Raw genomic sequence first — 95,432 nt, forward strand, 5'->3', positions numbered from 1 at the left:
CGGGGCGCGGGGCCAAGATGCCCAAGAGGTATCAAACCCGCGAACAAGACCAACGCGACCGCATCGCCGAAGAACGACGGCTACGCGCCGAACTCAACAACGACCTCCAAACCCAAAACGACTACCTGGCCTGGCTCGCCGAAGAATACGGACCACCACCACCCTTCTGAGCTGCCCTACGTTCACTCCCCGGTGAGCTTCAATGCTGAGGCGGGGCACAGTTTGACGGCCTGGCGGGCTTGATCGATCTGATCGTCGGGTACCTCGTCGACAAGGACTTCGACCACACCGTCGTCGTCCTGGTCGAAGACGACGTCGGAGATCATCACGCAGTTGCCCGATGCGATGCAGGCGTCCTGATCTGCTTCTACTTTCATGGCATTCACCACGTTACCGCCAACGATTTGAGCCCGTAGATGAAGTGAAAAGACCGGTATTGCACCGCCTCGAATGGTTCGGCCAGCGCCAGGTCCGGGAAGCGCTGCAGCAGGGCCGGGAAGGCGATCCGCATTTCCATGCGGGCCAGCGGAGCGCCGAGACAGTGGTGCACGCCGTGGCCGAAGGCCAGGTGTCCGGGTGCGCCACGGCGGATGTCGAGCGCGTCGGGGCTGTCGATGAAGTTGGGGTCGCGGTTGCCGGCGGGCAGGGAAGCAAAGACCAACTGGCCCGCGGGAATCCGCACCCCGGCCACCTCGACGTCGGTGGTGGTGAAGCGTGGGATCGCGTTCTGCACGATGGACAGCCAGCGCAGGAGTTCCTCGACGGCGGGGCCGACGGCGTCCGGGTCGTCGCGTACCGCGGCCAACTGGTCGGGGTGGCGGAGCAGGGCCAGGACGCCGAGGCCCAGCATGTTCGACGTGGTCTCGTGACCGGCAAGCAGCAGCAGACCGGCGATGCCGACGAGTTCGTCATCGCTCAATTCGGTGCCGTGATCGCGGATCAACATTCCGAGGATGTCCTCACCAGGGTCCTGGCGTGCCCGTCCGACCAGGCCACGCATGTAGTCACGGCTCTGCCGTTGCAGCGCAAGACGTTCGGCGATGGGCAGGGACAGGTCGAGTTGGAGTGTCGAGCGGTGCTGGAAGTCGTCACGGTCCTCGTAGGGCACCCCGAGCAATTCGCAGATCACGAGTGACGGGATGGGGAGTGCAAAATCGGCCACCAGGTCTGATGGCGGTCCGGCCGCGGCCATCGCATCGAGTCGGGCATCGACGATCTCGACGATGCGCGGTTCGAGCCGTTTCATCCGGCGGATGGTGAATTCCGCGGTGAGCATGCGGCGTAGCCGCTGGTGCTCGGGCGGGTCGAGCCCCAGCAGGTTTCCGGCCCGGGCGCTGGCCAGCTCCTCCTCGGACATCGCGGGCGCCCCGGGCAGGGTGAAACCAGGTGGCCGGCTGTTGGAGAACCGCTCGTGGTCGCCCAGCACGGCCTTGACGTCCTCGTGGCGGGTGATCAGGTACACGGGGTTGCCGAGCGCGCTGATGACCTGACGAACGCCGTCGGTCTCGCGGATCTCATGCAGATCTGGAGTCGGGTCGAAGGCGTTGCGCCGCATGTGCAGCGGGGGCAGTGCTGGTGCCTCGGTCATTCCTCGACGGTACGCGCGTGATCGCTAGGGGTCCGCCCGCAAGCCGGGCCGCCAGATCCGCGGGCCGATCAACGTGAACAGCGCCGGGATGATCACCGTGCGCACGACGAACGTGTCCAGCAGGATGCCCAGCCCGACGATGATCCCGAGCTGGGTCAGCACGATCAGCGGCAGCACACCCAGCACACAGAACACCGCCGCCAGCACGATGCCTGCACTGGTGATCACCGCGCCGGTGGCCGACACCGCGCGCACGATGCCTTGCCGCGTGCCGTACTCCGGGGTCTCCTCGCGGGCCCGTGTCACCAGGAAGATCGTGTAGTCCACGCCGAGGGCGACCAGGAACAGGAATGCGAACAGCGGGGTGCTGTTGTCCAGTGCCGGAAAGCCGAAGATGTGCACACTGGCCCAGCCGCCCAAGCCGAGGGCGGCCAGCGCACTGAGCACGGTGACGCCGACGAGCACAAGCGGTGCGAGCGCCGAGCGCAGCAGCAGGTAGAGCACCGCCAGCACGACTGTCAGGATCGCCGGGATCACCACGAGCCGATCGCGCTGGGCTGCCGTGGCGGCATCCCTGGCCTGGGCGTCGGACCCGCCCACGACCGCGGTGGCATCCGCTGAGCGGACCGACTCACGCAGGGCGTCAACGGTTTCGAAAGCCTCATCGGAGGCAGGTTCGGCTTTGAGCACCACCGACCACTGGGTCAGACCGGTCGGTGACTGACCCGCCGCAACGGCGGAGACCACGCCGGGGGTGTCGGTGATCGCCCGCTGCACCGCACCGGCTTTGGTGGTGGAGGCGATGACGCGGGTGGGGTCGGTCAGACCACTCGGGAAATGCGCGGCCAAGGTTCGATAACCGCTGACGGATTCGGCCTGCACCCGGAACTGCTCGGTCTGGGTCAGCCCGATCGGCGTGGCCAGCAGCGCGGTGCACAACACGGCCAGGCCGGCCAGTGCGGCCACCGCGACGCGGACGGGCTTGCGCGCCACGGAGTCCGCGATCCGGTGCCAGACACCGCTTTCGGTCAGCGGCGTGGCACCGACCTTGGGGATGAAGGGCCAGAACAGTCGCTTGCCGCACAGTGCGAGCAGCGGCGGCAACAGCACCAGCACGAAGATCGCGGCGATCACCAGGCCGGACGCGGCCTGAACCCCGAGGCTGCGGTTGCTGGGTGCGGAGGCGAGCAGCAGCGTCAGCAGGGCCAGGACCACCGTGGCGTTACTCGCCACGATCGCCGGCGCGGCGGCACGTACCGCGAGCACGAGGGCTTCGCGGTGCTGCTCGGTGCGGCCCAGTTCCTCGCGGTACCTCGAGATCAACAGCAGCGCGTAGTTGGTGCCCGCACCGAACACCAGCACGCTCGTGATGCCTGATGTCGAACCGTCCGGGCTCAGGCCGAACCCTGAGGCCACCGCGGTCCCGACGACGGAGCCGACCCGGTCGGCGAAGGCGATCACCAGCAGCGGCACCAGCCACAGCACCGGCGAGCGATAGGTGACGATGAGCAGCAGGGCCACCACCGTCGCGGTCACCGCGAGCAGTGTGATGTTCGCTCCGGCAAACGAATTGGCGATGTCGGCGCCGAACGCGGGGCCACCGGTGATCTCGGCTCGCAACTCGGCAGGCAATCCCTTGGTGGCGGTGGCGCGCAGATCCTTCACGGCGTCGTTGAGTCCGAAACCCGAAAGGCCGGCCTTCAGCGGCACGGTGACCACTGCGGCCTTGCCGTCGTCGGAGACCATCAACGGCGGTCCGGGCACATCGGTCATGCGGTTGCGGGCGGCGGCGGTGGCGTCGACGTCGGCCATGGTGAGCTCACCGCCGTCGGTGCGGGTCACCACCAGGATCGCCGGCACCTGATCCCCGCCGGGGAATTCGCTCCGCAAGGCGTCGGCTCGCGCCGATTCGGCGTCGGCCGGCACGGCGACGGGAGATTGTGAGGCGGCGTCGCTTCCGCTGAGCAGACCCAAAAGCCCGCCGGAGACCACCACGACCAGCACAGCCAGCCACGTCAAACGCCTAATCACGATTCAGTGTCGCCTCTTCCAGATCGAGCCCATGCAGCACAGTACGCAGCACTTCGTCGTCGATGTGACCGGCATCGCGTTCGGCGATGAACGTGTCTCGTTCGGCGGCAAGCATTTCCAGGCGTAGTCGACGGAACGCCGATGTGGGACTCTCGCCGATGTCGTCCTCGCCGCGGCCCAGCCGCTCCCAGGCGGCGTTGCGCCGCCGGGTATTCCAGGCCCGTAACACATCGGCGGCGCGCTGGGGCACGTCGGTGGTGGCCGATTGCTCGGCCAGCAACTCATCGAGTCGCTCGGCGGCGGCCCGGGCCGCCTTGTCCTGGGCGGCCGCGGTGGCGATCGCGTCGCTGTGGGCCTCGTCGCTGTGCGCTCCCAGCACTCGGATGAACCAAGGCAGGGTCAGCCCGTGCAGCAAGAGTGTTCCGACTACGACGACAAAGGTCAGGAACACCAATTGCGGGCGGCCCGGGAACGGCTCGCCGGACAGCGTGGTGGCTGGGACACCGAACGCCGCGGCCAGGGACACGACGCCACGCATACCCGCCCAGGCCACGACGAACACCTGGGCTCGCGGCGGTTCGGGTTCGTGGTTGCGGATCCGTTTGGACAGCAGGCGGGGCAGATAGGTGGTCGCGTACACCCACACCATCCGCACCCCGATCACCGTGATGAGCACGCCGGCCGACGAGATCGCCAGCGTGGCCGCCGAGATTCCGGCCAGGTCACTGATCACCTTCGGCAGCTGCAGGCCGATCAGCAGGAACGCGAATGATTCCAGGATCAGCTGCAGCGCCTTCCACACCGCCTTGTCCTGAAGCCGGGTGGCATAGCCCGCCTGGGACTCACGCTGGCCGAGCAACAGGGCGGCCAGCACCACGGCGATCACGCCCGAGCCGTGGATCTCCTCGGCCAGCAGATAGGTGAAGAACGGCGCGACCAGGCCGATCGCGCTCTCGACCAGTGGATCGTCGAGCCGGGTGCGGATGAAGTGCACCACCATGCCGATCACCCAGCCCACCACCACGCCGCCGACCGCGGCCAGGGCGAAGGTGCTCAGCCCGCTCTTCCAGGTGGCCGCGGTGCCGATGGCGGCGCCGAGGGCCACTTTGTAGGCCGTCAGCGCGGTGGCGTCGTTGAACAGGCTCTCCCCGCCCAGCAGTGTCATGGTGCGCCGGGGGAGGCCGAGGCGGCGGCCGACGGCCGTGGCCGATACCGCGTCGGGCGGGGCCACGATCGCGCCCAGGGTCAGGGCTGCGGCGATGGTGAGTTCGGGCACGATGTTGAAGGCGACGATGCCGACGACGAACGTCGTGGCCAGCGGGAGGCCGACAGCCAAGAACCCGATGGGGCGGATGTTGCGCCGCAACGCCACGTAGCTGCTCTCCAGGCCCGCCGACCACAGCAGCGGCGGAAGGATCACGAACAGCACCAGGTCGGGGTCCAGGTGTACGTCGTGTAGGCCGGGAAGCGCGCTGCCGGCCAGCCCGGCCACCACCAGCGCCAGCGGTGCCGAGACGTCGTAGCGGCGGGCGACGGCGGCGAGCAGGATCGCGGCGACCAGTGCCGCCAGCAGTGAGGCACCCACGTTGTCAGCCCTCCTTTGCGTGTGCTTGCTTATCCTTGGTCAACATGTTGAGGAGATCACGCCGGCGCGAGCAGGCTCCGGCGTCTCGCACCTGTGAACATCTCGACGCGGCGGTTGACGAGCCACAGCCGTTGACGCCCGGACAGTGCCAGGACTGCGAAGAGCTCGGCGAGGACAACTGGGCGCATCTGCGGATGTGTCTGGCGTGCGGCCACGTCGGTTGCTGTGACTCGAGCCCGCATCAGCATGCCACCAAGCATTTTCAGCAGTCGGGGCATCCGGTCATGCGTTCGGCGGAACCCGGCGAGAGCTGGCGTTGGTGCTATATCGACCATCGAGTCGGGTGACCATCTGGCAGGCTGGTGCGTGCGATGAGTGAATCGATAGAAGACGTGCAGCCCGCCGGGGATACACCTGCCCTGACCGACGACCAGGTCGACGGCGCCGAAGATGCCCCGGCCGAGGCCACCGACGACGGACCAGACCAGCCGACGGAGGCCGTCAAACCCACCGAACCTGCGGCGACCGTGCTGCTGCTGGGGTCCGGTGAGCTGAGCCGGGAGCTGGCACTGGCGTTCCAGCGGCTGGGCGGCGTGGTGGTGGCCGTCGACCGGTATTACGCGCCCGCGCACGGTGTCGCGGACCGTTCGGCGGTTGTCAAGATGAACGACGCCGAGGAACTCGCCGCGCTGATCGAGCGGGAGAAGCCGCGCTATGTGGTGGCCGAGTCCGGTGTCATCGCCGCCGACGCGTTGATCGCGGTCGCCGAGCGCGGCGACATCGAGGTTTTGCCGGCCCCGCGCAGCATCCGGCTCTCCCAGGACCGCGAGGGGCTGCGCCGGCTGGCATCAGATGAGCTGGGCCTTCCCACGGTGCCGTTCTGGTTCGCCGGGTCGGCCGAGGAGCTGTCCGCGGTGGCCGAGCATGCCGGCTTCCCGTTGGTGGTCAAGCCGGTGGTGGGCGCCCAGCGTGACGGCGAGTCGGTGCTGCTTCGCCCCGATGACGTCGAACCGGCCTGGCAGCGCGCGACCACCGCAGGCCACATCGTCCACAACCGGGTGCTGGCCGAGTCTGTCGTCGAGGTCGAGTACGAGATCACGATGCTGACGGTGCGTACCACCGGACCCTCCGGTCCCGGTGTGCAGTTCTGTGAGCCGATCGGGCACCGCCAGGTCGGTACCGACGTGTTGGAGGCCTGGCAGCCGCAGCCGTTGTCGCCGGCCGCGCTGGATGCGGCGAAGTCGATCTCCGCTCGGATCGTGAACTCGCTGGGCGGCCGCGGGGTATTCGGCGTTGAGCTGCTGGTTCAGGGCGACGACGTGTACTTCTCGGACGTGCGCATCCGTCCCCACGACAGCGGGCTGGTGACCCTGCGGTCCCAGCGGCTGTCGGAGTTCGAGATGCATGCCAGGGCGATCCTGGGGCTGGCCGTGGACACCATCATGATCTCGCCGGCGGCCGTCGAGGTCACCTACGGCGGGGCCGACGCCGGCGAACCGTCAGCCGACATCGGTGCGGTGTTGGCCGACGCGCTGGCCACGTCGGAGAGCGATGTGCGGTTGTTCGGTCGTCCGGGCGAATCCGACGCTCCGCGCCGCCTCGGGGTGGCGTTGGCCACGGCTCCCGACGTGATCATCGCCCGTGACCGGGCCCGTCGCGTCGGCACCGCGTTGCGCAAGCTGTGGTAGGCCGGGATGGCTGAGCAGGACGAAACACCGGATCGGCCCACGATGGTGCCGTTCTTGGGCGCGTTGGCCGTCATTGTGCTCGTGGTGATCGTTGTGGTTCTGCTCAACGTATTCGGCTCCGACGGTCGTAGCGACGAGCAGCAGGTCGCTCTTGCCGCGGTGGGCCAGAACGATGCGCTGCAGCGGGAGAACTTCGGTGAGTTCTCCGGTTACACCTGCGCCGCCCTACGCGGTGTCGAGTCGGATTTCATTGCCCGCCAGCGTGATTCGGTGGCCAAGCGGGGTGCCCGGTATGTGGACGACGTGACGGAGGTGAAGGTCGACGGGGATCGGGCGACGGCCACCGTGGTCTATCACTTCGACAACACCCCTGATGCCAAGGTGAACACCGAGACGACGTTCGTGCGTGAGGACGGCCAATGGCGGGTCTGCTCGAGTATGGGAGACTCACGCCCGTGAGCTATGCGGGAGACATCACGCCCGAGGAGGCCTGGAAGCTTCTGAGTGAGAACTCCGAGGCCGTGCTGGTGGACTGTCGGACCGACGCCGAATGGCGATTTGTCGGTGTGCCGGACCTGTCCACCCTTGAGCGTGACGTGGTGTACGTGGAGTGGAACCGGAACGACGGCACCCACAACGATGGATTCGTCGATGACCTGAACGCGGCGGGCGTGACGCCGGGCCAGCGTCCGGTGGTGTTCCTGTGTCGCTCGGGCAATCGTTCGATCGGTGCTGCCGAGGCCGCGACCGCGGCCGGTATCGGCCCCTCCTACAACGTGCTCGACGGATTCGAGGGCAACCTTGACGAGAACCGTCACCGTGGCGGTACCGGCTGGAAGGCCGTCGGGCTGCCCTGGATACAGAGTTGAGAACCGCATGACTGACATCCCATCTGTCCGGATCCCGGCTGCGCTGCCCGAAGGCGTCAGCCAGGCCACCATCGGCGTGCGTGGCGGTCTGCTGCGCTCGGAGTTCGAGGAAACCGCCGAGGCGATGTACCTGACCTCGGGCTACGTCTACGAGTCCGCGGCCGCCGCGGAGAAGGCCTTCACCGGCGAGATCGACCGATTCGTCTACTCCCGCTACGGCAACCCGACCATCTCGATGTTCGAGGAGCGGTTGCGCCTCATCGAGGGCGCGCCGGCGTGCTTCGCCACTGCCACCGGAATGGCGGCGGTGTTCACCGCGCTGGGTGCGCTGTTGGGCGCGGGTGACCGGCTGGTGGCCGCCCGCAGCCTGTTCGGGTCGTGCTTCGTGGTGTGTAACGAGATCCTGCCGCGCTGGGGCGTGGAGACGGTGTTCGTCGACGGCGACGATCTCTCGCAATGGGAGGAGGCACTGTCGGTCCCCACGACGGCGGTGTTCTTCGAGACGCCGTCGAACCCGATGCAGTCCCTGGTCGATATCGCCGCGGTGTCCGAGCTGGCGCATGCTGCCGGCGCAAAGGTGGTGCTGGACAACGTCTTTGCTACGCCATTGCTGCAGCAGGGTATTCCGCTCGGTGCGGACGTGGTGGTGTACTCCGGCACCAAGCACATCGACGGCCAGGGCCGGGTGCTGGGCGGGGCGATCCTGGGCGACCAGGAGTACATCGACGGCCCGGTGCAGAAGCTCATGCGCCACACCGGCCCGGCGATCAGCGCCTTCAATGCCTGGACGCTGCTCAAAGGCCTTGAGACCCTTGCAGTTCGGGTGGACTACTCGAACCGTTCGGCGCAGTCGGTGGCCGAGTTCCTGGAGGCCAAGGCCGGGGTGAACTGGGTGAAGTACCCGTTCCTGGAGTCGCATCCGCAATACGACCTGGCCAAGCGTCAGATGAGCGGCGGTGGCACGGTGGTCACCTTCGAGCTTGCCGCCGGCAAGAATGGATCTGCGAAGGACCGCGCCTTCGAGGTGCTCGACAAGCTGCGCGTCATCGACATCTCCAACAACCTCGGCGACGCCAAGACGCTGATCACCCACCCGGCGACCACGACGCACCGGGCCATGGGTCCGGAGGGGCGCGCGGCCATCGGCCTCGGCGACGGCGTGGTGCGCATCTCCGTCGGCCTGGAAGGCACCGAGGACCTGATCGCCGACCTGGACCAGGCACTGGGATAGCGCGTGTCCCGGGGATCTGACGCCAAGAAGGCCCGCCGCCGCAAGCGGCAGGCCGTCCGGAACGTGAATCGGATCTCGGCGGAGTCCGTCGATCAGCTGGCCGACATCCCCGATGCCGTCGTCGCCGACCTGGCCGAGTTCGATGAGCGAATCACCCAGCGCGGCTGGGAGTTCGACGAGGAACAGTCGAACGACGATTACGCGGTGTGGTTCTACGAGCCGTCCGGAGCCCACGTGGAGGACGGCCTGCCGGTGACCTCACTGTGGCTGGATGCCGCCGAGGACGGCGAGATCGTGCGGGTGGTGTTCGTCGGAAGCGTCGAGCGCTACGAGTTCACCCATGACGAACTGATCGACGGAGCCCTCGACGTCATCGAGGGCTATCGCGCCGGTCAGCCGCTGCCGGAGTTCGGCTAGCTCTTCCCGTCGGAGTCGATGACACCCTGGGCGGCCTGGGCCCGGTCCTCGTAGCTCTTGCGCTTGGCGGCGTCGAACTCCAGGAACACGTTGTCCAGGCCCAGCTTCTTGTTCATCCAGCGACGGCCCTTGGGCGGCAGCATCTGCGCGGCCTGTGCGGTGAAGCGCAGCGGCGGCGGGACCGACACGTGGGTCTTGGGCTTGTTCAAGGTTTTGACGATGGCTGCTGCGATTTCTTCGGGCTCGACCGGCTTGATCGCCCCTCCGGACTTGGTGCCCGAGATCAGGTCGGTGTTGGTGAACGGCGGCATGATCACCGACACGTTGACTCCGTGCGGGGCCATCTCGTCGGCCAGTGCGGTGGACAGCCCGACCACCGCGTACTTGGAGCCGACGTAGACCACCTGGCCCGGCAGCGGGATCAAGCCCGACAGGGAGGCGATGTTGATGACATGGCCGCGGCGACGCTTGACCATGTCCGGCAGCGCCAGCTGGCAGCCGGTGAGCACGCCGTACATGTTGACCTCGATGTTGGACCGGATCGACTGTTCGCTCTGTTCCAGGAACGGTCCGACGGGCATCACGCCGGCGTTGTTGATCAGTACGTCGATGTGGCCGCCGCCGTCGGTGCGGGCCTTGTCGAGGAAGGTGGCGAATGATTCGCGGTCGGTGACGTCGAGCGGGTAGCCCGAGACCTGGCCGAGCTTGCTCAGGTCGACGACGGCTGACTCCTGAAGGGCGACGTCACGGTCGCCGATGACGACGCGGGCACCGTGGGCCAGCAGCGCCTTGGCGGTGGCGTAACCGATGCCGCGGGCGGCGCCGGTGATCGCGATGGTCTTGCCCCTGATGTTGTCCATGGCGGCGAACTTTACACGTGTCAAGTTTGGTGCGGAAGGGGGTGGAGGTGGTGGCGTACTCTGGGCGGGCGTGATGACGAACGCCACCGATCAGCAGGTAGTTACCGAGACAGTCGACGATTTCTCCGAGCGGATCACCTCGGCGATCGACAGCTCAGGGCTGACGCTTCTGCTGAGTCTCGGCCACCAGGCCGGGCTGTTCGACACGATGGCGAAGCTGCCGTCGGCAACCAGCTCCCAGATCGCCGAGGCGGCCGGTCTCGATGAGCGCTATGTACGTGAATGGCTCGGCGGAGTCTCCGCCGCCCGGGTGGTCGACTACGACGCGGAGTCCTGCACGTACCGGTTGCCCGCCCACCGCGCCGAGGTGCTGACTCGGGCCGGCGGCCTGAACAATCTGGCCCGCCTGGCCCAGTACGTCCCGCTGATGTGCGAGGTCGAACAGGAGATCCTCGGCTGTTTCCGCGACGGCGGCGGGCTGAGCTACGACCACTATCCGCGCTTCCACACGATCATGGCCGAGCGCAGCGGCGAGGTGTTCGACGCGGCATTGATCAGTGCCGTGCTGCCGCTGGTCCCTGACCTGCCCCGACGTTTGGAAGGCGGTATCGACGTCGCCGACTTCGGTTGTGGCAGTGGGTATGCCATCGGTCTGATGGCGCAGGCCTATCCGGACAGTCGCTTCACCGGTATCGACTTCTCGGTGGAGGCGACCGCCACCGGGTCCGCCCGCGCGTCGCAACGCGGATTGACCAACGCCTCATTCGTCGCCGCCGACCTGGCGGCCCTGGATCAGGCCGGAGCCTACGACCTCATCACCGCATTCGACGCCATCCATGACCAGGCGCAGCCCGCCCGGGTGCTGGAGAACATCTATCGCGCGCTGCGGCCGGGTGGCGTCCTGCTCATGGCCGATGTGAAGGCGTCGAGCCGGCTGGAAGACAACATCGGCGTAGCGATGAGCACCTATCGCTACACCGTTTCGCTGATGCACTGCATGTCGGTCTCACTCGGATTGGAAGGCGCCGGCCTGGGCACGATGTGGGGCAGGCAGTTGGCCGTGTCGATGCTGAACGACGCCGGATTCGTCGACGTGGAAGTTGCCGAGATCGAACAGGACCCGGCGAACTACTACTACCTCGCCAGGAAGTAGGAGGCTCGGGCGTGAGCGCTGTGCGATTCGTTGCGGTCGGCCTGGACGATCCGTTGGCCGAGCCGTTGCTGGCGGAGTTGTCCGTGGAGTACTCGGGCCGCTACGGCGGTACCCCCGAGCTGATGATGGGCTGGTTGCGGGGAAAAACCGCCGACGAGTTCGCCCCGCCGTCGGGCGGGATGTACATCGGTGTGCTCGCCGGCGTGCCGGTCACCGGCGGTGCCTTCACCCGATTCGACGCCGATACCGCCGAACTCAAACGCATCTGGACCGACAGCCGGTATCGGAAGCGGGGGTACGCCAGGGTGCTGCTGGCGCACCTCGAAGGCGAGATCGCGGCACGCGGGTACCGCAGGATCTATCTGACGACCGGGCATCTGCAGCCGGAGGCCGAGGCGCTCTACGACTCGGCCGGTTACACGCGGCTGACCGCCCCGCTGCCGCCCGAGGGGGAGGGGGCGGTCTTCCCGATCGCCTTCGAGAGGCAGCTGTCCGGCTAGGCTGGCCCCGAAGCTGTTGTCACCGCTAGGGGGGTATTTGCCGAGTCTCCAGGTAATCGTGGGATCGCTGCTGCTGGCAGCGGCTGCGGTGGTGTTTGCGACCGGGGTGGCTTTGCGGCTCTTCATCGGTCGGCGAGCGGACTCGGCGGAATCACGGCGGCGGATGCACGCGTTCCGCCGGACCAAGTTTGCCCGGGTGCTGTTTGGCTCGGTGTACGACGACGAGGTGTTCGACCCCGACGAACTCGATCAGATGGTCCTGATGCCGACGATCGTGCTCGCCTGCGGCCTGTGCCTGACCGGGTTCTTCCTACTGGGGTACCGCATCTTGCAGCACTAGGCGTGCCGGTCGGCCGCGGCAGCGGCAGCGTCGGCGATGGATCCACGCCATACCGGACCATGCCCGGGCAGCATCACATCGGCCTCGACCGCGGCCAGCGTCTTCAAACTGGACAGGCAGCCCGCCTCGTCGTGGTTGAACAGGGCCGGCAGCAGGGTCGGGCCGGTGGCCCGCAGCAGCGGGTGTCCGGTGACCAGGGCGTCGCCACTGACCAGAACCCTGTCCACGATGAAGGAGCAGTGCCCGCCGGTGTGCCCGGGGGTGGGCACAGCTGTGGGCGCGCCGGGCAGCCCCGCGGCGATCTCGGCGGTCAGCGACCGGGCGGTCGGGATGCCGTCGTGGTTCATCCCGCCCTTGGCGGTGATGGTGGCGGCCCACTTCAGCCAGCGGGGCTGCCAGATATTGCGGACCACATCGGCCGGCGCGGCCTGCTCGAGGTACTCGCGCTTGGTGTGGCCCAGTTCGCTATCGTGGCAAAACACCGGTGTTCCATGGGTTTTCGCCAGCCAGATGGCGGTACCGAAGTGGTCGATGTGGGCGTGGGTCAGAAGCACGGCGGCGATGTCGTCGATGGTGAAGCCGAGTTGGCGGACCGAACCGATGACGTCCTCGCGCTGCCCCGGGAACCCGGCGTCGATCAGCATGACCCGGGCGCCGTCGGTCACCAGCGTCCAGTTGACCAAGTCGGTTTGTGCGAAGTGCACATGCTCGGTGATCGCGCTCAGGGCTGCTGCCATGCCGCGAGTTTAGTAATAGGAGTAGAAACGAACCCGTGGCTGAACTGAAACTGGGATATAAGGCATCGGCGGAGCAGTTCGCGCCCCGGGAACTTGTCGAGCTGGCGGTGCTGGCCGAGGCGGCCGGGATGGACAGCGCGACGGTCAGCGACCATTTCCAGCCCTGGCGGCACGAGGGTGGGCATGCGCCCTTCTCGCTGGCCTGGATGACTGCGGTGGGCGAGCGCACTGAGCGGCTGGTGTTGGGTACCTCGGTGCTCACACCGACGTTCCGGTACAACCCGGCGGTGATCGCGCAGGCTTTCGCGACGATGGCGTGCCTGTACCCGGACCGCATCTTCCTGGGCGTGGGCACCGGTGAGGCGCTCAACGAGATCGCCACCGGCTACGCCGGGGAATGGCCGGAGTTCAAGGAGCGCTTCGCGCGGCTGCGGGAGTCGGTCAAGCTCATGCGCGAGCTGTGGGTCGGCGACCGTGTGGACTTCGACGGCGAGTATTACCGGCTCAAGGGCGCCTCGATCTACGACGTGCCCACCGGCGGCGTGCCGGTCTACATCGCCGCCGGCGGGCCGGTGGTGGCCAAGTATGCGGGCCGTGCCGGTGACGGCTTCATCTGCACCTCGGGCAAGGGCGAAGAGCTGTACAAGGACAAGCTCATCCCCGCCGTGAAGGAGGGCGCGGAGGCGGCCGGCCGCAATGCCGACGACATCGACCGGATGATCGAGATCAAGATCTCCTACGACCCGGATCCGAAGCTGGCGTTGGAGAACACCCGGTTCTGGGCCCCGCTGTCGCTGACGCCCGAGCAGAAGCACTCGATCGACGACCCGATCGAGATGGAGAAGGCCGCCGACGCGCTGCCCATCGAGCAGGTCGCCAAGCGCTGGATCGTCGCATCCGATCCCGACGAGGCGGTCGAGAAGGTCGGCCAGTACGTGAAGTGGGGTCTGAACCACCTGGTGTTCCACGCCCCCGGGCATGATCAGCGCCGGTTCCTCGACCTGTTCAAGAAGGATCTGGAGCCCCGGCTGCGCAAGCTGGGTTAAGCGCTGCTGACCGACCGGCGCACCGCCCCGACCCTGCCGTGGCTGGTGGCGGTGAGCCGGACCCGGTCGGCCCGGAACAGGTCGTAGGCGTACTCGAACGGCCGTCCGCTGTCGTCGCGGGTGACCCGCGTGATGGCCAGAAGCGGCTTGCGGTGGGCGATGTCGAGCCACTGCGCTTCGCGGGGGCTGGCGCTGACCACTTCGATGGTCTCGGTGGTGACAGCCGGCGTCAGCCCGTAGCGCACCCGCACCAGCTCGTAGAGCGAACCGCCGAGCGGTTGTTCCAGCAGGTCCTCCACATGGTCGGCCACGAAGCACGCCAGATCCACCGACAGCGGCACACCGTCGGCGAACCGCACCCGCCGGATCGTGAATATCTCTGTCCCATCCGCGATTTCGAGTGCATGCGCCTCAACCTGGGTGGCCGGCCTGCGGTCGGTGGCCAGTACCCGGGTGGCGCTGCTGTGACCACTGCTGCGTAGCCGGGCCGGCAGGCCGGCCAACTCGGCAGCGTTGCGTTCCACGACGTCGGCGCGGACGAACGTGCCGCCGTTGCGCCCGGTCCGGCGTTCCAGCACGCCGGCCTGACTCAACGGCAACAGTGCACTGCGCAGCGTGGACCGCGACACCGAAAACCTCTCCGCCATCTCACGCTCGGTGCCCAGCCGCGAGCCGGGCCGCAAGGAGCCCAAGGCCAGCATGGACAGGATGCGGCGACGCACGTCCTCGGCGACCGGGCCGCCAGGGGTCTGGGGCATGCCCCGAGTCTGAACCAAATCGAGCGTCCAGGGCAGACCAAAACCGACTGCTTAACCTGGCCGTTGCACGATTCCCAGGTTCGAAACATCGCCGCAACAAAGGCGTTGACTACCAGGAACTTTCGAGTTGCCCATTGACCTGGGCGGGATAACAATGTGCTGCGTCGCACCACAAAGTCGTCGTCGACGCCCAGGCAATCAGACCAAATAGTGGTCCGAAAACCGTCCTTCAGTTAGGACCCGAAATGAGCGAGATCATCGATCCGCCGGCCCAGGCCGGTGCCCCAATCCAACGCCTCAAACCCAACGCCGTGGGACTGGTCGGCGTGCTGTTCATGGCGGTGGCCACCGCCGCCCCCATCACGGCCATGGTCGGCAACGTGCCGATCGCGGTCGGCTTCGGCAACGGCGCCTATGCGCCCGCCGGATATTTCGTCGCCACCATCGTGCTGACCCTGTTCGCCATCGGTTATGCGGCGATGAGCAAGCACATCACCGCCACCGGTGCGTTCTACGGTTACATCTCGCACGGCCTGGGCCGCGTCGTCGGGTTGGGTGCGGGATTCCTCACCGCACTGGCCTACATGGTGTTCGAGGCATCGCTGATCGGCATCTTCTCGTTCTTCGGCAACGATCTGTTCAAGTCGTTCTTCAACATCGACGTGCCCTGGATCCTCTTCGCCGTGGTGATGCTGGCGGTGAATGCCGTGCTGACCTATTTCGACATCAACCTGGCGGCCAAGGTACTCGGGGTGTTCCTGATCACCGAGATCATCATGCTGGCCATGATGGCGCTGTCAGTGGTGTTCACCGGTGGCGGCCCGCAGGGGTGGTCGCTGGGATCGCTCAACCCGCTCAACGGTTTGCAGAGTTTGTCCGGTGAGGTCGCCGGCGTCGACGGAAGCATGATCACCGTCGCCGGATCGGCCGGTGTCGGCCTGTTCTTCGCGTTCTGGTCCTGGGTCGGCTTCGAGTCCAGCGCCATGTACGGCGAAGAGTCGCGAAACCCCAAGAAGATCATCCCGATTGCGGTGATCTGTTCGGTCGTCGGTATCGGCGCGTTCTACGTCATCGTTTCGTGGCTCGCGATCGTCGGCACCGGTCCGCAGAATGCGATTGCGCTGGCGCAAGATTCGGCCACGGCCGGCAACATCTTCTTCACGCCCGTGCACGAGCATCTGGGACAGTGGGCTGTCGACATGTTCAAGATCCTGCTGATGACGGGCTCGTTCGCCTGCGGTATGGCGTTCCACAACTGCGCCGCACGCTACCTGTACGCCATCGGTCGGGAGAACGTCATCCCGGGCATGCGCAAGACCATCGGCGCGACCCATCCGGTGCACGGATCACCGCACATCGCCGGATTCGTGCAGACCGGATTCGCGACCGTGGTGGTGATGTTCTTCGACATCACCGGACGTGATCCCTACACCGGTCTCTACGGCCTGATGGCGTTGCTGGGCACCACGGCCATCATGATCGTGCAGGCCCTGGCGGCGTTCTCGGTGATCTCCTACTTCCACGTGCAGAAGCGCCATCCCGAGACCGCGAACTGGTTCACCACCTTCCTGGCGCCACTGCTGGGCGGCACGGGCATGCTCTATGTGATCTACCTGCTCGCCAAGAACGCGTCGTTTGCTGCGGGTTCAGCCGCTTCGGACTGGATCTTCACCTGTATCCCGTATGTTGTTGGCATCGCCGGAATCGGTGGTGTGTTGTGGGCGCTGTTCCTGAAATTCAGGAATCCGCAACGCTATTCCGATCTCGGACGCACAGTGTTGGAGGAAGCGCACGAACGCTGAACGGGGGGCGCGGGCATGGGGTTCTCGAACATCATGGACTCCAACAGTTACACCGGTCTGGCAACCGACCCTGACACCGAGCGGCTGATCGAAGCCCGCGCCCACCTACTCGGCCCGGCGTACCGGCTGTTCTACGAACGGCCGGTGCACCTGGTCCGCGGCAGCGGCAGCCACCTGTTCGACGCGGACGGTGAACGGTATCTCGACGCGTACAACAACGTCGTCAGCGTCGGCCATTGCCATCCGCGGGTGGTGGCCGCGATCACCCGGCAGGCCGAGACGCTCAACACCCACACCCGGTACCTGCACGACGGCATCGTGGCTTACTCGCAGCGGTTGTTGGATACGTTGCCCGCCGAGGTCGATCAGGTGATGTACGCCTGCACCGGCTCGGAGGCCAACGATCTGGCGCTGCGGGTGGCCCAGATGTATACCGGCGCCCGCGGTGTGATCGTCACCTGCGACGCCTACCACGGCAATACCGAAGCGGTGACGGCGATTTCACCGTCGATCGGGGGTGCCACCGCCATCGGTCCTCATGTGCGTGTGGTGGCCGCACCGGACAGTTACCGTTCGGGCCAGGACGTGGCCGCCCGGTTCCTGGCCGGCGTGGAATCCGCTGTCGCTGACCTGAAAGCGGCCGGGCACGGGATGAACTGCCTGATCGTCGACACGTTCTTCTCCTCCGACGGCATCTACCCGGACCCCGCGGTGCTGGCGCCGGCGGTGGCGGCGGTGCGGGCGGCAGGTGGGGTGTTCATCGCCGACGAGGTGCAACCCGGGTTCGGCCGCACCGGGGAGGCGATGTGGGGCTTCACCCGCCATGGCGTCGTGCCGGATCTGATCACCATGGGCAAACCGATGGCCAACGGGCTACCGGTGGCGGCGATGGCGGCCCGCAGCGAGGTACTTAAGACGTTCGCCCGTGAGGTGCCGTATTTCAACACCTTCGGCGGCAATCCGGTGTCGATGGCTGCCGCGGGCGCGGTGCTCGACGTCATCGAGGACGAGGACCTGATGGCCAACGCGGGGCGGGTCGGGACCGCGCTGCGCGACGAGCTCAGCCGGATCGCCACCGAGACCCCACGCATCGGCGATGTGCGCGGTGCCGGGCTGTACGTCGGCGTCGAGATGGTCACCGACCCCGACCTCAAGGCCCCCGACCGCGCCGGCGCCCACGACCTGGTCAATGCGATGCGGGACCGCAAGGTGCTGATCTCGGTGTGCGGGGCAGACGGCAACGTCCTCAAGGTGCGCCCGCCGTTGGTGTTCTCGATGAGCGACGTGGACTGGTTCTGCACGGAATTTGCGGGGGCGGTGGCGGCGCTGGGCTGACCTAGGGAATGCTGGAGCCGTGCCGGATGGAAACATCGCGACCGCGATCTACGTAGCTTCACCCGAAGGGGACACCGGTAAATCCACCATTGCGCTGGGCATTCTGCACCGGTTGGCCGCGACCGTGCCCAGGGTGGGGGTGTTCCGCCCCATCACGCGCCTCGGTGAGGACCGCGACTACATCCTCGAGTTGCTGCTGGCCGGGACCACCGCGGGGCTGAGCTACGACGACTGTGTCGGGGTCAGCTACCAGCAGGTGCACGAAGATCCCGACGTCGCCATCGCCGAGATCGTCGACCGGTTCCACCGCGTGGCCGAGAAATGCGACGCCGTGTTGATCGTGGGCAGCGACTACACCGACGTCGCCACGCCCAGTGAGCTGAGCATGAACGCCCGCATCGCGGTCAACCTGGGTGCACCGGTGGTGCTCGCGGTCAAGGCCGCCGACCGCACGCCCGGTGAGGTCGCCCACGTGGTGGAGGTGTGCCTGGCCGAACTGAACCACCAGCATGCGCATGCCGCGGCGGTGGTGGCCAACCGGTGCGACCCGGCGCAGCTCGACGCGGTGGCCGCGGCCCTCAAACCGCTCGGTTCGCCCGCCTATGTGCTGCCCGAGGAGCCGGTGCTGGTGGCACCGTCGGTGGCCGAACTGCAGGTGGCGGTCGACGGCACGGTGATCGCCGGGGATCCCGAGCTGCTCTCGCGTGAGGCGATGGGCGTGATGGTGGCCGGCATGACCGCCGAGCACTGCCTGGAGCGGCTCACCGAGGGAGTCGCGGTGGTGACCCCGGGCGACCGTTCGGACGTGGTGCTGGCCCTGGTGAGTGCCCATGCCGCAGAAGGCTTTCCGTCGCTGTCGTGCATCATCCTCAACGGCGGTCTGGCGCTGCATCCGGCCATTGCTTCGCTGGTAGAGGGGCTGGGGCAGCGGCTGCCGATCGTGGCCACCGAGTACGGAACCTTCGAGACCGCAAGCCGGGTCGCCGGGGCGCGCGGTCGGGTCACAGCGAAATCGCAGCGCAAGATCGACACCGCGCTGGCACTGATGGACAAACACGTCGACGTCAACGACCTGCTCGATCAGCTGAGCATCCCGATCCCCGCGGTCACCACCCCGCAGATGTTCACCTACAAACTGCTCGACCAGGCCCGTTCGGACCGCAAGCGCATCGTGCTGCCCGAAGGTACTGACGACCGCATCCTCAAAGCCGCCGGCCGGCTGCTGCAACACGGGGTCGCCGAGCTGACGATCCTCGGTGAGGAGAGCCAGATCCGCTCCCGGGCAGCTGAACTCGGTGTGGACCTCGACGCGGCGGCGGTCCTGGACCCGCGTACCAGCCAGTTGTGCGACCAGTTCGCCGAGCAGTACGCCGAGTTGCGCCGCAAGAAGGGCGTGACGGTCGAGCAGGCCCGCGAGATCATCCACGACGTGTCGTACTTCGGCACGATGTTGGTGCACAACCAGATGGTCGACGGCATGGTTTCGGGTGCGGCACACACCACGGCGCACACCGTGCGTCCGGCCTTCGAGATCATCCGCACCGCGCCCGGGATCTCCACGGTGTCCAGCATCTTCCTGATGTGCCTGGCCGACCGGGTGCTGGCCTATGGCGACTGCGCGATCGTGCCCGACCCGACCTCCGAGCAACTCGCCGACATCGCGATCTCCTCGGCCCGCACCGCCGCCCAGTTCGGCATCGATCCGCGCGTGGCCATGCTGTCCTACTCGACGGGCACCTCGGGTACCGGCGCCGATGTCGACAAGGTCAGGGCCGCGACCGAATTGGTCCGTCAGCGGGAACCGGACCTGTTGGTCGAGGGCCCGATCCAGTACGACGCGGCAGTGGAGCCCTCGGTGGCGCTGACCAAGATGCCGGATTCGGCGGTGGCGGGACGGGCCACCGTGCTGATCTTCCCCGATCTCAACACCGGCAACAACACCTACAAGGCCGTGCAGCGAAGTGCCGGTGCGATCGCCATCGGCCCGGTGCTGCAGGGGCTCAACAAGCCGGTCAACGACCTGTCCCGCGGGGCGCTCGTGGAGGACATCGTCAACACCGTGGCGATCACGGCGATTCAGGCGCAGGGGCGGCCCGCGGACGTGAGGAGCACCAAAGACTCATGACGGTTCTGGTGGTCAACTCCGGGTCTTCGTCGCTCAAATACGCGGTGGTCAAACCGGATTCGGGCGAGTTCCTGGCCGACGGCATCATCGAGCAGATCGGCTCGGCGCAGGTGCCCGATCATGACGCCGCGCTGCGGGCGGCGTTCGACGAGTTGGCCGCGCAGGGTCTGCACCTGGACACGCTGGGCCTGGTGGCGGTGGGGCATCGGGTGGTGCACGGCGGCAAGACCTTCTACCGGCCCACCCTGATCGACGGCGAGCTGATCGCCAAGGTGCAGGAACTGGCTCCGCTGGCCCCGCTGCACAATCCGCCCGCACTGCTGGGTATCGAGGTGGCGCGCAAGCTGCTGCCCGATCTGCCGCACGTCGCGGTGTTCGACACCGCGTTCTTCCACAACCTGCCCGAGGCGGCCGCGACCTACGCCATCGACCGAGAGGTGGCCCAGCGCTGGGGTATCCGGCGCTACGGCTTCCACGGCACCTCGCACCAGTACGTCAGCCAGCAGGCCGCTGCCTTCCTGGATCGCCCGTACGAGTCGCTGAATCAGATTGTGCTGCACCTGGGTAACGGTGCGTCGGCGTCGGCGATCGCCGAGGGGCGGGCCGTGGACACCTCGATGGGCCTGACGCCGATGGAGGGCCTGGTGATGGGCACCCGCAGTGGCGACGTCGATCCCGGGATCATCATGTACCTGTGCCGCACGGCAGGCATGGGTGTCGAGGACATCGACACGATGCTCAACCGGCGCTCTGGTGTGCGCGGCCTCGGCGGCGAAAACGATTTCCGTAAGTTGCACGCCCGGATCGAATCCGGCGACGACAACGCGCAATTGGCCTACGACGTCTACATCCACCGGCTCCGCAAGTACGTCGGCGCCTACCTCGCGGTGCTGGGCCGCACCGATGTCATCAGCTTCACCGCGGGAGTGGGGGAGAACGATGCCGCGGTGCGCCGCGACGCGCTGGCCGGGCTGACCGGGCTGGGCATCACGATCGACGAGGCGCTCAATGCCTCGTCCTCACGCGAGGCCCGTCGCATCTCCACACCGGACTCAGCGGTGACCGTGCTGGTGGTGCCGACCAACGAGGAGTTGGCGATCGCGCAGGCCTGCGTGCGGATATCAGAAGGTGCTCATCGGCCGCACACTGTTGGCCAGGTCGATCAGCGCGTACCGATGCGCCTGCGTGGGGGCGACGCGGGCCAACGCCCGTAGCGACGCCTCGACGCCCAGCTTGAGACCGTGCTCGGTGAACGGGAATCCGAGAATGTGATTGCTGCTCGCCGAGTTGTCGGCCAGCCAGTCCATCGCGGTGCCCAGCACCAGCGCCCTGATCTGCAGCACGCGCGGCTCCGAATCGGGCAGCGCCTCCACCCGCCGGGCCGCATCACGGATGTTCTGTTCGGTGATCTCGCCGGTGGACCGGCCCGAGAGCAGGGTCACCGCGCTGGTCAGCCGGGCAGTGGTGAAATGTCGTGAGGTGGGCGGGACTTCGTCGAGCGTCTCGACTGCCTTGTCGCGGGTCCCGGCGACCGACTCGGCGCGGGCCAGGCCGAAACCGGCTGAGATGACGCCGTTGTCGGTGCTCCACACCGTGTTGTAGAACTTGAGCTCGTCGGCAGTGCCGGCCAACTCGGCCGTGGCGGCCAACGCCAGCTTGGGTGCCAGCTCGCCGGGCAAGGTGTCCAGTACCTCGGTGAAATGCTTTGTCGCCGAGTCGTAATCGGCTGAGAGCATCTCGGCCACAGCGCGGAACCACACCAGCTGCCAGCGCCAGCCGGCCCAGGTGGCCAGGTCGTCGAGTTTGCGCGTGGCCTTGGCGACGTCGCCCAGATCGAGCAGGGCGCGTGCTTCCATCAACGGCAGCTCCACCGACTCGGCCAGGTCCACCCCCTCGGAGTCGAGAGAGCCGTGGCGCGCGGCACGCAACTGGTCGAGGGTGTGCACGGGTTGGCTGAGCACACTCGCGACCAACATCGGCGCACCCACATCGGTGCGATCCACCAGCGGTACCGGCAGCGCCCGCACGATCTCCTGGGCGGTCAGCTTCTCCGAATGCACCTGCCCGTCAACGTAGACATCGGTGTGGGCGACCAGAAGGTCGACTCCGAACGTCGACCGGGACGGACTGAAGACGGTCGACAGGCCGGGGCGGGGGATCCCGGTGTCGGCCGCCACCACTTCGCGAAGCACACCGAGCAGCTGCGACGACATCTCCTCGGCGCTGGTGAACCGACGCCGCGGATCGGGATCGATGGCCCGGCGCAGGAACCGGCCGAACGAGTCGTAGGTGTCGAGCACCGGGTCCTCCGAAGGAAGACCGTCGACGTAGCGGCCACGGCGGGTCCGCAGATTCAAGGTCAGCGCGGCCAGCGTGCGCCCCACGGTGTAGATGTCGGTGGCCACCGTCGGTCCGGTGCGCACGATCTCGGGGGCCTGGAATCCCGGTGTGCCGTACAGGTACCCGTAGGAGTTGAGCCGCGACACCGCGCCGAGGTCGATCAGCTTGAGCTGCGCCTCGGTGATCATGATGTTCTCGGGCTTGAGGTCGTTGTAGGCCAGCCCGATCGAATGCAGGTAGCCCAACGCGGGCAGGATCTCGAGCATGTAGCCGATCGCCTCGGCCACCGGAAGCCGGGTTCCCCTGGCCTGTTTCAGCGATGTTCCGCCGACGTACTCCATCACGATGTAGCCGACCGGATTACCGTGCTTGTCGTCGTGTTCGACGAAGTTGTAGATCTTCACGATCCCCGGATGGGTCACCTCGGCCAGGAACTGGCGTTCGGCCATGGCGATCGCCTGGGCTTCCGCGTCACCGGAGTGCACCAGACCTTTGAGCACGACGGGGCGTTCGTTCACGTTGTGGTCGAAGGCCAGATACACCCAGCCCAATCCACCGTGGGCGATGCAGCCCTTGATCTCGTACTGGTCGGCGACGATCTCACCCGGCGACAACTGCGGCAGGAACGAGTACGCGCTGCCGCAGTGCGGGCACCAGCCCTCTGACAAGGCGTGCCCGTCGGACGACGACCGGCCGACCGGCTTGCCGCAGTTCCAGCAGAACCGCTTCTGTTCGGCCACGACCGGGTTGGTCATCAACGCCGCCAACGGGTCCCGCTCGGGCACCCGTGGGATCTCCACCAGTCCGCCGCCCAACCTGCGGATCGGAGACAGGATCCGGGTGGCGATCGTGGCCAGGTTCTGCGGTTCGGTGTCGGCCCCGCCGAACGGCCCATCGTCGGAATCGTCGAACTCCGGACGGAACACCGCCTGGGTCGCCATGGGCCGTATGGTCGAATGCGAGTCCATGTCGAGGTCTTCCAGGCTCGCCGGCTGTGTTCCGGGACCGCCTGCGGTGTCGGGGGTTTCCGGAAGATCAGCAAGATCAGCGTCGTCGGGCTTCTTCATCAGTCGACATACCTCGCGACCGGGGGTGAGGGCGCCGGACCCAGGACCGTCAACCACTTGCGGTACAGCGTGTTCCAGGTGCCGTCGCGGCGGATGCGTTCCAGTGTCGCGTTGACCACCCGGACCAGCGGTGTGTTCTCCAGGTTCAACCCGATGCCGTAGGGCTCTTCGTTGAGGCTCGGGCCGACGATGTGCAGATAAGGATCCTGCGCCACCAGTCCGGCCAATATCGAATCGTCGGTGCTGACCGCGTCGGCCTGCCGCTGCTGCAGTGCCACCAGACAGTCGGCCCAGGTCACCACCGACACGATGATCGGTGACGGGCTGATCTGCTGGATCCGTTTGAGCGAGGTGGTGCCGTCCACCACGCACACCCGCTTGCCGGAGAGATCGGAGGCCTGCGAGATGTTGGAGTCCCGCGGGGCCAGGATCCGTTGGTGGGCCATCAGATACACGGTGGAGAAGTTCACCTGCTTGCGGCGCTCACAGGTGATGGTCATGGTCTTGACCACGATGTCCACCTGGTTGTTCTGCAGGGCCGTGATGCGGTCGGCCGAGGACAGGATGCGGTATTCGACCTGTGACGGCGTGCCGAAGATGTCGCGCGCCACCTCTCCGGCGATGTCGACGTCGAAGCCGTTGATCTGACCGGTGATCGGATCGCGGAACGAGAACAGATTGCTGCCGATGTCCAGCCCGACGATCAGCCGTCCCCGTTCGCGGATCTTGGCCACCGCGGCGTCGGCGTCGGCCTTGTTGCTGAACGGCCGCAGACTGGCAGTGCGGTTGCACTCGTCGGTGTTCGGCGTCGGCACCCGCACCGGTTGGGGGGCGAGTTCCTGCATGCCGGCCGGGCTGGGTGGCGCCAGCGTCATCGTCGGCGCCGTCAGGGCCGGCGCGCTCTGACTGCATCCGGCCACGGCCAGGGCCGCCGTCAGGACGGCCAACATCTTTCGCATCGTTCCCATCATCTGTACTCGCTGAGTCGAGGCCACAGGCCCAGGGCCACCGCCAGCGCGGCGGCCACACTGAGCAGGGCGGCACCCACCGTGGCACCGGACAGCACCCGGCGGGCATTGGCGATGTCGTTGCGCAGCTGACTGCGGCTCTCCTGGATGCCCTTGGACAATGCGTCGTCGAGCTTGTCGAAGGCCGGCGTGGAATCATCCTCGCCGGTGCCCAATGCCACCTGCGTCGCGGCCTGATAGTTGCCCACCGCGATGTAGGCGTTGATCCGGTCATCGGCCGTGCGCCACTTGGTGAGCAGTTGTTCGGCACCGGTCAGATCGCTCTTGTCGATACCGGTGTCGCGGGCCAGATACTGCGCGAGTTGCTGCTGCATCGCCTCGATGCGCTGGTAGTAGGACTGCTTGCGCAGGTTTTCGTCGCCGCGCCGGATCAGGGCCAGCGTCTCGTCGGCCCGGGCCTGCTGGGCGGTGATGGCCAGGTTGGTCACCGTCTTGAGGGATTCGGCGGCGGTGTCCTTGGCGCTGCGGCTGTCCGAAGTCGAGATCACCAGCGCGGTGGTCACCCAGATCAACATGATCAGCACGGCCAGCCCGCCCGCCACGAAACCGATGTTTACCCGCCGCCTGGTCCGGCGCGCCAGCCAGCGATTGGCGAACACCCCGAACATCAGCGTCGCCAACACCACCAGCATGACCGGGGCCGGGATCCGGGTGGAGGCCGTCGTCTCGGCGTCCACCCGGGCGGAGGTCTCCTCGTAGAGCCGTTGCGCGTCGGGCAGGATCTGCGACTGCATCAGCGCCGAGGCTTCCGACAGGTACGACGAACCGACCGGGTTGCCCGCCCGGTTGTTGGTGCGGGCGGTCTCGACCAGGCCGGTGTAGACGGCCAGCCGCGCGTTGATCCGGCCGAGCAGTTGCACCAGCGTCTCGTCGGTCAGCCCGCTCGATGCCCGCGTCACCGCCACCGAGGCGTCGGTGATCGCCTGTTCGTAGCGCTGCCGCACATCGCGGGGTTCGGCACCGGCGATGAAGGCGGTGGCCGCGGCGGCGTCGGCCACCGACAGCGTGGTGTAGAGCTGGCCGGCCGCGAACGCGAGCGGCTCGGTGTGGTCGAGCACCGTGGTCAACGCCTGCTGGCGGTCGTTGATGGTGGTGGACGTCGCGAATGCGCTGGCGAGCACGAGTGCGGACAACACGAGCCCGATCGTCAGGATGCGCCCGGGAGTGGTCCACAGAAACCACCAGCGTGGGTGGGCAGGAGTAGTCGGCGACCGGGACGCGAGCGGTTCGGTCGAGGGATGTGCCAACTCCACAGTCACCTGCGCACGGACCTCATTTAGTTTCGGTGCAATCGGGGCGTGCCACCACTATAAAAAAATTCTAAGAGGGCTGCGCTTAGGCTCGCGGAGAAATTGGGCCGCACCGAAACTGGCGCCGTTCCTTATCCTGTACGGGTGCGCGGCGACGGTGACGGCTGGGTGTTCTCCGACAACGGCGCCCGCTATTGGGGGCGTCACGGTGCGGCGGGCCTGTTGCTGCGGGCGCCGTGGCCCGGCGCAGCGGCGGCGGTGCTGTTACAACACCGGGCGCCGTGGAGCCATCAAGGCGGCACGTGGGCGTTGCCGGGCGGTGCCCGCGACAGTCACGAGACCGCCGAGCAGGCCGCGGTCCGGGAAGCCAACGAGGAGGCCGGGGTGACGGCCGAGCAGCTCACCGTGCGGACCACCGTGGTGACTGCCGAGGTGGCCGGCATCGGCGGCACGCACTGGTCCTACACCACGGTGATCGCCGACGTGCCCGAACCGCTGGCCACGATCCCGAACCGGGAGAGCTCCGAGTTGCGCTGGGTGGCCGAGGACGAGGTCGCCGAATTGCCGCTGCATCCCGGCTTCGCCGCGAGCTGGGCGCAGTTGCGGGTGGTGACGGCGTCGCTGCCGCTGGAGCGCAACCGGCATCAATAAGCCCTACTGAGCACGTCCTTCAGTTCTTCGGCAGCCGCCCGAGGGTCTTCGGCCGCGGTGATCGCGCGCACCACCACGATGCGCCGGGCACCCGCGGCGAGCACCTCGGGTAGCCGCTGATGATCGATCCCGCCGATGGCGAACCACGGCTTGGCCGGTTGCCGCGCAGCCGTCGAGCGCACCAGGTCCAGGCCCGGCGCGGAGCGTCCCGGTTTGGTCGGAGTCGGCCAGCACGGCCCGACACAGAAGTAGTCCACTGCTTCATCGACTGCGGCCGCGGCCTGCGCGGTGTCGTGGGTGGAGCGGCCGATCACCGGGCGCTCTCCGATGATGCCGCGGGCGATGTCCAGCGGCAGATCGTCCTGACCGAGATGCAGGACATCGGCCCCGGCCGCCAGGGCGATGTCGGCGCGATCGTTCACCGCCAGCAAGGCGCCGTGCCGCCGCGCCGCGTCGGCCAGTACTTCGAGCGCCTCGAGCTCCTGGCGTGCCTCCAACGGTCCGAACTGCTTCTCCCCGGCCGAGCCCTTGTCGCGCAGCTGGATCAGATCAACCCCGCCGGCCAGCGCCGCGTCGGCGAATTCGGCCAGGTCACCCCGCTCACGGCGGGCGTCGGTGCACAGGTAGAGGGTGGCGCGCTGCAGACGGTCGACGGGTGATTCCACACCGCGACGGTAGCCGGTACCGCCCGAGTACCCTGGACTGGCAATACGGGAGTCCCTGGGACGAGGGGCTGAGAGTGGGCATCCGGACCGGCCCTTACCGTCACACCTGATCCGGGTCATGCCGGCGTAGGGAGCGGAGTATGGCAAAAGGAGGAGCCGGAACACTCGCTGTCATCGGCGGCGGTGTGATCGGGCTGTCGGTCGCGCGCCGGGCCGCGCTGGACGGCTGGAGTGTGCGGCTGCACTGCAGCACGGAACGCGGCGCGTCGTGGGTGGCCGGTGGCATGCTGGCCCCGCACAGCGAAGGCTGGCCGGGCGAGGAGCAGATGCTGCAGATCGGCCTGGAGTCGCTCAAGCTGTGGCACTCGGGGTTCCTCGACGGGCTGGCGCCCGAGGTGGTCACCGCACGGGAGTCACTGGTGGTCGCCGTGGACCGGGCCGATGTCGCCGACCTGCACACCGTCGCCGAATGGCTGTCCGCCCAGGGACAGCCGGTCGAGTTGACCACCGCGGCCCGCGATGTGGAACCTCTACTGGCCCAAGGCATCCGGCACGGATTCCGGGCCCCCACCGAACTCGCCGTGGACAACCGTGCCGTGGTCGACGGACTGGCCGCGCGCTGCGAACAGCTGGCGGTGCGGTGGGCCGGGCCGGTCGAGGACCTCGCCGACGTGCGAGACGCCGACATGCTCGTCGTCGCCAACGGGATCGACGCGCCCAAGCTCGTGGCAGGCCTTCCGGTGCGCCCGGTCAAGGGCGAGGTGCTGCGGCTGCGGTGGCGCAAGGGCTGTATGCCGGTGCCGCAGCGGGTGGTGCGGGCCCGCGTGCACGGCCGTCCGGTATACCTGGTGCCGCGCGCCGACGGTGTGGTGGTCGGTGCCACCCAGTACGAGCACGGCCGCGACACCGCGCCGGTGGTCAGCGGGGTGCGCGACCTGCTTGAGGACGCTTGCGCGGTGATGCCGGCCCTGGGTGAGTACGAACTTGCCGAGACCGCGGCGGGGCTGCGTCCCATGACACCCGACGGGCTGCCGGTGGTCGAACGGGTCGACGAGCGCACCCTGGTGGCCGTGGGACACGGCCGGAACGGATTTCTGTTGGCGCCGTGGACCGCTGAGCGGATCGCGGCTGAACTCGAGGTGAGCGTGGGAGCGAAATGATCACCATCACGGTCAACAACGAAACCCTCGAGGTGGACGAGCAGACCACCATCGAGGGGCTGCTGGAAACCCGGGGCTTCCCGGACAAGGGCATTGCCGTCGCGCTGGACTGGTCGGTGTTGCCCCGCTCCGAGTGGGACCGGACGTTGTCCGACGGCGCCCGGGTGGAGGTCGTGACGGCGGTGCAGGGTGGCTGATTCTGTGTTGCGCATCGGGGGCCGGGAGTTCGGCTCGCGGCTGATCATGGGTACCGGGGGCGCACCGAATCTGGCTGTGCTGGAAGAGGCGCTGATCGCCTCGGGCACGGAGTTGACCACCGTGGCGATGCGACGCGTGGACGCCGAGACCGGTACCGGGGTGCTCGACCTGCTCAACCGGCTCGGCATCGCGGCCCTGCCGAACACCGCCGGCTGTCGCGGTGCGGCCGAGGCGGTGCTGACCGCGCAGCTGGCCCGGGAGGCGCTGGGCACCGACATGGTCAAACTCGAAGTCATCGCCGACGAGCGCACCCTGTTGCCCGATGCCATCGAACTGGTCAAGGCCGCAGAGCAATTGGTCGACGACGGATTCATCGTGCTGCCCTACACCAACGACGACCCGGTGCTGGCCCGCCGGCTGGAGGATGCCGGTTGTGCCGCCGTCATGCCGTTGGGTTCGCCGATCGGCACCGGCCTGGGCATCTCCAACCCGCACAACATCGAGATGATCGTCGAGCGGGCCGGGGTACCGGTGGTGCTGGATGCCGGTATCGGCACCGCCTCCGACGCGGCGATGGCGATGGAATTGGGTTGTGACGCCGTGCTGTTGGCCACGGCCGTCACCCGGGCTTCCGACCCGCCGACCATGGCCGCCGCGATGTCCGCGGCCGTCACCGCCGGGTACCTGGCTCGGCAGGCCGGCCGGATCCCGAAACGGTTCTGGGCTCAGGCGTCGAGCCCGGCTCTCAGCGCTGATACCGGGCGTGCCCAGTGACGGGAATGTTCGGTTGAACTGAACCTGAGCAGTCAGAACGGCACCGCCTGCAATGATGGCGGTGATGATCGAACTCACGGGGCTGACAAAACTCTATGGATCCCACCGAGCTGTCGACGATCTGACGTTCACCGTCGAACCGGGCGTGGTGACCGGATTCCTGGGGCCCAACGGCGCGGGGAAGACCACCACGATGCGGTTGATCCTCGGGCTCGACCATCCCAGCGCCGGGACCGCGACCATCGACGGCAAGCGATACCGCGAACTGCACGATCCGTTGCGATCGGTGGGCGCCCTGCTCGATGCGCGGCAGGCCCATCCGAACCGCTCGGCCCGCAACCACCTGCGCTGGATCGCGGCCGCCAACCGGATTCCGTCGGCCCGGGTGGACGAGGTGCTGGAGATGGTCGGGCTGACCTCGGCTGCCGACCGCAGTGCCGGCACGCTGTCGCTGGGCATGAGTCAGCGCCTCGGCATCGCCGCCGCACTGCTGGGCGATCCGCCGGTGCTGCTGTTCGACGAACCGGTCAACGGGCTCGACCCCGAGGGCATCCATTGGGTGCGCACCCTCATCCGCAGCCTGGCCGCCGAGGGCCGGACGGTGTTCGTGTCCAGCCACCTGCTGGCCGAGATGGCCAACACCGCCGATCGACTGGTGGTGATCGGGCAGGGCAAGCTGATCGCCTCGACCACCGTGAACGAGTTCGTCAGCGGTACGTCCGCCGACACCGTGCGGGTACGTAGCCCGCAACTGGAGTCTCTGCGCGAGGTTCTCACCGACGCCGGTTTCGAGGTGGAGGCCACCGCCGACGGCGACGCGCTGGCAGTGCACGGCGCAGCCATCGAGGTGATCGGCGACCTGGCCGCGCGCAACGCCGTCACCCTGCACGAGTTGAGCCAGCGGCAGGCCTCGCTGGAGGAGGCATATCTGAAACTCACCGACGACGCGGTCGACTACCGGGCGGCCCAGGCATGAGCGCGCTGTCCGCGCTCGACGCCGAGCGCATCAAACTGTCCACCACCCGCTCCCCGCTGTGGTCCACGGTCGGGGTGGCGGTACTCAGCCTGGGGGTGGCCGCCATGCAGGGTATGGGCGCGCATCACTACGCCGGGCTGCCTCCCGCCAAGGCCGCGCTCGGCGTCGCGGTGTTCGGGGTTCCGGTACTGATGGTGTTGTCCTCGATGACAATGACCGGCGAATACCGCAGCGGGCTGATCCGCACCACCTTCCTGGCCACGCCGAACCGTACGCAGGTGCTGGCCGCGAAAGCGGTGGTGTGCGCGGCCTTCTCGTCGGTGTGTGCGGTGGTCATGGTGCTGGCCTCGGTGCTGGTGGCCCGGATGGTGGCCAACCCGGTGGTCGGAACGCAACTGTCGCTGGCCAATGCGGCGACCTGGCGGGTGGCCGGCGGGTTCGCCCTGTATGCCGCGCTGGCCGCGGTGCTCGGCGTGGCCGTCGGTGCGCTGGTCCGATTCGCGGCCGGTGCGGTGGCGGTTCTGCTGCTGTGGCCGCTGGTGGCCGAGCCGCTGCTGGGGAACATGCCCAACTCCGGCCCCCAGACCGGGCCCTGGCTGCCGTTCGCCAACATGTTCACGTTCCTGCACGTGGACTGGCTGTTCCCGGCGTATGTCATGCCGTGGGGTGAGTTGGGCTCGCTGGTCTATTTCCTGGTGTGGGTCGCGGTGGCGTTCGTGGCTGCCGCGGTGGTGCTGAACAGGCGTGACGCCTGACCCGGATCACTCCGGGTCAGACGCCACATCCGTCGAACCACCCACTGCGAGTACCACCTTCGACCCGTACGGCACCCGCTGGACCAGCTGCAGCTGCGCCAGCGCCGGGTGGGCATCCAGCAGCTTGCCGGCATTGGCCAGCGCCCGCAGCGCGGCGGTCTCGGCGCGGGCGGCTTCCAGCTTCGCCGCACCGGTGGCCTTGGCCGTCGCCAACTGCAGCGCCGCGGCGCGGATCTCGGCCGGGACGATCACGTCCTTGACGAAGGCCCCGATCACCTCGACGCCGGTGCGGGCACCGGCCGTGCGCGCCGCGGCGGCGATCGCGTCGGCATCAATACGGTTGCCGCGCTGCATCACCTCGTCGGCGGTCACCGCGGCGGTGAGGTCACGCAGTGCGATCTGCGCGGCCAGGTACACCGCGGCCATCGGATCGGCCGCTGCTTCCACGTAGGCCACCGCGTCGCTCACCTTGAACTGCAGTGCCACGCTGATACGCAGCGTCACCGCATCGGAGGTCAACACCTCCTGCGGCGCCAGCGTGAGCACCTGCTCACGCATCTCGACACGCACCACCGAGGCCGCCACATCAATGCGGTGACGGCCCGGCGGCAGGACACGACCCAGCGTGCCGTCGCGGTACTCCAGTGCGCACTGGCCCGCGGAAACAGTGATTCGGTTGAACGTGAAGATGCCCATGTCGTGTCCTCCTTCCGGTATGTGTCTGTGCGGCAAAGGGATACCGCCGCCGGACGCGATCAGTGACGGGGCGTCGCACCCCCGTACCGGCGGATGTGGGCCACAAGGTCACCGATCGGGTGAACCCGGCGACGGTATCGGGATTGCAGGAGGGATTCGAACCCCAGGTCCTTTTACCTGTGCCATGGCGCCGCAGGCAACGCGCAGAAACGTTGCGGTACCCCGCTTCGCCTGCTTCCCCTTTCGGCGCCGGAAGACACCATGCCATCACAGCAAATCCCCAGGCAAGCGATTTAAGCGCCGGGCCGATCGGCCGAGCCGCTACCGTGGGTGAAATGCGACGTACTTCGACGGGGGCGGTGCTCGGCGCGCTGGCGCTGACCGTGGGGCTGGCCGGCTGTGATGCAAAGACCGAACTGCAGACCGACGGGCAGCAGTCCCGGGAGTCCGCCCCGGCGGCGGTGCGCTTCGCCGACGAATTGCGTGAGCGGGTCACCACCGACGCCATGATGGGGCATCTGAGCAAGCTCCAGGACATTGCCGACGCCAACAACGGCAACCGGGCGCTCGGCAGCCCGGGGTATGACGCGAGTGTGGACTATGTCGTCGGTGCGCTGCGCGACAAGGGGTTTGACGTGCAGACGCCGGAGTTCGAGGTCAGGCTGCCGTTTGCCGAGGACCCGCAGGTCACCGTCGGCGGTCAGGCCGTCACGGCCAAGCCGCTGGAGTTCACCATCGGTACCCCTCAAGAAGGGTTGTCCGCGCCGCTGGTGCCGGCCAAGGCCGAGGACACCCCCGGCTGTGAGGCCGCCGACTATGACGGACTCCCGGTCGCCGGCGCGGTGGTACTGGTGGACCGGGGCTCCTGCCCTTTCGCGGACAAGCAGGCTGTTGCCGCTGAGCGCGGTGCGGTCGCCATGATCGTGGTCAACACCAACAACGACGAGAAGATGGGCGGCACGCTGGGCCGCAACACCGACGTCAAGATCCCGGTGGTCAGCGTGACCAAGGACGAGGGCACCCGGCTGCGCAATGCGCCCGGGCCCACCACGCTCAAACTCGTCGCGGGAGTGCGTACCGAGCGCACCCGCAATGTCATCGCCCAGACCAAGACCGGCTCGACCTCGGACGTGGTGATGGTCGGGGCCCACCTCGACAGCGTTCCGGAAGGGCCTGGCATCAACGACAACGGCTCCGGGGTGGCCGCGGTGCTGGAAACCGCTTTGCAGCTGGGTGATTCGCCACAGGTGGCCAACGCGGTGCGGTTCGGGTTCTGGGGTGCCGAGGAGGAAGGTTTGCGTGGCTCGACCAACTATGTCGAGTCCCTGGACATCGAGCAGCTCAAAGACATCGCCATGTACCTGAACTTCGACATGCTGGGCTCGCCGAACCCCGGCTACTTCACCTATGACGGCGACCAGTCGGCGCCGCTGGACGAGCAGGGCCGTCCGCGGGTTCCCGAGGGCTCCGCGGGTATCGAGCGCACCCTTGCGTCCTACCTGGAGGATGCCGGAAAGACACCGCGCGACACCAGTTTTGACGGCCGGTCCGACTATGACGGGTTCACCATGGCGGGCGTTCCCGCTGGTGGATTGTTCTCCGGCGCCGAGGACAAGATGGACGCCGAGGAAGCCAAATTGTGGGCCGGTGAGGTGGATCAGCCGTTCGACCCGAACTACCACAAGAACACCGATACCCTTGACCACGTGAACCAGGACGCGATGCGGATACATGGTGAGGGAGTCGCGTTCGCTGTGGGTGTGTACGCCCAAGATCAGCGGGGCCGCAACGGTTTACCGGTTCGTTCCGACCGCACGCGTCACCAGATCACCGCGCAGTGACAGCGCGTCGACTCGCTGTCATATTGCTCGGAGCCGCGCTCGTGGGATGCTCGGCGCAGCCCTCGCCCGAGGCTGTCGATCCGCAGGAACTGGCCGGCAAGATCACCGTCGACGCCATGTACACCCACCTGCGCAAGCTCCAGGAGATTGCCGACAGCCATGACGGCAACCGGGCGGTCGGTAGCTCCGGCTACGACGCCAGTGTCGACTATGTGGTGAAAGTGTTGCGGGACAAGGGGTTCGATGTCCAGACTCCGGAATTCGAGCGGATGGGCACGATGCGCGGGGGTAACCCCGCGCTGACCGTGTCGGGGACAAAATACCGGGTGGACCAGGCATCGATGCTGGTGACGACGGCACCCGAGGGGCTGAACGCCCCGACGCTACGCCCGGGCAAGCCGTCGGGATGTGCGGCCACCGACTACGGTTCGGTCAACATCTCCGGTGCCATAGCCGTGGTCGACGACACCGGGTGTTCGGTTGTGACGAAACAGAACATCGCGCTGGCCAAGGGCGCAGTGGGCGTGCTGGTGGTCAACCGCGGGCAACAGCCGCCGCCGGGCGGGCTGTTCAGCACGGGCTATTACCGCCAACTCACCGTCCCCGTCGGCGTCATCGACGAGACCACCGATGCCGCACTGCGGCGCACGAGCGCTCCGGTGCGCCTGACCCTGGACGGCAAGGCCGAGATGGTGAAGTCCCGCAACGTGACGGCGCAGACCAAAACCGGCTCGGCGTCGGACGTGGTGCTCGTGGGCGCGCACCTGGACAGCATCGGTGGTGGCCCGGGCATCAACGACAACGGGTCCGGGGTGGCGGCCGTTCTGGAAACCGCGCTGCAGCTGGGCCCTTCGCCGCAGGTGGACAACGCGGTGCGGTTCGCGTTCTGGGGCGCCGAGGAAATGGGTTTGGACGGGTCGACGCAATACGTGCGCAGCCTGCCGCTGGACCAGCTCGACGATCTGGCGCTGTACCTGAACTTCGACATGATCGGATCACCCAACGCCGGGTTCTTCACCTATGACGGTGACCAGTCCGGCCAGGCCACCGATCCCAAGCCGATGCCCGAGGGCTCGGCCGGCATCGAGCGCACCATGGCCGGTTACCTCAATCTGGCCGGTGCGCGGCCCGCTGACCTGCCGATCAGCGCGAACACCGACTATCACCCGTTCTTGCAGGCCGGCGTGCCGATCGGCGGTGCCACCACCGGGGCTTCGCAACGCAAGACCAAGGTGCAGGCCCGGTTGTGGGGCGGGCGGGCCGGCGCGGCTTTCGACCCGAACTACCACACCCGGCGGGACACGATCGACAACGTCGATGCGCGGGCACTCGGGATCATGGGGTCGGCGATCGCCTTCACCGTGGGTACGTACGCCCGTTCGATCGAGGGGCCCAACGGCGTGCCGGCACGGGACAAGCGCCACCGCGGTTGAACCGCCGAGGGTAGGTCCCCGTAATACGGGTATGGGAATTAACGTCGCCAGAATGCCCAGTCACAGCACGATTGCCGGCGTCCATGCTGTTCTGCCCCCACATCGGTATACCCAGGACGAGGTCACCAGCGCCCTGCTCGACCTGCCCGGATACGCAGAGGCTGAGGATGTGGTGCGGGCCCTGCACACGAGCGCCAAGGTGAACAGCCGATATCTGGTCCTGCCGCTTGAAAAGTATGCGGGTCTCGACGATTTCGGTGAGAGCAACCGCCTGTTCATCGAGCATGCAACCGAACTGGGCTGTGCCGCACTGTCCGGGGCGCTGGATGAGGCGGGTCTGCGTCCGCAGGATGTGGATCTGATCGTCACGACCACCGTCACCGGCGCTGCGGTCCCATCGCTGGATGCCCGCATCGCCGGTCGCCTGGGCCTGCGCCCTGACGTACGCCGCATCCCGATCTTCGGGCTGGGTTGTGTTGCCGGGGCCGCCGGGATTGCGCGGCTCAACGACTATCTGCGCGGCGCACCCGACAAGGTGGCGGTGTTGGTGTCGGTCGAATTGTGTTCGCTGACCCGCAAACACAATCCGAGCATGCCGACGCTGGTGGCGGGCGCGCTGTTCGGCGACGGCGCGGCCGCGGTGGTCGCGGTGGGCGAACACCGGGCCCGCAAGCTCAACCCGACCGGGCCCGACGTGCTGGACTCCCGCAGCCACCTGTACCCGGACTCGCTGCACGCCATGGGTTGGGACATCGGTTCCGGCGGGTTCGAGATCGTGCTCAGCGCCGAAGTCCCCGGCTTCGTGGGGCGCTACCTCGGTGACGATGTCACCGGGTTCCTCGGCGATCACGGACTTTCCGTCGACGAGGTATCTGCGTGGGTGAGCCATCCGGGTGGCCCGAAGGTGATCGAGGCGATCATCGAAACCCTCGGATTGCCTGACGACGCGCTGGATCTCACCTGGCAGTCTCTCGCCGATGTCGGCAACCTGTCGTCATCCTCGGTGCTGCACGTACTGCGTGACACCATCCGGAAACGACCCGAGCCGGACACGCCCGGGCTGATGATGGCCATGGGTCCGGGCTTCTGCTCGGAGCTCGTTCTGCTGCGTTGGCGCTGATGACAGCGAAGAGATTCACCGCGCTGATCGTTCTCGTCGCCGCCGAACGGGTGCTCGAGCTGGTGGTGTCCCAACGCAACCTGCGCTGGAGTACCGCTCACGGCGGCAAGGAGTTCGGCGCCGGCCACTACCCGGTGATGGTGGCGTTGCACAGCGCGCTACTGGTGGGATCGGTGGTCGAGGCACGTCGGCGTCGACCGTCGCCGAGGCTCGGCCGGATCATGACGGTTATCGTGCTCGCCGCCCAGGCGCTGCGGTGGTGGTGCATCACCACGCTGGGTAAGCAGTGGAACACCCGGGTGGTGGTGGTCCCCGGCGCCACGCGTGTCGTCGACGGCCCGTACCGGGTGCTGCCACACCCGAATTACGTGGCGGTCGTCACCGAGGGGGCCGCGTTGCCGTTGGCCGGCGGCGCCTGGATCACCGCCCTGGTGTTCACCGTGGCCAACGCCGCGCTGCTGCGAACCCGGATACGCGTGGAAAACGAAGCGCTGCAAGGGCTCACGTGATCGATCTGCTCGTCGCCGGCGGCGGCCCGGCAGGGCTGGCCACCGCGGTGCACGCGGCGCGCGCCGGGCTGGAGACGGTGGTGGTGGAGCGCCGCGCAGGCCCGATCGACAAGGCTTGCGGTGAGGGGCTGATGCCGCACTCGGTGCGACAGTTGCACCGGCTGGGCGCTCACCCCGAGGGGAGACCGTTTCGGGGCATCCGGTATCTGGACGGGCACCGTGCCGCCGAGGCCCGGTTCCGCTACGGGGCCGGCTGCGGAGTACGTCGCACGGTGCTGCATGCCGCGCTGTCGGAGGCAGCCGAGTCTGCGGGGGTGCGGGTGGTCCACCACGAGGTCGGCCCGGTGACCCAGGACTCGGTATCGGTGTGCGCAGCCGGTTTTCGGGCCCGCTACCTGGCGGCCGCCGACGGCCTGCATTCGCCGATCCGCCGCTCGCTCGGCCTCAGCGGCGGGGAGGGCAGGCGGCGCCGCTGGGGGATTCGGCGCCATGTCCGCATCGCCCCGTGGTCGGACTGCGTCGAGGTGTACTGGGGTCCCGACGCCGAGGCGTACGTGACCCCGGTCGGTGCGGACTGTGTCGGGGTGGCGATCCTGACCTCGGTGCGCGGCGGTTTCGACGAGCACCTGGCGGCATTCCCGATGCTGGCCGAACGGATTCACGGCCTTGAGCACGGCCACGACCGGGCCGCGGGGCCCCTGCGGCAGAAGGTCCGCAACCGGTGTGCGGGCCGGGTGCTGTTGGTCGGTGACGCGGCGGGATACGTGGACGCGCTGACGGGGGAGGGCATGGGGCTGGCGTTCGGCGCGGCCGAGCTGCTCGTGGGATGCGTGCGCGCCGACCGTCCCGGTGACTACGATCGGCAGTGGCGTGCGATGACCCGCCGCTATCGGTTACTCACCGCGGCCCTGTTGCACGGCAGCGGTTTTGGTCCCGTGCGGGCCTGTATCACCCCGGTGTCGGCAGCGTTGCCGTCGGTGTTCACCCGGGTGGTCAACGCGCTGGGCGAATAGGCTGCCGCCGACCACCGAGGTGCTCCAGCAGCCGCATGCCGTGGAAAACCAGCAGCGCGGCGATGGAGCCCAGCGCGATGCCGGTGAAGGTCAGAGAACCGAGTTGCCAGGTGAAGTCGGCGATCCCGATGATCAGCGGGATGGCCGCCGTCATCTGGTTGATCGGCTTGGCGAAGTCCACCTGATTGGTCAGCCAGATCCGCACACCCAAGATGCCGACCAGGCCGTACAACACGATGGTCGCCCCACCCAGCACACCCGGCGGGATCGCCGAGATCGCCGCTCCGACCTTCGGGCACAACGACAATGCGATCGCGACCACGGCCGCGACCCAGTACGCCGCGGTCGAGTAGACCCGGGTCGCCGCCATCACCCCGATGTTCTCGGCGTAGGTGGTGGTGGCCGACCCGCCCCCGGCACCGGCCAGCACCGTGGCCACCCCGTCGGCGGCCAGGGCCCGGCCGATCATCGGGTCGAGGTCGGTACCGGTCATCTGTCCCACCGACTTGACGTGCCCGATGTTTTCGGCGACCAGCGCGATCACCGCGGGCAGGAACAGCGGCAGCACCGCCAGATTGAACGTGGGTGTGTGGAATTCGGGCAGACCGACCCAGGGTGCGGCCGCGATCGCCGCGGTGTCCACGTCACCGAGTACCAGCGCGAGCAGATACCCGATCACCACCGCGCCGAAGATCGCCAGCCTGCCGATCAGCCCTTTGAAGAAGGCCAGCGTGCCGACCAGCAACACCAGCGTCACCACGCCGACCAACGGGCCCTTCTCGAAATTGGACTTGGCCGCCGGGGCGAGGTTGAAACCGATCAGGGCCACGATGGCCCCGGTCACGATCGGCGGCAGCGCGACGTCGATCCAACGGGTACCGATCAAGTGCACCACGGCGCCGATGAGGATCAACAGCGCGCCGACAGCGATCAAACCGCCCAGCGCACTGCCGGTTCCGCGCGCGGTCACCGCCGCTGTCACCGGGGCGATCACAGCGAAGCTCGACCCCAGGTAACTCGGCAGCCGGTTCCCGGTGATGAGCAGGAACAAGATCGTGCCCACTCCGGAGAACAACAGCGTGGTGGCCGGGGGAAAGCCGGTGAGCACCGGAACCAGGAAGGTGGCGCCGAACATGGCCACCACGTGCTGGGCACCGATGCCGATGGTGCTGGCCCAATCGAGCCGCTCGCCCGGGGCGACGACGAAGTCGTCGTCGGTGCGCGTTTCGACGTACTTCCAACTCAGCGGAATCACGATTGTGTACTACACACGATGATCGGCTGCCGCGCATGCGGACTGCGGCAACAATCAGTGGTGATGAAACCGAACCTCGTGCGCTGGCTGCCCGGACTGGCGCAGCTCACCGGCTACCAGCGGTCTTGGCTGCGCGGCGACGTCCTCGCCGGGGTGACCGTCGCGGCGTACCTGGTGCCGCAGGTGATGGCCTATGCGACGGTGGCCCGCCTGCCGCCGGTCGCGGGCTTGTGGGCCGCGCTGGTCCCGATGGCGGTTTACGCGGTGTTGGGCTCGTCGCGGCAGTTGTCGGTGGGACCGGAATCGACCACGGCCCTGATGACGGCCACCGCGTTGGCTCCGCTGGTCATCGGCGATCAGGCCCGCTATGCCGCGATGTCGGCGGTGCTGGCTCTGCTGGTGGGGGCGATCTGTCTGGTTGCCGGGCTGTGCGGGCTGGGGTTTCTGGCCGACCTGCTGTCACGTCCGGTCCTCATCGGTTACATGACCGGTGTCGCTCTCATCATGATCGGCAGCCAACTCGGCAAGATCACCGGAGAGGACGTTGCCGGGGACGAGTTCATCGACCAGGTCCGCTCTTTCGTCAGGGAACTGCCATCGCTGCACCTGCCGACGGTGATCGTTGCGACCACGGTGTTGGCGCTGCTGTTGGTGCTCTATCGGATCGCACCGCGGTTTCCCGGCCCGTTGGTCACGGTGTTGGCCGCCACCGCGGTGGTGTGGATATTTTCATTGGAGGACAAGGGAATCCGGGTGGTCGGGAGCATCCCTGCGGGTCTGCCGAAGCCTGCGCTCCCGCCGGTGGCGATGACCGAGCTGGCTGCTCTGGTGGTACCGGCGGTCGGGATTGCGGTGGTGGCGTTTTCCGACAACGCCCTGACGGCGCGGACCTTCGCGGCGCGCAAGAGTGAGACCGTCGACATCAACGCCGAACTGCGGGCCTTGGGTATGTGCAACCTGACAGCCGGTGTCACCCAAGGCTTTCCAGTCAGTTCCAGCGGGAGCCGTACTGCGCTCGGCGACACCGTCGGCAGCCGCACCCAGCTGTACTCGTTGGTGATGCTGGCGACGGTGCTGCTGGTCGTGTTGGCCGGGCGCGATCTACTGGAGAATTTCCCGATGGCCGCGCTGGGGGCGCTCGTCGTCTACGCCGCCCTGCGGCTGATCGACGTGGCCGAGTTCCGCCGGCTCGCACGGTTCCGGCGCAGCGAGCTGTTGTTGGCGGTGGCCACCACCGTCGCGGTGCTGAGCCTCGGCGTGCTCTACGGGGTGCTCGTGGCGATCGCGCTGTCGCTGTTGGACACGCTGCGGCGCATCGCCCGGCCCCACGACAGCGTGCTGGGGTTTGTGCCCAACGTCGCAGGGATGCACGACGTGGATGACTATCCGGATGCCGAGGCGGTTCCGGGGCTGGTCATCTACCGCTACGACGCCCCACTTTTCTTCGTCAACGCCGACAATTTCCGGGAACGCGCTCTGGCCGCCGTCGAGCAAGCGGGTGAGCCGGTGGAATGGTTCGTCTTGAACGCCGAAGCGCAGGTGGACCCCGACCTCACCGCGGTCGATGCCCTGGAGCAGCTGCGCCGCGATCTGACCGCACGGGGGATCGTGTTCGCGATGGCGCGGGTGAAACAGGATCTGCGCGACGACTTGGTGGCGGCGGGCCTTCTCGACCGTATCGGCGCCGACCGGATTTTCCCGACTCTGCCGACGGCGGTCGAGGCGTTCCGCAATCGTTCTGTCTAGCGGCGGCGCACGCCGTAGATCACCGCGCCGACCGCGACGACGACAACCCCGGTCAGCACCGAGGCGAGTGGCAACGAGAAGGCCAACAGTAGGCAGCCCGCCAGACCGACAGCCGGGACCACGCGGGCCCCGAGCGTCCATGCCGACGCGTTCGCGATCGCGTAGTACAGCAGCACCGCGAACGACGAAAAGCCTATCGCCCCACGCAGATCCGCCACCGCCGCCAGCGCTGCCACCACGAGCCCGACCACGATCTCGGCGCGGTGCGGGACGTTGAACCGGGGATGCACGGCGGCCAGCCAGTGCGGTAGGTGGTGATCGCGGGCCATCGCCAGCGTCGTGCGCGACACCCCGAGGATGAGGGCCAGCAGTGACCCCAGTGCCGCTACCGCGGCCCCGACCCGCACCACCGCCTGCCACTGCGGGGCGCCGGCTGCCGCAACCGCGTCGGCGAGCGGCGCGGGTGCCGATGCCAACCCTGAACCGCCCAGCACCGACAGCACCGCGACCGCGACCACCGCGTAGATCACCAACGCGATACCCAGCGCGATCGGGATCGCGCGCGGGATGGTGCGGGCCGGGTCACGGACCTCTTCACCCAGGGTTGCGATCCGGGCATACCCGGCGAAGGCGAAGAACAGCAGCCCCGCGGCCTGAAGGACGCCGCCGACGCCGACGTCGTCACCGAGGCCCAGCCGCGCGGGATCAGCGGCGCCGGAACCGGCGATGATCACCACCACCGCGGCCAGGACGGCCAGTACGCACGCGACGATGACGCGGGTCAGCAAGGCGGACTTCTGAATTCCGGCGTAGTTCACCGCCGTCAACGCGACCACCGCAGCCACCGCCACCGCATGTGCCCACTGCGGCCAGACATATACCCCGACGGTCAGCGCCATCGCCGCACACGATGCGGTCTTACCGACGATGAAACTCCACCCGGCGGCGTAACCCCAGAATTCACCGAGCCGTTCACGCCCATAGACGTAGGTGCCGCCGGATTGCGGATAGCGGGCCGCCAGCCGCGCCGAGGACGTCGCGTTGCAGTAGGCGACAACGGCGGCCAGGGCGAGGCCGATCAGCAGTCCGCTTCCGGCCGCGGCAGCCGCCGGTGCCAGGGCGGCGAAAATGCCCGCTCCCACCATCGATCCCAGGCCGATGACGACGGCGTCGGTCGTCCCGAGCCTGCGCTGAAGCCCGCCCGAGGTCACCTGGCGATATTAGGGTGCTTCGCGATCGTCGGCAGCCGAGGGATGAAAGAAGATGCCTTCCGCGCGGACGGTGATCCCGTCTGAGGTGGCGAGGTGGCCGACGACGAATGTCTTCACGCCTTCCACCCTGTCGATGTGCGCCTCCACGTGAACGGGGCCCAGCCGAGTGCCGGCTTCGTATCGCAGCCTGAGTGTTCCGGTCACGGCGGGCCGCCCTGGTTTGTGCGCGGTCGCCCCGAGCACGTGATCGAGAAGAAGGGCGCAGATTCCGCCGTGCACGTGTCCGGCGGGGCCTTCGTAGGCCGCGCCCAGGGTTACCTCTGCCCAGACCCGGCCGTCGGACTCGTGATGGACCTCCAACGGAGGAGCCAAGGCATTCCGCAATCCGATGACTGCGTTCCCCCATGCCCGCGACTTGCCGTCACCTGCGGTGTGGATGCCGAAGGAGCCTGGGAGCAGGGAGCGGCTCAGCTCGTCGGTTGCGGCGTCGATCTTGTGTTTGGCGGTGGCGATGGTGGCGGAGTCGGCCTGGCTACGGATGGTTGCGTCGATGAGTCGGCGAACTGATCCGGTGAGCGACGCATATAGCGCTTCCGGGACTTCGGGCTGCCGGCCGGCGAAGCCTCCGTCGGGGGCTTCCAGTGCCGTGTTCTCGGGTCCCATCGCCGTGCCTCCCTCTACTCGTGTCGGCCACCAGATTGATTGAGGCGAGTAGGTCAGGGCAACGCAGTCTCCCGGCCAGCGGTTCATCGGGAACGGGCGCGTGACCTGGATTGTTACCCTCGAGCCGTGGGAGACCCCGATCCAGCAGCCAAGCCAGCGCTTTCCGCGACCAGCTGGGCGCTGCTCGGGATGTTGTCGTACGAGACCGAATTGTCGGGTTACGACATCCGCAAGTGGACCCACTGGAGCATGCGCTACTACTACGGCAGCCCGGCCTACAGTCAGATCTACTCCGAACTCAAGAAGCTGGAAAAGCTGGGTTTGCTGACCTCTCGCGTCGAGGGCACCGGCACACGCAACCGCAGGCTCTACAAGATCACCGAGAGCGGCATGGAGGCTGTTACCCGCTGGGCGCGGGATACCCCGGTTGAGCCGCCGACGCTGAAGCATCCGGTGATTCTTCGCGTGACCATGGGGCACCTCAGCGACCCCGCTGCACTCAAGGAGATGCTCCGGGAGCACATCGCCTACGTCGATGAGATGCAACGTGACGCCGCCAAAGAAGCGAAGTGGGCGGGCGCCGATCCAGCATGGGCGTACGCCAAGATCGCCATGGACTGGGCCGAACGCTACTACGCGTCCGAACGGGAACTCACCTTGCAACTGATCAAGGATCTCGATGAAGCGGAGGCGAAGTTTCCGAAGGTCGGTGAAGGCGCGAAAATTCCGTGGCCAGACCCGGCCTACTGGTACGAAATCGAACGGAGAGCCGACGCCGAAGACGCCGACTGACCTCTGTCCGTGGGCATTTCGCGTGGCCGCGGCTCAGCGACCGGCGGCGTGGCGGGCAGCGATGTAGCCGTAGACCAGTCCCTGGGCGATCGTCGCGCCGGCACCGGGATAGGTGCTGCCGAACGCGTTGGCGGCAGTGTTGCCGATCGCATACAGCCCTTCGATGACGGTGCCGTTTTCGCGAAGTACCCGGGCGTGGTCATCGGCTCGTAGACCGCCGCACGTACCGAGGTCGCTGAGCACCATCTTGACCGCGTAAAACGGACCTTTGACCAGCGGCCGCAGGTTCGGGTTCGGCGTGATCGTGGGATCACCGTAGTAGCGGTCATACGCGCTGCGTCCCCGCTCGAAGTCGGGATCCTCTCCGGCAAAGGCATTTTCGTTGAACCGAGTCACCGTGTCCCGGAAATCCTCGAGCGGCACCTGCATCTTGGTTGCCAGGTCGTCGAAACCGTCTGCCTTGACTGCGATTCCGGCGTCGTACCAACTCTGCGGAACGGGCGTACGGGGAAACAGTTCGGCGGCGAAGACATAGCTGTTGCGGTACTGCTGGTCGAAGACGATCCACATGTTCTCCACCGGGGTGCCGGCCTTCTCAAGATCGAGAACGCGTTGTCCGAAGCTCATGTAATCGGCCGACTCGTTCGCGAACCGGCGACCGTTGTGGTCCACGATGAACGACCCGGGCAGCGAGCGCTCGGCAAGCATCACCGCCGGGGCGGCTCCGGGCAATGGCGCGACGGCCGGAAACCACCAGGATTGATCCATCGACGCGATGTCGGCACCGACATCCTGACCCAACCGGATGGCGTCGCCGGTGTTGGACTCTGCGCCAAGGCTGAGATTGTTTCCGAGAGATTCGGATTGAAACTTGTGCCGCATGTCCATGTCGTGATCGAAACCGCCGGCAGCGAGTACGACTCCGCGCCGGGCGGTCACGACAACACGCTCCCCGCCGTGTTCCACGACCGCTCCGGTGACTCGGTCACCTTCGGTGACCAGTTCGGTCAGCGCGGTCTGGAGCCAGATCGGGATCCCGGCACGAACCGCCCCGGCGAACAAGCCCGCCGCCAGCGCCTGACCGCCTGCGGCGTAACGCCGTCCGAGGGCCAGACCACCGAGACCCTGCGCGAGCCGCTTGACGACGGTGGGCAGCCCTTTTCGTGGCACTCGGCTCATCAGGTTCAGCCAGCGGTAGTCGGCGCCGGTGGTCGGCATCGGAATCTTGACTTCCATGACTCCGAGACGCAGGTCAGGCAGGTATTGACCGAGAATCGACGTGTCGAGCGGGCGGCATTCGCACGTGCGTCCTGCTGCCGATCCGCCCGGCGCCTCCGGGTGATAGTCGGAGTACTCCTTGGCCCAGGACAGCTTCATCGGGGTGGTTCGGCGCAGCATGTCGACGGTTGCCGGCAGGTTGTCCAGGTACGCCGCAGAGCGCTCCTGCGGTGCGGAGTCCCCGACTACCGACTTCAAGTACGTATGCGCCCGAGACACGGGATCGTTGCCACCGCAGTCCTCGATCACCGGGCTCGACGGCAGCCAGAGCGCGCCACCGGACCGGGCCGTCGAACCGCCGACGTAGGACGACTTCTCGACGACGAGAACCGACAGTCCCTGTTCGTGGGCTGCCAGGGCGGCAGCCAGACCGGTGCCGGAGCCGACGACGACAAGGTCGACGTCGGTGGCGGCAACGCTCAGTCCGGCGGGAATGGTCTTGTGGCTGGTGGCGGTCACGAGCGGAAACGATAGGGCGACAACCGGCAAAGTTGATTCTGGTCTCCTGTTGAGCGGAACACTGACCTTTCGGGCTGCCCGTCATCGCAGTTCAATGGGGCCATGACGACGCACCCTGATACCGACGAAATTCGGTTGATCGAGGCCGGTTCGGTACCCATCAGGTTCGCCCGCGGCTGGCACTGCCTGGGGCTGGTCCGGGATTTCGGGGATGGAAAGCCGCACCAGATCAATGCTTTCGGGCAGAAGTTGGTGGTTTTCCGAGGTGAGGACGGTGCCATCAACGTGCTCGACGGATACTGCCGGCACATGGGTGGCGACTTGTCTCAGGGGACGGTGAAGGGCAACGAGATCGCGTGCCCGTTCCACGATTGGCGCTGGGGTGGGGATGGTCGCTGCAAGAAGGTGCCCTACGGCAAGCGCACCCCGCGACTGGCGCGTACCGCTGCCTGGCCCACCCTGCAGCAGGACGGCATGCTGTTCGTCTGGAACGACCCGGAGCGTAAGGCGCCACCGGCGGAGGTGACGATCCCGCGCATCGAGGGAGCCACGAGCGACGAGTGGACCGACTGGCACTGGTACACCACGGTGGTCAACACGAACTGTCGTGAGATCATCGACAACGTCGTCGACATGGCGCATTTCTTCTACATCCACGGTTCGCTGCCCACGCATTTCAAGAACATCTTCGAAGGTCAAGTCGCGACTCAGTACATGAAGAGTGCGGGCCGGCCGGATATCGGCGATCCCGAGGGGTCCAAGTTGCTCGGCACCACCTCGCTGGCCGCTTACCATGGTCCGTCGTTCATGATCGACGATCTGACCTACCACTACCAGGAGTTCGACCAGCGCACGGTCTTGATCAACTGCCACTACCCGATCGACGCCAATTCTTTTGTGCTGCAGTACGGCATCGTGGTGGAGAAGAATGCGGCCATGCCGGAGGAACTCGCCATGCAGACCGCTATCGCGCTCGGCGACTTCGTCAAGATGGGATTCGAGCAAGACGTCGAGATCTGGCGCAACAAGACCCGGATCGACAATCCGCTACTGGTGGAAGAGGACGGGCCGGTCTATCAACTGCGGCGCTGGTACGAGCAGTTCTACGTCGACGCGGCCGACGTCGCACCGGACATGGTGGACCGCTTCGAATTCGAGCTGGACACCACCCGGCCGTACGAGGCCTGGATGAGGGAAGTGGAAGCCAATCTCGCTGCCCGGGCCGCAGCCGGGTCTGTGGGGTGAGGATGGCTGTCCGTGCGGACAATCGCCTCGACGATGCGCCGATGGCGCCGGTGACGTGCGCACGCTGTGGCGCCGGCGTCGAGGTGCGAAAGAGCAGCTGGAACCAGACCAGCGTTCAGTGGACCGGTGCCGCGCTGGGGCGTTGTGAAGAGCGTTGTACAGCTGCGCGATTGGCCGGCGACAGTGGGAACGGGTTGTTCCTTGCATGCTCGGCGTTGGGTGTTTCTATCGTCGACGCAGTGCGCTCGGGAGCGTTGCAGGTCGTCGACGAGACGTCGTGAAGCTCGGGAAAGCCGTTGGCTACCTGTTCAGGAGGCCGACGGTACGGGTGAGCCGTTTTGACAGTGCTTCACGCGCAATGCGCTGCTGCGCGAATGCCGCAACGTTGGACATCCACACGTCGGAGAGCACTTCGGCAGCTCCGATTTCCTGCGGCGCCGAGGTGGCACCGCCGACCGACTCGATGAAGATCCGGACCGTCTGCCGGCGGACCAGATCGGCCTGAGTCGCGGCAGTGCCATCGGCGTAGAGATAGGGGCGAATCATGGCCTCGGCAAACCGCGGTGACGAGCACAGCCTCTCGGTGAGTGACAGCGCAACCTGCAGCAGACGCTGATAGGGATCGCTGTTCCCGGCAGTGCGGAACGTCGGCTCGAAACCCCACAGCCAGTCGTGGAAACAGGCCAGCAGCAGGTCGTCCTTGGATGGGAAGTATTGGTACACCGTGCTGGCGGACACGCCGGCCGCCGTGGCGACCGAGCGGATCTGACAGTCGTCGTACCCGCGGTACGCCAGTTCGGTTGCCGCGGCGATGATCCGATCACGCCGTTGCGCTCGCCTGGGTTGGATGTTCGTCGTCCGGATATCCAACGCGGGATCGTAGAGACTGTGCAACGCTGCCGACTCCTTCTAGGTGCCGAAGATCTCCAGTGTCATCGCCTGCATACCTTTTACAGCTCAGGCGTGTGCGCCACCATCTACTCGGATCTCGGTGCCGGTGATGAACGCGCCGTCATCAGAGGCGACCATCGCGATGACCGATGCGACTGCGCCTGGGTCCCCGAGGATTTCGCTTTCGGTGCCGTGCAACAGCGGGGTCTGCTTGGCCCAGAGACCTAGGTCGTATCCTTCGGGCATCTTGTCCAGGGTGCTGTTGGCCAGGGCGGTGGAGACCCCACCCGGCTGGATGTTGACCGCGCGCAGGCCTTGCTTCGAGTACTCCAGTGCCAGTGAGTGGGTGAAGCTGAGGATGCCGCCCTTACTGGCTGCATACGCCGCCATGTAAGGGTGCGCGAACGTCGCGGCGGTGGAGGTGAAGTTGACCACGACACCGCGCCGTGATTCCAGCAGCGCCGGCAGCGCCTGGCGCGTCATGAGGAAGGTACCGGTGAGGTTGACCGCCAAGGTGCGGTTCCAGTCTTCAAGGCTGGTCTCGTGCGTGTGCGAACACGTTTGCATGGCAGCGACATTGACGAGGGCCTCGAGGCCATCCAACTTGGCTATGGCAGCGGAAACTGCGGCGATGACGTCGTCTTCGCGCGATATGTCGAGGACGGCGGTGGTGAGCCGTTTGGCGGTGCCGGCGTCTTCGGCGGCAGCAGCAGTCGTCGCCAAGCCGTCGGCGGAGATGTCGTAGCCGACCACCGTCGCACCTTCGTCGAGCAGGCGGGCGACCGTGGCCGCGCCGATACCCGACCCCGCGCCGGTGACGATGACACGACGATCTGAGAAACGGTCCATCAGATGTCCCTTCGAGATCAGGAGAGTTGAAAGGCGGAGATCGGAGCCTCTTCCGGGTAGCTGCTGGGGCCACCGAGGTCGTAGGCGGCGTTGAGCGCACCGATGAACGCCGGGTCGTGCAGCGGCTCGCCGGATACGTCGAGCTTGATGCCTTTGTCCTTGAGATCGTCGACCATCATTCCGATGGCGCGTTCGACCGTGATGTCGTCCGAACCGTCCATGTTCTTCTTGAGTTCTTCGTAGTCGGAGAAGACTTCAGCAGACCAGTGGACGAGGAACCTCAGCTCGTCGGTGTGGTGGCGGGCAATGACATCTTCGCCGTTCTTCAGCAGCCACTGGTCGCGGTCTACAGGATCGCCGGTGAACACGGTGTCGAACGCCAGGCCGGCCGGAACCTGTTGTTCCAATGGGCCGTTGGCTTCTCCGCGGTGCACCATCATCTCGTTCTGCACGACCACACCGCGGTTGTTGATCGGCGGCACTACCCGCCCTGGCGGCTTGAGCGGACCCTCGGGCCAGTAGGTGAAGCCTGATCCCTCGTCGAGGGAGAACCAGGTGATCACCTGGGCCATCTTGATCAGATAGTCGGTGAACAGCCCGGACTTGGCCATCACGCTGCACAACCAGGTGGGGGCGTTCTCGTGGCGTACGCCGCGGAAGCTGGGGGAGTCGAGATGGCCGGGATCGCGGTTGGCGCAAGGGCCGTTGATGTTGAACAGCATCATCTCCGGCTTGGCGTATTCGGCGTTCCAGTAGCGCTTGGCATGCTCGAGGAATGCGGCGTTGTAGAAGCAGTCGTGCAGTTCGGGATAGAGAATGGCGCCGTAGTTGGCCAGATAGCCGCGGAAGGTCGGGGTGAGGAACAGATCCAGCGACGGGGTGAATCCCTCGGGGAACGCGCCGCTCATGGTGGCCATCAACTCGTCCGCCGACGCGAAGTGCTGGGCGATGATGAGGCTCCAAGGCCCTCGAGTGCGTACGACTTCGAGGAGTCTCTGCCTTTGGTCGTCGGTGTACACGTCCGCGATCTCGCGTGGCGGCGCGGCGGGACGCAGGATGTCGGACAGCTCGCGGCGCCGTTCATCGGTCAGCATTATCTTCTCCTCAAAGGCATTTCATGAGCTCGCTCGCCCGAGTCTGGTGGCATCGGGAATCATCGAACTGGGCTGTGACCGCTGATCGGGAGACGAATTCGCGTCGCCACCGGCCAAGCCGGCCTATTGGGGCGCCCACTGAGCGGGATAGTCATCGGCGCTAACGCGACAAGTTGATCAAATAGCACCCCGCGACCGCCTCGGACCACAAAAGAAGGGACACCTGCCCGACATGCGCATCACCATGGGTCTCCCGAACCTCTTTCCCCACGGGCGCGAGACTGAGCTCTCGTGGTACCGCAAGATCGACGACGGACCATGGGACGGCCTGGCCACCTACGAACGGCTGCTCTATCCGGACAGCTGGTCGGTCGTCCCGCAACTCGCTGCCGCAGCAGCGATGACCGAGCGGGTGCGGCTGTGGACCGACGTCGTCGCGCTCCCGATGCGGGATCCAGTCCTGTTCGCGAAGGACCTGGCGACCATCGACGTCCTGTCGGGTGGTCGACTGACGCTCGGGGTCGGCATCGGCGCGTGGGACGAGGACTACCTCGCGGTCGGTGCCTCGCTGAACCGGAAGCGCCAACGTATGGACGCGGCCGTACTGGCCATGCGCAAGCTGTGGGCCCAGGAACCTCCCATCGAGGGACACCATCCCGTAGGGCCCGCGCCGGCCCAGGTCGGTGGCATCCCGCTCGTGGCCGGTGTGGTCGGCCCGAAAGCTCTCGCGCGAGCCGCGCAATGGGCTGTCGGCGTGAGTGATCCGGCGCATTCGCTTCACTTCGACGCCGAGGCGTTGGCCGCGCAGCGCGAACGCGTCGCACAGGCGTGGCAGGCGGCCGGCCGGACCGAGAAGCCGCACTTCTCGGCTCCGGTCTGGTTCGCGCTCGGACCAGACCCGGAGACCCAGCTCAGAGAGCATGTACGGGACTTCTGGGATCAGGATGTCGCCATCACCGGACCGGCGGCCTCGTACCTGACCGCTCCGGCCGCTGGGACGCTCAACTGCGGAGCATCCGGGCTCCTCGCAGCCGTGAACGGCGCCCGCGAAGCGGGTCTCGACGAGCTGCGACTGGTCCCGACGACCGCCGACCCCGACGAGATCGACCGAGCGCGTGAGGTGCTCGGTATCTGATCGGGGCAGAGCCCGTCTTCAGAACGGAAGGGGATGCGCGAACTTCGCCCGGAGCAGCGCGCCGGTCTCGGCCAAGGCCAACCGCCCACGCGCGGTGGCATCGGAGCGCATCAGAAACCCGTGGTACATACCGGGATAACGCGTGACGGTGGTCTGGACTCCGGCATCACGCAACCGGCCGGCGTAGCGTTCACCCCAATCCCGGATCGGGTCGCATGCCCCGGTGACGACGATGGCCGCGGGCAGGCCGCGCAGGTCGGTCGCGTACGCCGGAACCAGATACGGGTCCCGCGGAGCTCCACCTTGGTCGACCAACTCATGCATGTAGACGATGTCCTCGTGGCGCAGCAGCGGGGCGTCCGGCATGGCGATTATGGACGCCGCTCCCATGTCACGATCCAGGCCTGGATAGAGCAGCACCTGAGCACAGATGCGGGGGCCGGACCGGTCGCGGGCCGCCAAAGCCACTGCAGCAGCCAGTGATCCGCCTGCGCTGTCGCCGACAATCGCCACCCGGCCGGCGTCGAGGCCGAGTTCGTCGGCGTGGGCGGCAACCCATTCGGTGACCGCGTAGGCATCGTCGAACTGGGCCGGTGGCGGTGATTCGGGTGCGAGCCGGTAGTCGACAGCCGCCACGGCGGCGCCGCTGAAATTCGCCAGTTCGCGGGCGAGCGGTCCGAACGAGTGGTTGGAGCCCATCACCAACCCGCCGCCGTGCAGGTAGATCAGCACCGGCAGCGCGGGTTCGGAACTGGGCCGATACAGGCGGAGCGGTATCGGCCCAGCCGGACCTGGCGCCGTCAGGTCTTCGATGCCGACCATGGCGGGCATCTCCGGAAGGGGAGCGGATTCCAGACCTTCACGGACGGCGTCAAGGCCACGGGTCCGCATCGGGACTATCTCACCGAACGAGCCAACCCGCGCTGCGGCATCGGGATCGAGTGGTGGATAGGCCATTTCAGTTCTTCGTCGGGTCGAAGCGGCGCTGGTTTCGCAGACGGGGAGGCTCCTGGCCGCTCAATACCCGAGCCCGTTCCGCCATGGCCGACCCGACGTAGTCCGGTTGAGTGAGGAGATAGAACCGGCCCTCGGCAGCCTGGTCGAAGACCACCTCGGCCGCGGCCAGCGGATCCATCGCCTCGGCCTTGATGTCGAGCATCGCGGTGCGTTGTCCTTCGGCCGCGCCGATGTCGCCCGAGTCCACCCCACCCGCCGATTCGAAGATGTTCGACACCACGGCACCGGGAAGCACCGCCTGGACGTGCAGGTGGTGATCGTGGCCGGCGGACTGCACTTCCAGATGCAGGCATTCGGTCAGAGCGAGTACCGCGTGCTTGCTCATGATGTAGGGCGCCTGGAACGGAACCACGGCGACACCGCCGATCGAGGACAGATTCCACACCCACGCCGGGGCGTCCGTGGCCATCATCTTCGGTACGAAAGCCTTGATGCCGTGGAACACCCCGCTGATGTTGATGTCGACCACACGTTGCCAATTGGACACCGGGGTATCCCACAGATATCCGAACTGCTCGACGCCCGCGTTGTTCACCAACAGGCGCACCGGCCCGAGGTCGCGGTAGACCTGATCGGCCATCGCCTGCACCGCGTCGGCGTCACGCACATCGCAGACCAGGTCCACCGCGGATCCGCCTGCGGCCTTGAGCTCTTCGCGGAGACCCGCGATGGCTGCGGCGTTGACGTCGACCAACACCACCTTCATACCCAAGCGGCTGGCATACCGGGCCAGGCCGGCGCCGATTCCGGCGCCGGCTCCGGTGATGACGGCGACACCGCCGGCGAAGGTTTCTCGGGTGCTCACGCGGATTGCACGGCCGCGGCATTGGCGGTGTGCTCGGCGAGCGGTACCGAATCCTCGGCGTCGAGAACCACTTTCATGGAGGTGAAAACCAGACCGTCCGGCGAACGCCGGATGCCGGCATCCACCACGCCGCTGGACACCGCGAATGGAACATTGTTGGTGATCTGGTTGACGAACAGATAGAACCGGACGTTGGTGACCTCGCCGTCGGTTCCGGTGCGGTACACGTTGGTGGCGTGGTGACGGCATGGGTAGGGGTTCTCGTTTCGGTGCTCGCGCAGCCAGGAGCGGGTCTGCGCGCCGCCGTGCAGATCGGCGGCCAGCAGTTGTTCGAATGGACAATTGCCGGAGTCCGAGCGGCTCAGGTACTCCATCTCGTCGGCGATGCGGGCGTCCACTTTCTCGAAGTGGCCTTGGTCGTAGTGGTACCAGAAGCCTGCGATGAACTCCTGGACGTCAGACAGGGCGATCTCATTGCTCATGTGTGGCAGTCAACCTGGGTCGGAGTGCTGGAACAGCATCGGTGACCGGTCAGCGGAACACCGGCTCAACGGGTGCGCATCAGTGGTCGGCGAAATCGAGCTTGAATCGCTGACGCAGATCACGTTTGAGTAGTTTGCCGCTGGGATTCTTAGGCAGCGAATCGACGAAGAAAACCTGTTTGGGCGCTTTGAACCCGGCGAGATGCTCGCGACAATGACGCAGGATGTCTTCTTGAGTCACCGTGGCCTCATCGCGTACCACCACCGCGGCGACGACCGCCTCCACCCACACCGGGTGTGCCAACCCGAAAACCGCAGCTTCTTCGATGGCGTCGTGCAGGTAGAGAACTTCCTCGACCTCGCGGCTGGCGACGTTCTCACCACCGGTCTTGATCATGTCCTTCTTCCGATCCACCACGTGGAGGAATCCGGCCTCGTCGTAGAAGCCGAGATCTCCGGAATGGAACCAGCCACCACGGAAGGCCTCGGCAGACTTGTCCGGGGCGTCGAGGTAACCCAGCATCAGATGCGGGCTGCGGTGCGCAATCTCGCCGATGGTGCCGGCCGGAACGGCGACGTCGTCATCGTCGAGGATGACGGTTTCCACGTTGAGTACCGGACGTCCGGCGGCACCCGCATGGAGGTCTTGGTCTGTTGGGCCCAAAGCGGCTGCAAGCGGCGCTATTTCAGTCTGCCCGTAGAAATTCCATAGTTGCAGGTTGGGCAGGCGGTGTCTGATTTCGTTCAGTATCTCCTTCGGCATGGCCGACGCGCCGTAGTACCCCTTGCGCAGGCTGGAGAGGTCCACCTGGTCGAACACCGGACTGCGCAGCAGGCTGATCCACACCGTCGGTGGGGCGAAGTAGTTGGTGACGCCGCAACGCTCGATGGTTCGCAGCACCATTTCGGGCTCCGGCCGGGGAAGGATGATGCTCGTGGCGCCGAGGTACACATCTGTGGCGAGGAAGTTGTCAAGTTGTGCGCAGTGATAGAGCGGCAACGAGTGAATCTCGATGTCTTCTGGGCTCATCGACCCGGCCGTGATGGTGCTGACGTACTGCCACATCAGGCTGCGGCTGGTGTGCATGACACCTTTGGGGCGCGACTCGGTGCCGCTGGTGTACATCAGCCGCAGCAACTGGTCGTCATCGACGACGGGCGTCGGTGCGGGCTCATTCATCGACAGGCACTGCTCCAAGTCGACCCATCCGGGCGGTGTGGAATTTCCCGGCGTGGTCAGCGCGATTCGTGTGGTGACATTCCCAGCAGTTCGCATCGCGCCGTCGGCAGCTGGGATGAACTCGGATTGGACGATGAATCCTGTTGCGCGGCAATGCTCCAAGATGTAGGCGATCTCTTCGCTGGTGAGCATGAAGTTCATCGGTACGAGAACCACGGCCGCGCGGGCGGTCGCGAATGCCAGCACGGCATACTCCCAGCAATTGCGGGACAGCAGCGCCACCCGGTCGCCTGGGCCGAAACCGTTGGTGCTCAGCGCGGCGGCAGCTCGGTCGACCAGCCGATCGAACTCGGCGAACGTCAGGGACACTTCACCGTCGATGATCGCCACCTTGTCTGGGTAGCGGTGCGCCGACCGGCGCGGGATGTCGCCGAGCCCGTGACTGCGGGCACGCCGGACCAGGTCGTCCGAACTCACGCCGTCCTCCTTGTTCGCGCCGGGTCGAGTGCAAGGTCGCGTCCGATGATCTCGCGCATGATCTCCGAGGTCCCGCCGTACACGCGGGTGACGCGCGCATCGATCGCGGCACGTGCGATGGGGTATTCCCGCATGTAGCCGTAACCGCCGAACAACTGCTGGCAGCTGTCGAGTACGCGGAACTCCATCTCGGTGGACCACAATTTCGCTTTTGCCGCATCCGCCGGTGTGAGCAGACCCGCGTTGAGTTGAATGACGCAGCGATCGATGAAGGCCTCAGCGACCGAGACCTCGGTGGCCACGTCTGCCAACGCGAATCGGGTGTTCTGAAACGCGCCGACGGCCTCACCAAACGCGGTGCGCTGGCGCACGTAGTCGACGGTCCAGTCCAGTGCGACTCGCGCTCGTGCCAGGCTGCCGACAGCGATCTGCATGCGTTCCTGCGGCAGGTTGCGCATCAGATACTCGAAGCCCCGCCCCACTTCGCCGATGACATTGGCTTTTGGTACCGCGACATCGTTGAAGGACAACTCAGAGGTGTCCTGGCAGTGCAACCCCAACTTGTCCAGGTTGCGGCCACGTTCGAAGCCGGGCATTCCCCGTTCGATGATCATCAACGTCAGGCCGTGATGGCGGTCCGGGGATGTCCGCACCGCGGCGATGACGAGGTCGGCATTCTGCCCATTGGTGATGAACGTCTTGGCGCCGTTGACGATGAAATGGTCTCCCGCGTCGACGGCGCTGGTGCGGATCGCGGCGACGTCGGACCCGGCGCCCGGCTCGGTCATCCCGATCGCGGCGATAAATTCGCCACCGACGACACCCGGCAGCCAGCGGTCACGTTGTTCGGCAGTGCCCATCTCGGCGAGGTACGGCAGGCAGATGTCGTTGTGTACCGCGATGCTCAAACCGACGTTGCCTGCGTGGGCCGCCATGAATCGCTCGATGAGGATCTGGTTGTAGCGGAAATCTTTGACACCCAGACCGCCGAACTGCTCGGGAGCGGCGAAGCCGAGCAGGCCGACCGAGCCCGCTGCAGCGAAGATTTCGCGGGGTGCGATGCCCGCGTCCTCCCAGTTGTCGATGTGCGGTGCGATTTCCTTGGTGGCGAAGTCGCCGGCCAAATCACCGAAAGCGACGTGGTCATCGTCGTAGTGGAGGCGTTGCATGCGCCAGAGGTTAGGCCGGAGAATCGGCGCCACCGGCTTGTCTCCCGCTGAGTAGACAGAAGGATCGCAACGTCGCTGCTGCGCCTCGATACTCGGGTGCCATGAGCCTTACACCGTCCGTGGACATGTCGAGCCCTGCGATCGATGTGCATGAACTTCGGATCCACTTGCAACAGGCTGATCCCGGTGTCTTGGTCGCAGTGCTGGCACAGATGACGGGTGACGCATCAGTTGTCGATCGGTATGCCGCCAAGATCGACCACGTTCCTGACCCACCCGAGCGGGCCGGGACGACTGATCCGCGGACGGCTGAGGAGCTGGCCGACGAGATCATCGCCGCACTCGGCCGTCCCCGGCCGACCGACGCGTTGGCTGTCGATGACCGTGATTTCTTCATCCGGTTGTTGCCGGTCGCGCTGGTTAGTGACGTCGATGATGAACATGTGGATCTGCTACTCGAGCAGGGCGGTTTCCGGCCGTCGCAACCGACGCTGCCGCGCACCACGCCGATTCCCTCGTCGACCACCATGGCGATCATCGGCGCCGGTATCGCTGGTATCGCGGTCGCGCTGGCCGCCGCCGAGGAAGGAGTGCAGTTCCAGATCTTCGATCGTAACCGTGAGGTGGGCGGAACCTGGTTTACCACAACGTATCCCGGAATCGGGGTGGACACGCCCTCGGCGTACTACTCGCTCTCGCGCGAGGTGAACCCGGACTGGTCGAACTATTATCCGCAGGGCGCGGAGTACCAGGCCTACCTGGTCTCGTTGGCCGACAAGCACGACCTGCGTCGCCACATCCGCTTCGGCACCGAGGTTGAGGCACTGTGGTGGGACGAGCAGCGCCAGCAGTGGGAAATCCGCTCCCGCGCCGGTGATGGAACCCAGAGCATCGACTACGCGACCGTCGTCGTCACCGCCGCCGGTTACCTGAATCGGCCGCGCTTCCCAGACGTACCAGGGCGAGACACCTTCACAGGCACCAATATTCATTCGGCCCAGTGGGACGCTTCGCTGGATCTTACGGGCAAGAGGGTGGCCATCATCGGCGCAGGTTGCACGGCGGTGCAGATCGTCGATGCCTGTGTCGACGAGGTCGAACACCTGACGGTATTCCAACGTCAGCCGCACTGGGTCGCCCCCCGCCGGCGCCTTTCCGATGACGTCCCCGAACACCGTCGTTATCTGGGCCAGGCACTGCCCTATTACGCGATGTGGCACCGGCTCAAGTCCTACTGGGCAACGGCCGACAACAATTACCCAGTCATCCTGCGGGACCCCGAGTGGGCCGAGACTCATCTGTCGATCTCACCGGCCAATGATGTGCTGCTGCAGATGTGCCTTCACTATATCGACCGGACCTTCGGTGCCGGAACCGAATTGGCGCAGAAGGTGACACCGGACTTCGCACCATACGGCAAACGGATCATCCGCGATCCCGGTGGCTACTATGCCGCGTTGACCCGCGACCATGTCGACGTCGAAGCCAGTGAACCTGCCCAGATCAACGAGCGTGGCATCGTTACCGTCGACGGTCGCCAGATCGACCTGGACGTGATCATCTACGCGACCGGTTACCATCTGGACTTCCTGTCCACCGTGGATATTCGGGGTCGGGAGGGCAAGACCTTGGCCGAGGTGTGGGGCGACAGTCCCAGTGCGTACCGCGGCGGCACCGTACCGGGGTTCCCCAACCTGTTCATCACTTCGGCGCCGAACTACAGCCCGGGCCACGGTGCAGGTGCCAATTTCTCGATGGAAGTGCTGGCGCACTACATCCTGGAGTGCCTGCAGCTGATGGCTTTGCGCGGGGCGTCGACGATGGAGGTCACCCAACGTGCGTACGACGAGTACGTCGCGGAGATAGACGAGGCGATGCAGCGCACGGTCTGGTGCCACACGCCCAACGCCCACACCTACTACCGCTCGGGGTCCGGTCGCGTCGTGGTGGCCACACCGTTCCGGCTGGTGGATATCTGGCAGCAACACCGAGCGCCGATCGAAGAGGATTTCGTTCTCCGATGAGTCAGATACTCTCCGGCAGAACTGCGTTGGTGACCGGCAGCAGTCGCGGCATCGGGCGGGCGATCGCTCAGCGGTTGGCGGCGGAAGGGGCGACCGTGGCCGTGACCGCGCGCTCCCACACCCCGACACCGTCCACACGGGCTGGTGTCACCGAGGCGATCCCGGGAACCATCGAGGAGACCATCGCTCTCATCGAAGACGCCGGAGGTTCGGCCTTCGGAGTGGCTGCCGATCTCGAAGACAGTACCGCCCGCGACGGCCTGATCGAGGCTGTGGTCGCGCAGACCGGCCGGCTCGACATCCTGGTCAACAACGCCGGCTATGCCGACTATTCGGTCGTCGAGGACATGCCGGTCGAGACCTTCGACCGTACCGTTGAGCACTATCTGAAGACACCGTTCGCGTTGACGAAAGCGGCTGTGCCGCACATGCGTACCCAGGGCGCAGGGTGGATCGTCAACATCGGCTCGGTGACCGGGGTGGCTCCGGTGCGGCCGTACCGGGACTACAACAAAACGGCGGGCGACGTGATCTATGCGTCGTGCAAGGCCGCACTGCATCGGTTTACCCAGGGGGTGGCCGCCGAACTGCTGGATGCCGACATCGCGGTGAACTGCGTCGGACCGTCGACGGCGGTGCGCACGCCGGGTGCGGCGTCGCTAATTCCGGAAAGCTTTCCTACTGAACCGGTCGAGTACCTGGCTGAAACGGTTCTGGCCATGTGTCACCTGCCCGCCGCGGAGCGGACCGGTCTGGTGGCATTCAGCCTGCATTACCCGTGGTCGCAACAACTTCAGGTGCACTCGCTGGACGGCAGTACGCTGCTGCCGCCGCTGCAGCCGCCGGTGGCGGCGAATCCGAATATTCTGCCCGCGGGGGTTTAGGCATGTTGTCCGGTGCCATATCGGTGTAAAGGGCTCGGGTCACACTGGTCACAGATTTCCGTCGCATATCCGATGTGCCCGCCTATCAGCGACTTTTCAGCGACAATTGCCTCACGGGCAACGGGTGACTCATTAAACCCAGTGTGCGCCCGCGGTTTTGACCCATGTGTACCTGTGGACACATCAGCATCATCCGTCCAGCGTCCGGGCAACTCAAAATCCGTGGGGCATGAGCCTCTAGGGGCAGCAGTGACCTGAGTATTGGGTTACTCAGTGGCAGACGGTGGGCATGGTGCTGAAGTGGCTTTTGTCGCTGAAAAGTCGCTGATAGGTGAGCGAGTCAGCACCTGCCTTCTCAGCGCGACACGCCGAAGCTGCGCAACAAGGGCGAGGTCGCGTTAGAGGGGCGCCGGGTGATTCAGTTCGCAGAAGCTGTGGCATACCCGGTCGCGGACAATGATGTCGGTGGTCTCGGGGTCGAACCAGCGGTCGACCACGGCCCAATGGATCGGGTGCATGAGGTAGGGACCCATCAGACCGTCGACATCGGTGAATTCCTGCTCGAACACGTGGGTCCAGTCGCTGGTCCCGATGGCCTGCTCGACCCGGCTGAGTTGCCATGCGGCGATGGTCGGCACGTATCGCGGCATCATCAACAGTTCGCTCTCAAATGCCGCGACGGTCTCGGCCTCTACCTCGTCGGGTACCGACAGTAGCAGTGCGCGGTACACGGTGCCGCTGCTGCGGCGGGTCGGTGCGCCCCGGTAGACAGCGCCATTCACCCGCGAGATCGCCGGGTCCGCCAGCGCATCGTCGAAATCGCTCTTTTCCCAGTCGTCTTCGCCTGCAAACCGCAGGTGAACCAGAATATCGCCCCCATTGCGTGAACCCGGAAGTGTCGGCTCTACCAACGCTCGCGACGCTCCGCTGTGTTCGGCTGCATCGCGTAGGGTGCCCAGGATGCGGTCGCGGTCGGACTCGTCGACGTCGAGCAAGCGGGTGACCCCGAGTGTGGCACTGCCGGCTGATGAGACGGGCAGGGCGGGTGAGACATTGGTGATGGCATCGGCAGCGGATGCCACTTCGCGGCTGCGTTCCACCACCAGATCGGTGATGCTGGCCCACCACCGCGCAACGGCAGGGTCGGGCCGTCCCTGCCAGGTCATCTGCCACCACGCCTGAGGGCTGGGCAGCGTCCAGGTAATGGTGACCACGTTGGGTCGGTCGTCGAACCAGATGGGTGGGCTGACCATGACGTCGCGCAGTGTCATGCCGCGTTGGCCGGCCCCTGGGACGTAGCCGGCCAGGTAGGCGTCGATGAACTGCTGGGCGCAACCCGGGGCGGTGACTACCCGGTCGATGACGAAAACCTCGGTCATGAGCCGAGATTACGGTCGGTCGTCGCGACCGGCGCGCAGCGTTCCCGGCCATCGGGAAACCACCGTTGACGGTCGTGCGTATCGGGGCGATGGTGTGCCGATGACCGACCCGTTCAGCCCGGCCCAATTAGGCCCAGTCAAGCTACGCAACCGAGTAATCAAGGCCGCCACGTCAGAAGGCCGCTCGCCGCACGGACTGGTCACCGACGATCTCATCGACTTCCACCGCAACTTTGCCGAGGGCGGCGTCGGGATGACGACGGTGGCCTACTGCTGTGTGTCTCCGCAAGGGGCGAGTGCGCCAGGACAGATCGTGATGGACAGCAAGGCACTTCCGGGGCTGCGGCGACTCGCCGAGGCGGTACACGGTGCGGGCGCGGCTATTTCGGCGCAACTCGGACATGCCGGGGTGGTGGCGCAGAAGAAGCTGACCGGTGTCACCGCCGTGGCGCCGAGCCGGTTCGTGAACCCAACCTCCTTCGCCTACTGCCGGCAGATCACCCGCAGCGAGATCGACATGGTGATCAACCAGTTCGGTGACGCGGCACAGGTGGCGGTCGAAGCCGGATTCGATGCTGTGGAACTGCATTTCGGCCACCTCTACCTGCCCAGCTCATTTCTGAGCCCACTGATCAATCGCCGCAGAGACGAGTATGGCGGTGATATCGACAACCGATCGCGGTTCGTGCGGGAGATCGCGGCCCGGGTGCGCGAGGTGGTCGGTAACGACGTCGCGGTGATCGCCAAACTGGACATGAACGACGGGCTCCCGGGAAGCATCTGGATCGACGAGGCGTTGCGCACCGCCCAACTCCTGGACGCCGATGCCACATTGGATGCCATCGAACTGACACAGGGTTCGTCGGTGTACAAGCCTATGTACCTTTTCCGCGGGGATGTCCCCGTCAAGGAGTTCGCGAAGGTGATGCCGCCGGCATTGCGCCCGGCGATCCGGTTGGTGGGCAAGCAGACGATGGGCGTCTACCCATATCAAGACCTCTACATGCTGGAGTCCGCGCGGCAGTTCGTGCCGATCATGCGCAATACCAAACTCATTCTGCTGGGTGGCATCAACGATCGCGAACACCTCGAGACGGGTATGCGGGAAGGATTCGACTTCTTCGCCATGGGCCGGGCATTGCTGCGTGAACCGGACCGGGTCAACACGATGATCGCCGACCCGGCATCGCGTGGCCGCTGTACGCACAACAACAAATGCATGGTGACCGTGTTCGGCCGCACCCACTGCGTGCTCGATCCCGACCAACGCTACGGAGTGTCAACGACGGAGAAGGTCACCTAGCGCCTGGCCGGCCTGTTGCCTCGCGCGGTGGGCGATGTCGAGCATCGGCATCGTCATAAATCCGTGGATGCCGCCGTCGAAGGTGCACCGGGTAATCGGTACCCCGGCCGCCTCCAGCCCGTCGGCATAGGCGACACCCTCGTCGCGCAGCGGGTCATGGCCGGCGAGAACCACGACAGCCGGCGGTAATCCGTTGAGGTCGCCCGCCAGTGGTGAGGCGTAAGGGTGCTGCCGATCAGCGGCCCTGGGCACGTACTGGTCCCAGTACCACTGCAACGCCGGGCGCGGGTTGTAGAAGCCGCTGCCGAAAAGCCGGTAGGACTCGGTGTCGAAATCGGCCGCGATCACCGGGTAGAGCAGCAGCTGGCCGGCCAGTTGCGGCCCGCCGCGGTCGCGGGCCATCAGCGTGGTCACCGCGGCGAGATTTCCGCCGGCACTGTCGCCGCCTGCCGCCACGTGTGCGGGGTCAGCTCCGAAATCGGCGGCATGCTCAACCGCCCAGCGGGTGGCGGCGTAGAAGTCTTCGGCAGCCGTGGGCCAGCGATGCTCAGGGGCCAATCGGTAGGCCACCGAAACCACCACGGCTGGAATCAGATTCGCCAGGCTTCGGCACAGTCCGTCGTGGCTGTCGAGATCGCAGAACACGAATCCGCCGCCATGGGCGAACACCAGCATGGGCAGAGGACCGGTAGCCTCGGGCCGGTAGACGCGGACATCGACGCGGCCGTTGTCCACCGGCACCTGATGATCGGTCACCGAAGCGACCGGCTCGGGTTGAGGATTCGCGACGAACCGGCTGCGGATCGCGGCGCGGGCCTGCGCGCCGGTCATCGTGTGCACCGGCGGGAAGCCTGAATCGAGGGTTTCGATCAACCCTGCGATCTGTGGATCGAGCCTCATGCCGGGAGCAGGGAGGCCGTGGGGCGAATGGTGGCGAGGTTGCCGACGCGCAACGGCCGAACGGGCTGCAAAGTAGGCGTCACCCGGCCCGGACCTCCTTCGGCATTGCGCCAGATGCCCATGGCCGTCATGCGTACCGGAGCCGCCAGTCGCTGGTCGAATGCCATCCGGTTCATGGGGCCGCACACGGAAACCGCGGCGACCGCGGCTCCGGCGGGCCCGATCGGGGCGGCCACACAGCCGAACCCGACCAGCGATTCTTCGCGTTCGAATGCCACGCCGTGGGCTCGGACCTTCGCCAGTTCGGTGGCGAGCTGCCGTTCGTTGGCGATCGAGAAACGGGTGCGGCCTGAGGTCAGGTCGATGTCGGCCGGTGGGTTGTCGGCCAGGATGGCCTTGCCGACCGCCGTGCAGTGCGCGGGCTGCCGTCCTCCGATGCGGGTGGGGATGGCGGCCACCATCTGGCCGCCGATTTTCTCCAGATACACCACATCGGGGCCATCGAGGACAGCCAGATGGACCACCAGCCCGGTGGCCCGGTGCAGGTCGCGCAGCAAGGGAATCGCGGCCCGGTGGATGCGATCCTGGTGCAGCGCCAGCGATCCCAGCTCGACCAGTCGCATGCCCAATTCGTAGTCGCGGCCGTCGCGGCGCAGCCACCGCAACTGCACGAGACGCTCCAGGATCCGGTGGGCCGAAGAACGTGGCAGACCGGTGCGGCGCACGATCTCGGCCAGCGTCAACCGGCCGGGTCCGTCGAAGACATCGAGGACCAGGGACACCCGGTCAATGACGGCACTGGGCGTCTCGCCCGCCTTCTCGACAGCCATTGTCATGAGGGACCTCCGATTCAGAGCCACATGCCGCCCCGGCATATGACTATTAGTCATATGACTGTTTGTAGCATACGAATGTGGGTGCTGTCACACCAATGGATGGAAGCGATACAGGTCATGCCAAAAGCCCCGCCGCGATGCGGCGGGGCAGAAGGCCGATGAGATGGAAAGTCGCTAAGCACAGGCAGCTGCAGCCGCGGCCCGCCCGGCCCGGCGACCGTAGAAACTTCCGTCGCCCAGCGAAACCCCGCTGGCGTATCCCCACGCCGCCAGGCCGGCCGTGCAGCGTCCGGCAGCGAAGAGACCTGGGATCGGTTCCCCGCTGACGTGCAGCACCTCGGCATCGAGGGTGGTGTGTAGCCCGCCGAGGGTGAAACCACCGGTGGATTCGCGGAGGTCGATGGCGCCCACCGGAGATTTGATCGGCTTGAGCCACTGCGGCTTCTTGTGCAGCAGCGGGTCCTCTCCGCGAGCCGCACCCTCGTTGTAGGCCTCGATCGTGGCCTGCAAAGAATTCGGCGGCAACCCGATCTCTGCCTCCAGTTCGGCGACGGTGTCGGCCACCCACGTCGGCGGCCGCATCATCAACTGCGGCGACAGTGAAGCCATCGCCTCTTCCTGGGCGTCGCCGTCGATGATCAGATACGCGGTGTTGTTCTGGTGATACAGCGTCAACTGGCCGGCCCGGCCGGGATACGTGTCCTCGGCGACATAGCGCTGACCACGTTCGTTCACCAGGATCCCGCGCACCAACTGTTGCGGGTCGATGAACAGGGCGACCTCGGTGGCGTCCATGTGCGCCAGATCGGCCCCGAGTGCCTGTGCCATCCGGATGGCCTGCCCGTCGTGCTGCTCGATCGAGGCGGCCGGGCGCCCGGCGATGCGCGGGGCATACCGGGCGACCATGGCGTCGTTGTAGGCGAAGCTGCCGGTGGCCAGCACCACTCCACGCCGGGCCCGGATGTCCATCACAGTGCCGTAGCGCCGGGTTCGGATGCCGACGACCCGGCCGTCGGACTCGACGATCAGCGACTGCACCCGCACGTCATACAGCGACCGTGTCCCGGTCGCGATCGCAGCCCCGACAAGGCCCTTCATCAGCATGAAACCCGCGCTGGACTCGCCCTGCTTCTTGTTCTGCATCTGCGGGACGTGCCCGCGCGGGGCCGGCGTGGCGATGGTGTTGAACGGGTACGAGTTCTCCCCACCGCTGTACATCAGCCCCTGGTCGCCCATCGGCTCCCAGCCGGGCTCGCCGAAGAACTCGGCTTTGAACGGTACCCCGCAACCCACGAGCCAGTCGAAGTGCGCGACGCTTCCTCGGCAGTAGTCGGCGATGCGAGTCGTATCTGCGCCCGGGCCCATGGCCGCGTTGAGGAAGCTGGTCATGTTGTCGACTGAATCGTCGAAACCACAAGCCTTTTGGATGGCTGTTCCGCCACCGAGATAGATGAAGCCGCCTGCCATCGACGCGGCTCCGCCCCATGAGCCGGTGCGTTCCAGTACCAGCACGTCGGCCCCGGTGCGGGCCGCCTCCACGGCAGCGGCCGCGCCGGCAACGCCGTAACCCGCGATCACCACGTCAGCCTCGTCGGCCCACTCGGTGACCGTGCAGGCCGGGATCGGTCGGACGTCGTCGGTGAGAATCATGGGCGCATCGCCGCCGGAAGGTCCGAAACCCACTGGTGCCCCCAGTAGCTGTCGGCGGTGATTTCCTCTGCTGTGTAGAAGGTTTCGTCGACCCGCATGCCTTCGGTGCCGAACTCGATGTCCCAGTCACCCGGAGCGCGCACGTAGAAGGACACCATCTTGTCGTTGGTGTGCCGGCCCAGTGTCGACGACAGCTGGAAGCCCTCGGCGTTGACCCGGTCCAGGGCCTGGCCCACCGCGTCGAGGGAGTCGACCTCGACCATGAGGTGGATCAGGCCGGGATCGCGCAGCGTCTGCGCGGGACAGATGGCCAGGCTGTGATGGCGTTCGTTGACGCCCATGAACCGGACCCGAATCGGGCCGAACTCCGGCGGCACCGGAACACGGAACGCGCCGCGGGACTTGAAACCGAGTATCTCGGTGTAGAACTCGAACAACCCATTGACGTCGAGCGCAGGCAACACCACATGCCCGAGCCCCTGATCGCCGGTGACGAACTTGGCCCCGAACGGTGTGACGACGGGGGAGTGGTCCAGGACCGCGCCGTGGAACACCTCCAGTGCGGTACCGGCAGGATCCTCGAACGCGATGGCCTCCTCGACCCGGCGGGCATCTGTCTCCTCGAGCGACAGCTGCTTGAACGGCACGCCTGCGGCCTCGAGTGCGCTCTTGACCTGCTCAAGGTCGGCGTGGTCGCGGACCTCCCATCCGACGGTCACGATCTTGTCGGACTCCCCGGGCACCACGATGATGCGGGCGGCACGCTCGTCCATCCGCAGATACAACGCGGACTCGTCCGGTCCGGTCCCGGTCGCGAAGCCGAGCACGTTGAAGGCAAAGTGCCGCCAGCGCTCGATGTCGGAGGCGGCGACGGTGACGTAGCCGAGGCTCTTGATCAATCCCATGCGAGGTGTCCTCTCAGATCATCGCCCGCAGCGGACCCTGCGGGTCCACGCCCAGCGAGCTCAGGGCCGAAGCGTGATAGACCGTGCCGGGAACGTGAATGGCGTGCGCTTGGCCGACATGCACGTCGCGCCAATAGCGTTGCAGCGGCTTGTCCATCCGCGCGGCGTTCCCGCCGCAGCGCGCGAAGATCTCGTCGACCGCCGACACCGCGCGCCAGACCGCACGCACCTGGGTGCGCCGACCTGCGGCCCGGTCCTCGAAGGACACCTCGTTACCTGAGTCGACGATGTCGTAGATGCGGTCGGCATTGGCCAACAGCTCCTGCCTGGCGGCGTTGATGTCCGCGGCGGCTTCGCCGATCGCGAACATGACGTACGGGTCGTCCTTGATCGCCACCCCGCTGGAGTTGACCCGCTCGCGTTGGTAATCCAGGGCGGCAGCCAACGCACCCTCGGCGATACCGATGGTTGCCGCGCTGATGCCGAGCGGGAACATCGTCGACCACGGCATCAGGTACAGCGTGTCGGTCATTCCGGCCTCGCGCTGGGCGGTGCCGTCCATCACCTTCGTCGCATCCATCGTCCGGTACGTGGGCACGAACGCATCCTTGACGATGACGTCCTTAGAGCCGGTTCCGCGGAGTCCCACCACATTCCACGAGTCTTGGACGATCTCGTAGTCCTTGCGCGGCAGGATCATGTGCAGCATCTGCGGCGGCATCAGCGGCTTACCCTCAGCGTCTCCGAGCATCGCGCCCAGGAAGATCCAGTCGCAGTGATCGGTGCCCGAGCTGAACTGCCAGCGGCCGTTGAAGATGTAGCCTCCCTCGACGGGCTTGGCCACGCCCTGCGGTGCGTAGGGAGACGCGACCCAGGTGTCGACGTCGTCGGCCCAAATTTCGGCGGCGACCTTGGGGTCGGCGTAGGCCAGCTGGTAGGGATGAACGCCCACCACGCCGTTGATCCACCCGGCCGAGGGGTCCAGGGCCGCGGTGGCCATCACGGTCTCGGCGAACTCGCGCGGATGGACCTCCAAGCCGCCGTGAGCCTTCGGCTGCAACAGACGGATGTTGCCCGCCGACTTCATCATCTTGACGGTCTCGTCGGTGAGCTTGCCGATCTTCTCGGCTTCGGCGCCCTGCTGGCGCAACTGGTCAGCGATGTCGCGCACCCGGTCGATTACGCGCTCGGTCATTGTTCGGTCCTATCGTCGAGGGCTGTAACTGATGGTGTACCGCGTTGACCCGGGCGGCGGGAGCCAATCCCGGTCAGTGGAAAGGTGCCGACCACACGGGTTCAAAATTCGATGTGGATGTCATCGGAAACCGGGCGTGCCTGACAGCCGAGGATGACGCCGTCGGCGACATCCTCGGGTTCGAGAATGTCGCAGGCGGCCATGTCCACCTCGCCGCGAACCACCGTGGCCGCGCACGATCCGCACTGTCCCTCCTTGCAGGAATACGGAACATCGACACCCGAGCGGATCAACACGTCGACCAACGTCGCCTGGCGCGGCCACCTCAGCCGGTGACTGGTGCCGTCCAGATCGACCTGAAGGTCGGCGGCGTCATCTTCGTCGGAATCTGTTGCCGGTTCGGTGGTGTCATCGGCGAACGGGTCACCGGCCAGCGACTGGAACACCTCGAGGTGGATCCGGTCCCGCAAGACACCGGCCTCGAGAAGAGCCTCCTTGATGACCGCCATGAACGGAGCCGGCCCGCAGACGAAGGTCTCGAAGCCGGTGCACCCGGCGAAAACGGTGTGGGCGAATCCGCTCAGCTGCGCGCGGGTCGGTAGGCCCTGAATCGATTCCAGCCAGTGCAGCACCGTCAGTCGGCCCGCGTAACGGGCGGCGAGTTCGCGTAGTTCGCCGGCGAAGATCACCGAGCGTTCATCGCGGTTGGCGTAGCACAGAACCACTCGCCCGGTGCCGGCCGACAACACCGACTTGAGGATCGACATCACCGGCGTGATGCCACTGCCTGCTGCCCACAACAGAAAATCGGTGTCGAGGCTTGCCGGGGTGAACAACCCCGAAGGCGGCAGTACCTCGAGGGTGTCGCCGACATCGACGTTGTCGCACAACCAATTCGAACCGTAGCCGTCGGCAGTGCGCTTGACCGTCACCTTGGGGGCGGGATCGGTGTGCGGCGAGCTCGCGAGTGAGTAACACCGGGCCACCGATCCGGTCAGCTCACTTGGCAGCCGCAGCGTCAGGAATTGTCCGGGCCGGTAGGAGAACCGGTCGCGTTGGTCGTCGGGGATGCTGAAGACCAGTGAACGAGCGTCGGGGCTCTCGTCGATGACTTCGGCCACCGTGACAAGGATGCTCCGTCTGGTCTGGAGGCTCGGGTCGGTCACTAGGGCACCATCCTTATTGCGGGCCTTGTTGAGAGGTTCGTGGAAGGGACTCGGCGGGGGCCGAGGTGACGGCCAGCGTCGGTCGCTCGTAGAGGGCCTGCATGACACCGCCGCCCTCGGTCCTGCCGGGGTCGCAGACCGGCATCAGGGAGACGCGCCGCAGAGCGCCAGTTAGTGACCGTCCGGTGGTCGATCCCCTCGCCGCGTCGTCGCTGCCACTGTGAGGAGAACCGTTGTCCGAGGACACCGCTGAAATCGTCTACGTCGGGTTGGATTGGGCCACCGCAACCCACGCTGTGTGCGTGCTGTCCGCCGTAGGAAAAATATTGGCACAGCTCATGATTGACCACACCGCCGACGGCATCGCCACCCTGGTCCGCAAACTCGCCAAGTTCGGCGAACCCGCCGACGTGCACATCGGGATCGAGCGACCCAACGGGCGGCTGGTCGACCTGCTGCTCGACGCGGGCCATCCGGTCATCCCGGTGTCGCCGAACGCGATCAAAACCTGGCGTGACGGCGAAGTCGTCTCTGGGGCGAAGTCCGATGCCGGCGACGCCCTGGTGATCGCCGAATATCTGCGGCTGCGCCACCACCGGCTGCACCCGGTAGCGCCGTACAGCGGGCACACCAAGGCGTTGCGCACCGTGGTGCGCACCCGAGACGACCTCGTCGCCATGCGGGTATCGGCCACCAACCAACTCAGCGCCCTGCTCGATGACCACTGGCCCGGCGCCAAGGCGATCTTCGCCGACGTGCAATCCCCGATCAGCCTGGCTTTCCTGCATCAATACCCGACCGCGGTCAGCGCCGCCCGCCTCGGAGAGAAGCGCCTTGCCGCCTTCCTGATCAAACACGGCTACTCCGGCCGCCGGCCGGCCGGTGAACTGCTGGGGCGGCTGCGCGCAGCGCCTGCCGGCACCAGCGACCCCATCCTCTCGATCGCGGTCGCCGACGCCGTCACAGCCCTGGTCACCGTGCTGGACACCCTCAACAAAGTCGGCAAGACCCTCGACCGCTGCGTGATCGCCCGGCTCGGGGAGCACCCGGACGCCGAGATCTTCACGTCGCTGCCAAGGTCGGGTCAGATCAACGCCGCCCAGGTGCTCGCCGAGTGGGGCGACTCCCGTGCAGCCTACGACGGACCCGACGCGGTGGCCGCCCTGGCCGGAGCCACACCAGTGACCAAAGCGTCCGGCAAACAACACGCGGTGCACTTCCGCTGGGCCTGCAACAAACGATTCCGCCGAGCACTGACCACCTTCGCTGACAACAGCCGCCACCAAAGCCCCTGGGCCGCAGACATCTACACCCGAGCTCGCGCCCGCGGACACGACCATCCCCATGCCATACGCATCCTCACCCGCGCCTGGATCCGGGTGATCTACCGCTGCTGGCACGACCACCGCCCCTACAACCCCAACCTCCACGGCGGAACACAAAGACTCCTGCCGAAAACGGCCTGAGGTTGACTCAGGAAGTGTCATGGGCCGAGATTCTCGCCGACGCCGCCGATGAGGCAATCTGCCGATTCCGGTGGTCGGGACGTCAGGTCTCGCGGTCCGGTGACCGGGAAATGTGGCGGCCGTGCGCGCGATCGGCACCTACCGTTCGCCCTGTGAGCAGTGGATCGATGAGCGTCGTAGATGTGGTGGTGGTGGGCGCCGGTTTCGGTGGCCTGTACGCGTTGCACAAGTTCCGGTCGCAAGGGTTGTCGGTGCGAGTGTTCGAGGCCGCGCCGGAAGTGGGTGGCACCTGGTACTTCAACCGCTACCCGGGCGCTCGGTGTGACGTCGAGAGCGTCGACTATTGCTATTCGTTCTCCGATGAGCTCCAACAAGAGTGGACGTGGACCGAGAAGTACGCCACCCAGTCCGAGATCCTCACGTACATCAACTGGGTCGCCGACGAGCTCGATCTGCGCTGCGACATCACGTTCCAGACGAGGGTTGATTCGGCAGTGCTCGACGAGCAGAGGCTGCGCTGGACCGTCACCACCGATACCGGCGAAACCGTGGACGCGCGGTTCGTGGTGATGGCCACCGGCCCGCTGTCGGCGGCGATGACTCCCGACTTCCCGGGCCTCGACACCTTCACCGGGGACATCTATCACACCGCACACTGGCCACACCAGGGCGTGGATTTCACCGGTAAGCGGGTCGCCGTGATCGGAACCGGATCGTCTGGTATCCAGTCCATTCCGATCATCGCAGAACAGGCTGAACGGCTCTATGTGTTTCAGCGGACTCCCAACTACAGTGTGCCTGCAGGTAACCGGCCATTGACGGCCGACGAGATCGCCGACATCAAGGCCAACTATGCCGAGCGGCGCCGGATGTCCTGGCGCAGCGGCGGTGGCTCGCCCCACGTCGCCCACCCCAAGCTGACCATGGAAGCCACGCCTGAAGAACGTCAGGAAGCCTTCGAAAAGCGTTGGGAACTGGGCGGTGTACTGTTCTCGAAGACGTTCGCCGACCAGATGGTCACACTGGAAGCCAACGAAGAAGCCCGCAAGTTCTACGAGAACAAGATCCGTGCGGTGATCGACGATCCGGACCTGGCCGAGTTGCTGATTCCCGACGATCATCCGATCGGCACAAAACGGATCTGTACCGACACCAATTACTTCCAGACGTTCAACCGGCGCAATGTCACACTCGTGAGCGTCCGCAGGACGCCGATCGAGTCGGTCGACGAAACGGGCATCAACACCACCGAAGGCCACCACGCTGTCGACGCCTTGGTGCTGGCCACCGGATTCGACGCTATGACCGGTGCGCTGGCCAAGATCGACATCGTGGGCCGTGGTGGAAAGAAGCTGGTCGACGATTGGGCCGACGGACCGCGCACCTACCTCGGACTCGGTGTCGACGGCTTCCCCAACCTGTTCCTGATATCCGGGCCCGGGGCCCCGGCAGTGTTGGCGAATATGGTGTTGCACGCCGAAGCGCACGTGAACTGGATCTCCGATGTCATCGACCATCTCGACCAGAACAGTTATGCCGCAATAGAACCCACGGCTGACGCGGTGGACAGTTGGATGGCAGAGTGTGCCCAGCGCGCCGAGGCGACATTGTTCACCAAAGCCAACTCCTGGTACATGGGCGCCAATGTGCCCGGCAAGCCCCGGATGTTCATGCTGTTCATCGGGGGTTTCGGTACCTACCTGCAGATCTGCGACGACACAGCGGCAGCCGGATACAAAGGATTCGATCTGCTCAAGGCCCCATAGTGCCGGAGCCGACGGAGGCAACATGACAGGTATGGCCGATTACGGACCCACTGCCGAATGCCCACTGGTGTACTTCTCGTTCGTCACGCTCGCCGGCGGGGGAGTCGAGGAACACCGGCGCTACAACGAATGGCATCAACTGGATCATCGGCCGGAAAACCTTGCGTTGCCCGGAATTGCCTGGGGTGACCGGTGGAGCCGCCCACAGGCGTGCCGCGCCGTGTCCAGCGCCGAACCCGCACAGGCCGACACCGACTACGTCGCGATGTACTGGTTCCGTTCTCCGGTGGAGCAGTCGGTGCGACAGTGGGAGCAGCTTGGTGCGGACTCATTCCAGTGGGGTCGCGGGCCGATGATCCCCGGAGTGCGTCGCACGGTGCTGGCGTTTTTTCGGCCGGTCAAGGGCTACGCCGCGGCGTCGGCGCTGGTGTCGCCGGGTGTGATCCCGTACCGGCCCAACCGCGGGCTGCACCTGACGATGACCCGGTTCGCCGAACCTTATGGAGTCGATGCCCACCAGCATCACCAATGGGAGGACCGGGTGGCGATTCCGGCTCTGCTGGAAGTTGACGGTGTGGCCGGGGCGTGGACTTTCACACTGGATCGTCACCAGAACAATGGGCTCGGCCTCCGCTCTGGGGAAGCCTCAGATCCGCCCGGTGGTCTGCGCATCCGCCTGCTCTACCTCGATGACGACCCGGTCCAGGTCACCCCGGCAATCGCGGAATGCCTAACAGAGAATGCCGCCGGGACTCCGCCAGCTGGAGAATGTGTCATCCGCACGCCTCTGAACACGATCATCCCCTGGCAGGACTGGTGAACATGGGTACCCCCGGCCGCTAGGTTGTGTCACCTACCTCCGCCGGCTGCGACGGTGGTTTCCCCGACCCGATGGATCATGGCCGGCGTCACCGCCAGATGGGCGGCTCGTGCCTTGCTTGCGCCGTGGCGGGGCACGTCGGACAGACTGTGGCTGATGGCCCACGATGCACTGTGGACGGCGGCGACCACGGGCTCGACGCGCGTGGACCTGGCCGGCCCGCACAGCGACAGGGCGAATCGGTTGTCTTCCTCGCTCAGGGTTATGGGGGCGGCCACTACGGTGACTCCTGGCTCACCACCTTCAACGTCGACGGCCACCCCGCCGCGGGCGCGCACCGTGGTGAGCTTGCGATCCAACTCCGCTCGGTTGCGAATTCCGTACGGCGAGGTGACGGCGTACCGCAACTCTGGCCAGGTTGCCTCGTCCATCTGTGCCAGCAGGGCGCGGCCGGCGGCGCACTGTTCCACGGGCAGCTTGAAACCGACCTGCCAACACCTGCTGGAGCTGGGGCCCATCCCGAAGCGTTCTATGTGCATTACGTGCGTATCTGTCAGGACGCTGAGATGAGCCGTCAGGCCGGTGCGCCGCTGCAGGTCTGCCATTATCGGTAGCGCCGCTTCGGGAACCCGGCGCTGCCGCATTGCCTGGCAGCCGAGTTCGAACATCTTGAGCCCCAGTGCATATCCGGCGCCTTGGCGTTCGATCCAGCCCAGCTGGACCAATCCCTGCAGGATGCGATGAGCTGACGAGCGGGGCACTTTCGAATAGCGAGTGATCTCCGCCAGCGTGAGCGCTTGGCGTTCGCCGAAGACCTCCAGAAGAGAAGCCACCCGGCTGAGCATCGCTATGGGAGCCGCGTCGTCATGCGACGTTGGCACAACACCCTCCATACCTGTCATACTCTGCATATGTGTCATAAGATGACAGGTGTGAGTCTAGGCACAATGCCGTTGCGAAGTAAAGATGCCCAGGGGTAACGGGCCGACGCTCACGGAGCGTCGCGCCGAGGAATTGCGGTTGAATATCGCCAGAACCGCGTGCGATATCTTCATCGCAGACGGCGATACCACAGCGACTGTGGAGCGCATCTGCGACGAAGTGGGCATCGCGACGCGGACGTTTTACCGCCACTTCCCGGTCAAAGAAGACGTGCTGGGACCGTTGTTCCGGCGAAGCGAGAACAATATGCGCAGTCTGTTGGCCTGCGCTGCCGCCGATGCAGACCCGGTAGATGTGCTCGTCGACATGTTCACAGTCGAGGTTCGGCACCGGCAGTCGGCCGGGGTCCAGCAGCGGCAGGCGGTCGAGGTTGCCCGCAAGCTCATGTCACTTGTCGCTGAGACGCCGCAGTACCGCCTGCGGTGGATGGATTGGAGCGCAACCCTCGCCGAAGCCATCACCGATTACCTGGCGGGCCATTTCGAACTCGGCGACGACGAATTCGCCCGAGCGCTGCCGAGTAGGCTCATCATCCAGGTCAGCAGCAGTGCCTACATCTGGTGGACGGACGCCAAAGAACTTCACGAACTTGATGAATTGATAGCCGCGCACCGATCCGGAATCGGCATGGTGCTGTCGGGCCTGCAGCAGCGGACGCCGCCCACCAGGTCTCAGGGCTGAGCTGTCGCTCTTGCCAGGAAGGCCGTGACAACAGACTCGAACGCCTGCTTCGCTTCGATCATGGCCCAGTGCCCGCAGTTGGGAAACACGTGTAGCTCAGCGTTGGGAATGGTGCGCATCGGAATCAGAGACATGTCCAGCGGACTCACGCGATCATCGCGGCCCCACGTCAAAAGCGTTGGGGCAGAGACTTTGTGCATACGCGCCCACGGCATGGGCAGATCCGAAGCGGCCATGGATGCCGTCATCGCCGCGAATGCTGCCTTTCCGTACATCCTGCGTGCGGCGGCTAGGGTCTCCGGATCGGTCGCCAATGTCCAGCGCTCCTCGATCAATTCCTCCGTGACCAGTGTTCGGTCGTAGACCATGGAATGCAGCCAGTCGATGAGGCGCTGCCGGGAAGGGTCCTCGGTGAACTCCTGGAGCAGGCGGATCCCTTCACTGGGGCCGGGGGAGAAGATCGTGGTGCCGATTCCGCCGATCGTCACGAGACGGCCGACGCGTTCGGGTGCATTGATCGCCGTATTTATCCCGACGCCGCCGCCCATGGAGTTGCCGACGATATCCACCCGTTCGACACCCATGGCATCAAGGAAGGGAGTCACCGCTCCCTGAGCCGTGACCATGGGGTGCCCTCCCCAGTCATCTGAGACGCCGAAGCCGGGAAACTCCAGCACCAGACACCGGAAGCGTTGAGAGAACGCCGGCAGCACTCCGCGGAAGTTGCGCCAGCCCGTGACTCCCGGGCCCGATCCGTGCAGGAACAGCACGGTGGGTCCGCGGCCGACATCGTAGTAGCGCAAAGCGCCTGCGCTGGTCTGTATTTCACGCACGACGTCCGTCGTACCGGTGTTATCGGTGACCGAAACAGAATTCGACACGGCAACTGCTTTCGTCTAGCTGGGTCGTTGCGCCCAGCCTCACACGCGCGCACGGATGCGGCAACGGCCTGTTCCGCTGACTGGGCCACCGACGGGGGTTTGACGCCGCTGAGTCAGATTCCCGGTAGGTGGGAGACGCGGTGGCGCGACCGGTGGCGAACTGTGATCGTTCCCGGTCGAGGCATGTGGTCCGGGTCATATCAACCCACCGGATCTGATTCAGGCCAAGAACGGAGAACTCGATGTTGCAGCGACAACTCGCCGGCCCACTCGAGGGGGTGGGTGGGTTGTTCGCCATGTCGGTGGATGCCGCCAGATTCGTGGTGCGCAGACCATTCCAATGGCGTGAATTTCTGGACCAATCCTGGTTTGTGGCAAGGGTTTCCATGGCACCAACTCTGCTGGTGGCGATCCCGTTCACCGTTCTGGTGTCGTTCACCTTGAACATCCTGCTGCGTGAACTGGGTGCGGCCGATCTGTCGGGCGCGGGAGCGGCTTTCGGCGCGGTGACCCAGGTCGGGCCGATGGTGACGGTGTTGATCGTGGCCGGCGCCGGCGCCACCGCCATGTGTGCCGACCTCGGGTCGCGCACCGTCCGCGAAGAGATCGATGCCATGGAGGTGCTGGGCATCAACCCGATCCAGCGCCTGGTCACTCCGCGCATGCTGGCCTCAGGTCTGGTGGCGCTCCTGCTCAACAGCGTTGTGGTCATCATCGGAATCCTTGGTGGATACCTGTTTTCGGTGTTCGTTCAAGACGTAAACCCCGGTGCGTTCGCGGCGGGTATCACTCTGCTCACCGGTATCCCGGAGGTCGTCATCTCCTGCGTCAAGGCGGCATTGTTCGGGCTGATCGCCGGGCTGGTGGCCTGCTACCGCGGTCTGACCGTCTCGGGTGGCGGAGCCAAGGCGGTGGGCAACGCTGTCAACGAAACAGTGGTGTACGCCTTCATGGCGTTGTTCGTGGTCAACGTGGTGGTCACCGCCGTCGGCATCCAGATGACGACGCGATGACGGGGGCAAGCGCAGTACTCCAGTCGGTCTATCCGAGGCTGTCCCGGGCCGCGCGACGGCCCGGAGCCACGTTGAGCGGCATCGGCGACCATGTCCTTTTCTACGGTCGGGCGCTGGCGGGTATGCCACATGCCGCCGTGCACTACCGCAAAGAAGTGGTCGGGCTTATCGCCGAAATCAGCATGGGTGCAGGCACATTGGCAATGATCGGCGGAACCGTGGTCATCGTCGGCTTTCTCACCTTGGCCACCGGCGGCGTGCTGGCGATCCAGGGCTACAGCTCGCTGGGCAACATCGGCATTGAAGCACTCACCGGATTCCTGGCCGCCTTCATCAACGTCCGTATCTCGGCGCCGATCGTGGCGGGCATCGGTCTGGCGGCCACGTTCGGGGCCGGTGTCACCGCACAGCTCGGGGCGATGCGGATCAACGAAGAGGTCGACGCGCTGGAATCCATGGCGATCCGGCCGGTCGAGTACCTGGTGTCCAGCCGCATCGTGGCCGGGATGATCGCGATCACCCCGCTGTACTCGATCGCGGTGATCTTGTCCTTCCTGGCCTCCCAGTTCACCACGGTCGTGCTGCTCGGACAGTCCGGTGGCCTGTACGGCCACTACTTCAGCACATTCCTCAACCCGATCGACCTGCTCTGGTCGTTCCTGCAGGCGCTGCTGATGGCGCTGGCGATCTTGCTGGTGCACACCTACTACGGGTTCTTCGCCACCGGCGGCCCGGCCGGGGTCGGCGTGGCAGTTGGCAACGCCGTCCGGACGTCACTGATCGTGGTCGTCTCGATCACGCTGCTGATCTCGCTGTCGGTCTACGGCTCCAACGGCAATTTCAACCTCTCCGGCTAGAGAAGGCATCTGATGTCGCGTGACGCTAAACGTCAACTGAGCGGACTGATCACAGTTGTGGTGATCGCCGCCATCATCGCCGGTGCCATTGTGCTGTTCCGCGGTGGGGTCGCGCCCACCGCGGCGGTGACCGTCATGTCGCCGCGGGCCGGTCTGGTGATGAATCCAGAAGCCAAGGTCAAACTGCACGGTGCGCAGGTGGGCAAGGTCGTCGCCATCGAGACGCTGCCGGACGGACAGGCGGCGCTCCACCTGGCAATGGATCCCGATGACTTGCAGCTGATTCCGGCCAATACCGGTGTCGAGATCGCTTCCAGCACCGTGTTCGGCGCCAAATTCGTTCAGCTCGTTCCGCCGGCGGAACCCTCGTCGGCGTCGATGTACGCGGGCCAGGTCCTCGACGCGACGCACACCACCGTCGAGATCAACACGGTGTTCGAGCAATTGGTGTCGGTGCTGGCGCAGATCCAGCCGGAGAAGCTGAACGAGACGTTGGGCGCGATGGCCCAGGCGATCGATGGTCGGGGTGACAAGATGGGTCAGACCCTGGTCGATCTGGACGCCCTGCTGGCCAAGATCGCACCCAGCCTTCCGGCTATGAGCCACGAGATTGCCGTCGCACCAGAGGTGTTCAACGCGTACGCCGACGCCGGCCCAGAACTCATGGACACCGTGCGTAACGCGACCAGGTTCAGCGACACGCTCGTCGAGCATCAAAACGATCTGGATGCGTTGCTCATCAGCGCGATCGGATTGGCCGATGTCGGCACCGACGTAGTGGCCGGCAACAGTGCCGCGATCACTGAGGCCATGCGGCTGCTGGCACCGACCACCAGCCTGGCCAACCAGTACAACGCGGCACTCAATTGCGCGCTGAAAGGTATGGAGCCACTGGCTTTGGGACCGCCGCAGCCGCTACCGGGCGTCATGTTGCTGGACTCGTTCCTGTTGGGCACCGAACGCTATCGCTACCCGGGCAACCTGCCGAAGGTGGGCGCCACCGGCGGCCCGCAATGCCAGGGACTTCCCGAGGTCGGTTTCGAGACGCGGCCGCCGTTCATCGTCACCGACATCGATGCCAACCCGGCGCAGTACGGCAATCAGGGAATCCTGTTGAACTCCGATGCGCTCAAGCAAGCGCTGTACGGGCCGCTTGACGGACCGCCGCGCAACACAACCCAGATAGGACAACCGGGATGACGCGCAGCCGCGGAACCGCCGTCAAGTTCGGCGTGTTCGGAGTGACGATGCTGCTCCTTACCGGAGCGCTGTTCGCCATCATGGGTCAGTACCGCACCGGGGCGACCAACGGCTATTCGGCTGTGTTCACCGATGCTTCCAGCCTCAAGGCCGGCGATTCGGTGCGGGTGGCCGGAATTCGCGTCGGCACCGTCAATGACGTTGCGCTGCAGCCCGACAACACGGTGCTGGTGCATTTCGACTCCGACCGTGAAGTGGTCATGACGACCGGCACCAAGATCGCGGTGCGTTATCTGGATCTGGTCGGCAACCGGTACCTTGAGCTGCTCGACGGCCCTGGATCGACCAGGATATTGCCGGCCGGGTCGCAGATCCCGCTCGATCGCACCGAGCCGGCGCTGGATCTCGACCTACTTCTCGGTGGGCTCAAGCCCGTGATCCAAGGCCTCAACGCCCAGAACGTCAACGCGTTGACCAACTCGCTGATCCAGATCCTGCAGGGCCAAGGCGGGACGGTGGAATCACTGCTGTCCCACACGACTTCGTTCAGCCAGGCACTGGCCGACAACGGTCGGACCGTGCAGCAGCTGATCGACAACTTGAAGACCACCGTGGCAACGGTGGCCGAGGACGGCGACAAGTTCTCCGGCGCCGTCGAGCAGCTGCAACAGCTCATCACCGGTCTGTCGCAGGAACGCGATCCGATCGGTGAAGCCATCACCGCCCTGGACAACGGCACCGCATCGCTGAGCGATCTGATGACACAGGCCCGACCACCTCTGTCTGGCACTGTGGACCAGCTGACCCGGCTGGCGCCCTTGCTCGCAGGCGAGGACGACATGGCGCGGATGGACCTGGCGCTGCAAAAGGCGCCGGGGAACTACCGCAAGCTGGTCCGGTTGGGGGCCTACGGCAGTTTCATCAACCAGTACCTGTGCGGCATGAATGTGAGGGTCACCGACCTGCAGGGGCGCACTGCGTACTTCCCGTGGATCATGCAGAACACCGGACGCTGTGGGGAACCCTGATGCTCAAATACCGCGGATCACACCTCATCCGGAGCGGACTCATCGGCATCGTGTTGATCGCGATGATCATCGCGGTCGGACTCCAGCCACAGGCACTGTGGTCGTGGGCCACCTCGGTCAAATACCACGCAGTGTTCGCCGAAGCGGGCGGGCTCACCACCGGTAACGACGTCAAGATCTCCGGCGTCACCAAGGGCTTGGTCACCGGTGTCAGCCTGAGCCACGGCAAGGCGCTGGTCACATTCACGCTGGACAGCAAGGTGCGGTTGGGCTCCGAGACCACGGCGCACATCCGCACCGGAACGATGCTCGGTGCCCGGATGCTCACCCTGGAACCGGCCGGAGCCGGGACGATGCGTGCGTCGGACACGATCCCCGTGACCAGGACGGCATCGCCGTACTCGCTGACCAACGCCGTGGGCGACTTCACGAACAACACGGCCGGCACCGATACGGCGGCGCTCACCCAGTCGCTGGATACGCTGTCGGACACCATCGATCGTATGGCGCCGCAGCTGGGGCCGACGTTCGAAGGTCTGTCCCGGTTGTCGGAGACACTGAACAGCCGCAACGAGTCGCTGTCCAACCTGCTCAAGAGCGCTGCCGAGGTGACCGGCATCCTGTCGAAGCGCAGCGAGCAGGTCAATACGTTGCTGCTGGACGCGAACGCGCTGACCGGAGTGCTCGACCAGCGCCGGTACGCCATCGTCAACCTGTTGGCCAACACCTCGGCGCTGTCCCAACAGCTCACCGGGCTCGTTCACGACAACGAAGAAGAGTTGGCCCCCACCCTCAAGCAGCTCAACTCGGTCACCGCGATGCTGGAGAAGAACCGCGACAATATCGCCGAAGCCCTGTCCGGTCTGGCCAAATACCAAGTAACTCAGGGTGAGTCGGTGAACAACGGGTGGTATTACAACGCCTTTGTCGGCAACCTCCTGCCGGCGCAGACACTGCAGCCCTTCCTCGACTATGCGTTCGGATTCCGGCGCGGTGCCAACGCCGGTCAACCGCCGGACAATGCCGGACCACGCGCGGAATTCCCATGGCCCCACAACGGCATTCCCGGAGGAAGTCGATGATCGCCCGCAATCGGAGAAGGTTCAGCCGCGGCGTGCTGGTGCTGCTTGCAATGCTAGCCCTGGCCGCCACGGGGGTCATCGTGCGGCAGACCGCCTTCAAGCCGACCACCATCACCGCGTACTTCACCTCGGCCACCGCGATCTATCCCGGAGACGAGGTCCGCGTCGCTGGCGTCAAGGTCGGGTCCATCAAGAGCATCGAACCGGCCGGCGGCCAGGCTCGGATCACCCTCGCGGTCGACCACGGCGTGAAGATTCCTGCCGATGCCAAGGCAATCCTCATGGCGCAGAACCTCGTTGCGGCTCGGTATGTTCAGCTGGCTCCGGCTTACGAAGATGTCGGTCCGATCATGGCCGACGGTGCGCAGATCGGGGTTGAGCGCACCGCGGTGCCCGTCGAGTGGGACCAGGTCAAGGACCAGTTGATGCGGTTGGCCAGCGATCTGGGACCCATCAACGGCGCGTCGGCCACGTCACTCAGCCGATTCGTCGACAGCGCGGCCGCTGCCATGGACGGCAATGGTGAGAAGCTCCACGAGGCCATCAGCCAGTTGTCCGGTGTGGCAAAGATTTTGGGCCGGGGCAGCGGGGACGTCGTCAGCATCATCAAGAACCTGCAGGTATTCGTGACAGCGCTGCGCGACAGCAACGCGCAGATCGTGGAATTTCAGGGGAAGTTGGCCAGCGTCACCAGCGTCATCGACGAGAGCCGCTCCGATCTGGACGGCGCCTTGACGAACCTCGCGGACGCCGTCGGCAATGTTAGGCGATTCGTCGCAGGCAGCCGGGACCAGACCGCCGAGCAGTTGCAGCGGTTGAACAATGTCACGCAGAACCTGGTGGACAACAAGATCAAGCTTGAGAACGTCCTGCATGTCGCGCCTAACGCCATCGCCAACGGTTACAACATCTACAACCCCGACAGCGGCACCGCCGTCGGCGCGTTCGCACTGTCAAACTTCTCCGATCCCGTATCGGTGGTGTGCTCGGCGATCGCGGCGGTAAAGAATGCCACGGCCGCCGAATCGTCCAAACTGTGCGCGCAATACCTCGGGCCAGCTCTGTCGTTGATCAACTTCAACTACATGCCGATGCCGTTCAACGCATACCTACGAAAGGCACCCAGCCCGGAAAACCTGGTGTACACCGACCCCGACATCGCACCGGGCGGCACAGGGGGTCGCCCCCAGCCCTATGCAGACCAGCCACCGGCGGTGTCGGCGTTCACCGGCGCCGGTGACGTCACGCCACCGGCCGGATGGGGAGCACCTCCAGGTCCTTCCGGCGCCTACGCACCGAACGGATTCCCAGCGGATCCCGCACCCGCGCTGTACCCCGGAGCGCCGATCCCCCCAGGCGCACCAGCCGCCCCGGCAGATCAATCACCAAAGACATTGCAGAACATGCTGCTTCCCGCGGAAGCAGCAGCCAACCCCGCACCGCCGGCGCCAGGAGGCACCCCATGATCACTCGGCGGTCGCTGACGCGCCTGGCTGCGGTAGCCGCCTGCTCGGTGGTGACCCTGACCGGCTGTGCGTTCCACGGGCTGAACTCACTGCCCCTGCCCGGCACTGTCGGGCGCGGGGCCGACGCGACGACCTACCACGTCGAGCTCGCCAACATCGGGACCCTGGAGGCGAACTCGCCCGTAATGATCGGTGACGTCATCGTGGGCAGCGTCGCCCGCATGGTGGTGAAGGGCTGGCACGCGGATGTGGAGGTGTCAGTCAAGCCCGATGTAGTGGTCCCCGCCAATGCGATCGCCACCGTCGGACAGACCAGCTTGCTGGGCTCGATGCACGTTGCGCTCGATCCTCCGCTCGGGCAGGCGCCGGCCGGGCGGCTGGCCCCCGGGGCCACACTCGAGCTCAACCGGACGTCGATGTACCCATCGACCGAACAGACCTTGTCGTCGCTGTCGGTGCTCGTCAACGGTGGCGGTCTGGGCAAGATCGGTGACCTGGTCGCCGAATTCAACGCTGCGCTCAATGGCCGAGAAGACAAGATCCGCGATCTGCTCACCCAGCTCGACGACATTGTCGGCATGTTCGCCAACCAGCGCGACGACATCAACGCCTCCATCACGGCGTTGAACCGCCTGTCCGGAACCCTTTCCAGCCAGCAGGAGGTCATCACCACCGCGCTGCAACGGATCCCGCCGGCGCTCGATGTCCTGGTCAAGGAGCGTCCCCGCATCACCACGGCATTGGAGAAGTTCGGTCAGTTCAGCGACACCGCAACAAAACTCGTCCATGCCACGCGCGACGACCTGCTGACCAACCTGCGCAACCTCGAACCGACGGTGCGGGCACTCGCCGACGTCGGACCGAACCTCGGCACGGTGCTGGCATATGCACCGGGATATCCCTACCCGCAGAACTTCATCGACCGGGCGATTCGCGGCGATTATCTCAACCAGTTCATCACCTTCGACTTCACCGTTCCGCGCCTGAAACGAGGTTTGTTCCTGGGCACCCGATGGGGACAGGAGGGCCTGCCCCTCACTCCGGCACCGGGCGACCCGTGGTTTGCCAACTACACCAAGGACCCGCTGGGTATGCCGCTGACTCCGCCGCCCCCGGCAGCGGTGGCCACGATTCCGCCCCTGGTCGACCCCGCAGCGCCGAAGGAAGGTGGCAACTGATGCTCACCCGCTTCGTCCGAATCCAGCTGGCCATCTTCGCGGTGGCCTCGGTGATCGGCATGGCCCTGATGGGCATCGTCTACCTGCAGGCCCCGACGCTGTTGGGCATCGGCCGGATGACGGTGACCCTGCAACTACCCGGAACCGGTGGGCTGTACCAGTTCTCGAACGTCACCTATCGCGGGGTGCAGATGGGGAAGGTCACCGAGGTACGGCCCACCCGTGAGGGGGCAGAAGCCACCCTGTCGCTGAATACCTCGCCCAAAGTGCCCGCGGACCTGCACGCCGCGGTGCTGAGTGTTTCGGCGGTGGGTGAGCAGTACGTCGACCTGCAACCGAAAAATGACTCAGGGCCGTATCTGCATGACGGGTCGGTGATCCCGGCCTCGAGCACATCGATCCCGCAGGCCGTGGGACCGATGCTCGATCAGGTAAGCGCCTTGATGGGCAGCATCCCCAAAGACAAGATCAGCCCGCTGCTCGACGAAACCTTCAAGGCTTTCAACGGCACTGGGAACGACATGGGGGCATTGCTGGACTCGTCGTCGAGACTGATCGCCGAAGCGAACGCCGCTTCTGACCAGACCCGTGCGCTCATCGAAGACGGAGCTCCTCTGCTCGACGGACAGGCTGAATCAGTCGACGCGATCCGCACCTGGGCCCGCAGCATGGCCGGCATCACCAAGCAGATCACCGACGACGACCAGCATGTGCGCACCTTGCTCAAAGACGGGCCGGGCACCGCCGACGAGGCCACCCGCTTGTTCAATCAGGTCAAGCCGACCCTGCCGCTACTGCTGGCCAACCTCACCAGCCTGGGTCAGGTCGGGTTGACCTACCATCCATCGCTGGAGCAGCTGCTGGTACTGCTTCCGCCGTCCATCGCGGCAACCCAGTCATACGGTGCGCCGAAGAACAACCCGACCGGAATGTCCTTGGGCGACTTCACTCTCACGATGGGTGACCCGCCGGCGTGCACGGTCGGGTTCCTACCGCCGTCATCATGGCGGTCGCCCGAGGACACCAGCGATATCGACACGCCCGACGGGTTGTATTGCAAGCTGCCGCAGGACTCCCCGATCGGCGTCCGCGGTGCCCGCAACTACCCGTGCATGGGCAAGCCAGGAAAGCGAGCTCCCACGGTCGAAATCTGCAACAGTGACAAACCTTACGAACCGCTGGCGATGCGCCAGCACGCCCTCGGCCCGTACCCGATCGATCCCAATCTGCTCGCTCAGGGAATCGCGCCGGATGCACGCGCCGATCGGGATGCATTCATTCACGGTCCGATAGAAGGAACGCCACCGCCGCCGGCGGAGGTCCCGGCACAAGCGCCGGCAGAGGTGCCGCCCAGCGATGCCGATGCGCCCACCGTGGCCCCCAGTGCGTTTTCTCCCAACGGATCTGGTGGACCCTCGGTCGCGGTGGCCACCTACGACCCGAAGACGGGCCGTTACGCCACTGTGGATGGGAAGGTGTACCGGCAGGCCGACCTGGTGCCGCAATCAGGTGACCGGACCTGGAAGAACCTGTTCACCACCTGATCAGGCGGCTTTCACGAGCTTGAAGGGCATCGTGATGAAGACGACTCGGCTACTACCGCACGATCCGCTGACGCCGGTCGTCGAATCTTCGCCCAACAGCGTCATCGACGCCGGATCGGTTGCGGTGGCGTCCTTGTTGGAGGGGAAGAACCGGAACACCTGCAGTCCTGGGCCGGCAGTGCCGTCACCGCAGGGCTGCCATTTGTCCACTGTCTTCTTGACGTACCAGACGCCGCTCTTCTTGTAGATGGGTGCGCTCCACCCCCAGTCGGTGTCGACCGTCCCGGTGCACTCGCTCGGGTAGCTGCACGTCGTCGAGATTGTCCAGGTGCCACGGATACTCGCCTCGTCGTGGAAGACGTCGTTCGTTTTCGCCCACTCACCGTTCGACGTGGCGATGTAGGTCCCGTTGAGGCCCCAACTCGGGGATGCGGCGGCGATGGGACTGCACAACCCGGCTGCTGCGGCGGCGGCGAGCACCCCTGCGCCGATGAATACCGTTGACACTTGCATGACACTGCTCCTCTGAAACAGACCTCGGTTGGTCCCCGTGGCAGTGCTCACTGTGCAACTTCTGCCGCTGTTTGACGGAGAACGTCCCACCTAGTGGGCGAGACGGCGGAATCTGGATTCAGCCGTGCCACAGTGTCGTCCGTGCGGATACCGGTAGCGGCTATGGCAGGGCTGCTCATCGTGTCGCCGATGATCGTGCCATCGCCGGCGAACGCAGAACCTGTCGGTTGCAGTGAGCCCTCATGCGTCCCCGGGATCACCGCTGGTGTTGTACTCGGTGCCCCGTGTTCGGATACCGCGTACTACGTCTTCGGCACCACATCGTGGGGCCGGCTGGTCTTCTGCGGGTCTCCGCGCCGGTACGAGCCGCGGTACTTCCGGTCGCCGCCGCTGAAAGGCGTTCGCCAGGAGAACAGCCCATGTACCGGCTTCGAGAGTTCGGTCGCCCAAGCTCCCGACGGATTGTTCTTGAGTTGCGTGGCGACTGACGGCACGAGCAGGTGGCTACGTGGTGACCTCTGAGTCGAGCCGCGCGGTGGGCGCGGCGCTCACCGCGGCCCTCGGTGCCTGTCTTGCGTTCGCGCCACCGGTCCATGCGGATGAGGGGCCGATGTTGCATCGGGTGACCTATACGGTCACCGCTGAGCATCCGACGGCCGTCGGGATCTATTTCCGTGAGGTTGATCCGCCGACGTGGGCCGACTACAGCCACAATCCGTACGAGTTCAGCCCGAAAGACGATCTCACGCTGGAGCCCGGCAAGCCCTGGATTCGCGAGGCCACGCTCGCCGACCCCATGAGGTGGGCCATGGTCACCGTCACCACGGCTGGACTGACTCCACAAACTGCGGGGACCCTGAGCTGCGAATTGGCCATCGACGGTGTTGTCGTCGACCGTGCCGCCGGCACCAAGGGGGCATTGTGCTCCCTGCGGAATTGGTGACGCAGTGAGTCGACCGGGATTTGCCCGCTGGGTGGGACAGCGACGCCGACGAGCCGTGCTGCCGCACTACCGTGCGGCAGCAGTCATATCGGCGACTGGCCGAGACCAACCGGAGGTGCACTATGCGGTTGCTCAGCCGCCCTGAACAAGCAACCGGGGCCGCCGTGCTCGACGATGCCGATGAAGTCACCGAATCGTCGGTTCAGGCCCAAGCCGACGAAGACACGGACGGAGGCACGGACTCCGACGGTCAACCACCGGCCGCAGCCGAAAAGCGCAGCCGGCGGCCGAAACTCGCGACGGTGCTCGCCGGCGTCACCATCCTCGCCAGCGTCGGGTTGTTGGCGGCCAGCGGCTACATGACGTGGTTTGTCCAGCGGGCCGACGGCGAGCAGCAGCGCCGCGCGGAATTTTCGGCAGCGGCGTCGCAGGCCGCCGTCACCTTGATGTCGATCGACAGCGCCAAGGCTCAGGACAACGTCAAGCAGATCATCGACAACTCGACCGGGCAGTTCAAAGAGGACATCGAATCGTCGGCCATGGATTTGGTGAGGACAGCGCAAGATTCGAAGGCGTCCACGAACGCGACGGTCCGGGCCGCTGCCGTGCAGTCGATGGACACCGATTCCGCAATCGTCCTCGTTAGTGCAGCGACCACGGTCAGCAACTCAGCCGGGGCGAACCAACAGCCGAGGAACTGGCGGCTGAGCGTCACCATGGTCGACGACGGAGGGCAGATCAAGATGTCGAAAGTGGAGTTCGTCCCGTGAGTACCAGCACTGCCGAAGAAGCACGGACCGGCGAGGCCGACCACACTCCTGAGGTTCGGGAGCGGTGGACTCATCGTGTGGCACGGCGATGGCGCCCGATCGCCGTCGTCTGCATACTGCTGACTTCGGCGGGCTCGGCGTCAGCCCTCTATTTCGGCGGGTACCGCGCCGAACATGCTGCCGCAGGGGCGTCGACGACGGTGGTCGAGGCGGCTTCAGAAGGATCTGTGGCGTTGTTGTCCTACGCGCCGAACAGTCTGGATCAAGACTTCGCTACCGCGAAATCGAAACTGACCGGTGATTTTCTGACCTACTACAGCGAGTTCGCGGACAAGTTCGTCGCGCCGGCGGCCAAACAGAAGGATATCCAGGCGACCGCGTCGGTGGTCCGAGCTGCCCCCGTCGACGTGGGATCCGACACCGCGCAGGTGTTGGTCTATCTGAACCAGGCGACAACCAGCCGCGACAACCCCGCACCGGCGCAGGCGTCCAGCGCTGTGAAGGTCGGACTTACGAAAGTCGATGGCAACTGGCTGATTTCGTCGTTCGACCCGATCTAGCCTTCCAGCGCGCGGCCCCCACGAGGCCCTAGCATCTAGGGCCCACGTTCTCCCTTGGCGGCGAAGGCTTGGTCGTTGTTCGATCGCCACGCCGCAGGGTCGTCGTAGGTGTCTGTGTCTTGCGAGGATTCGTCCCGCAGAATCCACTTGGGCGATTGTTCCGGGTCGAATGTCTCGGAGTCCCAGAGTTGTTCCGCGGTGGGTGCCATGAGGGCGGATTCGTCGAAAACAGAGTCGATGTCGAGGTTGAGGTCGTTGTCCCAGTCGGGGTTCCATTCGGGTTCCCATTCCCGGTTGGGGGGCGTGGGTTGCGTGCCGTCCCATTCGGCGTCTTGGGGCTGGGGCCCGGCCTGCGCCTGGGGCTTGGGTTCGGCTGGTGGTTCGTCCTCGGGTGGGGTGAGTAGTAGTTCGGGGCGGTGGTGGTAGTTGATGCGGTGTTGGCCGTGGTCGAGGTGCGGCGGGGGCTGCCATTCCACCTCGCCACGCTCGTTGATGGTGGTGGTGTAGCCACCGTCGTCATCGACGAGGCGGTTGTCGGGGCCGCACGCCAAGCTCATGGTGTCGACGTTGGTGTCGCCGCCGGCAGCCCAGTCGTCGGTGGCGTGGTGGGCTTGGCAGCCGTAGGCACCCACGGTGCAACCCGGTTTGGTGCAGCCCCCGTCGCGGGCGATGAGCATGATGCGCTGGGCCGCGCTGGCGACCCGGCGGGCCCGAAAATAGTTCAGCGCCGCCCCGGTGGCCTGATCGAAGATCGCCAGGTAGTGACTGGCGTGGGCACCCATCCGGATGACGTCTTTGATCGGGATTTTGGTGCCGCCACCGCTCACACCGATGCCGGCGCGCGATTCGAGATCTCGCAGGGTGGTGCGCACGATGATCGAGACCGGTAGCCCGTTGAGTTGACCGAGATCGGTCATCAACGCGATGCGTCCGACCACGAGCAGGGCGTCGTGTTGGCGTTGAGCCAGGCTGCGGTGATCGTTGTCGATCTGGGCTTGGCTGGGGGTGCCGGTGGTGCAGGGCTGCTCGTCGTCGGGGTTGCACATGCCCGGGGCGGCGAACTTGGCGAACAGCACTTCCCACACCGCAGCAGCTTCGGGGGTCAGGTTGGCCGTCAGTGCGGTCATCGCGTCGCGACCTTGTTTGCCCACTGACAGCCCGCGTTTGCGGGCACGTTCGGTGTCGTCGGGCTCGGGGCCGTCCTGATCGAGCAGAAACAGCCGCAAGTCGGCGGTGTCTTTGAGTTCTTTGGGGCCCACCCCGACCGCGACGCGCACCAGGTCGGCCTCGAACTGTTCGCGGGTGCTCGCATCGACGAAGCCGGGCAGTCGAGTGACCGCGTCGCGCAGCACCGTGACGTGATCAGGATTGATCAGCCCGGCAGCTTGGGCGGCGGCGACCACCGGCAACACCGCCGGCAGGGGTTCACCGGTGAGGGTGCGGCGCGGGCCCAGCGCGGCCGTCTGGCCCAACCGGCGAGAGGCCTCAGCGGTCGACAACCGCCACCGCACCCGCAGCACCTCGTTCCACGATTTGGCGCCCATCTCCCGGGGTGTGGTGTCGGCCTGCAACTGGGCCAGCAGCCGATGCAGCGGGGAAGGTAGTTGGCAGGTCAGGGTCTCGTACTCGTCGAGCACCGCCAGCAGTTCACCGCGGTTCAGCGAAGCGAAGTCACACGCAGCGAACACGTCGAAGGCGGCCCGCAACCCGGCCACCGCCTGAACCGCACCCGCCTGCATGACTCGAACATACATTCGAGCACCGACAAATGCGGCCGCGCGAGAGTTGTCCTGTATCGGGACATCGGTGACGGTTCCTGCGGTGTTGGTGTTGGCACACCTGAACCCAGGCTCTGGCGGCGGCCGTTAGTGAACCCATCGATCCTCGTGTTCGCCTTACCGTCTCGCAGTGGCCTGACGATGCACCTCGAGTGGCGGCCGGCCTCCCCGCGCTAAGCCAAGGCGCTCGTTCCTGACCCCCTTGGCGCGTGGATGGTGATCACGTTGTCTGACGTCGTCGAGTTTCTTTGCAGCAGTGTCATCTTCGTCGACGGCGGCACAGATGCCCACTTTCGTGCCGGTGACTGGCCGCGGCGGGTGTCCATGCTGCGGCTTCCGGCGTACGCCCTGAAGTGCCTGCGCCGGTGGATCTGTGGACTAAGCCTGTCTAGTGCGTATCGCGCTTCGGCAGCAGCGTCTCGTGTGCTGAGGACGTCGCGGCCCGGAACAGCACCGCGATCAACATCAGTGCCCCGACCGCCACGATCGGGATGGTCCACAACCGACGCATCGTCAGGGCCGAACCGCACTTGTCCACATACTCCTGGCCGGCGGCGTTGGCCTGCACCAGGTGAGCGCTGTACCCGGAACCGCAGGGGATCTGCATGCCGAACTGATCGAAGTCGTCGAGGTAGACCGGCAGGCTCAACAGGTACAGCCCGATGAGAAACACCACCGCTGCGGCGATTCCGATATAGACGGCGCGAAAACTCACCGTGCCCCCTTCAGGTCATGCATACGTCGGTGAACAACAACACGGGCCACGAGACGATCGCCCCCAAGAACGACACCACCGCATCGAGGCTGTCCATCGATTGCAGATGGTCGGTGTGCGTGCCGGACCAGAAGGTGCCGACCAACAGATACGGCACCCCGAGCACCACGGCCACCACGATCAGTTCGCCGAGTGCGACGCGGTAGGCCAGCAACGTCCGCAACCTGGCAAGCACTGCACCCCCATCTGAGCTTATTGCCGTCTATGTTAATGGCTATTCTCGGCCGAACTACCATTTTGACCCGGCTGTTCGGTCCGTTAGTGTGACGGAATGGCGCGCATCTCGCCCCGGTCGATCGACAGTGGTGCCAACGGTGTGCGGCGCCGCCCGAAAGACCGAAAGGCCCAGATAGCGCGGGCCTCGGCGGAGTCGTTCAGTGCCCTGGGGTATCACGGTGTGAGCATGGAGGCCATAGCCTCGCGCGTCGGGATCTCCGCGGCGGCGTTGTACCGGCACTATTCGAGCAAGTACGAATTGTTCCGCGACGCCGTGCTCAACCTCAGTCAGCAACTCGTCGACGGTACGGCGTTCGCTGAAGAGCCCGACGGGGACCCGCGTGACCAATTGCGCAGGCTCGTGGCCGCGCTGAGCGACACCGCCTTGGTGAACCGGGAATCCGGGGGCCTGTACCGGTGGGAAGCGCGTTATCTGCGCGGCGACGACCAGAGCACCCTGGACGCGCAGGTGCGCACCGTGCACCGCCGGATCCAGCGGCCGTTGATGGAGTTGCGGCCCGAGCTCAATTCGCGGGCCCGGTGGACCCTGTCGACTGCGGTTCTCGGCGTGATCGGCAGCGTCGTCGACCATCGGTCCAAACTGCCCGCCGGTCAGATCCGCGCGCTGCTCGCAGAGATCTGCGACAGCGTGCTGGCCGCCGAACTGCCCGACTTTCCGAACGCGACAGACCCCGTCGCGCCACCTACGCCGGCTGTCAATGCGACGAAGTATGAAGCGCTGCTGACCGAGTCGATGCGGCTGTTCAACCAGAACGGCTATCGCGACACCACGATGGAGGACATCGCCGCGGCGGTCGGCATGCCCGCCTCGGGGATCTACCGGTACTTCTCCGGAAAATCCGACATCTTGGCCGCCGGGTTTCGCCGCGCCGCCGACCGGCTCTCGGCGGACATGTCGGAAGTCCTCGGCGCCGCCCAGGACCCCGAACAGGCGCTGGGTGCGCTCATCGACGATTATGTGGCCCGATCGTTCGACCGCCCCGAACTCGACTACGTGTACTACACCGAACGCCTGAACATGACTCCCGCCGACCAGAAGATCCTGCGCGACCTGCAGCGTGCTGCCGTGGAATCGTGGGTCGAGGTCGTGATGCCGGTGCGCCCGGGGTGGAGCGCAGCGCAGGCGCGGTTCGCGGTTCATGCCGCGATGGCCTTGGTGATCGACTTGGGCCGGCTCATGAATTATCAGAATTCGGAGCAGGCCCGAGCCGTCGTCGCCGTCATGATCGATCTGACCCTGTTGGGCCGCTACCGGTTACGGACGGCATTGCCGGCCAGGTAGGCCACGTAGCCGAGCGTGCCGATCTTGGCCAGCTTGCGGGTCTTGGGCAGCAGGAGGCCCAACCCGATCGCGGTCTCGATGCCGCCGTTGGTGTAGATGTGCTTCTGCGTGTCCTTGGGGAATGCCGGCTTGGTGATCGACTCGAACAGCTGCGGCTTCACGAAATGTGAGATGCCGGCGCCGGCCACGCTGAGGCCGACGAACTTGGCCAGCGTGGAGTTCTTGCCCTCTGTCATGTGTGATCCTCTCTGATCAGGCAAACGTGTAGTCGCTCAACGGGAATCGTGAAGCCTCGGCGACGGCCCGGCGGGTCGTCATCGGCCGGAGCAGCGTTGCCTCGCCGCTCGGATTGAAATAGTACGACCGTGCCGACGAGCAGTTTCCGAGGGTGAACAAAGAGTCGCCCAGCAACTGCGTCATCCGGTCCAGGTACCGGCGGTTGGCCTGCTCGGTGACCTCGAACATCGAGGCGTTGCGGCGCTGGAGTTCGCCGAACAGCCGGTCCATCAACCGCATCTGATACTCCATCGTGTTGAAGAAGTTCAGACCCAGGAAGGCGTACGGGCTCGCCAGGCTCAGGTAGTTCGGGAAATACGGCATCGATACGCCCTGATAGGCCTGGAACCGGGTTTCCCGCCACCACTTTCCGAGGTTGCGGCCCTCACGTCCGATCACCTCGATGGCCGGGAAGTTGGCGTCCCACAGATCGAAGCCGGTCGCCAGCACCAGCGTGTCGATGTCCGTCCGGGTGCCATCGGCGTTGACGATGCCGTCTGCTTCGACGCGTTCGATGCCATCGGCCTGCAGGTGCACATGCGGTTTGGTGAACGCGCGGTAGTAGCCGTTGGAGAACGTCGGGCGCTTGCACCCGAAGTCGTAGTCCGGGGTCAGCTTGCGGCGCAGTTCCGGATCGCGGATCGAGACGAACCGGTGCAGTTTGGCCAGGTCGGCGGCCGCGATGTTGAACCGGCGGAAGTACCGGTGCTTGAGCACGGCGGTGTCGACCATGAACGCGTAGATGGCGTCGGTGACGGCCCGGATCAACCGTTGGCTGGCTGGTACGCGGGCGAACAGGCGACGGACCTGCGGTGAGAACTTCAGGTCGATCTTGGGTACCACCCAGATCGGGGTGCGTTGGTAGACGGTCAGGTGGGCGGCCTTCTTGGCCAGCTCGGGGATGAGCTGCACGGCCGTGGCGCCGGTGCCGATGATCGCGATCCGGCGGCCGTCGGGCCGGTAGGCATCGTCCCAGTCGGTGGTGTGGATGACCTTGCCGGCGAAGTCGTCGATGCCGGGGATGTCGGGGGTGTGCGGCTGCGACAGGAAGCCGGTGGCGGTGAGCAGGAACTGGGCGCTCACCTGCTCGCCGCCGGTCAGCGCGATCCGCCAGCGCGAGGACTCCTCATCCCAGCGGGCACCCTCCACGGTGGTGTTGAACCGGATGTGGCGGCGCACGTCGTATTTGTCGGCGACCTCGTCGGCGTAACGCTTGATCTCGGTGCCGGTCGAGAACAACCGTGACCAGTTCGGATTCGGCTCGAAGAAGTACGAGTACGTGGTGGTCGGCACGTCGACGGCCAAGCCGGGGTAGTGGTTGACATACCAGGTGCCGCCGAGGTCGTCCTCGCGATCCAGGATCACGAAGTCCTCGATGCCCAGCCGTTTGAGCTGGATGGCGGCGCCGATGCCGGCGAATCCGGCACCGACGATGACTGCCTCGTAGTCCCCCGGGCTCATGGTGCAGACAGTACCGCAGGTACTGGGTACTTTGTCGAGAGGTCAAATCAGGCCCGACGCCCAGCCGCCAGTCCATCGCGTGTGAAGCGCTGCGGCGAAAAATCGCGGCTGTCAGCGCCACAGCGCTGCACACGCGGCGTCGCGAGGTATCGCCCAGCTCAAATCAGGCCCAGCGCCCGGGATCGGATTCGAGGCTCGCGCGGTCCCAGTCGGCCAGGTCGGCCGCGGCGGCATAGGTGGACTGCAGGAACTCCATCAGTGCGCGGTCGGGATCGGCGGATGTCCGCACGGCTTCGTAGGGCAACAGGAACTGCCGGAAGTCCGGACTGTAGAAGGCTGCGTCCGGGCCGATGCGATAGTCGGAGAAGCCGTTCGGCTCGGGATAGGCATACGCGTAGAACGCACCCTCCTCGCCGCCGCCCGGCCAGAAACCGCAACTGCTCAACTCGTGCGAATACCCTTCCACCATCACGCCATTGGGGCAGTTGGGTGCTCCGCCGGGGTGCTCGGGCGCGGGTCTGCCGGAGAATCTGGTGCAGGCCAGGTCGAAGGAGCCCCAGAAGAAGTGCACAGGGCTGACCTTGCCGATGAAATGTGCCCGGAAGTCGCTGATCACCCGGTGCGCCTGCGTCAACTGGCGCCAGAACAGATTGGCGGAGTGCGGGTCATACGACGCGTGTTGTCGATCCTCGGCGAACGGTATCGCGGGGTCAACCTCGTTGGGCCGGGCATGGATTCGCGCCTCAATGCCCAATTGATCCAGTGCGGAAAGGGTTTCGGTGTAGAACTCCGCGACCGACTTCGGGGCCAACGTGACGGTGTTCGATCCGCCGTCGCTGGTCCGGATGACGAGCACGTGGTCGATGAAATCGAACTCCATGTCGAACAACCGGTCTCGGTAGGGAATCGATGACGTGGTCAGCCCGCGCGGGCTCACATACAGCGTGACTTCCCACCAGTGGTTGAGCAATGGGGAGTACGTCAGGCGAATCTTCCCGACGATCTGCGTCCACATGTGAAGGGTGTCGCGGGTCGGTTCCCAGTCCGACACACGCAGCTCGGGCCAGGGGTTGTCGGTGGGAGTGCTCATGGGACAGGTGCCACCTTCCGCCGCTCACGATTGGTCGATTTCCAACTTAGCTGCGGAATGGTGGCTCCATGCCGGGTTCAGAACAGCTTGGCGATCACCTCGCCGGCCTCGGCGTCCTCCACACAGGGAGTGATGTCGAACGTGAGGAATTCGCTCCATTCGGCAACCGACTCGAACATGGTCTTAGCGTCATCGGTCTCCACGATGGCGAAACCCTGGCCGTTCATGCCCCACCAGCGGTGAAGCATCGTCGCTCCTGCCGGAACCTGGCCGCCCGTCTGCTTGAACTTCTCGACCGCATCTCGGTAGTTCGCCTGCGACTGGGTCCAGTGCACGATGAATTTCATGGCGTACTCCTTCTGGTGATGCGGGCCGGGATCGGCCCGGCCGCGATGACGGTGAACGGCGTCTCCACCGGGAAGTCGTCATGCAGGGAGGTCATGGAGACCTCGCGCACGATGGTCGCCAGCGCGAGAGTGGCCTCCAGCATCGCGAAGTGATCGCCGACGCAGGACCGTGGGCCACCGCCGAAAGGCAGGTACTGCCAACGGTTTCGACCTACCGACCGCTCGGGGGTGAACCGGTCCGGGTCGAAGGTCAGCGGATCCTCCCACAGGCCCGGATCGCGATGCATCGCATAGATGTCGACGCTTGCCATCGAGCCGGCCTCGACGCGGTAGCCGTCTATCGTCAACTCCTCGTTGAGTTGACGAATCATCCCTGCGGCCGGCGGGCACAGCCGCAGTGCCTCGTGCAACACCCGCACCGTGTACTCCAGGTGTGGCACGTCGTCGGGGGTCAGCACGCGATCGCCGAGCGCGGCGACCTCGGCGAAAACCCGGGCCTGGATGGCAGGGTGCCGGCCCAGCGTCCACAAGGAGTAACACAGGGTGGTCGACGTGGTGTCATGGCCGGCGAGCATGAAAAGCACCAATTCATGGCCGATTTCGTCGTCGGTCAGCGCTTGCCCGGTGTTCGGGTCGCGGGCCTCCATGAGCGCACGTACCAATGGTGCATCCCGATCTGGATCGTTGCGCACCTCGGAAAGGATCTCGGCGGCCAGCCGGTGAAGCTTGGCGTTGGCGGCGCGGGCCCGGCGTTGGCCTGTGGTGGGGAACCACTGCGGAAGATTGACCGGTCGCACCGCGCGATCTGCCACCCACGAGAGCGCGGTGCGCAACGCAGGCCCCACCTCCTCGGCGCGCGCATCCAGATCCAAGCCGAAGACCGAGCGCCCCAGTGCGCGCAAAGTCAAGACGCGGCAGGCGTTGTCGAGGTCGATGGTTTGGTTGTGCGCCCATCCGTCAGTCAAAGACTGGGCCGCGGCCGACATGTGCCCGGCGTACCGGGGGACATGCTGTTTGGTGAACATCGGCTGCAATGTGCGACGCCGCGGCAGCCAGCGATCGTGTGGTAGGTCGAGCAGGTTGCCACCCATGAGACGTTGCATCTGCACCATGGTGGTGACACCGCCACGGTCGACGACCCCGTCACGCCGACTCAGCACATCGCGTGCGCCCTGCGGCGACGCGACGAGCACGAGCGGGGGGATCAGCCACCGCGGGCCCAGCACGGCCCGGGTCACCGGACCGCCGGCGTCGTGCAGCCTCTGCTGGCCCGCGGCAAAGTCGCGCAGCGAGGTGAGCTGTTGCCGGTATGGCAGGGGGTTACGTGGCGCCAAAGGCAGCACGGTCGCTGTCGCCTGAGCGTGAGCCTGCTGTATCTCGACCATGTGGCGAGTGTCGGCTCGCCCGGTCGGCGGCGAATAGAGTAGCGCGTTACCCTACTTTTCCGGTGCGGGGATTCTTGCTGGTAGCGATGCATGTCACCGTGCGGTCCCCGCGTTGCCACGAGTCTGCAGTGGGGTACAGGACGAACAGCTGAATGCCGGATTCCGAGTTGGCGTCGGGGGCGTACCGAGCGAGTGCCGGCGCGCACTTGTCGGCGTACTTGACCACCGCGGGATCGCCCGGGAAATCCCCGTCGGGTAGCGCCAGCACCGCGAACACCTCACCCTTGTGCGGCTGATCGCAACTGACCGTCTTGACGTACAGCACACGGCTGCTGTCGGGAATCTCGGCCAGGCAGTCACCCGAGCGGACCTGGCTGGCCTCGGTGGCGCCACGATCTCGCGCGAGGTAGAACACCACGCCCGCGGCGACCGCGATCGCCACCAACACCACGACACCGAGCAGCACCCACTTGAGTGCCGACGACTTCTTCGGCGGTGCCGAGAACTGGTCGCCACTCGTGGAATACGGCTGCGGAGGCGGTGGCGGGTAGTTGTGGCCC

At 66.0% G+C, this 95,432-nt stretch carries 93 protein-coding genes and 1 riboswitch; of the genes, 50 read left to right on the forward strand and 43 right to left on the reverse strand.

Going from position 1 to position 95,432, the window contains the following annotated elements; genetic code table 11:
• Positions 1-182: 182 nt before the first annotated feature.
• From E0T84_RS19200 to E0T84_RS19215, 4 genes are read right to left on the reverse strand one after another with little or no spacing between them, the layout of a single operon-like run.
• Positions 183-377: a ferredoxin gene (locus E0T84_RS19200; protein WP_070187587.1), complete on the reverse strand. Its 195-nt coding sequence runs from the start codon at positions 375-377 to the stop codon at positions 183-185.
• Positions 378-382: 5 nt separating this feature from the next.
• On the reverse strand, positions 383-1,588 hold the full coding sequence (locus E0T84_RS19205; RefSeq protein WP_070187588.1) for a cytochrome P450: 1,206 nt from the start codon (positions 1,586-1,588) through the stop codon (positions 383-385).
• Between the two features lie 24 nt (positions 1,589-1,612).
• The gene (locus tag E0T84_RS19210) at positions 1,613-3,619 is read right to left on the reverse strand and encodes an MMPL family transporter (protein ID WP_171055088.1); all 2,007 of its coding nucleotides are present in this window, start codon (positions 3,617-3,619) and stop codon (positions 1,613-1,615) included.
• Positions 3,612-5,204, reverse strand: coding sequence for a Na+/H+ antiporter (locus E0T84_RS19215; RefSeq protein ID WP_070946604.1), 1,593 nt, complete (start codon positions 5,202-5,204; stop codon positions 3,612-3,614). The genes E0T84_RS19210 and E0T84_RS19215 overlap by 8 nt, the downstream gene beginning before the upstream one ends.
• 44 nt (positions 5,205-5,248) lie before the next feature.
• On the opposite strand from E0T84_RS19215, the gene E0T84_RS19220 reads away from it, so the two are divergent.
• The 6 genes from E0T84_RS19220 to E0T84_RS19245 are packed head-to-tail and all read left to right on the forward strand — an operon-like array spanning position 5,249 to position 9,409.
• Positions 5,249-5,551 (forward strand): UBP-type zinc finger domain-containing protein, encoded by a 303-nt coding sequence (locus E0T84_RS19220; RefSeq protein ID WP_083284329.1) that lies wholly within the window; start codon positions 5,249-5,251, stop codon positions 5,549-5,551.
• A gap of 24 nt (positions 5,552-5,575) precedes the next feature.
• Positions 5,576-6,892: a formate-dependent phosphoribosylglycinamide formyltransferase gene (gene purT, locus E0T84_RS19225; protein WP_138745233.1), complete on the forward strand. Its 1,317-nt coding sequence runs from the start codon at positions 5,576-5,578 to the stop codon at positions 6,890-6,892.
• Positions 6,893-6,898: 6 nt separating this feature from the next.
• Positions 6,899-7,351, forward strand: coding sequence for a lumazine-binding protein (locus E0T84_RS19230; RefSeq protein WP_138745234.1), 453 nt, complete (start codon positions 6,899-6,901; stop codon positions 7,349-7,351).
• Positions 7,348-7,761 carry a rhodanese-like domain-containing protein gene (locus E0T84_RS19235; protein ID WP_070946608.1) on the forward strand — a complete coding sequence of 138 codons (414 nt, stop codon included), beginning with the start codon at positions 7,348-7,350 and terminating at the stop codon, positions 7,759-7,761. Before E0T84_RS19230 ends, E0T84_RS19235 begins: the two co-directional genes overlap by 4 nt.
• A 7-nt stretch (positions 7,762-7,768) precedes the next feature.
• The gene (locus E0T84_RS19240; RefSeq protein WP_138745235.1) at positions 7,769-8,992 is read left to right on the forward strand and encodes an O-succinylhomoserine sulfhydrylase; all 1,224 of its coding nucleotides are present in this window, start codon (positions 7,769-7,771) and stop codon (positions 8,990-8,992) included.
• Between the two features lie 3 nt (positions 8,993-8,995).
• Positions 8,996-9,409: a hypothetical protein gene (locus E0T84_RS19245; protein ID WP_138745236.1), complete on the forward strand. Its 414-nt coding sequence runs from the start codon at positions 8,996-8,998 to the stop codon at positions 9,407-9,409.
• Here E0T84_RS19245 and E0T84_RS19250 read toward each other — a convergent pair.
• Complete coding sequence (locus E0T84_RS19250; RefSeq protein ID WP_138745237.1) at positions 9,406-10,269, reverse strand: SDR family oxidoreductase; 864 nt, start codon at positions 10,267-10,269, stop codon at positions 9,406-9,408. The two genes, E0T84_RS19245 and E0T84_RS19250, sit on opposite strands and share 4 nt — an antisense overlap.
• 73 nt (positions 10,270-10,342) lie before the next feature.
• Between E0T84_RS19250 and E0T84_RS19255 the strand changes: the two genes are divergently transcribed.
• Genes E0T84_RS19255 through E0T84_RS19265 form a run of 3 tightly spaced genes read left to right on the forward strand, consistent with a single transcriptional unit; the run spans position 10,343 to position 12,262 of the window.
• Positions 10,343-11,422 (forward strand): class I SAM-dependent methyltransferase, encoded by a 1,080-nt coding sequence (locus E0T84_RS19255; RefSeq protein ID WP_138745259.1) that lies wholly within the window; start codon positions 10,343-10,345, stop codon positions 11,420-11,422.
• An 11-nt stretch (positions 11,423-11,433) separates the two neighbouring features.
• Positions 11,434-11,922, forward strand: a complete 489-nt coding sequence (locus tag E0T84_RS19260) for a GNAT family N-acetyltransferase (RefSeq protein ID WP_138745238.1) — start codon at positions 11,434-11,436, stop codon at positions 11,920-11,922.
• A 58-nt stretch (positions 11,923-11,980) separates the two neighbouring features.
• Positions 11,981-12,262 (forward strand): hypothetical protein, encoded by a 282-nt coding sequence (locus tag E0T84_RS19265; protein WP_171055089.1) that lies wholly within the window; start codon positions 11,981-11,983, stop codon positions 12,260-12,262.
• On the opposite strand, the gene E0T84_RS19270 is transcribed toward E0T84_RS19265, so the two are convergent.
• Positions 12,259-12,999 carry an MBL fold metallo-hydrolase gene (locus E0T84_RS19270; RefSeq protein ID WP_138745239.1) on the reverse strand — a complete coding sequence of 247 codons (741 nt, stop codon included), beginning with the start codon at positions 12,997-12,999 and terminating at the stop codon, positions 12,259-12,261. The two genes, E0T84_RS19265 and E0T84_RS19270, sit on opposite strands and share 4 nt — an antisense overlap.
• A 35-nt stretch (positions 13,000-13,034) precedes the next feature.
• Here E0T84_RS19270 and fgd point away from each other — a divergent pair, with 35 nt between their 5' ends.
• On the forward strand, positions 13,035-14,045 hold the full coding sequence (gene fgd, locus E0T84_RS19275) for a glucose-6-phosphate dehydrogenase (coenzyme-F420) (protein ID WP_138745240.1): 1,011 nt from the start codon (positions 13,035-13,037) through the stop codon (positions 14,043-14,045).
• Here fgd and E0T84_RS19280 read toward each other — a convergent pair.
• Entirely contained in the window at positions 14,042-14,803 is a 762-nt protein-coding gene (locus tag E0T84_RS19280) for a GntR family transcriptional regulator (RefSeq protein WP_070946615.1), read from the reverse strand. The genes fgd and E0T84_RS19280 overlap by 4 nt on opposite strands.
• A 245-nt stretch (positions 14,804-15,048) precedes the next feature.
• Here E0T84_RS19280 and E0T84_RS19285 point away from each other — a divergent pair, with 245 nt between their 5' ends.
• Genes E0T84_RS19285 through E0T84_RS19300 form a run of 4 tightly spaced genes read left to right on the forward strand, consistent with a single transcriptional unit; the run spans position 15,049 to position 21,279 of the window.
• Positions 15,049-16,605, forward strand: a complete 1,557-nt coding sequence (locus E0T84_RS19285; RefSeq protein WP_070187603.1) for an APC family permease — start codon at positions 15,049-15,051, stop codon at positions 16,603-16,605.
• Between the two features lie 15 nt (positions 16,606-16,620).
• Positions 16,621-17,940, forward strand: coding sequence for an aspartate aminotransferase family protein (locus E0T84_RS19290; RefSeq protein WP_138745241.1), 1,320 nt, complete (start codon positions 16,621-16,623; stop codon positions 17,938-17,940).
• Between the two features lie 19 nt (positions 17,941-17,959).
• Complete coding sequence (gene pta / locus E0T84_RS19295) at positions 17,960-20,065, forward strand: phosphate acetyltransferase (protein WP_138745242.1); 2,106 nt, start codon at positions 17,960-17,962, stop codon at positions 20,063-20,065.
• Positions 20,062-21,279 carry an acetate kinase gene (locus E0T84_RS19300; RefSeq protein WP_138745243.1) on the forward strand — a complete coding sequence of 406 codons (1,218 nt, stop codon included), beginning with the start codon at positions 20,062-20,064 and terminating at the stop codon, positions 21,277-21,279. Before pta ends, E0T84_RS19300 begins: the two co-directional genes overlap by 4 nt.
• Here E0T84_RS19300 and E0T84_RS19305 read toward each other — a convergent pair.
• From E0T84_RS19305 to glnX, 3 genes are read right to left on the reverse strand one after another with little or no spacing between them, the layout of a single operon-like run.
• Positions 21,187-23,472, reverse strand: a complete 2,286-nt coding sequence (locus E0T84_RS19305; RefSeq protein WP_138745244.1) for a serine/threonine-protein kinase PknG — start codon at positions 23,470-23,472, stop codon at positions 21,187-21,189. The genes E0T84_RS19300 and E0T84_RS19305 overlap by 93 nt on opposite strands.
• The gene (locus E0T84_RS19310; RefSeq protein WP_371726106.1) at positions 23,472-24,440 is read right to left on the reverse strand and encodes a glutamate ABC transporter substrate-binding protein; all 969 of its coding nucleotides are present in this window, start codon (positions 24,438-24,440) and stop codon (positions 23,472-23,474) included. Before E0T84_RS19310 ends, E0T84_RS19305 begins: the two co-directional genes overlap by 1 nt.
• Entirely contained in the window at positions 24,440-25,759 is a 1,320-nt protein-coding gene (glnX, locus tag E0T84_RS19315; RefSeq protein WP_070187608.1) for a protein kinase G-activating protein GlnX, read from the reverse strand. The genes E0T84_RS19310 and glnX overlap by 1 nt, the downstream gene beginning before the upstream one ends.
• Before the next feature lie 135 nt (positions 25,760-25,894).
• On the opposite strand from glnX, the gene E0T84_RS19320 reads away from it, so the two are divergent.
• Positions 25,895-26,401 (forward strand): NUDIX hydrolase, encoded by a 507-nt coding sequence (locus E0T84_RS19320; protein WP_070187609.1) that lies wholly within the window; start codon positions 25,895-25,897, stop codon positions 26,399-26,401.
• On the opposite strand, the gene thiE is transcribed toward E0T84_RS19320, so the two are convergent.
• Positions 26,395-27,066 (reverse strand): thiamine phosphate synthase, encoded by a 672-nt coding sequence (thiE, locus tag E0T84_RS19325; RefSeq protein ID WP_070187610.1) that lies wholly within the window; start codon positions 27,064-27,066, stop codon positions 26,395-26,397. The genes E0T84_RS19320 and thiE overlap by 7 nt on opposite strands.
• Before the next feature lie 35 nt (positions 27,067-27,101).
• A riboswitch (TPP riboswitch) is annotated at positions 27,102-27,216 on the forward strand.
• Between thiE and thiO the strand changes: the two genes are divergently transcribed.
• The 5 genes from thiO (at position 27,207) to E0T84_RS19350 (ending at position 30,929) form a co-directional block, all read left to right on the forward strand.
• On the forward strand, positions 27,207-28,226 hold the full coding sequence (gene thiO, locus E0T84_RS19330; protein WP_138745245.1) for a glycine oxidase ThiO: 1,020 nt from the start codon (positions 27,207-27,209) through the stop codon (positions 28,224-28,226). It overlaps the preceding riboswitch by 10 nt.
• Positions 28,223-28,423: a sulfur carrier protein ThiS gene (gene thiS / locus E0T84_RS19335; RefSeq protein ID WP_019344619.1), complete on the forward strand. Its 201-nt coding sequence runs from the start codon at positions 28,223-28,225 to the stop codon at positions 28,421-28,423. The genes thiO and thiS overlap by 4 nt, the downstream gene beginning before the upstream one ends.
• The gene (locus E0T84_RS19340; RefSeq protein ID WP_138745246.1) at positions 28,416-29,198 is read left to right on the forward strand and encodes a thiazole synthase; all 783 of its coding nucleotides are present in this window, start codon (positions 28,416-28,418) and stop codon (positions 29,196-29,198) included. The genes thiS and E0T84_RS19340 overlap by 8 nt, the downstream gene beginning before the upstream one ends.
• Before the next feature lie 64 nt (positions 29,199-29,262).
• Complete coding sequence (locus tag E0T84_RS19345) at positions 29,263-30,174, forward strand: ABC transporter ATP-binding protein (RefSeq protein ID WP_070187644.1); 912 nt, start codon at positions 29,263-29,265, stop codon at positions 30,172-30,174.
• Complete coding sequence (locus tag E0T84_RS19350; protein ID WP_070187613.1) at positions 30,171-30,929, forward strand: ABC transporter permease; 759 nt, start codon at positions 30,171-30,173, stop codon at positions 30,927-30,929. The genes E0T84_RS19345 and E0T84_RS19350 overlap by 4 nt, the downstream gene beginning before the upstream one ends.
• Positions 30,930-30,935: 6 nt before the next feature.
• Here E0T84_RS19350 and E0T84_RS19355 read toward each other — a convergent pair whose 3' ends face one another.
• Positions 30,936-31,625 (reverse strand): slipin family protein, encoded by a 690-nt coding sequence (locus E0T84_RS19355; RefSeq protein ID WP_070187614.1) that lies wholly within the window; start codon positions 31,623-31,625, stop codon positions 30,936-30,938.
• 335 nt (positions 31,626-31,960) lie between these two features.
• Between E0T84_RS19355 and E0T84_RS19360 the strand changes: the two genes are divergently transcribed.
• Genes E0T84_RS19360 through E0T84_RS19380 form a run of 5 tightly spaced genes read left to right on the forward strand, consistent with a single transcriptional unit; the run spans position 31,961 to position 37,541 of the window.
• Positions 31,961-33,466, forward strand: coding sequence for a M28 family metallopeptidase (locus tag E0T84_RS19360; RefSeq protein ID WP_171055090.1), 1,506 nt, complete (start codon positions 31,961-31,963; stop codon positions 33,464-33,466).
• The gene (locus E0T84_RS19365; RefSeq protein WP_138745248.1) at positions 33,463-34,899 is read left to right on the forward strand and encodes a M28 family metallopeptidase; all 1,437 of its coding nucleotides are present in this window, start codon (positions 33,463-33,465) and stop codon (positions 34,897-34,899) included. Before E0T84_RS19360 ends, E0T84_RS19365 begins: the two co-directional genes overlap by 4 nt.
• A 52-nt stretch (positions 34,900-34,951) precedes the next feature.
• Complete coding sequence (locus E0T84_RS19370) at positions 34,952-36,019, forward strand: type III polyketide synthase (RefSeq protein WP_234998407.1); 1,068 nt, start codon at positions 34,952-34,954, stop codon at positions 36,017-36,019.
• Entirely contained in the window at positions 36,019-36,528 is a 510-nt protein-coding gene (locus E0T84_RS19375) for an isoprenylcysteine carboxyl methyltransferase family protein (RefSeq protein WP_070187618.1), read from the forward strand. Before E0T84_RS19370 ends, E0T84_RS19375 begins: the two co-directional genes overlap by 1 nt.
• Positions 36,525-37,541 carry an NAD(P)/FAD-dependent oxidoreductase gene (locus E0T84_RS19380; RefSeq protein ID WP_138745249.1) on the forward strand — a complete coding sequence of 339 codons (1,017 nt, stop codon included), beginning with the start codon at positions 36,525-36,527 and terminating at the stop codon, positions 37,539-37,541. The genes E0T84_RS19375 and E0T84_RS19380 overlap by 4 nt, the downstream gene beginning before the upstream one ends.
• Here the strand turns inward: E0T84_RS19380 and E0T84_RS19385 are convergent.
• Positions 37,522-38,796, reverse strand: a complete 1,275-nt coding sequence (locus tag E0T84_RS19385; RefSeq protein ID WP_070187620.1) for a uracil-xanthine permease family protein — start codon at positions 38,794-38,796, stop codon at positions 37,522-37,524. The two genes, E0T84_RS19380 and E0T84_RS19385, sit on opposite strands and share 20 nt — an antisense overlap.
• A 63-nt stretch (positions 38,797-38,859) precedes the next feature.
• On the opposite strand from E0T84_RS19385, the gene E0T84_RS19390 reads away from it, so the two are divergent.
• Positions 38,860-40,542, forward strand: a complete 1,683-nt coding sequence (locus tag E0T84_RS19390) for a SulP family inorganic anion transporter (RefSeq protein WP_138745250.1) — start codon at positions 38,860-38,862, stop codon at positions 40,540-40,542.
• Here E0T84_RS19390 and E0T84_RS19395 read toward each other — a convergent pair.
• Positions 40,539-41,753, reverse strand: coding sequence for an APC family permease (locus E0T84_RS19395; RefSeq protein WP_138745251.1), 1,215 nt, complete (start codon positions 41,751-41,753; stop codon positions 40,539-40,541). The genes E0T84_RS19390 and E0T84_RS19395 overlap by 4 nt on opposite strands.
• A 9-nt stretch (positions 41,754-41,762) precedes the next feature.
• The gene (locus E0T84_RS19400; protein WP_083284333.1) at positions 41,763-42,416 is read right to left on the reverse strand and encodes a PaaI family thioesterase; all 654 of its coding nucleotides are present in this window, start codon (positions 42,414-42,416) and stop codon (positions 41,763-41,765) included.
• A 189-nt stretch (positions 42,417-42,605) separates the two neighbouring features.
• Here E0T84_RS19400 and E0T84_RS19405 point away from each other — a divergent pair, with 189 nt between their 5' ends.
• Positions 42,606-43,208 carry a helix-turn-helix transcriptional regulator gene (locus E0T84_RS19405; RefSeq protein WP_083284338.1) on the forward strand — a complete coding sequence of 201 codons (603 nt, stop codon included), beginning with the start codon at positions 42,606-42,608 and terminating at the stop codon, positions 43,206-43,208.
• A gap of 33 nt (positions 43,209-43,241) precedes the next feature.
• Here E0T84_RS19405 and E0T84_RS19410 read toward each other — a convergent pair whose 3' ends face one another.
• Positions 43,242-44,945, reverse strand: coding sequence for a 3-ketosteroid-delta-1-dehydrogenase (locus E0T84_RS19410; RefSeq protein ID WP_070187623.1), 1,704 nt, complete (start codon positions 44,943-44,945; stop codon positions 43,242-43,244).
• Between the two features lie 102 nt (positions 44,946-45,047).
• On the opposite strand from E0T84_RS19410, the gene E0T84_RS19415 reads away from it, so the two are divergent.
• Both E0T84_RS19415 and E0T84_RS19420 read left to right on the forward strand, forming a co-directional pair.
• Complete coding sequence (locus E0T84_RS19415; protein WP_070187624.1) at positions 45,048-46,190, forward strand: Rieske 2Fe-2S domain-containing protein; 1,143 nt, start codon at positions 45,048-45,050, stop codon at positions 46,188-46,190.
• Positions 46,191-46,192: 2 nt separating this feature from the next.
• Positions 46,193-46,471: a ferredoxin gene (locus E0T84_RS19420; RefSeq protein ID WP_070187625.1), complete on the forward strand. Its 279-nt coding sequence runs from the start codon at positions 46,193-46,195 to the stop codon at positions 46,469-46,471.
• Positions 46,472-46,490: 19 nt separating this feature from the next.
• Here the strand turns inward: E0T84_RS19420 and E0T84_RS19425 are convergent, their stop codons facing one another.
• From E0T84_RS19425 to E0T84_RS19435, 3 genes are all read right to left on the reverse strand, one after another.
• Positions 46,491-47,060 (reverse strand): TetR family transcriptional regulator, encoded by a 570-nt coding sequence (locus E0T84_RS19425; RefSeq protein ID WP_159437545.1) that lies wholly within the window; start codon positions 47,058-47,060, stop codon positions 46,491-46,493.
• A gap of 87 nt (positions 47,061-47,147) precedes the next feature.
• Complete coding sequence (locus E0T84_RS19430) at positions 47,148-47,930, reverse strand: SDR family NAD(P)-dependent oxidoreductase (RefSeq protein WP_070187626.1); 783 nt, start codon at positions 47,928-47,930, stop codon at positions 47,148-47,150.
• Between the two features lie 17 nt (positions 47,931-47,947).
• On the reverse strand, positions 47,948-49,024 hold the full coding sequence (locus tag E0T84_RS19435; RefSeq protein WP_070187627.1) for a hypothetical protein: 1,077 nt from the start codon (positions 49,022-49,024) through the stop codon (positions 47,948-47,950).
• 232 nt (positions 49,025-49,256) lie between these two features.
• On the opposite strand from E0T84_RS19435, the gene E0T84_RS19440 reads away from it, so the two are divergent.
• Complete coding sequence (locus E0T84_RS19440) at positions 49,257-50,159, forward strand: LLM class flavin-dependent oxidoreductase (RefSeq protein ID WP_070187628.1); 903 nt, start codon at positions 49,257-49,259, stop codon at positions 50,157-50,159.
• 18 nt (positions 50,160-50,177) lie between these two features.
• On the opposite strand, the gene E0T84_RS19445 is transcribed toward E0T84_RS19440, so the two are convergent.
• The 5 genes from E0T84_RS19445 to E0T84_RS19465 all read right to left on the reverse strand — a co-directional run bounded on the left by E0T84_RS19445 (position 50,178) and on the right by E0T84_RS19465 (position 55,289).
• Positions 50,178-51,116: an alpha/beta hydrolase gene (locus tag E0T84_RS19445; RefSeq protein ID WP_070187629.1), complete on the reverse strand. Its 939-nt coding sequence runs from the start codon at positions 51,114-51,116 to the stop codon at positions 50,178-50,180.
• 1 nt (position 51,117) lies between these two features.
• On the reverse strand, positions 51,118-51,981 hold the full coding sequence (locus E0T84_RS19450; RefSeq protein ID WP_070187630.1) for an SDR family NAD(P)-dependent oxidoreductase: 864 nt from the start codon (positions 51,979-51,981) through the stop codon (positions 51,118-51,120).
• On the reverse strand, positions 51,978-52,463 hold the full coding sequence (locus tag E0T84_RS19455) for a polyketide cyclase (RefSeq protein WP_070187631.1): 486 nt from the start codon (positions 52,461-52,463) through the stop codon (positions 51,978-51,980). Before E0T84_RS19455 ends, E0T84_RS19450 begins: the two co-directional genes overlap by 4 nt.
• Before the next feature lie 79 nt (positions 52,464-52,542).
• Positions 52,543-54,120, reverse strand: a complete 1,578-nt coding sequence (locus E0T84_RS19460) for an acyl-CoA synthetase (RefSeq protein WP_138745252.1) — start codon at positions 54,118-54,120, stop codon at positions 52,543-52,545.
• Entirely contained in the window at positions 54,117-55,289 is a 1,173-nt protein-coding gene (locus tag E0T84_RS19465; RefSeq protein ID WP_070187633.1) for an acyl-CoA dehydrogenase family protein, read from the reverse strand. Before E0T84_RS19465 ends, E0T84_RS19460 begins: the two co-directional genes overlap by 4 nt.
• Before the next feature lie 125 nt (positions 55,290-55,414).
• Between E0T84_RS19465 and E0T84_RS19470 the strand changes: the two genes are divergently transcribed.
• Positions 55,415-57,313, forward strand: coding sequence for an NAD(P)/FAD-dependent oxidoreductase (locus E0T84_RS19470; protein WP_138745253.1), 1,899 nt, complete (start codon positions 55,415-55,417; stop codon positions 57,311-57,313).
• On the forward strand, positions 57,310-58,197 hold the full coding sequence (locus E0T84_RS19475; RefSeq protein ID WP_138745254.1) for an SDR family NAD(P)-dependent oxidoreductase: 888 nt from the start codon (positions 57,310-57,312) through the stop codon (positions 58,195-58,197). Before E0T84_RS19470 ends, E0T84_RS19475 begins: the two co-directional genes overlap by 4 nt.
• 398 nt (positions 58,198-58,595) lie before the next feature.
• On the opposite strand, the gene E0T84_RS19480 is transcribed toward E0T84_RS19475, so the two are convergent.
• Positions 58,596-59,576: a Dabb family protein gene (locus E0T84_RS19480; protein ID WP_083284337.1), complete on the reverse strand. Its 981-nt coding sequence runs from the start codon at positions 59,574-59,576 to the stop codon at positions 58,596-58,598.
• A gap of 100 nt (positions 59,577-59,676) precedes the next feature.
• Between E0T84_RS19480 and E0T84_RS19485 the strand changes: the two genes are divergently transcribed.
• Positions 59,677-60,879, forward strand: a complete 1,203-nt coding sequence (locus E0T84_RS19485) for an NADH:flavin oxidoreductase (protein ID WP_070187636.1) — start codon at positions 59,677-59,679, stop codon at positions 60,877-60,879.
• Here the strand turns inward: E0T84_RS19485 and E0T84_RS19490 are convergent.
• From E0T84_RS19490 to E0T84_RS19515, 6 genes are all read right to left on the reverse strand, one after another.
• The gene (locus E0T84_RS19490) at positions 60,856-61,779 is read right to left on the reverse strand and encodes an alpha/beta hydrolase (RefSeq protein ID WP_070187637.1); all 924 of its coding nucleotides are present in this window, start codon (positions 61,777-61,779) and stop codon (positions 60,856-60,858) included. The two genes, E0T84_RS19485 and E0T84_RS19490, sit on opposite strands and share 24 nt — an antisense overlap.
• Positions 61,776-62,615 carry an IclR family transcriptional regulator gene (locus tag E0T84_RS19495; protein WP_070187638.1) on the reverse strand — a complete coding sequence of 280 codons (840 nt, stop codon included), beginning with the start codon at positions 62,613-62,615 and terminating at the stop codon, positions 61,776-61,778. The genes E0T84_RS19490 and E0T84_RS19495 overlap by 4 nt, the downstream gene beginning before the upstream one ends.
• Before the next feature lie 174 nt (positions 62,616-62,789).
• The gene (locus E0T84_RS19500; RefSeq protein WP_070187649.1) at positions 62,790-64,265 is read right to left on the reverse strand and encodes an FAD-dependent oxidoreductase; all 1,476 of its coding nucleotides are present in this window, start codon (positions 64,263-64,265) and stop codon (positions 62,790-62,792) included.
• Entirely contained in the window at positions 64,262-65,170 is a 909-nt protein-coding gene (gene bphC / locus E0T84_RS19505) for a biphenyl-2,3-diol 1,2-dioxygenase (protein WP_070187639.1), read from the reverse strand. Before bphC ends, E0T84_RS19500 begins: the two co-directional genes overlap by 4 nt.
• Before the next feature lie 13 nt (positions 65,171-65,183).
• On the reverse strand, positions 65,184-66,365 hold the full coding sequence (locus E0T84_RS19510) for an acyl-CoA dehydrogenase family protein (RefSeq protein WP_070187640.1): 1,182 nt from the start codon (positions 66,363-66,365) through the stop codon (positions 65,184-65,186).
• A gap of 101 nt (positions 66,366-66,466) precedes the next feature.
• Positions 66,467-67,531 (reverse strand): ferredoxin--NADP reductase, encoded by a 1,065-nt coding sequence (locus E0T84_RS19515; RefSeq protein ID WP_070187641.1) that lies wholly within the window; start codon positions 67,529-67,531, stop codon positions 66,467-66,469.
• Positions 67,532-67,764: 233 nt separating this feature from the next.
• Here E0T84_RS19515 and E0T84_RS19520 point away from each other — a divergent pair, with 233 nt between their 5' ends.
• The 3 genes from E0T84_RS19520 to E0T84_RS19530 all read left to right on the forward strand — a co-directional run bounded on the left by E0T84_RS19520 (position 67,765) and on the right by E0T84_RS19530 (position 71,583).
• Entirely contained in the window at positions 67,765-68,997 is a 1,233-nt protein-coding gene (locus tag E0T84_RS19520; RefSeq protein WP_070185491.1) for an IS110 family transposase, read from the forward strand.
• A 167-nt stretch (positions 68,998-69,164) separates the two neighbouring features.
• A complete protein-coding gene (locus tag E0T84_RS19525) occupies positions 69,165-70,763 on the forward strand; it encodes an NAD(P)/FAD-dependent oxidoreductase (RefSeq protein ID WP_070184583.1) in 1,599 nt (532 codons plus the stop codon).
• 22 nt (positions 70,764-70,785) lie between these two features.
• A complete protein-coding gene (locus E0T84_RS19530; RefSeq protein WP_234998136.1) occupies positions 70,786-71,583 on the forward strand; it encodes a hypothetical protein in 798 nt (265 codons plus the stop codon).
• A gap of 29 nt (positions 71,584-71,612) precedes the next feature.
• Here the strand turns inward: E0T84_RS19530 and E0T84_RS19535 are convergent, their stop codons facing one another.
• The gene (locus tag E0T84_RS19535) at positions 71,613-72,464 is read right to left on the reverse strand and encodes an IclR family transcriptional regulator (protein ID WP_070184596.1); all 852 of its coding nucleotides are present in this window, start codon (positions 72,462-72,464) and stop codon (positions 71,613-71,615) included.
• Between the two features lie 85 nt (positions 72,465-72,549).
• Between E0T84_RS19535 and E0T84_RS19540 the strand changes: the two genes are divergently transcribed.
• Positions 72,550-73,206 (forward strand): TetR/AcrR family transcriptional regulator, encoded by a 657-nt coding sequence (locus E0T84_RS19540; RefSeq protein ID WP_070184585.1) that lies wholly within the window; start codon positions 72,550-72,552, stop codon positions 73,204-73,206.
• On the opposite strand, the gene E0T84_RS19545 is transcribed toward E0T84_RS19540, so the two are convergent.
• A complete protein-coding gene (locus tag E0T84_RS19545) occupies positions 73,197-74,039 on the reverse strand; it encodes an alpha/beta fold hydrolase (RefSeq protein ID WP_371726107.1) in 843 nt (280 codons plus the stop codon). The genes E0T84_RS19540 and E0T84_RS19545 overlap by 10 nt on opposite strands.
• 290 nt (positions 74,040-74,329) lie before the next feature.
• Between E0T84_RS19545 and E0T84_RS19550 the strand changes: the two genes are divergently transcribed.
• Genes E0T84_RS19550 through E0T84_RS19585 form a run of 8 tightly spaced genes read left to right on the forward strand, consistent with a single transcriptional unit; the run spans position 74,330 to position 83,455 of the window.
• A complete protein-coding gene (locus E0T84_RS19550; protein WP_070184587.1) occupies positions 74,330-75,100 on the forward strand; it encodes an ABC transporter permease in 771 nt (256 codons plus the stop codon).
• Complete coding sequence (locus E0T84_RS19555) at positions 75,097-75,957, forward strand: ABC transporter permease (protein WP_070184588.1); 861 nt, start codon at positions 75,097-75,099, stop codon at positions 75,955-75,957. Before E0T84_RS19550 ends, E0T84_RS19555 begins: the two co-directional genes overlap by 4 nt.
• A gap of 12 nt (positions 75,958-75,969) precedes the next feature.
• A complete protein-coding gene (locus tag E0T84_RS19560) occupies positions 75,970-77,157 on the forward strand; it encodes an MCE family protein (RefSeq protein ID WP_070184589.1) in 1,188 nt (395 codons plus the stop codon).
• Positions 77,154-78,185 carry an MCE family protein gene (locus E0T84_RS19565; RefSeq protein ID WP_070184590.1) on the forward strand — a complete coding sequence of 344 codons (1,032 nt, stop codon included), beginning with the start codon at positions 77,154-77,156 and terminating at the stop codon, positions 78,183-78,185. The genes E0T84_RS19560 and E0T84_RS19565 overlap by 4 nt, the downstream gene beginning before the upstream one ends.
• On the forward strand, positions 78,185-79,267 hold the full coding sequence (locus E0T84_RS19570) for an MCE family protein (RefSeq protein WP_070184597.1): 1,083 nt from the start codon (positions 78,185-78,187) through the stop codon (positions 79,265-79,267). Before E0T84_RS19565 ends, E0T84_RS19570 begins: the two co-directional genes overlap by 1 nt.
• Entirely contained in the window at positions 79,264-80,733 is a 1,470-nt protein-coding gene (locus E0T84_RS19575; protein ID WP_070184591.1) for an MCE family protein, read from the forward strand. Before E0T84_RS19570 ends, E0T84_RS19575 begins: the two co-directional genes overlap by 4 nt.
• Positions 80,730-81,911 (forward strand): MCE family protein, encoded by a 1,182-nt coding sequence (locus E0T84_RS19580; protein WP_070184592.1) that lies wholly within the window; start codon positions 80,730-80,732, stop codon positions 81,909-81,911. The genes E0T84_RS19575 and E0T84_RS19580 overlap by 4 nt, the downstream gene beginning before the upstream one ends.
• Positions 81,911-83,455 (forward strand): MCE family protein, encoded by a 1,545-nt coding sequence (locus E0T84_RS19585; protein WP_070184593.1) that lies wholly within the window; start codon positions 81,911-81,913, stop codon positions 83,453-83,455. Before E0T84_RS19580 ends, E0T84_RS19585 begins: the two co-directional genes overlap by 1 nt.
• Here the strand turns inward: E0T84_RS19585 and E0T84_RS19590 are convergent, their stop codons facing one another.
• A complete protein-coding gene (locus E0T84_RS19590) occupies positions 83,456-83,968 on the reverse strand; it encodes a hypothetical protein (protein ID WP_070184594.1) in 513 nt (170 codons plus the stop codon).
• Between the two features lie 162 nt (positions 83,969-84,130).
• On the opposite strand from E0T84_RS19590, the gene E0T84_RS32350 reads away from it, so the two are divergent.
• The 4 genes from E0T84_RS32350 (at position 84,131) to E0T84_RS19610 (ending at position 86,241) form a co-directional block, all read left to right on the forward strand.
• On the forward strand, positions 84,131-84,490 hold the full coding sequence (locus E0T84_RS32350; RefSeq protein ID WP_110764850.1) for a hypothetical protein: 360 nt from the start codon (positions 84,131-84,133) through the stop codon (positions 84,488-84,490).
• Entirely contained in the window at positions 84,480-84,911 is a 432-nt protein-coding gene (locus tag E0T84_RS19600; RefSeq protein ID WP_371726103.1) for a hypothetical protein, read from the forward strand. The genes E0T84_RS32350 and E0T84_RS19600 overlap by 11 nt, the downstream gene beginning before the upstream one ends.
• A gap of 122 nt (positions 84,912-85,033) precedes the next feature.
• The gene (locus E0T84_RS19605) at positions 85,034-85,681 is read left to right on the forward strand and encodes a hypothetical protein (protein ID WP_234998138.1); all 648 of its coding nucleotides are present in this window, start codon (positions 85,034-85,036) and stop codon (positions 85,679-85,681) included.
• A complete protein-coding gene (locus E0T84_RS19610; protein WP_234998139.1) occupies positions 85,678-86,241 on the forward strand; it encodes a twin-arginine translocation pathway signal in 564 nt (187 codons plus the stop codon). The genes E0T84_RS19605 and E0T84_RS19610 overlap by 4 nt, the downstream gene beginning before the upstream one ends.
• Before the next feature lie 35 nt (positions 86,242-86,276).
• On the opposite strand, the gene E0T84_RS19615 is transcribed toward E0T84_RS19610, so the two are convergent.
• From E0T84_RS19615 to E0T84_RS19625, 3 genes are all read right to left on the reverse strand, one after another.
• Complete coding sequence (locus tag E0T84_RS19615) at positions 86,277-87,995, reverse strand: HNH endonuclease signature motif containing protein (protein ID WP_138745255.1); 1,719 nt, start codon at positions 87,993-87,995, stop codon at positions 86,277-86,279.
• A 412-nt stretch (positions 87,996-88,407) separates the two neighbouring features.
• On the reverse strand, positions 88,408-88,734 hold the full coding sequence (locus tag E0T84_RS19620; RefSeq protein WP_070185630.1) for a hypothetical protein: 327 nt from the start codon (positions 88,732-88,734) through the stop codon (positions 88,408-88,410).
• Between the two features lie 10 nt (positions 88,735-88,744).
• A complete protein-coding gene (locus E0T84_RS19625) occupies positions 88,745-88,969 on the reverse strand; it encodes a hypothetical protein (protein WP_138745256.1) in 225 nt (74 codons plus the stop codon).
• 96 nt (positions 88,970-89,065) lie between these two features.
• Between E0T84_RS19625 and E0T84_RS19630 the strand changes: the two genes are divergently transcribed.
• Positions 89,066-90,313 carry a TetR/AcrR family transcriptional regulator gene (locus E0T84_RS19630; RefSeq protein WP_075909884.1) on the forward strand — a complete coding sequence of 416 codons (1,248 nt, stop codon included), beginning with the start codon at positions 89,066-89,068 and terminating at the stop codon, positions 90,311-90,313.
• On the opposite strand, the gene E0T84_RS19635 is transcribed toward E0T84_RS19630, so the two are convergent.
• The 6 genes from E0T84_RS19635 to E0T84_RS19660 all read right to left on the reverse strand — a co-directional run.
• On the reverse strand, positions 90,280-90,549 hold the full coding sequence (locus E0T84_RS19635; protein WP_070185627.1) for a hypothetical protein: 270 nt from the start codon (positions 90,547-90,549) through the stop codon (positions 90,280-90,282). The genes E0T84_RS19630 and E0T84_RS19635 overlap by 34 nt on opposite strands.
• A gap of 16 nt (positions 90,550-90,565) precedes the next feature.
• Positions 90,566-92,050 (reverse strand): NAD(P)/FAD-dependent oxidoreductase, encoded by a 1,485-nt coding sequence (locus E0T84_RS19640; RefSeq protein ID WP_070185626.1) that lies wholly within the window; start codon positions 92,048-92,050, stop codon positions 90,566-90,568.
• Between the two features lie 163 nt (positions 92,051-92,213).
• On the reverse strand, positions 92,214-93,140 hold the full coding sequence (locus E0T84_RS19645) for a DUF5996 family protein (RefSeq protein WP_070185625.1): 927 nt from the start codon (positions 93,138-93,140) through the stop codon (positions 92,214-92,216).
• A gap of 77 nt (positions 93,141-93,217) precedes the next feature.
• Positions 93,218-93,487, reverse strand: a complete 270-nt coding sequence (locus E0T84_RS19650; RefSeq protein ID WP_036442209.1) for a DUF3303 domain-containing protein — start codon at positions 93,485-93,487, stop codon at positions 93,218-93,220.
• On the reverse strand, positions 93,484-94,872 hold the full coding sequence (locus E0T84_RS19655) for a cytochrome P450 (RefSeq protein ID WP_138745257.1): 1,389 nt from the start codon (positions 94,870-94,872) through the stop codon (positions 93,484-93,486). The genes E0T84_RS19650 and E0T84_RS19655 overlap by 4 nt, the downstream gene beginning before the upstream one ends.
• Positions 94,873-94,918: 46 nt before the next feature.
• On the reverse strand, positions 94,919-95,432 hold a 514-nt coding region (locus tag E0T84_RS19660), incomplete at its 5' end, for a septum formation family protein (RefSeq protein WP_249383685.1).

It is taken from the genome of Mycobacterium sp. DBP42 (assembly GCF_005924235.1).
Classification (GTDB): Bacteria; Actinomycetota; Actinomycetes; order Mycobacteriales; family Mycobacteriaceae; genus Mycobacterium; species Mycobacterium syngnathidarum.

What these genes read in the sequence shown, in the direction of transcription:
- E0T84_RS19500 (WP_070187649.1), bottom strand. Translation starts at nt 64,265, where the DNA reads ATGATTCTCACCGACGACGTCCGACCGATCCCGGCCTGCACGGTCACC.
- bphC (WP_070187639.1), bottom strand. Translation starts at nt 65,170, where the DNA reads ATGGGATTGATCAAGAGCCTCGGCTACGTCACCGTCGCCGCCTCCGAC.
- E0T84_RS19280 (WP_070946615.1), bottom strand. Translation starts at nt 14,803, where the DNA reads ATGCCCCAGACCCCTGGCGGCCCGGTCGCCGAGGACGTGCGTCGCCGC.
- E0T84_RS19585 (WP_070184593.1), top strand. Translation starts at nt 81,911, where the DNA reads ATGCTCACCCGCTTCGTCCGAATCCAGCTGGCCATCTTCGCGGTGGCC.
- E0T84_RS19390 (WP_138745250.1), top strand. Translation starts at nt 38,860, where the DNA reads ATGAAACCGAACCTCGTGCGCTGGCTGCCCGGACTGGCGCAGCTCACC.
- E0T84_RS32350 (WP_110764850.1), top strand. Translation starts at nt 84,131, where the DNA reads ATGGCAGGGCTGCTCATCGTGTCGCCGATGATCGTGCCATCGCCGGCG.
- E0T84_RS19490 (WP_070187637.1), bottom strand. Translation starts at nt 61,779, where the DNA reads ATGAGGCTCGATCCACAGATCGCAGGGTTGATCGAAACCCTCGATTCA.
- E0T84_RS19485 (WP_070187636.1), top strand. Translation starts at nt 59,677, where the DNA reads ATGACCGACCCGTTCAGCCCGGCCCAATTAGGCCCAGTCAAGCTACGC.
- E0T84_RS19445 (WP_070187629.1), bottom strand. Translation starts at nt 51,116, where the DNA reads ATGGCCTATCCACCACTCGATCCCGATGCCGCAGCGCGGGTTGGCTCG.
- E0T84_RS19310 (WP_371726106.1), bottom strand. Translation starts at nt 24,440, where the DNA reads ATGGGAACGATGCGAAAGATGTTGGCCGTCCTGACGGCGGCCCTGGCC.
- E0T84_RS19240 (WP_138745235.1), top strand. Translation starts at nt 7,769, where the DNA reads ATGACTGACATCCCATCTGTCCGGATCCCGGCTGCGCTGCCCGAAGGC.
- E0T84_RS19590 (WP_070184594.1), bottom strand. Translation starts at nt 83,968, where the DNA reads ATGCAAGTGTCAACGGTATTCATCGGCGCAGGGGTGCTCGCCGCCGCC.
- E0T84_RS19525 (WP_070184583.1), top strand. Translation starts at nt 69,165, where the DNA reads ATGAGCGTCGTAGATGTGGTGGTGGTGGGCGCCGGTTTCGGTGGCCTG.
- E0T84_RS19375 (WP_070187618.1), top strand. Translation starts at nt 36,019, where the DNA reads ATGACAGCGAAGAGATTCACCGCGCTGATCGTTCTCGTCGCCGCCGAA.
- E0T84_RS19430 (WP_070187626.1), bottom strand. Translation starts at nt 47,930, where the DNA reads ATGGACCGTTTCTCAGATCGTCGTGTCATCGTCACCGGCGCGGGGTCG.
- E0T84_RS19560 (WP_070184589.1), top strand. Translation starts at nt 75,970, where the DNA reads ATGTCGCGTGACGCTAAACGTCAACTGAGCGGACTGATCACAGTTGTG.
- E0T84_RS19635 (WP_070185627.1), bottom strand. Translation starts at nt 90,549, where the DNA reads ATGACAGAGGGCAAGAACTCCACGCTGGCCAAGTTCGTCGGCCTCAGC.
- E0T84_RS19470 (WP_138745253.1), top strand. Translation starts at nt 55,415, where the DNA reads ATGTCGAGCCCTGCGATCGATGTGCATGAACTTCGGATCCACTTGCAA.
- thiO (WP_138745245.1), top strand. Translation starts at nt 27,207, where the DNA reads ATGGCAAAAGGAGGAGCCGGAACACTCGCTGTCATCGGCGGCGGTGTG.
- E0T84_RS19510 (WP_070187640.1), bottom strand. Translation starts at nt 66,365, where the DNA reads ATGACCGAGCGCGTAATCGACCGGGTGCGCGACATCGCTGACCAGTTG.
- E0T84_RS19250 (WP_138745237.1), bottom strand. Translation starts at nt 10,269, where the DNA reads ATGGACAACATCAGGGGCAAGACCATCGCGATCACCGGCGCCGCCCGC.
- E0T84_RS19230 (WP_138745234.1), top strand. Translation starts at nt 6,899, where the DNA reads ATGGCTGAGCAGGACGAAACACCGGATCGGCCCACGATGGTGCCGTTC.
- E0T84_RS19455 (WP_070187631.1), bottom strand. Translation starts at nt 52,463, where the DNA reads ATGAGCAATGAGATCGCCCTGTCTGACGTCCAGGAGTTCATCGCAGGC.
- E0T84_RS19495 (WP_070187638.1), bottom strand. Translation starts at nt 62,615, where the DNA reads ATGACAATGGCTGTCGAGAAGGCGGGCGAGACGCCCAGTGCCGTCATT.
- E0T84_RS19305 (WP_138745244.1), bottom strand. Translation starts at nt 23,472, where the DNA reads ATGAAGAAGCCCGACGACGCTGATCTTGCTGATCTTCCGGAAACCCCC.
- E0T84_RS19370 (WP_234998407.1), top strand. Translation starts at nt 34,952, where the DNA reads ATGCCCAGTCACAGCACGATTGCCGGCGTCCATGCTGTTCTGCCCCCA.
- E0T84_RS19645 (WP_070185625.1), bottom strand. Translation starts at nt 93,140, where the DNA reads ATGAGCACTCCCACCGACAACCCCTGGCCCGAGCTGCGTGTGTCGGAC.
- E0T84_RS19630 (WP_075909884.1), top strand. Translation starts at nt 89,066, where the DNA reads ATGGCGCGCATCTCGCCCCGGTCGATCGACAGTGGTGCCAACGGTGTG.
- E0T84_RS19405 (WP_083284338.1), top strand. Translation starts at nt 42,606, where the DNA reads ATGTTGTCGTACGAGACCGAATTGTCGGGTTACGACATCCGCAAGTGG.
- E0T84_RS19465 (WP_070187633.1), bottom strand. Translation starts at nt 55,289, where the DNA reads ATGCAACGCCTCCACTACGACGATGACCACGTCGCTTTCGGTGATTTG.
- E0T84_RS19360 (WP_171055090.1), top strand. Translation starts at nt 31,961, where the DNA reads ATGCGACGTACTTCGACGGGGGCGGTGCTCGGCGCGCTGGCGCTGACC.
- thiS (WP_019344619.1), top strand. Translation starts at nt 28,223, where the DNA reads ATGATCACCATCACGGTCAACAACGAAACCCTCGAGGTGGACGAGCAG.
- E0T84_RS19435 (WP_070187627.1), bottom strand. Translation starts at nt 49,024, where the DNA reads ATGCTGACCGATGAACGGCGCCGCGAGCTGTCCGACATCCTGCGTCCC.
- E0T84_RS19570 (WP_070184597.1), top strand. Translation starts at nt 78,185, where the DNA reads ATGCTCAAATACCGCGGATCACACCTCATCCGGAGCGGACTCATCGGC.
- E0T84_RS19605 (WP_234998138.1), top strand. Translation starts at nt 85,034, where the DNA reads ATGCGGTTGCTCAGCCGCCCTGAACAAGCAACCGGGGCCGCCGTGCTC.
- purT (WP_138745233.1), top strand. Translation starts at nt 5,576, where the DNA reads ATGAGTGAATCGATAGAAGACGTGCAGCCCGCCGGGGATACACCTGCC.
- E0T84_RS19565 (WP_070184590.1), top strand. Translation starts at nt 77,154, where the DNA reads ATGACGCGCAGCCGCGGAACCGCCGTCAAGTTCGGCGTGTTCGGAGTG.
- E0T84_RS19615 (WP_138745255.1), bottom strand. Translation starts at nt 87,995, where the DNA reads ATGTATGTTCGAGTCATGCAGGCGGGTGCGGTTCAGGCGGTGGCCGGG.
- E0T84_RS19555 (WP_070184588.1), top strand. Translation starts at nt 75,097, where the DNA reads ATGACGGGGGCAAGCGCAGTACTCCAGTCGGTCTATCCGAGGCTGTCC.
- E0T84_RS19255 (WP_138745259.1), top strand. Translation starts at nt 10,343, where the DNA reads ATGACGAACGCCACCGATCAGCAGGTAGTTACCGAGACAGTCGACGAT.
- E0T84_RS19575 (WP_070184591.1), top strand. Translation starts at nt 79,264, where the DNA reads ATGATCGCCCGCAATCGGAGAAGGTTCAGCCGCGGCGTGCTGGTGCTG.
- E0T84_RS19650 (WP_036442209.1), bottom strand. Translation starts at nt 93,487, where the DNA reads ATGAAATTCATCGTGCACTGGACCCAGTCGCAGGCGAACTACCGAGAT.
- E0T84_RS19415 (WP_070187624.1), top strand. Translation starts at nt 45,048, where the DNA reads ATGACGACGCACCCTGATACCGACGAAATTCGGTTGATCGAGGCCGGT.
- E0T84_RS19420 (WP_070187625.1), top strand. Translation starts at nt 46,193, where the DNA reads ATGGCTGTCCGTGCGGACAATCGCCTCGACGATGCGCCGATGGCGCCG.
- E0T84_RS19300 (WP_138745243.1), top strand. Translation starts at nt 20,062, where the DNA reads ATGACGGTTCTGGTGGTCAACTCCGGGTCTTCGTCGCTCAAATACGCG.
- E0T84_RS19480 (WP_083284337.1), bottom strand. Translation starts at nt 59,576, where the DNA reads ATGACCGAGGTTTTCGTCATCGACCGGGTAGTCACCGCCCCGGGTTGC.
- E0T84_RS19475 (WP_138745254.1), top strand. Translation starts at nt 57,310, where the DNA reads ATGAGTCAGATACTCTCCGGCAGAACTGCGTTGGTGACCGGCAGCAGT.
- E0T84_RS19580 (WP_070184592.1), top strand. Translation starts at nt 80,730, where the DNA reads ATGATCACTCGGCGGTCGCTGACGCGCCTGGCTGCGGTAGCCGCCTGC.
- E0T84_RS19270 (WP_138745239.1), bottom strand. Translation starts at nt 12,999, where the DNA reads ATGGCAGCAGCCCTGAGCGCGATCACCGAGCATGTGCACTTCGCACAA.
- E0T84_RS19640 (WP_070185626.1), bottom strand. Translation starts at nt 92,050, where the DNA reads ATGAGCCCGGGGGACTACGAGGCAGTCATCGTCGGTGCCGGATTCGCC.
- E0T84_RS19200 (WP_070187587.1), bottom strand. Translation starts at nt 377, where the DNA reads ATGAAAGTAGAAGCAGATCAGGACGCCTGCATCGCATCGGGCAACTGC.
- E0T84_RS19530 (WP_234998136.1), top strand. Translation starts at nt 70,786, where the DNA reads ATGACAGGTATGGCCGATTACGGACCCACTGCCGAATGCCCACTGGTG.
- E0T84_RS19285 (WP_070187603.1), top strand. Translation starts at nt 15,049, where the DNA reads ATGAGCGAGATCATCGATCCGCCGGCCCAGGCCGGTGCCCCAATCCAA.
- E0T84_RS19550 (WP_070184587.1), top strand. Translation starts at nt 74,330, where the DNA reads ATGTTGCAGCGACAACTCGCCGGCCCACTCGAGGGGGTGGGTGGGTTG.
- E0T84_RS19205 (WP_070187588.1), bottom strand. Translation starts at nt 1,588, where the DNA reads ATGACCGAGGCACCAGCACTGCCCCCGCTGCACATGCGGCGCAACGCC.
- E0T84_RS19355 (WP_070187614.1), bottom strand. Translation starts at nt 31,625, where the DNA reads ATGGGCATCTTCACGTTCAACCGAATCACTGTTTCCGCGGGCCAGTGC.
- E0T84_RS19540 (WP_070184585.1), top strand. Translation starts at nt 72,550, where the DNA reads ATGCCCAGGGGTAACGGGCCGACGCTCACGGAGCGTCGCGCCGAGGAA.
- E0T84_RS19290 (WP_138745241.1), top strand. Translation starts at nt 16,621, where the DNA reads ATGGGGTTCTCGAACATCATGGACTCCAACAGTTACACCGGTCTGGCA.
- E0T84_RS19655 (WP_138745257.1), bottom strand. Translation starts at nt 94,872, where the DNA reads ATGGTCGAGATACAGCAGGCTCACGCTCAGGCGACAGCGACCGTGCTG.
- E0T84_RS19440 (WP_070187628.1), top strand. Translation starts at nt 49,257, where the DNA reads ATGCGCATCACCATGGGTCTCCCGAACCTCTTTCCCCACGGGCGCGAG.
- E0T84_RS19400 (WP_083284333.1), bottom strand. Translation starts at nt 42,416, where the DNA reads ATGGGACCCGAGAACACGGCACTGGAAGCCCCCGACGGAGGCTTCGCC.
- E0T84_RS19345 (WP_070187644.1), top strand. Translation starts at nt 29,263, where the DNA reads ATGATCGAACTCACGGGGCTGACAAAACTCTATGGATCCCACCGAGCT.
- E0T84_RS19350 (WP_070187613.1), top strand. Translation starts at nt 30,171, where the DNA reads ATGAGCGCGCTGTCCGCGCTCGACGCCGAGCGCATCAAACTGTCCACC.
- E0T84_RS19220 (WP_083284329.1), top strand. Translation starts at nt 5,249, where the DNA reads ATGTTGAGGAGATCACGCCGGCGCGAGCAGGCTCCGGCGTCTCGCACC.